The 109,373-nt window shown below is 70.9% G+C and carries 114 protein-coding genes, 2 pseudogenes and 2 riboswitches (2 of these 118 running past the window's edge); of the genes and pseudogenes, 64 read left to right on the forward strand and 52 right to left on the reverse strand.

Going from position 1 to position 109,373, the window contains the following annotated elements:
- From ACTWPT_RS25670 to ACTWPT_RS25700, 7 genes are all read left to right on the forward strand, one after another.
- Window positions 1-612: the 3' end of a sugar phosphate nucleotidyltransferase gene (locus ACTWPT_RS25670; RefSeq protein ID WP_443180000.1), read on the forward strand. It extends 1,893 nt beyond the left edge of the window; only the last 612 of its 2,505 coding nucleotides appear in the window; its start codon lies off the left edge, out of view; it ends in the stop codon at window positions 610-612.
- 286 nt (window positions 613-898) lie between these two features.
- Window positions 899-1,411, forward strand: coding sequence for an FHA domain-containing protein (locus tag ACTWPT_RS25675; protein WP_443180001.1), 513 nt, complete (start codon window positions 899-901; stop codon window positions 1,409-1,411).
- A gap of 191 nt (window positions 1,412-1,602) precedes the next feature.
- Window positions 1,603-2,256: a transcriptional regulator FtsR gene (gene ftsR, locus ACTWPT_RS25680; protein WP_443180002.1), complete on the forward strand. Its 654-nt coding sequence runs from the start codon at window positions 1,603-1,605 to the stop codon at window positions 2,254-2,256.
- A 120-nt stretch (window positions 2,257-2,376) separates the two neighbouring features.
- On the forward strand, window positions 2,377-2,847 hold the full coding sequence (locus ACTWPT_RS25685) for a bifunctional nuclease family protein (RefSeq protein ID WP_020539830.1): 471 nt from the start codon (window positions 2,377-2,379) through the stop codon (window positions 2,845-2,847).
- 147 nt (window positions 2,848-2,994) lie between these two features.
- A complete protein-coding gene (locus ACTWPT_RS25690) occupies window positions 2,995-3,615 on the forward strand; it encodes a MerR family transcriptional regulator (RefSeq protein ID WP_443180003.1) in 621 nt (206 codons plus the stop codon).
- Window positions 3,616-3,663: 48 nt separating this feature from the next.
- Window positions 3,664-3,762: riboswitch (glycine riboswitch) on the forward strand.
- Window positions 3,763-3,876: riboswitch (glycine riboswitch) on the forward strand.
- A gap of 56 nt (window positions 3,877-3,932) precedes the next feature.
- Window positions 3,933-6,758, forward strand: a complete 2,826-nt coding sequence (gene gcvP, locus ACTWPT_RS25695; RefSeq protein WP_443180004.1) for an aminomethyl-transferring glycine dehydrogenase — start codon at window positions 3,933-3,935, stop codon at window positions 6,756-6,758.
- A gap of 116 nt (window positions 6,759-6,874) precedes the next feature.
- A complete protein-coding gene (locus ACTWPT_RS25700) occupies window positions 6,875-7,663 on the forward strand; it encodes a hypothetical protein (RefSeq protein WP_443180005.1) in 789 nt (262 codons plus the stop codon).
- On the opposite strand, the pseudogene ACTWPT_RS25705 reads toward ACTWPT_RS25700, so the two are convergent.
- Window positions 7,645-7,860: pseudogene (locus ACTWPT_RS25705) on the reverse strand (TetR/AcrR family transcriptional regulator); the annotation flags it as partial. The gene ACTWPT_RS25700 and the pseudogene ACTWPT_RS25705 sit on opposite strands and share 19 nt — an antisense overlap.
- 59 nt (window positions 7,861-7,919) lie before the next feature.
- Here ACTWPT_RS25705 and ACTWPT_RS25710 point away from each other — a divergent pair.
- Window positions 7,920-8,123, forward strand: a complete 204-nt coding sequence (locus tag ACTWPT_RS25710) for a hypothetical protein (protein ID WP_443180006.1) — start codon at window positions 7,920-7,922, stop codon at window positions 8,121-8,123.
- A 15-nt stretch (window positions 8,124-8,138) separates the two neighbouring features.
- Here ACTWPT_RS25710 and ACTWPT_RS25715 read toward each other — a convergent pair whose 3' ends face one another.
- Window positions 8,139-8,492, reverse strand: coding sequence for a hypothetical protein (locus tag ACTWPT_RS25715; RefSeq protein ID WP_443164319.1), 354 nt, complete (start codon window positions 8,490-8,492; stop codon window positions 8,139-8,141).
- Between the two features lie 81 nt (window positions 8,493-8,573).
- On the opposite strand from ACTWPT_RS25715, the gene ACTWPT_RS25720 reads away from it, so the two are divergent.
- On the forward strand, window positions 8,574-9,164 hold the full coding sequence (locus ACTWPT_RS25720; RefSeq protein ID WP_443180007.1) for an alpha/beta hydrolase family protein: 591 nt from the start codon (window positions 8,574-8,576) through the stop codon (window positions 9,162-9,164).
- Between the two features lie 9 nt (window positions 9,165-9,173).
- Here ACTWPT_RS25720 and ACTWPT_RS25725 read toward each other — a convergent pair whose 3' ends face one another.
- Window positions 9,174-9,365: a DUF5999 family protein gene (locus ACTWPT_RS25725; RefSeq protein ID WP_443180008.1), complete on the reverse strand. Its 192-nt coding sequence runs from the start codon at window positions 9,363-9,365 to the stop codon at window positions 9,174-9,176.
- 197 nt (window positions 9,366-9,562) lie between these two features.
- Complete coding sequence (locus tag ACTWPT_RS25730) at window positions 9,563-10,123, reverse strand: TetR/AcrR family transcriptional regulator C-terminal domain-containing protein (protein WP_443180009.1); 561 nt, start codon at window positions 10,121-10,123, stop codon at window positions 9,563-9,565.
- 114 nt (window positions 10,124-10,237) lie between these two features.
- On the opposite strand from ACTWPT_RS25730, the gene ACTWPT_RS25735 reads away from it, so the two are divergent.
- Window positions 10,238-10,636, forward strand: coding sequence for a hypothetical protein (locus ACTWPT_RS25735; protein ID WP_443180010.1), 399 nt, complete (start codon window positions 10,238-10,240; stop codon window positions 10,634-10,636).
- 135 nt (window positions 10,637-10,771) lie between these two features.
- Here ACTWPT_RS25735 and ACTWPT_RS25740 read toward each other — a convergent pair whose 3' ends face one another.
- From ACTWPT_RS25740 to ACTWPT_RS25750, 3 genes are all read right to left on the reverse strand, one after another.
- Entirely contained in the window at window positions 10,772-12,157 is a 1,386-nt protein-coding gene (locus ACTWPT_RS25740; protein ID WP_443180011.1) for an RNA polymerase sigma factor, read from the reverse strand.
- A 176-nt stretch (window positions 12,158-12,333) separates the two neighbouring features.
- On the reverse strand, window positions 12,334-12,663 hold the full coding sequence (locus ACTWPT_RS25745) for a hypothetical protein (protein WP_443180012.1): 330 nt from the start codon (window positions 12,661-12,663) through the stop codon (window positions 12,334-12,336).
- Window positions 12,664-12,706: 43 nt separating this feature from the next.
- Complete coding sequence (locus ACTWPT_RS25750; protein ID WP_443180013.1) at window positions 12,707-13,852, reverse strand: AMP-binding protein; 1,146 nt, start codon at window positions 13,850-13,852, stop codon at window positions 12,707-12,709.
- A 99-nt stretch (window positions 13,853-13,951) separates the two neighbouring features.
- Between ACTWPT_RS25750 and ACTWPT_RS25755 the strand changes: the two genes are divergently transcribed.
- Both ACTWPT_RS25755 and menD read left to right on the forward strand, forming a co-directional pair.
- The gene (locus ACTWPT_RS25755) at window positions 13,952-14,845 is read left to right on the forward strand and encodes an o-succinylbenzoate synthase (RefSeq protein ID WP_443180171.1); all 894 of its coding nucleotides are present in this window, start codon (window positions 13,952-13,954) and stop codon (window positions 14,843-14,845) included.
- Window positions 14,842-16,521, forward strand: coding sequence for a 2-succinyl-5-enolpyruvyl-6-hydroxy-3-cyclohexene-1-carboxylic-acid synthase (gene menD / locus ACTWPT_RS25760; RefSeq protein WP_443180014.1), 1,680 nt, complete (start codon window positions 14,842-14,844; stop codon window positions 16,519-16,521). Before ACTWPT_RS25755 ends, menD begins: the two co-directional genes overlap by 4 nt.
- Here the strand turns inward: menD and ACTWPT_RS25765 are convergent.
- Both ACTWPT_RS25765 and ACTWPT_RS25770 read right to left on the reverse strand, forming a co-directional pair.
- Window positions 16,518-17,411 carry a 5'-3' exonuclease gene (locus tag ACTWPT_RS25765; RefSeq protein ID WP_443180172.1) on the reverse strand — a complete coding sequence of 298 codons (894 nt, stop codon included), beginning with the start codon at window positions 17,409-17,411 and terminating at the stop codon, window positions 16,518-16,520. The two genes, menD and ACTWPT_RS25765, sit on opposite strands and share 4 nt — an antisense overlap.
- Before the next feature lie 10 nt (window positions 17,412-17,421).
- The gene (locus tag ACTWPT_RS25770) at window positions 17,422-18,654 is read right to left on the reverse strand and encodes a PP2C family protein-serine/threonine phosphatase (RefSeq protein ID WP_443180015.1); all 1,233 of its coding nucleotides are present in this window, start codon (window positions 18,652-18,654) and stop codon (window positions 17,422-17,424) included.
- A 144-nt stretch (window positions 18,655-18,798) separates the two neighbouring features.
- Between ACTWPT_RS25770 and ACTWPT_RS25775 the strand changes: the two genes are divergently transcribed.
- Window positions 18,799-19,908 carry a M24 family metallopeptidase gene (locus ACTWPT_RS25775; protein ID WP_443180016.1) on the forward strand — a complete coding sequence of 370 codons (1,110 nt, stop codon included), beginning with the start codon at window positions 18,799-18,801 and terminating at the stop codon, window positions 19,906-19,908.
- Window positions 19,909-19,922: 14 nt separating this feature from the next.
- Here the strand turns inward: ACTWPT_RS25775 and ACTWPT_RS25780 are convergent, their stop codons facing one another.
- The gene (locus ACTWPT_RS25780; protein WP_443180017.1) at window positions 19,923-20,498 is read right to left on the reverse strand and encodes an HD domain-containing protein; all 576 of its coding nucleotides are present in this window, start codon (window positions 20,496-20,498) and stop codon (window positions 19,923-19,925) included.
- Between the two features lie 27 nt (window positions 20,499-20,525).
- Here ACTWPT_RS25780 and ACTWPT_RS25785 point away from each other — a divergent pair, with 27 nt between their 5' ends.
- The 8 genes from ACTWPT_RS25785 (at window position 20,526) to ACTWPT_RS25820 (ending at window position 30,344) form a co-directional block, all read left to right on the forward strand.
- Complete coding sequence (locus ACTWPT_RS25785; protein ID WP_443180018.1) at window positions 20,526-21,296, forward strand: protein phosphatase 2C domain-containing protein; 771 nt, start codon at window positions 20,526-20,528, stop codon at window positions 21,294-21,296.
- Window positions 21,297-21,377: 81 nt separating this feature from the next.
- Entirely contained in the window at window positions 21,378-24,380 is a 3,003-nt protein-coding gene (locus ACTWPT_RS25790) for an AAA family ATPase (RefSeq protein ID WP_443180019.1), read from the forward strand.
- A gap of 300 nt (window positions 24,381-24,680) precedes the next feature.
- Entirely contained in the window at window positions 24,681-25,547 is an 867-nt protein-coding gene (locus tag ACTWPT_RS25795; RefSeq protein ID WP_443180020.1) for a terpene synthase family protein, read from the forward strand.
- A 258-nt stretch (window positions 25,548-25,805) separates the two neighbouring features.
- Complete coding sequence (locus ACTWPT_RS25800) at window positions 25,806-26,399, forward strand: GTP-binding protein (RefSeq protein ID WP_443180021.1); 594 nt, start codon at window positions 25,806-25,808, stop codon at window positions 26,397-26,399.
- A gap of 23 nt (window positions 26,400-26,422) precedes the next feature.
- On the forward strand, window positions 26,423-26,899 hold the full coding sequence (locus ACTWPT_RS25805; RefSeq protein ID WP_443180022.1) for an Lrp/AsnC family transcriptional regulator: 477 nt from the start codon (window positions 26,423-26,425) through the stop codon (window positions 26,897-26,899).
- Between the two features lie 255 nt (window positions 26,900-27,154).
- Window positions 27,155-28,552: a glycosyltransferase 87 family protein gene (locus ACTWPT_RS25810; protein ID WP_443180023.1), complete on the forward strand. Its 1,398-nt coding sequence runs from the start codon at window positions 27,155-27,157 to the stop codon at window positions 28,550-28,552.
- On the forward strand, window positions 28,549-29,676 hold the full coding sequence (locus ACTWPT_RS25815) for an L-talarate/galactarate dehydratase (protein ID WP_443180024.1): 1,128 nt from the start codon (window positions 28,549-28,551) through the stop codon (window positions 29,674-29,676). The genes ACTWPT_RS25810 and ACTWPT_RS25815 overlap by 4 nt, the downstream gene beginning before the upstream one ends.
- Window positions 29,673-30,344, forward strand: coding sequence for a FadR/GntR family transcriptional regulator (locus ACTWPT_RS25820; protein WP_443180025.1), 672 nt, complete (start codon window positions 29,673-29,675; stop codon window positions 30,342-30,344). The genes ACTWPT_RS25815 and ACTWPT_RS25820 overlap by 4 nt, the downstream gene beginning before the upstream one ends.
- A gap of 66 nt (window positions 30,345-30,410) precedes the next feature.
- Here ACTWPT_RS25820 and ACTWPT_RS25825 read toward each other — a convergent pair whose 3' ends face one another.
- From ACTWPT_RS25825 to ACTWPT_RS25850, 6 genes are read right to left on the reverse strand one after another with little or no spacing between them, the layout of a single operon-like run.
- Window positions 30,411-31,385 (reverse strand): N-acetylglucosamine kinase, encoded by a 975-nt coding sequence (locus ACTWPT_RS25825; RefSeq protein WP_443180026.1) that lies wholly within the window; start codon window positions 31,383-31,385, stop codon window positions 30,411-30,413.
- A complete protein-coding gene (locus ACTWPT_RS25830; protein ID WP_443180027.1) occupies window positions 31,385-32,644 on the reverse strand; it encodes a 6-phospho-beta-glucosidase in 1,260 nt (419 codons plus the stop codon). Before ACTWPT_RS25830 ends, ACTWPT_RS25825 begins: the two co-directional genes overlap by 1 nt.
- Window positions 32,641-33,537, reverse strand: a complete 897-nt coding sequence (locus tag ACTWPT_RS25835; protein ID WP_443180028.1) for a carbohydrate ABC transporter permease — start codon at window positions 33,535-33,537, stop codon at window positions 32,641-32,643. The genes ACTWPT_RS25830 and ACTWPT_RS25835 overlap by 4 nt, the downstream gene beginning before the upstream one ends.
- Complete coding sequence (locus tag ACTWPT_RS25840) at window positions 33,534-34,472, reverse strand: carbohydrate ABC transporter permease (protein ID WP_443180029.1); 939 nt, start codon at window positions 34,470-34,472, stop codon at window positions 33,534-33,536. The genes ACTWPT_RS25835 and ACTWPT_RS25840 overlap by 4 nt, the downstream gene beginning before the upstream one ends.
- Window position 34,473: 1 nt before the next feature.
- Entirely contained in the window at window positions 34,474-35,805 is a 1,332-nt protein-coding gene (locus tag ACTWPT_RS25845; RefSeq protein WP_443180030.1) for an ABC transporter substrate-binding protein, read from the reverse strand.
- 51 nt (window positions 35,806-35,856) lie between these two features.
- Window positions 35,857-37,053: an ROK family transcriptional regulator gene (locus ACTWPT_RS25850; protein WP_443180031.1), complete on the reverse strand. Its 1,197-nt coding sequence runs from the start codon at window positions 37,051-37,053 to the stop codon at window positions 35,857-35,859.
- Window positions 37,054-37,377: 324 nt separating this feature from the next.
- Between ACTWPT_RS25850 and ACTWPT_RS25855 the strand changes: the two genes are divergently transcribed.
- The 4 genes from ACTWPT_RS25855 (at window position 37,378) to ACTWPT_RS25870 (ending at window position 43,732) form a co-directional block, all read left to right on the forward strand.
- A complete protein-coding gene (locus ACTWPT_RS25855) occupies window positions 37,378-39,570 on the forward strand; it encodes a HelD family protein (protein ID WP_443180032.1) in 2,193 nt (730 codons plus the stop codon).
- Window positions 39,571-40,086: 516 nt separating this feature from the next.
- Window positions 40,087-42,426, forward strand: coding sequence for an apolipoprotein N-acyltransferase (gene lnt / locus ACTWPT_RS25860; RefSeq protein ID WP_443180033.1), 2,340 nt, complete (start codon window positions 40,087-40,089; stop codon window positions 42,424-42,426).
- A 3-nt stretch (window positions 42,427-42,429) separates the two neighbouring features.
- Window positions 42,430-43,179, forward strand: a complete 750-nt coding sequence (locus ACTWPT_RS25865; RefSeq protein WP_443180034.1) for a polyprenol monophosphomannose synthase — start codon at window positions 42,430-42,432, stop codon at window positions 43,177-43,179.
- 61 nt (window positions 43,180-43,240) lie between these two features.
- Window positions 43,241-43,732 (forward strand): FxsA family protein, encoded by a 492-nt coding sequence (locus ACTWPT_RS25870; protein WP_443180035.1) that lies wholly within the window; start codon window positions 43,241-43,243, stop codon window positions 43,730-43,732.
- A gap of 292 nt (window positions 43,733-44,024) precedes the next feature.
- Here the strand turns inward: ACTWPT_RS25870 and ACTWPT_RS25875 are convergent, their stop codons facing one another.
- The 3 genes from ACTWPT_RS25875 to ACTWPT_RS25885 form a co-directional block, all read right to left on the reverse strand.
- Window positions 44,025-44,369 carry an RNA polymerase-binding protein RbpA gene (locus ACTWPT_RS25875; protein WP_443180036.1) on the reverse strand — a complete coding sequence of 115 codons (345 nt, stop codon included), beginning with the start codon at window positions 44,367-44,369 and terminating at the stop codon, window positions 44,025-44,027.
- 125 nt (window positions 44,370-44,494) lie between these two features.
- Window positions 44,495-45,112, reverse strand: a complete 618-nt coding sequence (locus ACTWPT_RS25880) for a hypothetical protein (protein ID WP_443180037.1) — start codon at window positions 45,110-45,112, stop codon at window positions 44,495-44,497.
- 156 nt (window positions 45,113-45,268) lie between these two features.
- Entirely contained in the window at window positions 45,269-47,365 is a 2,097-nt protein-coding gene (locus ACTWPT_RS25885; protein WP_443180038.1) for a DUF4132 domain-containing protein, read from the reverse strand.
- Window positions 47,366-47,472: 107 nt separating this feature from the next.
- On the opposite strand from ACTWPT_RS25885, the gene ACTWPT_RS25890 reads away from it, so the two are divergent.
- Entirely contained in the window at window positions 47,473-48,195 is a 723-nt protein-coding gene (locus ACTWPT_RS25890) for a nucleotidyltransferase domain-containing protein (RefSeq protein WP_443180039.1), read from the forward strand.
- Between the two features lie 6 nt (window positions 48,196-48,201).
- Here the strand turns inward: ACTWPT_RS25890 and ACTWPT_RS25895 are convergent, their stop codons facing one another.
- The 7 genes from ACTWPT_RS25895 to ACTWPT_RS25925 form a co-directional block, all read right to left on the reverse strand.
- Window positions 48,202-49,629 (reverse strand): MFS transporter, encoded by a 1,428-nt coding sequence (locus ACTWPT_RS25895; protein ID WP_443180040.1) that lies wholly within the window; start codon window positions 49,627-49,629, stop codon window positions 48,202-48,204.
- Window positions 49,630-50,048: 419 nt separating this feature from the next.
- Complete coding sequence (locus tag ACTWPT_RS25900; RefSeq protein ID WP_443180041.1) at window positions 50,049-50,846, reverse strand: glycerophosphodiester phosphodiesterase family protein; 798 nt, start codon at window positions 50,844-50,846, stop codon at window positions 50,049-50,051.
- A gap of 36 nt (window positions 50,847-50,882) precedes the next feature.
- Window positions 50,883-51,422 (reverse strand): TrmH family RNA methyltransferase, encoded by a 540-nt coding sequence (locus ACTWPT_RS25905; protein ID WP_443180042.1) that lies wholly within the window; start codon window positions 51,420-51,422, stop codon window positions 50,883-50,885.
- Entirely contained in the window at window positions 51,419-52,009 is a 591-nt protein-coding gene (locus tag ACTWPT_RS25910) for a class I SAM-dependent methyltransferase (protein WP_443180043.1), read from the reverse strand. Before ACTWPT_RS25910 ends, ACTWPT_RS25905 begins: the two co-directional genes overlap by 4 nt.
- A gap of 11 nt (window positions 52,010-52,020) precedes the next feature.
- Window positions 52,021-52,968 carry a VWA domain-containing protein gene (locus ACTWPT_RS25915; protein WP_443180044.1) on the reverse strand — a complete coding sequence of 316 codons (948 nt, stop codon included), beginning with the start codon at window positions 52,966-52,968 and terminating at the stop codon, window positions 52,021-52,023.
- Complete coding sequence (locus ACTWPT_RS25920) at window positions 52,965-53,897, reverse strand: DUF58 domain-containing protein (protein ID WP_443180045.1); 933 nt, start codon at window positions 53,895-53,897, stop codon at window positions 52,965-52,967. The genes ACTWPT_RS25915 and ACTWPT_RS25920 overlap by 4 nt, the downstream gene beginning before the upstream one ends.
- A 7-nt stretch (window positions 53,898-53,904) precedes the next feature.
- Window positions 53,905-54,906 (reverse strand): AAA family ATPase, encoded by a 1,002-nt coding sequence (locus ACTWPT_RS25925; RefSeq protein WP_443180046.1) that lies wholly within the window; start codon window positions 54,904-54,906, stop codon window positions 53,905-53,907.
- Window positions 54,907-54,962: 56 nt separating this feature from the next.
- Here ACTWPT_RS25925 and ACTWPT_RS25930 point away from each other — a divergent pair, with 56 nt between their 5' ends.
- Window positions 54,963-55,733, forward strand: a complete 771-nt coding sequence (locus ACTWPT_RS25930; RefSeq protein WP_443180047.1) for a hypothetical protein — start codon at window positions 54,963-54,965, stop codon at window positions 55,731-55,733.
- Between the two features lie 44 nt (window positions 55,734-55,777).
- Window positions 55,778-56,638 carry a DUF2268 domain-containing protein gene (locus tag ACTWPT_RS25935; RefSeq protein ID WP_443180048.1) on the forward strand — a complete coding sequence of 287 codons (861 nt, stop codon included), beginning with the start codon at window positions 55,778-55,780 and terminating at the stop codon, window positions 56,636-56,638.
- Window positions 56,639-56,790: 152 nt separating this feature from the next.
- Here the strand turns inward: ACTWPT_RS25935 and ACTWPT_RS25940 are convergent, their stop codons facing one another.
- Window positions 56,791-57,435 (reverse strand): response regulator, encoded by a 645-nt coding sequence (locus ACTWPT_RS25940; RefSeq protein WP_443180049.1) that lies wholly within the window; start codon window positions 57,433-57,435, stop codon window positions 56,791-56,793.
- The gene (locus ACTWPT_RS25945; RefSeq protein WP_443180050.1) at window positions 57,432-58,916 is read right to left on the reverse strand and encodes a histidine kinase; all 1,485 of its coding nucleotides are present in this window, start codon (window positions 58,914-58,916) and stop codon (window positions 57,432-57,434) included. Before ACTWPT_RS25945 ends, ACTWPT_RS25940 begins: the two co-directional genes overlap by 4 nt.
- Before the next feature lie 143 nt (window positions 58,917-59,059).
- On the opposite strand from ACTWPT_RS25945, the gene ACTWPT_RS25950 reads away from it, so the two are divergent.
- From ACTWPT_RS25950 to ACTWPT_RS25960, 3 genes are all read left to right on the forward strand, one after another.
- The gene (locus ACTWPT_RS25950; RefSeq protein WP_443180051.1) at window positions 59,060-59,623 is read left to right on the forward strand and encodes a ClpP family protease; all 564 of its coding nucleotides are present in this window, start codon (window positions 59,060-59,062) and stop codon (window positions 59,621-59,623) included.
- A 1-nt stretch (window position 59,624) separates the two neighbouring features.
- Entirely contained in the window at window positions 59,625-60,242 is a 618-nt protein-coding gene (locus ACTWPT_RS25955; protein ID WP_443180052.1) for an ATP-dependent Clp protease proteolytic subunit, read from the forward strand.
- Between the two features lie 239 nt (window positions 60,243-60,481).
- Entirely contained in the window at window positions 60,482-60,826 is a 345-nt protein-coding gene (locus ACTWPT_RS25960; protein ID WP_443180053.1) for a VOC family protein, read from the forward strand.
- Between the two features lie 119 nt (window positions 60,827-60,945).
- Here the strand turns inward: ACTWPT_RS25960 and ACTWPT_RS25965 are convergent, their stop codons facing one another.
- A complete protein-coding gene (locus ACTWPT_RS25965) occupies window positions 60,946-61,161 on the reverse strand; it encodes a hypothetical protein (RefSeq protein ID WP_443180054.1) in 216 nt (71 codons plus the stop codon).
- 109 nt (window positions 61,162-61,270) lie between these two features.
- Between ACTWPT_RS25965 and ACTWPT_RS25970 the strand changes: the two genes are divergently transcribed.
- The 4 genes from ACTWPT_RS25970 (at window position 61,271) to ACTWPT_RS25985 (ending at window position 63,073) form a co-directional block, all read left to right on the forward strand.
- Window positions 61,271-61,735 (forward strand): hypothetical protein, encoded by a 465-nt coding sequence (locus ACTWPT_RS25970; protein ID WP_443180055.1) that lies wholly within the window; start codon window positions 61,271-61,273, stop codon window positions 61,733-61,735.
- 487 nt (window positions 61,736-62,222) lie between these two features.
- A complete protein-coding gene (locus ACTWPT_RS25975) occupies window positions 62,223-62,444 on the forward strand; it encodes a hypothetical protein (RefSeq protein ID WP_443180056.1) in 222 nt (73 codons plus the stop codon).
- A gap of 78 nt (window positions 62,445-62,522) precedes the next feature.
- Window positions 62,523-62,762 (forward strand): hypothetical protein, encoded by a 240-nt coding sequence (locus ACTWPT_RS25980; RefSeq protein WP_443180057.1) that lies wholly within the window; start codon window positions 62,523-62,525, stop codon window positions 62,760-62,762.
- On the forward strand, window positions 62,759-63,073 hold the full coding sequence (locus ACTWPT_RS25985) for a hypothetical protein (protein WP_225302832.1): 315 nt from the start codon (window positions 62,759-62,761) through the stop codon (window positions 63,071-63,073). The genes ACTWPT_RS25980 and ACTWPT_RS25985 overlap by 4 nt, the downstream gene beginning before the upstream one ends.
- Window positions 63,074-63,308: 235 nt before the next feature.
- Here ACTWPT_RS25985 and ACTWPT_RS25990 read toward each other — a convergent pair whose 3' ends face one another.
- Window positions 63,309-63,476, reverse strand: a complete 168-nt coding sequence (locus tag ACTWPT_RS25990; RefSeq protein WP_443180058.1) for a hypothetical protein — start codon at window positions 63,474-63,476, stop codon at window positions 63,309-63,311.
- 34 nt (window positions 63,477-63,510) lie between these two features.
- Window positions 63,511-64,146, reverse strand: a complete 636-nt coding sequence (locus ACTWPT_RS25995; RefSeq protein WP_443180059.1) for a hypothetical protein — start codon at window positions 64,144-64,146, stop codon at window positions 63,511-63,513.
- Window positions 64,147-64,568: 422 nt separating this feature from the next.
- Between ACTWPT_RS25995 and ACTWPT_RS26000 the strand changes: the two genes are divergently transcribed.
- Complete coding sequence (locus tag ACTWPT_RS26000; RefSeq protein ID WP_443180173.1) at window positions 64,569-65,708, forward strand: M20 family metallopeptidase; 1,140 nt, start codon at window positions 64,569-64,571, stop codon at window positions 65,706-65,708.
- A 197-nt stretch (window positions 65,709-65,905) separates the two neighbouring features.
- On the forward strand, window positions 65,906-66,667 hold the full coding sequence (locus ACTWPT_RS26005) for a sulfite exporter TauE/SafE family protein (protein ID WP_443180060.1): 762 nt from the start codon (window positions 65,906-65,908) through the stop codon (window positions 66,665-66,667).
- Window positions 66,668-66,833: 166 nt separating this feature from the next.
- Here the strand turns inward: ACTWPT_RS26005 and ACTWPT_RS26010 are convergent, their stop codons facing one another.
- Window positions 66,834-69,593 carry a BTAD domain-containing putative transcriptional regulator gene (locus tag ACTWPT_RS26010; RefSeq protein WP_443180061.1) on the reverse strand — a complete coding sequence of 920 codons (2,760 nt, stop codon included), beginning with the start codon at window positions 69,591-69,593 and terminating at the stop codon, window positions 66,834-66,836.
- Window positions 69,594-69,700: 107 nt separating this feature from the next.
- Here ACTWPT_RS26010 and ACTWPT_RS26015 point away from each other — a divergent pair, with 107 nt between their 5' ends.
- The gene (locus ACTWPT_RS26015; RefSeq protein WP_443180062.1) at window positions 69,701-70,282 is read left to right on the forward strand and encodes a dihydrofolate reductase family protein; all 582 of its coding nucleotides are present in this window, start codon (window positions 69,701-69,703) and stop codon (window positions 70,280-70,282) included.
- A 5-nt stretch (window positions 70,283-70,287) separates the two neighbouring features.
- Here ACTWPT_RS26015 and ACTWPT_RS26020 read toward each other — a convergent pair whose 3' ends face one another.
- Both ACTWPT_RS26020 and ACTWPT_RS26025 read right to left on the reverse strand, forming a co-directional pair.
- Window positions 70,288-71,454: an MFS transporter gene (locus tag ACTWPT_RS26020; RefSeq protein ID WP_443180063.1), complete on the reverse strand. Its 1,167-nt coding sequence runs from the start codon at window positions 71,452-71,454 to the stop codon at window positions 70,288-70,290.
- Window positions 71,451-72,221 carry a DeoR/GlpR family DNA-binding transcription regulator gene (locus ACTWPT_RS26025; protein ID WP_443180064.1) on the reverse strand — a complete coding sequence of 257 codons (771 nt, stop codon included), beginning with the start codon at window positions 72,219-72,221 and terminating at the stop codon, window positions 71,451-71,453. Before ACTWPT_RS26025 ends, ACTWPT_RS26020 begins: the two co-directional genes overlap by 4 nt.
- A gap of 44 nt (window positions 72,222-72,265) precedes the next feature.
- Here ACTWPT_RS26025 and ACTWPT_RS26030 point away from each other — a divergent pair, with 44 nt between their 5' ends.
- Genes ACTWPT_RS26030 through ACTWPT_RS26040 form a run of 3 tightly spaced genes read left to right on the forward strand, consistent with a single transcriptional unit; the run spans window position 72,266 to window position 74,129 of the window.
- Window positions 72,266-73,237 (forward strand): helix-turn-helix transcriptional regulator, encoded by a 972-nt coding sequence (locus ACTWPT_RS26030; protein ID WP_443180065.1) that lies wholly within the window; start codon window positions 72,266-72,268, stop codon window positions 73,235-73,237.
- A 45-nt stretch (window positions 73,238-73,282) separates the two neighbouring features.
- Complete coding sequence (locus tag ACTWPT_RS26035) at window positions 73,283-73,894, forward strand: LysE family translocator (protein ID WP_443180066.1); 612 nt, start codon at window positions 73,283-73,285, stop codon at window positions 73,892-73,894.
- A 22-nt stretch (window positions 73,895-73,916) separates the two neighbouring features.
- Window positions 73,917-74,129: a hypothetical protein gene (locus ACTWPT_RS26040; protein ID WP_305918797.1), complete on the forward strand. Its 213-nt coding sequence runs from the start codon at window positions 73,917-73,919 to the stop codon at window positions 74,127-74,129.
- Here the strand turns inward: ACTWPT_RS26040 and ACTWPT_RS26045 are convergent.
- Together ACTWPT_RS26045 and ACTWPT_RS26050 are read right to left on the reverse strand one after the other, a co-directional pair.
- Window positions 74,126-74,560, reverse strand: a complete 435-nt coding sequence (locus ACTWPT_RS26045) for an SRPBCC domain-containing protein (RefSeq protein ID WP_443180067.1) — start codon at window positions 74,558-74,560, stop codon at window positions 74,126-74,128. The genes ACTWPT_RS26040 and ACTWPT_RS26045 overlap by 4 nt on opposite strands.
- Window positions 74,557-74,904: an ArsR/SmtB family transcription factor gene (locus ACTWPT_RS26050; RefSeq protein ID WP_443180174.1), complete on the reverse strand. Its 348-nt coding sequence runs from the start codon at window positions 74,902-74,904 to the stop codon at window positions 74,557-74,559. The genes ACTWPT_RS26045 and ACTWPT_RS26050 overlap by 4 nt, the downstream gene beginning before the upstream one ends.
- Window positions 74,905-74,969: 65 nt before the next feature.
- Between ACTWPT_RS26050 and ACTWPT_RS26055 the strand changes: the two genes are divergently transcribed.
- Window positions 74,970-75,311 (forward strand): VOC family protein, encoded by a 342-nt coding sequence (locus tag ACTWPT_RS26055; RefSeq protein ID WP_443180068.1) that lies wholly within the window; start codon window positions 74,970-74,972, stop codon window positions 75,309-75,311.
- A gap of 95 nt (window positions 75,312-75,406) precedes the next feature.
- Here ACTWPT_RS26055 and ACTWPT_RS26060 read toward each other — a convergent pair whose 3' ends face one another.
- Window positions 75,407-75,772 (reverse strand): cupin domain-containing protein, encoded by a 366-nt coding sequence (locus tag ACTWPT_RS26060; RefSeq protein ID WP_443180069.1) that lies wholly within the window; start codon window positions 75,770-75,772, stop codon window positions 75,407-75,409.
- 75 nt (window positions 75,773-75,847) lie between these two features.
- Window positions 75,848-76,396: a dihydrofolate reductase family protein gene (locus ACTWPT_RS26065; protein ID WP_443180070.1), complete on the reverse strand. Its 549-nt coding sequence runs from the start codon at window positions 76,394-76,396 to the stop codon at window positions 75,848-75,850.
- Between the two features lie 112 nt (window positions 76,397-76,508).
- Here ACTWPT_RS26065 and ACTWPT_RS26070 point away from each other — a divergent pair, with 112 nt between their 5' ends.
- Window positions 76,509-76,976 carry a pyridoxamine 5'-phosphate oxidase family protein gene (locus tag ACTWPT_RS26070; RefSeq protein ID WP_443180071.1) on the forward strand — a complete coding sequence of 156 codons (468 nt, stop codon included), beginning with the start codon at window positions 76,509-76,511 and terminating at the stop codon, window positions 76,974-76,976.
- 22 nt (window positions 76,977-76,998) lie between these two features.
- Here the strand turns inward: ACTWPT_RS26070 and ACTWPT_RS26075 are convergent, their stop codons facing one another.
- The gene (locus ACTWPT_RS26075; protein WP_443180072.1) at window positions 76,999-77,760 is read right to left on the reverse strand and encodes an SDR family NAD(P)-dependent oxidoreductase; all 762 of its coding nucleotides are present in this window, start codon (window positions 77,758-77,760) and stop codon (window positions 76,999-77,001) included.
- A 132-nt stretch (window positions 77,761-77,892) separates the two neighbouring features.
- Here ACTWPT_RS26075 and ACTWPT_RS26080 point away from each other — a divergent pair, with 132 nt between their 5' ends.
- The gene (locus ACTWPT_RS26080; protein WP_443180073.1) at window positions 77,893-78,933 is read left to right on the forward strand and encodes a LacI family DNA-binding transcriptional regulator; all 1,041 of its coding nucleotides are present in this window, start codon (window positions 77,893-77,895) and stop codon (window positions 78,931-78,933) included.
- 188 nt (window positions 78,934-79,121) lie between these two features.
- Here the strand turns inward: ACTWPT_RS26080 and ACTWPT_RS26085 are convergent, their stop codons facing one another.
- Window positions 79,122-80,081 (reverse strand): LysR family transcriptional regulator, encoded by a 960-nt coding sequence (locus ACTWPT_RS26085; protein WP_443180074.1) that lies wholly within the window; start codon window positions 80,079-80,081, stop codon window positions 79,122-79,124.
- A 44-nt stretch (window positions 80,082-80,125) separates the two neighbouring features.
- Between ACTWPT_RS26085 and ACTWPT_RS26090 the strand changes: the two genes are divergently transcribed.
- Entirely contained in the window at window positions 80,126-82,402 is a 2,277-nt protein-coding gene (locus tag ACTWPT_RS26090) for a HelD family protein (protein WP_443180075.1), read from the forward strand.
- A gap of 76 nt (window positions 82,403-82,478) precedes the next feature.
- Here ACTWPT_RS26090 and ACTWPT_RS26095 read toward each other — a convergent pair whose 3' ends face one another.
- The gene (locus tag ACTWPT_RS26095; protein WP_443180076.1) at window positions 82,479-82,934 is read right to left on the reverse strand and encodes a MarR family winged helix-turn-helix transcriptional regulator; all 456 of its coding nucleotides are present in this window, start codon (window positions 82,932-82,934) and stop codon (window positions 82,479-82,481) included.
- A gap of 108 nt (window positions 82,935-83,042) precedes the next feature.
- On the opposite strand from ACTWPT_RS26095, the gene ACTWPT_RS26100 reads away from it, so the two are divergent.
- The 6 genes from ACTWPT_RS26100 (at window position 83,043) to ACTWPT_RS26125 (ending at window position 91,979) form a co-directional block, all read left to right on the forward strand.
- The gene (locus ACTWPT_RS26100; RefSeq protein WP_443180077.1) at window positions 83,043-86,321 is read left to right on the forward strand and encodes an efflux RND transporter permease subunit; all 3,279 of its coding nucleotides are present in this window, start codon (window positions 83,043-83,045) and stop codon (window positions 86,319-86,321) included.
- A 302-nt stretch (window positions 86,322-86,623) separates the two neighbouring features.
- Window positions 86,624-87,088: a hypothetical protein gene (locus tag ACTWPT_RS26105; RefSeq protein WP_443180078.1), complete on the forward strand. Its 465-nt coding sequence runs from the start codon at window positions 86,624-86,626 to the stop codon at window positions 87,086-87,088.
- Between the two features lie 13 nt (window positions 87,089-87,101).
- A complete protein-coding gene (locus ACTWPT_RS26110) occupies window positions 87,102-87,683 on the forward strand; it encodes a hypothetical protein (protein WP_443180079.1) in 582 nt (193 codons plus the stop codon).
- An 88-nt stretch (window positions 87,684-87,771) separates the two neighbouring features.
- Window positions 87,772-89,235 (forward strand): hypothetical protein, encoded by a 1,464-nt coding sequence (locus ACTWPT_RS26115; RefSeq protein ID WP_443180080.1) that lies wholly within the window; start codon window positions 87,772-87,774, stop codon window positions 89,233-89,235.
- A gap of 45 nt (window positions 89,236-89,280) precedes the next feature.
- Window positions 89,281-90,711: an adenylosuccinate lyase gene (gene purB, locus ACTWPT_RS26120; protein WP_443180081.1), complete on the forward strand. Its 1,431-nt coding sequence runs from the start codon at window positions 89,281-89,283 to the stop codon at window positions 90,709-90,711.
- 233 nt (window positions 90,712-90,944) lie between these two features.
- A complete protein-coding gene (locus tag ACTWPT_RS26125) occupies window positions 90,945-91,979 on the forward strand; it encodes a DUF4037 domain-containing protein (RefSeq protein ID WP_443180082.1) in 1,035 nt (344 codons plus the stop codon).
- Between the two features lie 57 nt (window positions 91,980-92,036).
- Here the strand turns inward: ACTWPT_RS26125 and ACTWPT_RS26130 are convergent, their stop codons facing one another.
- From ACTWPT_RS26130 to ACTWPT_RS26150, 5 genes are all read right to left on the reverse strand, one after another.
- Window positions 92,037-92,819 (reverse strand): SRPBCC domain-containing protein, encoded by a 783-nt coding sequence (locus tag ACTWPT_RS26130; RefSeq protein WP_443180083.1) that lies wholly within the window; start codon window positions 92,817-92,819, stop codon window positions 92,037-92,039.
- A complete protein-coding gene (locus tag ACTWPT_RS26135; RefSeq protein ID WP_443180084.1) occupies window positions 92,816-93,124 on the reverse strand; it encodes an ArsR/SmtB family transcription factor in 309 nt (102 codons plus the stop codon). The genes ACTWPT_RS26130 and ACTWPT_RS26135 overlap by 4 nt, the downstream gene beginning before the upstream one ends.
- A gap of 141 nt (window positions 93,125-93,265) precedes the next feature.
- On the reverse strand, window positions 93,266-93,934 hold the full coding sequence (locus ACTWPT_RS26140; protein ID WP_443180085.1) for an NADPH-dependent F420 reductase: 669 nt from the start codon (window positions 93,932-93,934) through the stop codon (window positions 93,266-93,268).
- Window positions 93,935-93,991: 57 nt separating this feature from the next.
- Window positions 93,992-94,933 (reverse strand): SDR family oxidoreductase, encoded by a 942-nt coding sequence (locus ACTWPT_RS26145; protein WP_443180086.1) that lies wholly within the window; start codon window positions 94,931-94,933, stop codon window positions 93,992-93,994.
- Window positions 94,934-94,985: 52 nt separating this feature from the next.
- Entirely contained in the window at window positions 94,986-95,609 is a 624-nt protein-coding gene (locus tag ACTWPT_RS26150; protein WP_132618468.1) for an NADPH-dependent F420 reductase, read from the reverse strand.
- Between the two features lie 291 nt (window positions 95,610-95,900).
- Between ACTWPT_RS26150 and ACTWPT_RS26155 the strand changes: the two genes are divergently transcribed.
- Window positions 95,901-96,812 (forward strand): LysR family transcriptional regulator, encoded by a 912-nt coding sequence (locus tag ACTWPT_RS26155; protein ID WP_443180087.1) that lies wholly within the window; start codon window positions 95,901-95,903, stop codon window positions 96,810-96,812.
- A gap of 154 nt (window positions 96,813-96,966) precedes the next feature.
- On the opposite strand, the pseudogene ACTWPT_RS26160 reads toward ACTWPT_RS26155, so the two are convergent.
- Window positions 96,967-97,173, reverse strand: a pseudogene (locus tag ACTWPT_RS26160) (IS5/IS1182 family transposase); the annotation flags it as partial.
- 62 nt (window positions 97,174-97,235) lie between these two features.
- Entirely contained in the window at window positions 97,236-97,877 is a 642-nt protein-coding gene (locus ACTWPT_RS26165) for a TetR/AcrR family transcriptional regulator (RefSeq protein ID WP_443180088.1), read from the reverse strand.
- Between the two features lie 143 nt (window positions 97,878-98,020).
- Here ACTWPT_RS26165 and ACTWPT_RS26170 point away from each other — a divergent pair, with 143 nt between their 5' ends.
- The 4 genes from ACTWPT_RS26170 to ACTWPT_RS26185 all read left to right on the forward strand — a co-directional run bounded on the left by ACTWPT_RS26170 (window position 98,021) and on the right by ACTWPT_RS26185 (window position 100,532).
- Window positions 98,021-98,755, forward strand: a complete 735-nt coding sequence (locus ACTWPT_RS26170) for an SDR family NAD(P)-dependent oxidoreductase (RefSeq protein WP_387865164.1) — start codon at window positions 98,021-98,023, stop codon at window positions 98,753-98,755.
- 33 nt (window positions 98,756-98,788) lie between these two features.
- A complete protein-coding gene (locus ACTWPT_RS26175) occupies window positions 98,789-99,412 on the forward strand; it encodes an NADPH-dependent F420 reductase (protein ID WP_443180089.1) in 624 nt (207 codons plus the stop codon).
- 35 nt (window positions 99,413-99,447) lie between these two features.
- Complete coding sequence (locus ACTWPT_RS26180) at window positions 99,448-99,723, forward strand: hypothetical protein (protein WP_443180090.1); 276 nt, start codon at window positions 99,448-99,450, stop codon at window positions 99,721-99,723.
- A 107-nt stretch (window positions 99,724-99,830) separates the two neighbouring features.
- Complete coding sequence (locus ACTWPT_RS26185) at window positions 99,831-100,532, forward strand: hypothetical protein (RefSeq protein WP_443180091.1); 702 nt, start codon at window positions 99,831-99,833, stop codon at window positions 100,530-100,532.
- An 88-nt stretch (window positions 100,533-100,620) separates the two neighbouring features.
- Here ACTWPT_RS26185 and ACTWPT_RS26190 read toward each other — a convergent pair whose 3' ends face one another.
- A complete protein-coding gene (locus ACTWPT_RS26190; RefSeq protein WP_443180092.1) occupies window positions 100,621-101,379 on the reverse strand; it encodes a MerR family transcriptional regulator in 759 nt (252 codons plus the stop codon).
- A gap of 87 nt (window positions 101,380-101,466) precedes the next feature.
- On the opposite strand from ACTWPT_RS26190, the gene ACTWPT_RS26195 reads away from it, so the two are divergent.
- From ACTWPT_RS26195 to ACTWPT_RS26215, 5 genes are all read left to right on the forward strand, one after another.
- The gene (locus tag ACTWPT_RS26195; RefSeq protein ID WP_443180093.1) at window positions 101,467-102,264 is read left to right on the forward strand and encodes a MerR family transcriptional regulator; all 798 of its coding nucleotides are present in this window, start codon (window positions 101,467-101,469) and stop codon (window positions 102,262-102,264) included.
- Window positions 102,264-102,779: a hypothetical protein gene (locus ACTWPT_RS26200; protein WP_443180094.1), complete on the forward strand. Its 516-nt coding sequence runs from the start codon at window positions 102,264-102,266 to the stop codon at window positions 102,777-102,779. The genes ACTWPT_RS26195 and ACTWPT_RS26200 overlap by 1 nt, the downstream gene beginning before the upstream one ends.
- Before the next feature lie 174 nt (window positions 102,780-102,953).
- Window positions 102,954-103,142 carry a DUF5999 family protein gene (locus tag ACTWPT_RS26205; RefSeq protein WP_443180095.1) on the forward strand — a complete coding sequence of 63 codons (189 nt, stop codon included), beginning with the start codon at window positions 102,954-102,956 and terminating at the stop codon, window positions 103,140-103,142.
- Window positions 103,139-103,549, forward strand: coding sequence for an ATP-binding protein (locus ACTWPT_RS26210; protein WP_443180096.1), 411 nt, complete (start codon window positions 103,139-103,141; stop codon window positions 103,547-103,549). Before ACTWPT_RS26205 ends, ACTWPT_RS26210 begins: the two co-directional genes overlap by 4 nt.
- Window positions 103,550-103,758: 209 nt before the next feature.
- Window positions 103,759-106,188: an ATP-binding protein gene (locus ACTWPT_RS26215; RefSeq protein WP_443180097.1), complete on the forward strand. Its 2,430-nt coding sequence runs from the start codon at window positions 103,759-103,761 to the stop codon at window positions 106,186-106,188.
- A gap of 195 nt (window positions 106,189-106,383) precedes the next feature.
- Here ACTWPT_RS26215 and ACTWPT_RS26220 read toward each other — a convergent pair whose 3' ends face one another.
- Window positions 106,384-106,914 (reverse strand): hypothetical protein, encoded by a 531-nt coding sequence (locus tag ACTWPT_RS26220; RefSeq protein ID WP_443180098.1) that lies wholly within the window; start codon window positions 106,912-106,914, stop codon window positions 106,384-106,386.
- 174 nt (window positions 106,915-107,088) lie between these two features.
- On the opposite strand from ACTWPT_RS26220, the gene ACTWPT_RS26225 reads away from it, so the two are divergent.
- Entirely contained in the window at window positions 107,089-107,682 is a 594-nt protein-coding gene (locus ACTWPT_RS26225; protein ID WP_443180099.1) for a dihydrofolate reductase family protein, read from the forward strand.
- Window positions 107,683-107,761: 79 nt separating this feature from the next.
- The gene (locus tag ACTWPT_RS26230; RefSeq protein WP_443180100.1) at window positions 107,762-108,013 is read left to right on the forward strand and encodes a helix-turn-helix domain-containing protein; all 252 of its coding nucleotides are present in this window, start codon (window positions 107,762-107,764) and stop codon (window positions 108,011-108,013) included.
- 114 nt (window positions 108,014-108,127) lie between these two features.
- Here the strand turns inward: ACTWPT_RS26230 and ACTWPT_RS26235 are convergent, their stop codons facing one another.
- Window positions 108,128-108,499, reverse strand: a complete 372-nt coding sequence (locus tag ACTWPT_RS26235; protein ID WP_443180101.1) for a TetR-like C-terminal domain-containing protein — start codon at window positions 108,497-108,499, stop codon at window positions 108,128-108,130.
- A gap of 6 nt (window positions 108,500-108,505) precedes the next feature.
- Between ACTWPT_RS26235 and ACTWPT_RS26240 the strand changes: the two genes are divergently transcribed.
- Entirely contained in the window at window positions 108,506-108,760 is a 255-nt protein-coding gene (locus ACTWPT_RS26240) for an FBP domain-containing protein (protein WP_443180102.1), read from the forward strand.
- A 36-nt stretch (window positions 108,761-108,796) separates the two neighbouring features.
- Here the strand turns inward: ACTWPT_RS26240 and ACTWPT_RS26245 are convergent, their stop codons facing one another.
- Window positions 108,797-109,373: the 3' portion of a radical SAM protein gene (locus ACTWPT_RS26245; RefSeq protein ID WP_443180103.1), read on the reverse strand. It continues 377 nt past the right edge of the window; 577 of the gene's 954 nt are visible here — the last part of the coding sequence; the start codon falls outside the window, past its right edge; the stop codon is at window positions 108,797-108,799.

Genomic DNA, 109,373 nt, shown 5'->3' on the forward strand with positions numbered 1-109,373 from the left:
CAGCTCATCAACGACGAACGCGCGCTGCTCGTCGTGCTCGACCTCGTCGCCGCCGAGCGCCGGGGCGGCCAGGTGGCGCTGCCGGTCACCACGACCAGGGTCGCCGAGCAGGTCTGCCGCTTCCACGGCGTGGAGGTGCAGTGGACCTCCACCGCGCTGGACGCCCTCACCTCGGCCGCCGCAGGACCCGACATGATCTTCGCGGCGGACGGGCGTGGCGGGTTCGTCGTGCCCGAGTTCAGCCCGGCCATCGACGGGCTGGCCGCGTTCATGCGCCTGCTGGGGCTGGTGGCCCGCACCCGCCTGTCGCTCAGCCAGATCGACGCCAGGATCCCCGAGATCAAGCTGCTCAAGCGGGCCGTGCCGACGCCCTGGGCGGCCAAGGGCGCCGTCATGCGCTCGGTGATCGAGGCGGCCGAGGCCGAGGCCGAAGGCCACGTCATCGACACCACCGACGGGGTGCGCGTGACCCACGACGACGGGAGGTGGGTGCTGATCCTGCCCGCCGCCACCGAGCCCCTCACCGACCTGTGGGCCGAGGCCTCCGACATGGACGGCGCCCAGACCCTGCTCGAACGCTGGGCGCGCATCGTGGAGCAGGCCTCCACCTGAGCGCCGCCCGTCATCTAGGGCCGGTCACCGAGCGTGATGTGAAAGAGTTCACCGCCGATGCGCGCGGACGGCGCCGCAAGATCGTAATGTTGAAACGCGCGGCGGCATGGACCACGGGGCGGAAGCGGCGGTAACTTTGTCTGCGTCCAAACCACCGTCCAGCGCCCCGAGTTGACCTTTGCCGCTGATCAGCGTATGTTGCGGCATTCGCAAACTTGAAAAAGCGAAGCGAGGCGCGCCCCGAGCACCGTCGCCGCGTCTTCGCGGTAGGAGGCCGAGCCGATCGATGCCGAGCGTCTACTGCACGCAGTGCGGGCACGCCAACCCCGAGGATGCCCGTTTCTGTTCCCGTTGTGGGTCACCGCTGACCAGACCCGAGGTCTCCGGGGACACCACGTCGACGATCTCTGTCGCGGGAATCGAGGCATACGAGGCTGAGACAGGCGACATGCTCCTGGCCGAGAGGGCGCTCGTCGAGCAGCTGCCACCAGGCGCGGCGTTGCTCACGGTGACCAGGGGCCCCAACCAGGGCAGTCGTTTCCGGCTCGACAAGGACCTCACCACGACCGGGCGCCATCCGGAGAGCGACATCTTCCTCGACGACATCACGGTCTCCCGCCGCCACGTCGAGTTCTACCGGCATCGCGGCGGCCAGTTCTCCGTCCGCGACGTCGGCAGCCTCAACGGCACCTACGTCAACAGGGAGCGGATCGAGGAGGTGCCGCTGCATTCCGGCGACGAGGTGCAGATCGGCAAGTTCCGCCTGGTCTTCCTCATGCGGGGCAACGCGGGGGCATGAGCGAGCGTAGCGAGCGACCAATGGACACAGCTCCCTGCGGACTCATGAGGCCGGAGGACTCATGAGCGAGCGTAGCGAGCGACCAATGGACACAGCTCCGTCCGGACTCATGAGGCCGGAGGACTCATGAGCGAGCGTAGCGAGCGACCAATGGACACAGCTCCGTCCGGACTCATGAGGCCGGAGGCCTCATGAGTCCGCAGGCGGCACGCTCGCATATGAGCATCGGGGAGGTGCTCGCGCTCCTGCAGGGCGAGTTCCCCGATGTCACGATCTCCAAGATCAGGTTCTTGGAGGGCGAAGGGCTGATCGAGCCCGAGCGCAGCCCCTCCGGCTACCGCAAGTTCACGCACCTGCACGTCGAGCAGCTGCGTTTCATCCTCACCGAGCAGCGCGACCACTACCTGCCGCTGCGGGTGATCAAGGACAGGATGGCCGAGAGCTTCGGCCGTCCCCGCGCGGTGCAGCAGACGCAGGAGATCAAGCTCAGCCGTGCCGAGCTGCTCGAGTCCGCGGGGATCGACGAGGAGACGCTCACCGAGCTGGAGGACTACGGCCTGCTCGCCCCCGTGGCCAGGCGCTACGACGAGGAGGCGCTGAAGGTGGCGCGCACCGTCGGCGCCCTGGCCCGCTTCGGCCTGCACGCCCGGCACCTGCGCGCGGTCAAGGCGGCGGCCGAGCGCGAGTGCGGCCTGGTCGAGCAGGCCGTGGCGCCGGTGCTGAAACGGCGCGCCCCCGGGGCCATCGGCGAGGCTGAGGAGACCGCCAGGGAGCTGTCGTCCCTCCTGCTCGATTTGCACGCATCACTGGTGCGCACGGGCGTACGGTCGGTCCTGGGGCGTTGAGAGCTAGGCGAGCAGGGAGCCGACGGCACATTCCAGGCTCGCCGGGTGTTACGTTGAATTGAAGTACCCAGTCGAGCGAAGAGCTGTGCCGGGTGACCGGTCAGGAATACGGAGCAGCCCGTGTTGCAGATGGAGGTCGTGGGCGTAAGAGTTGAAATGCCCACAAATCAGCCGATCGTCTTGCTCAAGGAGGCACACGGGGAGCGGTTCCTTCCTATATGGATTGGCATGACCGAGGCGACCGCCATCGCCCTGGCCCAGGCAGAGGAGCCCCCGCCGCGGCCGCTCACCCACGACCTCTTTCGCGATGTGCTGAGCGCCCTGGGCGTCGGCTTGCGGGCGGTCAACATCGTCGCCCTGCGTGACGGCATCTTCTTCGCCGACCTGGTGTTCTCCAATGGCGTGGAGGTGAGCGCGCGGCCGTCGGACTCGATCGCGCTCGCGTTGCGCACCGGAGCACGCATCTTCGCCAGCGAGGAGGTGGTCCAGGAGGCCGGCGTGGTCATCCCTGACGACCAAGAGGACGAGGTGGAGAAGTTCAGGGAGTTCCTTGACACGATCACTCCCGAAGACTTCGGCAGAGCGGGGTAGGTATTTCGGTGCATTTACGCTTCACGACGCGCCGAGCCGGATCGTTGACTGAGCATGGTCACGGTCCTACGGTGCAAGTGAAACCCGTGGCCGCCCTTCATGAACCCCCAGATCAGGCCACGGGATGAGAGAAAGCCGGAGGTCCGCGTGGCGGTCAGCAGCGGCGAGGGAAAGACGGCCGGCCAGGAAGATCCGGTGCGGCGTGAGAACGCGCGGCAGCGTGCCGGGGAGCAGGGTCTGCTCTTCGACGAGCAGCCGTCGGCGTTGCCGGGCGACATCGGATACCGCGGGCCCACGGCCTGCGCGGCGGCCGGCATCACCTACAGGCAGCTCGACTACTGGGCGCGCACGGGCCTGGTAGAGCCCACGATCAGGGCCGCGCAAGGCTCGGGCTCCCAGCGCCTCTATAGCTTCCGCGACATCCTGGTGCTCAAAGTCGTCAAGCGGCTCCTCGACACCGGGGTGTCGCTGCAGCAGATCCGTACGGCGGTGCAGCATCTGCGCGATCGCGGGGTCGCCGACCTCGCCCAGATCACGCTCATGAGCGACGGCGTCAGCGTCTACGAGTGCACCTCGGCCGATGAGGTGATCGATCTGCTCCAGGGCGGCCAGGGCGTGTTCGGCATCGCTCTCGGCCGGGTGTGGCGCGAGGTCGAGGGATCCCTCGCGGAGCTGCCGGGGGAAAGAGCGGCGGTCGAGGACACCGTCCCGGCCGACCACCCCGCTGACGAGCTCGCCCGGCGCCGCCGCGCCCGACGGATAGGGTGAAATGCCCTTGTAACACACAGGGGTTGTAATCTAGGACAGCAAGGCTGACGACCCCGTGCGGGAGAGTCCCTGGGACCCTGGGTCCCTGGGCGCCGAAGGAGCAACCCTCCCCGGAATCTCTCAGGCACCCCGTACCGCTCGGGCGAGGCAACTCTGGAAAGCAGGCGCGCCCGCCAGGCGTGCCTCACCGACGGTGCAAGCCCCTTTCGCGGGGGTGAAGCTCTCAGGTCGCGGCGACGTCGCGCTGACAGAGTGGGGAGATCCGGCACTCGCCCGCGCCCTGGCGCCGGTCTCCATAGCCTCAGGAGGCACTGTCCATGACCGACCTGTCAGCTCCGCCGTTCTCGTCCAGGCACATCGGCCCGTCGGAGGCCGAGCAGCAGCGGATGCTCGAGGCCGTCGGCTTCGAGTCCGTGTCCGACCTGGTGGCCGTGGCCGTCCCCGAGGCCATCAGGGCCAAGGACCGGCTCAAGCTGCCCGCCGCCGCGAGCGAGACCGAGGCGATCGCCGAGCTGCGTGTCCTCGCCGGCCGCAACCGGGTGCTGACCTCGATGATCGGCCTGGGCTACCACGACACGATCACGCCCGCCGTCATCCGCCGCAACCTGCTGGAGAACCCGGGCTGGTACACCGCGTACACGCCGTACCAGCCGGAGATCTCGCAGGGCCGCCTCGAGGCGCTGCTGAACTTCCAGACGGTCGTCTCCGACCTCACCGGCCTGCCGGTGGCCGGCGCCTCCCTCCTCGACGAGGCCACGGCCGCGGCCGAGGCCATGACGCTGGCCCGGCGTGCCGGCAAGTCCAAGAGCAGCGTGTTCTTGGTCGACGCCGACGCGCTGCCGCAGACCAAGCGGGTGCTGGCCACTCGCGCCGAGCCGCTCGGCATCACGCTCGTGGAGCACGCGCTCGACGGCGAGCTGCCCGAGTGCTTCGGCGTGCTCGTCCAGTACCCCGGGGCCTCTGGACGGCTGCGTGACTTCCGCGCCGTGGCCGCGGGCGCGCACGAGGCGGGCGCGCTCGTCGTGGCCGCCGCCGACCTGCTGGCCCTCACGCTCGTGGCCGCGCCGGGCGAGCTGGGCGCGGACATCGCGGTCGGCTCCTCGCAGCGCTTCGGGGTGCCGTTCGGGTTCGGCGGGCCGCACGCCGCCTACATGTCGGTACGCGAGGGGCTGCAGCGGCAGATGCCCGGCCGCCTGGTCGGCGTGTCCGTGGACGCCGACGGCGACCCCGCCTACCGGCTGGCCTTGCAGACCCGTGAGCAGCACATCCGCCGCGAGAAGGCCACCAGCAACATCTGCACCGCGCAGGTGCTGCTCGCCGTCATCGCCGGCATGTACGCCGTCTACCACGGCCCCGACGGCCTGCGCCGCATCGCGCACCGGGTGCACCGGCACGCCGTCGCCCTCGCCGACGGGCTGCGGGGGGCGGGCCTGGAGGTCGTGCACCGCGAGTTCTTCGACACCGTCCTGGTCCGCGTGCCCGGCCGGGCCGCCGAGGTCGTCGCCGCGGCCGCCGAGCGGGGCGTCAACCTCTGGCAGGCCGACGCCGACCACGTCTCGGTCGCCTGCGACGAGAAGACCGGCGCCGCCGAGGTGGCCACGGTGTGGGCGGCGTTCGGCGTGGACGGCTCCGACGTGGCGCTGGACGGCGACGCGCTGCCCGCCGCACTGCTGCGCGAGTCGGCGTACCTGACCCACCCGGTCTTCCACAGTCACCACTCCGAGACGGCGATGCTGCGTTACCTGCGCAAGCTGCAGGACAAGGACATCGCGCTGGACCGCTCGATGATCCCGCTCGGCTCCTGCACGATGAAGCTGAACGCCAGCACCGAGATGGAGCCGATCACCTGGCCCGAGTTCGCCGCGATGCACCCGTACGCGCCGCCGGCCCAGGCCGAGGGTTACGTGGAGCTGATCGGCACGCTGGAGCGCTGGCTGGCCGAGATCACCGGCTACGACGCGGTGTCGATCCAGCCGAACGCCGGCTCGCAGGGCGAGTTCGCCGGGCTGCTGGCCATCCGCGCCTATCACCACGCGAACGGCGAGACCGGGCGCGACGTGTGCCTCATCCCGTCCTCCGCGCACGGCACCAACGCGGCCAGCGCCGTCATGGCCGGCATGCGGGTGGTGGTGGTGGCCTGCGACACCGACGGCAACGTGGACCTGGCCGACCTCGACACCAAGATCGCCAAGCATCGTGACACGCTGGCCGCGATCATGGTGACGTACCCGTCGACGCACGGCGTGTACGAGGAGAGCATCACCGAGGTGTGCGCCAAGATGCACGAGGCCGGCGGGCAGGTCTACGTCGACGGCGCCAACCTCAACGCGCTGGTCGGGCTGGCCAAGCCGGGCGAGTTCGGGGCCGACGTGTCCCATCTCAACCTGCACAAGACGTTCTGCATCCCGCACGGCGGCGGCGGCCCCGGCGTCGGCCCGGTGGCGGTGCGCGGCCACCTGGCGTCCTACCTGCCCGGCCACCCGCTGCACAACGACACGCCCGTCGGGCCCGTCTCTGCGGCCCCGTACGGGTCGGCGGGGATCCTGCCGATCTCGTGGGCGTACATCAGGATGATGGGCTCGGACGGCCTCACCGCTGCGACCGAGCAGGCCATCCTGTCGGCGAACTACCTCGCCCGGCGCCTGGCCCCCCACTACCCGGTGCTGTACACCGGGCGGGGCGGGCTGGTGGCCCACGAGTGCATCGTCGACCTGCGGCAGATCACCAAGGAGACCGGCGTCACCGTGGACGACGTGGCCAAGAGGCTCATCGACTACGGCTTCCACGCGCCCACCATGTCGTTCCCGGTGGCCGGGACGCTGATGATCGAGCCGACCGAGAGCGAGGACCTCGGCGAGCTCGACCGGTTCGCGGACGCGATGATCGCCATCCGGGGGGAGATCTCCAAGGTGGCGTCCGGAGACTACGACAAGACCGACAACCCGCTGCGCAACGCGCCGCACACGGCCGAGTCCGTCGTCGCCGACGAGTGGGCGCACCCTTACTCGCGGTCCGAGGCCGCCTACCCGGTGCCGTCGCTGCGGGACGGCAAGTACTGGGTGCCGGTGCGGCGCATCGACCAGGCGTACGGTGACCGCAACCTGGTGTGCTCGTGCCCGCCGCTGGAGGCCTACGAGGACTGAGCCGTACGGCCGGCCGGCCCTGAATCGAGGGCCGGCCAATCCTTCGCCGTCAACTGAGCAGACATGATCGCCAGAAGTCGTTAGGCTCGGTGCGACCGTCGCCAGAAGGAGCTCTCTTGACGTCCTCAGAGCTGGAGACACCGCCTCTCGACACCGCCCGCCGCCTTGCCGAGGACGGCGATCTCGACGGCGCCGCCGCCATCCTGAGCCGGCTGGCCGCCGACCCCGAGGGGCCCGATCGGGCCCAGGCCGCCGTGGGGCTGGCCGTGGTGCTGGAGGAGCGCGGCGACGTCGAGGCCGCCCGGGCCGCGGCCAGGACCGCGCTGGCCACCGGCCATCCCGAATACGCCGCACAGGCCGCCTGCCATCTCGCGCAGGGCTTCGAGCGGGAGGGCAGGGCCGAGCAGGCCAGGGCCGCCTGGCAGGCCGTGCTGGGCGTCGGCACCGCCGCGTACGTGCCGCTGGCCCATCTCGCGCTGGCCCGGCTGGCCGCCGACCTCGACGAGGCGGAGAGTGAGCTGCGGGCCGCCATGGCGGCAGGCGACGGCCAGATCGGGGCGCACGCGGCGCGGCAGCTGGCCGATCTGCTGATGGAGCACGGTGAGCCGGGAATGGCGGCCGACGTGCTCATGGAGGCGCTGGAGTCGGCTCTCGAAGAGGACGTGCCGGGGCTGCGGGTGCAGCTCGGGATCGCGCATCTGGAGCTGGCCTGCGCCGAGTTCGCCGAGACCGTGGAGGGCGGCGCCGACCCCCAGACCAGCGCGCTGGCCATCGAGCTGCTGGCCCGTACCCTGCCGCTGCGCGGGCGGGAGGAGGACGCCGAGCGGGTGTGGTCGTACGGGCTGGAGCACGAGGACGAGACCTTGGCAGCCGAGGTCCGCCTCCGCTACGACCGCGACGCCTGAGATCCCACGGCCGTCTCCGCTTGTTTCACGGTCCAGGTCGGCCGGCGGCTTCGTGCCCAGCACATAACGGGCCGTGGCGACCCCAGCAACTGCGCGCCCGCCAGATTCGCCCGGATCTCCGCCCCTTCCGTGCCGACGCGCTCGGCCAGCGGCAGCATGACCGCCTCCGTGATGAACGCCGCCAGCATCGCCGAGGTGCGCGGGGTCGCAGGTCCTGGATGGCTACCGGACGCGGCGGGCCGCCGCGGCGCGCGAGGTGCTGCGCTTCACCGACCGGCTGTTGCGGGTCGAGGCGATGGAGGGGTTCAGGACCGGCCCGGCCGCCCTGGCGCTCGGCTTGGCCACCCGCCTGCCGGGGCTGCCGCGGGAGCTGGCGCGGAGGATGTCCTGCCTGACACGCGTCCCCTGGCGCACCGGAGCCCCGCCCCTGCCCGTGGCGTCCGACCGGGCGGCCGCCTGAATCGCCTGGCCCGGCTCAGCCGCGGCGCATGATGGCCGCGGCGGCGGCCACGTTGATGATGACGATCGCCAGCCAGGTGATCGTCAGCCCCACCAGGCCGGCGTTGCCCGCCGCGATCGCCGTCAGCGGGATGCCGATGCCCATCGAGCCCAGCGCGATCGGGATCATCGCAGCGCCGGGGTTCTTGCCCTGGTGCCGGTGTGGGGCGGCGCCGCGTACGGCCAGCTCGGCCTGCACGCGGGCGGCGATCGTCTCGTCGAGACGTTCCACGAACGACTCGACCAACGCGGCTTCGTAGTCCGGGCCGAGATCGCGGCGCGCGTCGAGCGTGGCCTGCAGATCATCCCGGAGGGGACGCTTGTCTGGCATAGGAAAATCATGCCCGGTACGCGGCACGCCGTCATCAGCCCTGAGGGGTAGGCCGGAATCGTCCGAAGGTACGGTTCTCCCATGGAGGTCATGACCCCGCGAGGACCCGCGATGGTCGAGGTCGACGAGGCGGCCGAGCCGCGGCTGCTGCTGGTGCTGACCCACGGGTCCGCCGGGGGAGTGGACGCCCCCGACCTGATGGCCGTGCGCGACGCCGCGCTCGGCGCCGGGGTCAGCGTGGCGAGGGTGACCCAGGCGTTCAGAGCGGCGGGGGCGCGGGCGCCCGGCTCGCCGGCCAGGCAGGACGAGGCGTGGGAGGTCGTCCTGAATGAGCTGCGTGCGCGGTGGCCGGGGCTGCCGCTGGTGCAGGGCGGGCGGAGCAACGGGGCTCGGGTCGCCTGCCGTACGGCCAAGGCGGTCGGCGCGGCGGCGGTCGTGGCGCTGGCCTTCCCGCTGCATCCGCCCGGCAGGCCAGAGCGTTCCAGAGCCGAGGAGCTACGCGGCGCTGGGGTGGATGTCCTGTGCGTGAGCGGAGATCGTGATCCGTTCGGCGTCCCCGACGCCGCGGACGCGGCGCGCCTGGTGGTGCTGCCCGGTGAGGGTCACGACCTGAAAAAGGAGCCCATCCGGGTGGGCGAGGTGGTGGCGGAGTGGATCATCCACTACGCGTAGGTCCATAGCTCAGGCCGCGCCGACCACGGGCCGGTGCGGTTCGATCGTGGCGCCGCTGGGCAGAAGCTCCCCGGTGTCCTCGAACAGGACGACGCCGTTGCAGAGCAGGCTCCATCCCTGCTCGGGATGGCAGGCGAGAGTGCGTGCCTTCTCTCGGTCTGGCGCCTGTGCATCCGGACAGGCCGGGTCGTGCGGGCACATCGGCGTGCCTCCGATATCTCGTGGGATGCCCCCGCTGAGGGACGGGAGCGGCTCGGGTTGTCGTTCTGGCAAGTGTGCGATGTCCGTCACACATTCCGACATAGTCCCTTCGGACTGTTACAGGGGGGTCCCCGGAACGTGTGACCTTCGACACAGCGTGCCTTATGCAGGATAACGGGCCAAGCGTGACACGCGCATCACGTTTGCAAACCCTTGAGGAGAGCGTCGAGTCCGCGCTCGAAGTCGATATCGGCTCTTTCATCGCGTCTTACCCACTCGTCGACTTCGGGATCGGCCCAGCCCGACTGCTGGACCTCGACGGCGACGCTGCCGAACACGAAGGCCCGCAGTGAGCGTACGGCCTCCGCCGCGTTGTCCAGGCCGCTGTCGGCGAGTTGTTCGACCTGCTCCCTGATGGCGAGGGCGGTGGCCCCTTTGGGGGGTTTCGTCAGGGCCAGGGCGAGGACGCCCGGGTGCTCGCGCAGCAGCTCGCGCTCGGCCCTGCACCAGGCCTTGGCCGTCTCCTGCCAGGTCGGGCCCTGCTCCACGCGTACGGTGGTGACGTGTTCGGCCAGGGCGTCCATCAGCGCCTCCTTGCCCCGGGGTAGGTGGTGGTAGATGGCCATGGCCTCCACCTGCAGCGCGTCGCCCAGTCGCCGCATGGTCAGGCGGCGCAGGCCCTGGCTGTCGGCGATGTGGAGTGCGGCCTCGAGGATGCGCTCGCGGGAGAGGGGAACGGGTGGTCGCTTGGCGGGCATGGTGATCATCTTACAATGTAAAGGGCGCCGCGCCGGGGTGATTTCAGTTCGTGTCGCGAGACGGCGTACTCTTGGCCGTTGTACGAGGTGCCGGCTGGTGAAAGGGCAGGGTCGATGGCGTTTTTCCGTCCGCGGGTGAGCCGGGAGGCCGAGGTTCGCTACCACGCGGACCAGGAGATCTCCAAGAGCTTCCCCGAGCTGCTCGAGAAGGCGCGGCAGGCCGAGCAGACGCTGCGGGAGCTGCGGGCCGCTGCGGCCGATGACATCGAGCTGCTGGCCGCGGGCCGGGCGTTCGACCGGGCGCTGACCGACGCGCTGCGGGCCGCCGAGGCGGGACAGCGGGCCACGTTCGGGGTGAAGGCCTACGACGATCGGATCGCGCGCCGCAAGGCCCGGGCCACGCCGAACGGCCGGATGTGGACGGACGAGGTCGAACGGCTGCGGACGCTGCGCGAGGAGAACCGGCTTTGGGGGATCCCGAGCGTGCCCCGTCCGGTGCCCGCCACGCTCTGACCAGATCGCCGCCGTCGCCGGGTGACAACCGGCCGGTGGTTGCGCTGATAGTGGGCGCCCGGGATGTCCGGTGCGTGCCGGGACATGCGAGAAGCCCCGGTCACGCCTCCCTCGTGTGGCCGGGGCTTCGGGCGATCAGCTGGCCCAGTCGAGCAGCGGGCGGGTGTTGCTCGGGTGGCGCAGCTTGGACAGCGACTCCTTCTCCAGCTGACGGATCCGCTCCCGGGTCAGCCCCAGGTGCTTGCCGATCTCGTCGAGCGTGTGCGGCTTGCCGTCCACCAGGCCGAACCGCAGAGCCATGATCTTCGACTCCCGGGGCGAGAGGTTGTCGAGCACGCCGCGCAGCTGGTCGCCCAGCAGCTGGCGGTCGACGATCTCCGACGCCTCCGGCGAGTCGACGTCCTCGATGAGGTCGCCGATCGTGGTCTCCCCGTCCTCACCGATCGTCGCGTTCAGCGAGATCGGCTGGCGGCTGGTGCGCAGCAGCTCCTCGATCTGGTCCGGCGTCTTGTCCAGCTCGACCGCCAGCTCCTCGGGCGTGGGCTCGCGTCCCAGGCGCTGGTGCATGTCACGTTCGATGCGCGACAGCTTGGAGAGCATCTCCAGCACGTGGACAGGCAGCCGGATGGTCCGCGCCGAGTCGGCGAAGCCGCGCTGGATGGCCTGCCTGATCCACCACATGGCGTATGTGGAGAACTTGAAGCCCTTGGTGTAGTCGAACTTCTCCACGGCCCGGATCAGCCCCAGGTTGCCCTCCTGGACCACGTCCAGCAGCGACATGCCGCGGTCGGTGTACTTCTTGGCCACCGAGACGACCAGCCGCAGGTTGGCCTCCAGCATGTGGTCCTTGGCCCGCCGGCCGTCCTGGACGACCATGCGCAGGTCCTCGCGGACGTCCAGCGGGAGCTCGGGGTGGCTCTCCAGCTTGTACTCGGCGTACAGTCCCGCCTCGATCCGCCGGGCCAGCTCGACCTCCTGCGCCGCGGTCAGCAGCGTGCGGCGGCCGATGGACTTGAGATAGGTGTGCACCGAGTCGCCCATGACCGACTGTGTGTCGTCCAGGTCGAACTGCTCGTTGTCGTCGTCCTCGGCGCTCATCACCAGGTCCTCGGGCACGTCCTCCTCGTGTTCCGGCTTGGGGTCGGGCGGAACGACGCCCTTCGCCGCGGCCGGTGTGTCGGTTTTTGCCTTGGCCGCCTTGCGGCCGGTAGCCTTTGCTCGCGAGGTCGAGGACTTCGTCGGAGCGGCTTCGTCCTGCTCCTCGGCGGCCTTCGACTGTGCGGGCTTCCTGGTGGTGGTCTTCTTGGGGGCGGTCTTGCTGAGAGACGGCTCGTTCTCGGCGGCCAGGCTCACGCCGGCCTCCGACAGCTCGCGCAGTATCGTACGGCCCTCAGAGGGGCTGATCCCGGCTTCGGCGAACGCGTCACGCAATTCCGCCAGAGAAAGGTGACCCCGGTTACGCCCTCGTTCAAGCAGCTGGTCGAGAGTCGCGGGTGGGGTCGCCACGGCGGTTGTGGGCATGAGGACACCTCCTCCGTACGGAGTTAGAAGCGATCAGGCAGATTGTGGCGGGCGGTTTCGCTGTCCGCACGGCGCACCAGTATCAATAACGCCATTCTCCGCCATTTGTTCCCGCGCGGACGAAATGCCAAAAAGGGACGGATCGCCCAGATGGCGAGCCGCCCCTCGTGCGGGTCTTACTCGGTCACGTCGGCCCCTCCGGTCGTGACCTCCGGCATGGGCATGGGCTCGGCGTCCTCCATGCGCTCGTCCGTCCAGTATTCGAGCACCTTGCTTGGGTCGGGGTTGACCTCCCGTGAGACCACGAGGTCGTCATCGGTGGGCTCGGGAGACGAGGCCGGCGGCGTCGGCCGGCCGGACGGTGACGCCTTCTCCACCACAGCTCTGGTCTCCTCGCCGACCTGGTCGAGCTTGCCCGCGGAGGCGGCGGCGGCGACCGAGATGCCGGCGACGACGATGACGCCGACGATGGCCGCGGATGCCCACATCTTGCGGGTCTGGTCCATGAAGGCTCCCTCCTTCTCCCCACTCTGACGCAGCGGCACCTCGTCAGGTTCCTGCTTTCAGCCGTACCAGATCGGTCTTGCCGTTCGGCAGCAGCGGCAGTCCGGAGACCAGGCGCAGCTCGCGCGGGGCGGCGTGAGGGGGAAGCCTATCGCGGCAGTATGCCCGCAATTGGGTAAGCGTAAGCGGCGTGTCGGGGTTAGCGGGGACCACGATCGCGGTGACGAGCTCTCCCCATTCGGGATCGGGCACGCCGATCACGGCCACGTCGGCGACCTCGGGGTGGGTGCCGAGCACGGCGGCCACGGCGGCGGCCATGACCTTCTCGCCGCCGGTGTTGATGACGTCGTCGGCCCGGCCCAGCACCCGCAGCCGCCCGCCGGCCAGTTCGCCGAGGTCGGAGGTGACGAACCAGCCGCCGTCCAACGGGGCGGGCTCGCCCGACCGGTAGCCGGAGAAGAGTACGGGGCCGGCGATCCTGATCAGGCCGTCCTCGCCAATCTTGAGATCTACATTGTAAAGGGGCTGGCCGTCGTACACGCAGCCGCCGCACGTCTCGCTCATCCCGTACGTCGTCACGATCCGGGCACCGAGGTCCCTGGCCCGCTCCAGCAGGCCGGGACGGGACGCGGCGCCGCCGAGCAGGATCGTGCGGAACCCGGACAGGTCGGCCCCCAGCTCCACGAGCCGGTGCAGCTGGGTCGGCACGAGCGAGACGTGGTCGGCGCCGGAGTCCAGGACGGCGCGCGGGTCGAAGCGCGGGTGGATGATCGGCTCGCTGTCCGACAGCAGGGCGCGGACCAGGACCTGCAGGCCGGAGACGTGGGAGACGGGCAGGCAGCACAGCCAGCGCTCGCCCTTGGAGGCCTCCACGCGCCGCAGGGAGGCCGCCGCGGAGGCCCGCAGCGCGGTGGCCGACAACATCACGCCCTTGGGCGCGCCGGTGCTGCCGCTGGTGGCGATCACGACCGCCACGTCGGCGGGCACGCCGGCGCCGTCGTCCTGGGGCGTTCCGTCGACGTGGGTGGGGCGCAGCCCGGCCAGGGCGGCGCCGGCCTGGCCGGGAGGAAGGGGCAGGACGGCGGCACCTTGGCCGCAGAGCGCGTCGCGTATGGCCGTGAACAGCGCGGGTCCCGGAGGCTGCACAATGGCATGCAGCGGACGGTCCGGATGCGACGGGTTCCTCCACATGCTCGTAAGGTTAATGGCGACACGTCGGACAGCGGCGCAGGGAAAGCGGGGAGGGTCGTGACAGGTTCTCCCGTGGCTCCCGTGGTCTTCAGAATCCCGATGCGCCTGCGGTTCCGGGGGCAGACCGTCAGGGAAGGGGTGCTGCTGCACGGCCCGGCGGGGTGGGGGGAGTTCTCGCCGTTTCCTGAGTACGGCCCGCGCGAGTGCGCGCGGTGGCTGGCGTGCGCCCGCGAGGCGGCCTTCGAGGGCTGGCCGGAGCCGGTGCGCGACAGCGTCCCCGTCAACGCGACGGTGCCCGCCGTGGACGCCGAGCAGGCACACGAGCTGGTGCGGCGCTCCGGCTGCGGCACGGCGAAGGTCAAAGTGGGCGAACGGGGGCAGACGTTCGACGACGACGTGGCCAGGGTGGAGGCCGTGCGCGACGCGCTCGGCCCCGCGGGCAGGCTCCGGGTCGACGTCAACGGCGCGTGGAGCGTCGATGAGGCCGTGCGGCGGCTGAAGCGCCTGGACAAGTACGACCTGGAGTACGCCGAGCAGCCGTGCGCCACGCTGGAGGAGCTGGCGGCGGTGCGGCGGGCCTGCGACGTGCCGATCGCCGCCGACGAGTCGATCCGGCGGGCCGAGGACCCCTTGCGCGTCAGGGCGGCCGAGGCGGCCGACGTCGCGGTGGTCAAGGTGCAGCCGCTGGGCGGGGTGCGCAACGCGTTGCGGGTGGTGGAGGCGTGCGGATTGCCTGCCGTGGTCTCCAGCGCTGTCGAGACTTCTGTGGGTCTTGCGGCGGGGCTGGCGCTGGCGGCGGCGTTGCCGTCGTTGCCGTACGCGTGCGGGCTCGGCACGCTGCCGCTGCTGGCGGGTGACGTCGTGGACGACCCGCTGACGCCCGTGGACGGCCGGCTGGCGGTACGCCGTCCGGCCGTGAATTATCAGCATTTGTCAGCTTTTGAGATTGAATCTCCCCAGTGGCTTCGCCGGATGCAGGAGGCGTCACGTTGAACCCCGCGACCGCGCTGGCCACCGTGCTGGTCGACGAGCTGGTGCGCTGCGGCCTGACCGACGTGGTGCTGGCGCCCGGCTCGCGCTCCGCCCCGCTGGCGCTGGCGCTGCACGCCGAGTCGCGGGTGCGCCTGCACGTGCGCATCGACGAGCGCTCGGCGTCGTACCTGGCGCTCGGGCTGGCCAAGCGGGCCGAGCGGCCGGTCGCGCTGATCTGCTCGTCCGGCACGGCCACGGCGAACTTCCACCCGGCCGTGATCGAGGCGAGCGAGTCGGGCGTGCCGCTGCTGGTGCTCACCGCCGACCGCCCGCCCGAGCTGCGCGGCACCGGCGCCAACCAGACCATCGACCAGATCAAGCTGTACGGGGCGGCCACGCGCTGGTTCGCCGAGGTCGGCGTGCCGGAGGACCGCCCCGGGCAGGTGGCGTACTGGAGGTCGCTGGCCTGTCGCGCCTACCAGCGGGCCGCAGGCCCGGCGACCCCCGGTCCGGTCCACCTCAACCTGGCCTTCAGGGAGCCGCTCATCCCCGACGGCGACACCACCTGGTGCGAGCCGCTCGACGGCGGCGCGAACGGCCCCTGGGTGCGGGCCAGGGTCGCGCCCCCGCCGATCGCCCTGCACATCCCGCCGACCCGGCGCGGCGTGCTCGTCGTGGGCGACGGCGCCGCGAACGTGCGCCGCTACGTGGCCGCCGCAGGCATGGCGGGCTGGCCGGTCCTGTCGGAGCCGAACGGCGGCGCCCGCTACGGTGACCATGCCATCTCGACCTATCACTACCTGCTGGGGACGCCCGAGTTCGCCGACGCGCACCGGCCTGACGTGGTGGTCACACTGGGGCGGCCAGGGCTGTCGCGGCCGCTGCTGTCGTGGCTGCGGCGGACCGCGGAGCACATCGTGGTGGCGCCCGATCTGGACCGATGGCCCGACCCGACCAGGTCGGCCACCCAGGTGGCGCAGGCGGTGGAGATTCCGGTGGCCGCGGGCGACGACAGCTGGCTGCACGCGTGGCGGCAGGCGGACCGCGCGGCCAGGTCGGCCGTGGACGAGCTGCTCGACGCCTCGGGCGTCAGCGAGCCGCGCCTGGCCAGGGACCTGGTGGACGCGCTGCCGAACGGGGCGTTGTTGTTCTCCGGGTCGTCGATGCCGATCAGGGACCTGGAGCAGGCGATGCGGCCGCGGCGCGGTATCAGGGTGATGGCCAACCGGGGCGCATCCGGGATCGACGGCCTGGTCTCGACCGCGATGGGGGCGGCGCTGGCGCACAACGGGCCCGCCTTCGCGCTGCTCGGCGACCTGTCGTTCCTGCACGACCAGAACGGGCTGATCCTCGGGCCCCGCGAGCCCCGGCCCGATCTGTGCTTCGTGGTGGTCAACAACGACGGGGGCGGGATCTTCTCACTGCTGCCGCAGGCGGCGGTGCGCGATCCGTTCGAGCGGGTCTTCGGAACGCCGCACGGTGTCGATCTCGGGTACGTGGCGGCCGCGACCGGGACACCGTACACGCTGGTATCGGAGATCACGGAGCTGCCGAAGGCGCTGCGCGGCGAGGGGCCGCGCGTGGTCGAGGTGCGTACCGACCGCGAGGAGAACGTGCTCGTGCACGGCCGCCTGCGCGAGGCCGCGCAGGCGGCCGTCCGCGCCCTCCTCGACGCGCCTAGCACGCCGCGCGGCTAGCCGCCCAGCACGTCGAGCAGGCGGTTGAGCGGGCCGTCCAGGCCGTAACGGTCGGCTAGGCGCACCAGCGCCTCGGGGTCGCGCGGCTTGGCCGGCAGCGTCAGGTCCGCGGCCGGGAGCGGGGCGTCGTGGGCCACCTTGACGACGGCGGGAGCGGCGCTCAGGTAGTCGCGGGCGGCGGCCAGCCTGGTGCGGCTGCCGGCGGGGAAGCCGTCGGTCACGCCCCCGTCCAGGGCCTCGAGCAGGGCCTCGAGGGAGCCGAAGCGGGTGATGAGCGCGGCCGCGGTCTTCTCGCCGACGCCGGCCACGCCGGGCAGGCCGTCGCTGGGGTCGCCGCGCAGGGTGGCGAAGTCGGCGTAGGCGCGGCCGGGGACGCCGTATTTGGCGGTGACGAACGCCTCGTCCACGATCTGCAGGTTGCGGATGCCGCGGGCGGTGTAGAGCACGCGCACCGGACGGGCGTCGTCGACCAGCTGGAACAGGTCGCGGTCGCCGGTGACGATGTCGACCGCGCCGCTCGCCTGGTGGGTGAGCGTGCCGATGACGTCGTCGGCCTCGTACCCGGGGGACTCCGGGCGGGCGATGCCGACGGCGTCGAGCACCTCCTCGATGACGGCGATCTGCGGCACGAGCGCGTCGGGCACCACCTCGGTGTTGCCGTGGGCGACGCGGTGCGCCTTGTACGTCGGGATCGCCGCCACGCGGAAGGCCGGGCGCCAGTCGGCGTCCATGGTGGCCGCGAGCTCCGCAGGGGAGTGCTGGCGCACGAGAGTGGCGATCATGTCGATGAGGCCGCGTACCGCGTTGACGGGCGAGCCGTCGGGGGCCGTGATCGACTCCGGGATGCCGTAGAAGGCGCGGAAGTAGAGGGACGGAGTGTCCAGAACCATCAGCACGCGTCTATGGTCGCACTCCCGCCGGGTCCTCGCTGGCCGCGCGAGGCTCCCCCAGTATGCCCACCCCGAGCAGACAGGCGTCGTCTTCCGGGTTGGGACCGCCGATGTCGGACAGCAGACGGTCGAGCCCGGCCTCCAGATCGCCCCCCTGCACGTCCGCGGCGGCGGCCAGAGCCAGGTCGAGGCCGACGTCGATGTCGCGGGTGCGCCGCTCGACCAGGCCGTCGGTGAACAGCAGCAGCACGTCGCCGGGCCGCAGCCGGGTCGTGGCCAGCTCGTACGGGCGCCCGCACGCGGCACCGAGCAGCACGCCCCTGGGCTGGCCGAGCCGGCTGGCCACCCCGTCGCGCACCAGGATGGGCGCCAGGTGGCCGGCCTGGCTCCAGGCGAACACCCGGGTCTGCGGGTCCAGGTGCCCGATGATCGCCGTGGCGGTGGTGTCGTTGAGCTGGTGCAGGACCAGCTCGTTCAGCCAGTCCAGCAGCCGGTTGGCGGGCCGCCCCGTCATGGCGAGGCCGACCAGGGCGTGGCGGAGCTGGGCCATGTGCGCGATCGCGGGCAGGCCGTGGCCGGAGACGTCGCCGATGGCCAGCAGCAGGCGGCCGTCGGGGGAGGGGGCCGCCTCGAACCAGTCGCCGCCCAGGTTCGCGGTCTTCTCCGCGGGCACGTACCGCACCGCGATGCTGGTGTCCGGCAGGCCGGGGTAGCAGGCGGGGTCGGGGAGGATCGCGTCGCGCAGGGCCAGCATCACGTGGCGCTCCTCGGCGGCCTGCTCTCGGGCCTCCAGGAGCTGGCGGCGCGACTCCGACATCAGGCGCTCGGCGCGACGGCGGCCGGTGATGTCCTGGATGACACCGTGCAGGCCGATGGGGCCGCCGGGGGCCATCAGCGGCTCGAGCACCACGCGCAGGTCACGCAGCTCCCCACTGCGGCGGATGCGGAACTCGGCCTGGACCGGCTCGACGCCCTGCACAGCGGACCACAGGAGCCGGTCGAGCGCGGCCACGTCGGCGGGCTCGACGTGCTTGGCGAGCTGAGGCAGGGCGATGGGGCCTTGGGCCGGGTCGCGGCCGAAGATCGTGTACACCTGGTCGGACCAGATCGTGTCGCCGGTGTGAAGGTGCCATTCCGCCCAGCCCATGTTGCCGAGCCGCTGCGCGTGCGCCAGCCGTGCGGCCAGCATCTCCGCGTCGGATTTGTGCCCGAGCAGCCCGGCCGCGCCTATGACGTCGACCATAGTCTCACTCTCAAAGTGCAGTGGATCTGAACAATTGTCCCCACACTACGTGATCGTTGTTGAACGGAGTGTAGCGAGTGCTTCCCGTGTTGTGAGAGCTTTTCGCGGATAGTGGGAGGCCGGGGGCGGAGTAGATTTGGGGCTGTGACGTCCTCAGACCTATATCCCGTGTCCCGTCTGGCCGCCGTGCAGGAGGCCACCGCCAAGAGCGGCCTCGACGCCCTGCTGCTCACGCCAGGGCCCGATCTGCGCTATGTGAGCGGCTATGACGCCAAGCCTCTGGAACGGCTGACGTGCCTGGTGGTGCCTGCGGCGGGGGAGCCGTTCATGATGGTGCCCCGCCTGGAGCTGCCTGCCGCCGAGGCCTCGCCGGCCTCGCGGCTCGGGCTGGAGTTCGTGGCCTGGGACGAGACCGACGACCCCTACGCGATCGCGGCGGCCCGGCTGGGGCAGGCCGCCAAGGTGGGACTGGCCGACCGGATGTGGGCCATGTCGTCGCTGCGCTTCCGCGACGCGCTGCCGGGCGCCGAGCAGGTGCTGGCCGGCAGCGTGCTGCGGGATCTACGGATGCGCAAGTCGCCGGCCGAGGTTGCGGCGCTGTGCGAGGCGGGGGAGGCGATCGACGCCGTCCACCGGCAGGTGCCCGAGTTCCTGCGCGCCGGGCGGAGCGAGCGCGACGTGGCCAGGGACATCACCGAGGCGATCCTGGCGTCCGGGCACGCGACGGTCGACTTCGTGATCGTTGCCTCCGGCCCCAATGGGGCCAGCCCGCACCACGACGTGTCCGACCGGGTGATCCAGGAGGGCGAGCCGGTGGTGGTCGACATCGGCGGCCAGTTGCACAGCGGCTACTGCTCCGACTCCACGCGCACCTATAGCGTGGGCGAGCCGCCCGCCGAGTTCAGCGCCTACTACGAGGTGCTGCGCCGCGCCCAGGAGGCGGCGTGCGCGGCGGTGCGGCCAGGCGTCTCCTGCGAGTCGGTCGACGCGGCCGCCCGCGAGGTGATCGCCGAGGCCGGCTACGGCGACTACTTCATCCACCGGACCGGGCACGGGATCGGGATCGAGACGCACGAGGAGCCGTACATCGTGGCCGGCAACGGGGAGCCGCTGGAGCCCGGCTTCGCCTTCTCCGTGGAGCCGGGCATCTACCTGCCGGGCCGGCACGGCGCCAGGATCGAGGACATCGTGGTGTGCACGGACAACGGCGGGGAGCGGCTCAACAACACGCCCCGGGACTTGGTGATCGTGTAGGCGGCCGTCGCCGGTCAGACGGTCGGATAGGCGTTCTGGAAGGCGAGTCGGGCGTCGGCGCCGTTCGCGATCGTGGTGAGCAGGTCGTCCAGGTCCATGAAGACCTGCCAGCCCGGCGCCTCACCCGCGAGCCGGTCCAGGACGAGTCGCTCCAGGTCCGGCTCCCGTTTGGCCTTCCAGATCTTGTCGGCCAGGCTGACCAGGTGGTCTTCCAGCGTGGTGACCTCGTTGGTCCATGCGGCATGGGTGCGGGTGAAGCGGGCCAGCCGTTCCGGCACCCCGCGCTCGCGCAGGAGGCGGTGGCCGGCGGGCTCGTGAGCCGAGCCCGGGCCTGACAGCTCGGCCGGGTGGAGGCACTTGCCGATGTCGTGGGTGGCGGCGCCGTACAGCACCGCCTCCCGGTCGACCGGCGTGCCCGGATGGTGGCCGGCCAGCCAGTCCAGGAGCTCGGCCGCCACGTCGTGCACGGCTCTGAGGTGAGCGGCCAGGCGGGGCGGGGCGTCCAGGTCGCGTAACAGGGCTTCCGCCTCGGGGGGTAGCGGGCGGGGTGGTGGGTCGGTGAGCGCGCGGTGGAGGGCGTTCGAGGTCACGGGGGCCACTGTGGCACAGTCGCTGTCATGTTCGCGGAGGTCACGTACGCCACCAGTCCCGGCTCCAGGCGGCCCAACGAGGACCTGGTGATCGCCGGGCCGTCCTGGATCATCGTCCTCGACGGGGCCACGGCGGCGGCCGGGGTGGACAGCGGCTGCGTGCACGACGTGCCGTGGCTGGTGGCGCGGCTCGGCGGGGCGCTGGCGGCGCGGCTGGCCGTGGACGGCGACACGCCGCTGGCCGGGGTGCTGGAGGATGCCATCGAGGAAACGGCGGCGGCGCATGGGGGCGGGTGCGATCTGGGCAATCCGGATTCGCCGTCGGCGACGGTGGCCGTGGTGCGGATCGCGGGCGGACGGGTGGAATATCTCGTGCTGGGGGATTCACCGGTCGTGCTCGCGCCGGCGGGCGGCGGGACCGAGGTGGTGGCCGATGATCGGCTGGAACGGTTGCCGGGCGGGCGGCCGTACTCGGTGGAGCTGGTACGGCGGATGCGGAACGTGCCGGGAGGGTTCTGGGTGGCCGCGGCCCGCCCCGAGGCGGCCGCCCAAGCGCTGGGCGGAGCGGTGGACGTGCGGAAGCTGCAGGGAGTCGGGGTGTGCACTGACGGGGTCGCGCGGCTCGTTGACTGGTACGGGTGGAGCTGGGACGACGTGGTGGCCGCGCTGGACGGGGAGGGGCCGGGTGCGGTGATCGGGGCCGTGCGCGGGCTGGAGGTCGCGCGTGGGCCGGTCCAGGGGAAACGGCACGACGACGCCTCCGCGGCCTGGGCGCGGCTGGGGGTCGCTCCGGGCTGACCGTATCGGGACAGACCGGCGCGTATCTGGTGTTGCCCGTGTCGCTCTGCCATGGGGGGAGGCGGCGGAGGGGAGTGCGGCATGTTCGTCGGCAGGACGGCGGAGCTCGCCCTGCTGCGCGCCGAGCTGCGCGCGGCGGGCGGGGGCCGGGCCAGGAGGGTGCTGATCGAGGGTGCGGAGGGGATCGGCAAGTCCGCCCTCGTCCACCACACGCTCGGCGGGGAGGCGGGCGTGCGGGTGCTGGCCGCCAGCGGGGAGGAGGGCGAGCGGCGGCTCGCCCTCGGCGTGATCCGGCAGCTCGCGGACGAGCTCGTGCGGGGGGATGCCGGCCTCGGTCCTGGGCGGCTCGAAGGGCTGGGGGCGGCCGGTCTGGACGGTATTGCCGCAGATCTGGAGGGCTTCGCGGGGGCGGGGCTCAAGGCGATGGGGTGGGATCCGTGGGCGGCGGGACAGGTGATCTGCGATGTCATCGGGGCGTTGCAGGCGCATGGGCCGGTGGTAGTGCTGATCGACGACGCCCAGTGGGCGGACCGGCCGTCGCTGCACGCCCTGGGGTATGTGCTGCGGCGCCTGCGGGCGGGGCGCGTGCTCGTGCTGGTCGTCGTCCGCGACCTCGCCGACCCGTGGCTGCCCGACGGGCTCCGGCGCCTCCTGAGCCGCGACGAGGCGCTTCACCTCACGCTCGACGGCCTGAGCGCCGCCGACCTGACCGAGCTGTCCACCGCCCTGCCGCCGCCATCGGGCCCGATTCCCGGTCTGGGCGGTACGGGACCGCTCGCGGGCCTCGGCACCGCGGGGCCGGTTCCAGGTCTCCGCCGCGTGCCGGGGAACGCCGCGTACCGGCCGCTGCCGGGGCTCAGCCTGGGGGCGGCCGAGCGGCTGCGCGTGCACGTACTCGGCAGCCCACTGCACGCCCGTGCGCTGCTGGCGACCGTGCCCCGCGCCGTTCTGGAGGACGCCTCCGCGCCGCTGCCGGTCCCCGGCACCTATTTGGGGCCCTTTACCCGCCGCTTGAAGGGCTGCACCCCGGCCGCCAGGCAGCTCGTCGCCGCCTGCGCCGTGCTCGGGGCGGGGTGCCCGCTGCACGTGGCCGCGGCCGTCGCCGGCGGGCTCGGCGACCCGCTGAACGCCGTGGAGGAGGCCGTCGCCGCCGGGCTGCTCCGGGAGCTGCCCGGCCGTCTGATCGGCTTTCCCGAACCACTCGCCCAGGCCGCCGCCTACGACGGGCTGGGCGCGGGCACCAGGGCTTGCGTGCATCTGGCGGCGGCCGCGCTCGCCGGCGACACCGGCACGGCGCTGCGGCACCGGGCCGCCGCGGCGAGCGGACCGGACGACGTGCTGGCCGAGGAACTGGCCGGGTACGCGGCCAAGGCCGCGCAACACGGGCAATGGCGGGAAGCCGCCGCCCATCTGGAGCTGGCCGCCGGGCTCTTCGACGCCGCGCACGCCCCGGCCCGCCGCGACGAACTGCGTACGGCCGCGCTGGAGCACGTCCTCATCGGGGGCGACGTGCTCCACGCGGCACGGCTCGCCAGCGCCTTGGGGATACGCGGCGCCACCGAATCGCACTCTTCGCACGACGCAGGCCAGCGTTCTTCGCACGACGCAGGCGCGTGTTCCTTGCGCGGTGCCGATCACGACGCCGGGGACGCCGCGCCGGTGCGCTGGTACGTGCTGGGCCGGCTCGCGCTCGTCTCCGGGCACTTCGACGAGGCGTCGGCGTTGCTGGCCGAGGCATGGCGGCAGCGGGAGCCCAGCCTGGCCGCCGACGTGGCGGAACAGCTGGCCTGGCTGCACCTGACCTTGGAGGATCGCGCGGGGGCTGTGCGCTGGGCCCGACTGGCGATCGAGCAGCCCATCCAGGGCACGATCGCGAGGCCGTACGACGTGCTGGCGCTGGCAGGGGCACCCAGCGCCGGCGCGCCGCCCGGCAGCCTCGCGGCGGCCGTCGACCACCTCGGGCGGGACGCGCCGGAGCAGGCGTGCGCCGTGCTCAAGCAGGTCGTGGCCGAGGCCGAGACGGCGCGGCTGCCCCACCACCGGCTGCCGGCGACCGCGCTGCTGGCCGCCGCCGAGCATGCGTGCGCCCGATGGGACGACGCCGCCGCCCGCGCCGAGCACGCGCTGGCCGAGGCGGCGGCGCTCGGCCAGCGATGGCTTCTGCCCTGCCTGGAGGCGGTGTGCGTAGCGCCGCTCGTGGCTCTGGGCGAGCACGAGCGGGCCCTCGCCCACGCCACCGCCGCCATGACCGCCGCCCGCCGCATGCGCCACGCCCAGGGGGAGACCCAGGCCGGCCTGGCGCTGGCGCTGCTCGGCATCGAGGACACGTCTCCGGCGGTGGGCACCGGGGCCGTGCCGCCGGGGGGCCCGTTCGTCCCCGACCCGTTCGTGCCCGACCCGCGGCCGCGCCGGATCGAGGCGCTGATCGCCGAGGGCCGGCTGACCGAGGCCGAGCGCGCGCTCGCCGCCTTCGGCAAGCTCGGCTCGGCGCGCAAGCCCGATGGGGCGCACGACCCCAGCCCGCGGCTAGAGGCGGGGTCGCGGGCGCACCGGTCAGGTAGGGCGGACGAGACCGGCGGGCCGCGCGGGCGGGTGGAACGGATCCGGCTTGGGGCGCTGCTGCTGGCCGCCAGGAACGTTCCAGCGCAGGCCGAGGAGAACTTCGCCCGTGCCCTGGCGCTCGTCGAGCGCGGGGTCTGGCCGCTTGAGGAGGCGCGGGTGCTGCTGGACCTCGGACGGCTGCTGCGCCGCACCGGCAGGCGCAGGGCGGCCGCGGAGCGGCTCGCCGCCGCCCGCAGGATCTTCGAACGCCTGGGCGCGTGCCCGCTCGTGGACCGCTGCGCGCAGGAGCTGGAGGCGTGCGGACTCGAACCGCAGGCCACGGTACGGCTCGGGCTGACGCCCCAGGAGCTCAGCACCGCCACGCTCGTGGCCCACGGCATGACCAACCGCCAGATCGCCACAGAGCTGCTGATCAGCGTCAAGACGGTCGAATACCACATCGGCAAGATCTACACCAAGCTCGGCATCAGCTCCCGCGTCGCGCTCGCCGCCAAGGTCGCGACCGACGCCCGATCGGCATGAAACCCGCCCATCCCGGATCCGTATCACTCCGCCGGGCCCAGGCCGACGCCCTCCCGGCAGCGGTGCCGCCGCGCCATCAGTGCGCACCGCCGGGCCGGGCGGACGGCCTGGCGGGACAGTGCGGGCAAGTCGCCGGCGTCGACCGGCGGCAGGTGACAGCCGGCGGAGCGAGCTGATCAGCCACGGTGTTGATACCTTGATCGATAGTGCGCGATCATGAAACTATTCTCCAATAGATGTATATATCCGGGTATTGGGGGTCGTCGCCCATGATCCGCGAGCCGATCGAGCGGCCCTAGGATGTCGGACGGCGAGCCGGGCGAGGCGTACGAGCTCGGCAGGACGTGCGCGCTGGCCGCCGAGTGCGGCCGGGACCTACGACGCTGCGCCCAGATGTACGGCGTGCTGTTCCCTCCTGCGGCCTTCGACGCCGAGCTGTACAACACCCTCACTCTCACCACCGCCTTCAGCGCCCCCTGGGCCGCCGCAGACCGTCTCAAGGGCGTCAATCGGGCCACCCTGTGGGTCCTGGCCGTCGACCGGCTCGTGGACCACACCGCGACCACCCGCGAGCAGGTGAACCGCCTGACCCGCGAATGCCTGTCCGTCGCCGACGGCGCCGTCCCCCGTTCGGCGGTCACCCGGTTCCTGGCCGATCTGCGCGACGAGCTGGGCACCGTCAAGGAGTTCGACGGCCTGCAGTGGCTCTGGCGCGACCAGCTCGCCAGGATGCTGGCGGGCATGGCCAGGGCGTGGGTGTGGCGCAACGCGCAGGCCGCGCCCACGCTGGCCGGATACCTCGACAACGCCGACAGTCGCGGCTCGTGCTTCGTGGACCTGTCCCACTGGATCTACACGGGCGACGACTGGGTGAAGGCCCACCTGGAGCAATTACGCGCCGTCAGCCGGCATGTGCAGCGTTACCTGCATCTGCTCGGCGACATGGCGTCGTACCGGAGAGACATGAGCTGGGGCGATCTGAACATTCTGGGACTCGGCGTCAGCCGCGCCGAAGTGAGCGACGCGATGGCCGGGCTCGCGCGCGAGGCGGCGCAGCTGATCGAGCCGGTTCGCGAGCGCAGCCCTCGCGCTGCCGCCTACCTGCGCAGACAGCTCGGCTTCCACGCCGGGTTCAACGGGATTCCCGATCCAGGTCACACAGCGTAAAGGTCGTGTCCGAGGGACATGACATCGGGCTTGACTCTGGGGGAGGGAGACCGGCGAATAACAGGGCTCTGTGCGGCAAACCGTGACATTTTGATTCTTGCAACAAATTGCGGCTTGAGTGGAAAATGTGGCGTTGCTAGGGTGTCTCGATGCCAGGCATGTGGATCGGCCTTCTCAACACACCTTGACAGGTACCACTGACCACGGCACCTCAGGGGAGGGGCCACGCATGCGCGGGAGATGTACGGGCGGTGCTGGATGGAATTCGGTCGCTCTGACCATTGGCGACTACCGACGGCGATCAAAATCTTGATCGCCGGGGGATTCGGCGCGGGCAAGACCACCATGGTGGGCGCCGTCTCCGAGACCCGGCCCCTGCGCACGGAGGAGGCGCTCACCCAGGTCGGCACGCACATCGACGACCTGTCCGGCGTCGAGCGGAAGCTCACCACCACCGTGGCCATGGACTTCGGCCGCATCACGATCCGCAACGACTACATGCTCTACTTATTCGGCACCCCGGGCCAGGAGCGGTTCTGGTTCGTGTGGGACGAACTCGCCATGGGCGCGCTGGGCGCCGTGGTGCTGGCCGACACCCGCCGCCTGGACGACTGCTTCCCGTCCGTCGACTACTTCGAAAAGCGCGAGCAGCCGTTCATCGTGGCGCTCAACTGTTTCGAGGGCACGCAGCCCTTCACCGTCGGCGAGGTACGTGACGCGCTCGGCCTGGAGCCGGACATCCCCATCGTGCGCTGCGACGCCCGCAGGCGCGACTCAGGCAGGGAGGTCCTCGTCACGCTCGTGGAGCACGCGATGCGCCGGGGCGTCACTCCGGTCGGGACCATGTCGTGACCACGACCGGCTACCTTTGACCGATGGAGGAGATCGACCGCCGGATCGTCGCGCTGCTGGCCCGCGACGGCCGCATGAGCTTCACCGACCTGGCCAGGGAGACCGGGCTGTCGGTCTCAGCGGTGCACCAGCGCGTACGCCGTCTGGAGAAGCGCGGCGTCCTGCGCGGATACGCCGCGATCGTCGACCACGACGCGATCGGGCTGCCGCTGACCGCCTTCGTGTCGATCAAGCCGATCGATCCCGCCGCGCCCGACGACGCCCCTGAGCGACTGGCCCACCTGGCGGCCATCGAGGCATGCCACAGCGTGGCGGGCGACGAGAGCTACATCCTCAAGGTGCGCGTCGCCTCGCCGGTGGCGCTGGAGGACCTCCTGCAGCAGATCCGCGCCGCCGCGAACGTCTCCACTCGCACCACGGTGGTGCTGAGCACCCCGTACGAGCACCGGGCCCCGGACATGACCGCCGAACCTGCCCCCGCCCAGAACAACTCCGCCTGACCGCCCAGCGCACGTCTGCCGTCCCCCCAAGGAACCCCGTCCGAGGCGCGCCTGCGGGCTCGTAGCGTGCGGCGGCCTGCGGCACATCTCTTACGAAGTGCGGACGGATCGCGCCGCCACCTCCTCACGGGCAGGAGGTGGTGCCAGGTTATGAGCTGTTGCCGGCTCGCTTCCCGGCCTAGGCCGGCATGCGACGAGGCCACGCTGATGTCCGTTTTACTCATGTAACACAGAGAGCCGAAGACGCTGCGCACCATGAGGGCACGACAGCCGCACCTGACGGCCGCTTCGCGGGACGGCGCGACAGCGCAGGCACCGGCCCAGAGCGCACCCCGCCCTGCGGCCCGTCGTGGGCGGCGGTGGGCGGGTGTGGCGGCGGCGCTGGTCGCCGCGCAGGTGACCGTCCTCGCCGTCCTCTTCCACACCGCCCCTGACGGGATCTTCTGGTGGTACGCCGCCGCCTGGGCGCTGTTCGGCGCGGCGGTGTGGGCGCTGCGTGGCGTGCCGGACCGCCCGGCGGGGCGGCTGGTGCTGGCCGGGGGACTGGCGATGATCGCCACGGGCCTGCTGGGTCCGCCGGCCACCAGCACGGACTCCTTCCGTTACGCCTGGGACGGCCGCGTCCAGTCGGCCGGCCTGTCCCCGTACGACCGCACACCGGCCGACCCCGCCCTCGCCCACCTCCGCGACCCCTGGCTGTTCCCCGATTGCGCGCTGGGGCGCTTCTACCCGATCGACGGAGCCTGCACGAGGATCAACCGGCCCACCGTGCACACGATCTACCCGCCGCTGGCGGAGGCGTACTTCCTGCTGGTGGACCGCCTGAGCCCGGAGGGCGCCCGGCACAAGCCGCTGCAGGTCTCCGGCGGGCTGCTGGCGGCGGGCACCCTGGCCGCCCTGCTGATCCTGCTGCGCAGGCGGAACGTGCGGCAGACCGCGTACTGGGCATGGTGCCCCGCCGTGCCCATGGAGGCGGTGAACAACGCCCACGTCGACATGCTCGCCGTGGCCGCCGTCGTGCTCGCCCTCGGTGCCGCCCGCGCCGGGCCGCTCGGGCGCGGCGCGCTGCTCGGCGCGGCGGTCGCGGTGAAGCTGGTGCCGGCCGTGGTGGTTCCGGGCGCGCTCTCTGGGGCGCTGTCGAGCCCGCGGGCGGCCCGGTGCGCGCTCCGGACCCTCATCCCTGCCGTGCTGGTCGTGGTCCTCGCCTACGTGCCGTACGTGCTCGCCTCGCAGGCGTCGGTGCTCGGCTATCTGTCGGGCTACCTGGCCGAGGAAGGCTACGACGAGGCCGGTGCCCGCGACAGGTACGCGCTCCTGCGCTGGGCGCTGCCGGACTCCTGGGCGTTGCCCGCCGCCCTGGCGATCCTCGCCGCCGTCCTGCTCCACGTCCTCAGGCGCGGCGACCCCGACCGCCCATGGCGCGGCGCGCTCGTGCTGACCGGCACGGCCCTCCTCGTCCTCACCCCCGGCTATCCCTGGTACGCCCTGCTGATCGTCGGCCTGGTGGCTCTCGACGGCCGCTGGGAATGGCTCGGCGTGCCCGTGGCGGGCGCGGTCGCGTACCTGACCTCCGCCGGTACCCCGGCCTATGCCGCGGCCGCCGCCCTCGCGGCTGGCGTCTGGGTTGTACGACGACATAGGATGTTGTCATGATGACTTCTGCGGATCGTATTGCCTGGGTGCGCCTTTCCTCCGTTTACCTCCCCCTCGACACACCGGTCAGCGACGCCAAGGTGCTGACCGGCAGGCAGCGACCGATGACCGAGATCGCGTTCCTGTTCGCCGAGATCGGCACCGAGCAGGGGCACGAGGGCATCGGGTTCGGCTACTCCAAGCGCGCCGGCGGCCCCGGCCAGTACGCGCACGCCAAGGAGATCGCCAACGACCTGGTCGGAGAGGACCCCAACGACATCGCCCGGCTGTGGGACAAGCTGTGCTGGGCGGGCGCGTCGGTGGGCCGCAGCGGGTTGGCGGTTCAGGCCATCGCCGCACTCGACGTGGCGCTGTGGGACATGAAGGCCAAGCGCGCGGGCCTGCCGCTGGCCAAGCTGCTCGGCGCCCACCGCGACTCCGTACGCTGCTACAACACTTCGGGCGGGTTCCTGCACGCGCCGATCGAGCAGGTGCTGCACAACGCCACGGCGGCGCTGGAGCGCGGCATCGGCGGCATCAAGATCAAGGTTGGCCAGCCGGACACCCGGACGGACCTGGCCAGGCTCAAAGCCGTGCGCGAGCACCTCGGCGACCAGGTGCCGCTGATGGTGGACGCCAACCAGCAGTGGGACCGGCCGACGGCCGCGCGGATGGGCCGGGCGATGGAGGAGTACGGCCTGGTCTGGATCGAGGAGCCGCTGGACGCCTACGACCACGCCGGGCACGCGGCCCTGGCCGCCGCGCTGGACACCCCGATCGCCACCGGCGAGATGCTGACCAGTGTGGGCGAGCACGCCGAGCTGATCAGGGCCCGCAGTGCGGACGTCATCCAGCCGGACGCGCCGCGTATCGGCGGCGTCACCCCGTTCCTGCGGCTGGCGGCGCTGGCCGAGCACGAGCGGCTCCAACTCGCTCCGCACTTCGCCATGGAGATCCACCTCCACCTGGCCGCCGCGTACGCGATGGAGCCGTGGGTGGAGCACTTCGAGTGGCTGGAGCCGCTGTTCAACGAGCGCCTGGAGATCCGCGACGGCCGCATGCTGGTGCCGGACCGGCCGGGCATCGGCGTCACGCTGAGCGAGCAGGCGGCCAAGTGGACCGCCGAGCGGTACGAGACGACGTGACCAGCCGCACGCAGCAGCTCGTCGACACCCTGACCGCGCGCATCCAGGAAGGCGTGATCAGGCCCGGCGAGCGGCTGCCGACCGAGAGCGACCTGGTGGAGACGTACGGCGTGAGCAGGACCGTCGTGCGCGAGGCCATCGCGCGGCTGAAGGCGGCAGGGCTGATCGAGACGCAGCACGGGCGGGGCAGCTTCGTGCTGGCCCGGCCCAGCACGACCGGCTTCGACCCGGCGCCCGCCAAGACCCGCCAGGAGGTGGTCGACCTGCTCGACTTCCGCATGGGGGTCGAGGTCGAGGCGGCCGGGCTGGCCGCGGCCCGCCGCACTGAGGCCGGGCTGGCGGGGCTGCGGGAGGCGCTGGAGAGCTTCGAGTCGGCGGCCGGCCACCCGAGCGCGGCGGTCAACGCCGACTACCTGTTTCACCTGCGGGTCGCGCTGGTCACCGGCAACCGGTATTTCGCCGACCTGCTCGCCTCGCTGGGCCCGTCGATGATCATCATGCCGCGCGAACGTCTGCGTCCCGATCGGCCGGACTTCGCCAGGATCGTCGCCGAGCACGACCACATCTACGCCGCGATCCGGCGGCAGGACGCCGAGGCCGCCCGCGCCGCCGTCCGCGTGCATCTGGCCAACAGCCGCGCCCGCCTCCTGCAGGACGAGGACCCCTGAGCCTGACGGTCTTGCCCCGGGCATCCCGACGGTACCAAGCGCCCGCGCAGACCGCCCTGCGCGGCCTCAGGGCGTGCGGGACGGCTCGAAGTGGGCGCGCAGGCGGGTCCTGGCCGCATCGGAGGCGCCGAGGTGGTCCAGGCCGAGCAGGGCCGCGCCCATGACCGGCGCGACGTCGGCCACCACCAGCTCGGCCCGCGGCGCCCGCACCGCGAACTCGGTGTCCAGCAGCGACGTCATCAGCGGGTCCCTGGCGGTCAGCAGGCCGCCGCCCAGCACCACCTCCGCCGGCGTCCCCAGCAGGCCGAGCCGGCGCAGGCAGACCTCGGCCATGACCGCCACCTCCTCGGCCTGCCGCTCCACCAGCGACCTGGCCACCGCGTCCCCGGCCGCCGCCACCGCGAACACGCCGGGCGCCAGCTCGTGCAGCCGGGCCCCGTCCACGCGGCCGAAGTGGATCTCCAGCACCAGCTCCTCGACGGTCCGCGTCCCGAAGTGGGACGTGATCAGCCCGGCCAGAGCGCTCGGCACACCTCGGCCGTCCTCGGCCCTGGCGGCATGCCACAGGGCCTGCTCGCCCAGGCCATGGCCGCCGCCCCAGTCCCCGCTGATCGGCCCGAGCGCGGGGAAGCGGGTGACCGCGCCGTCAGGCGCGACGCCGACCGCGTTGATGCCCGCCCCGCACACGACCGCCACCCCCCACGAGTCCGACGCGCCGGCCCGAAGCAGCGCGAACGTGTCGTTACGCACCACCACGTCCGTCCCGAACCCCCGGGCGGTGAACTCCCGGGCGAGCGCCTCCTCTTCCACCGGTAGGTCCGCCCCGGCCAGGCAGGCCGACACGTGGTCGAAACCGTACGCGGGCGCCAGCGCCGCGACCGCCTCCTCGACGACGCTCACGGCCGCGGCGACGCCGTCCTGCTGCGGCACGAAAGGTCCCGAGCGGCCCCTCCCGAGCACCTCGCCGTCCTCCGACAGCAACGCCACGTCCGTCTTGCTGTTGCCGCCGTCCACGGCCAGAACGAGCCTGTGAGGCGCCACTAGCCCACCGTCCAGGGCAGGTGCTCGCGCCCCGCCCGGAGCAGCAGGCCGGTCAGCTCCTCGGCGAGCTCGTCCTGCCCGATCAGCGGATGGGCGAGCAGCGCGTCACGCACCCGGTCCGCGCCGCCGTGCCGGGCCGCGTCCAGGGCGAGCGTCTCGTACGCGGACACGTTCGCGATCAACCCGGCGAACAGCGGCTCGACGGGCACGACCGGCAACGGTACGGCCCCGCCTGCGCCGACGGTCGCCGGCACCTCGATCACCGCCTCGTCGCCGAGGAACGGCAGCATGCCCGCGTTGCGCACGTTCACCACCTGCGTGTCGCCCCGATCGCCGAGCAACGACGCGATCAGCGCCACCGCCGCCTCCGAATAGAACGCCCCGCCCCGCTGGGACAGCAGCTCCGGTTTCTCCACCACGGACGGGTCGGCGTACAGCTCCAGCAGCCGTGTCTCCATCTGCGCCACCTCCGCGGCCCGCGTCGGCTTCGAGCGCTGCTCGCGCACGACCGCGTCATGAGCATAGAAATACCGCAAATAGTAGGACGGAACGACGCCGAGCCGGCGCAGCAGGCCCGGCCGCAGTCCGAGGCTGTCGGCGATCTCCTGGCCGTGCTCGGCCAGCAGCGCGGGCAGCACGTCCCGGCCGTCGAGGTAGACGGCCCGCTCCCAGCTCAGATGGTTGAGCCCGACATGGCCGAGCGAGACCCGGGCCGGGTCGGCGCCGAGCCAGCCGGCGAACCGCCGCTGGAACCCGATCGCCACGTTGCACAGCCCGATCGCCCGGTGCCCGGCGTCCAGCAGCGCCCGGGTGACGATCCCGACCGGGTTGGTGAAGTCCACGATCCAGGCGTCCGGGGCGTGCTCGCGTACCGTCTCGGCGATGCCCAGCACGACCGGGACCGTGCGCAGCGCCTTGGCCAGGCCGCCCGCGCCCGTCGTCTCCTGCCCCACGCAGCCGCAGCGCAGCGGCACAGTCTCGTCCAGGTCGCGGGCGGCCTGCCCGCCCACCCTCAGCTGGAACAGCACCACCTGCGCCCCCGCCACGCCCTCCGCGACCGAGGAGGTCGCCAGCACCCGCGCCGGGTGCCCGGCGTGCGCCAGCATCCGCCGCGACACCCCAGCGACCAGGTCCAGCCGCGCGGGGTCAGGGTCGATGAGGGCGATCTCCGACACCGGCAGCTCGTCGCGCAGCCGCGCGAACCCGTCGACCAGCTCCGGCGTGTACGTCGACCCGCCCCCGACCACGGCCAGTTTCAACCCTTCACTCCCGTCAAGGTGACGCCCTCGATGAACACTCTCTGGGCGAGGAAGAACACGATGATCACCGGCGCCGTCACCAGCAACGTGGCGGCCATGGTGAGATTCCACTGCACGCTGTGGAACGCCTTGAACGTCGCCAGACCCAGCGACAACGTCAGCTTCTCCTGCTCGACGCCGGCGTACAGCAGCGGCCCGTAATAGTCGTTCCAGCAGTAGAAGAACTGGAACAGGGCCACCGCCGCGATCGCCGGACGCGCCATCGGGAGAATCACCCGCAGCAGGGTCTTGATGTCCGAGCAGCCGTCCACCTTGGCCGCGTCGGTGTAGTCGCGCGGGATCGTGACCAGGAACTGGCGCAGCAGGAAGATGGAGAACGCGTCGCCGAGCAGCATGGGCAGGATCAGCGGCCACAGGCTGTCGGTCAGCCCCAGCCGCGCCCACACCAGATAGATCGGCACCGCCACGACCTGCGGCGGCAACATCATCGTGGTGATGACCACGAGGAACGCCAGCCGCCGCCCCCGGAAGCGGAACCTGGCCAGCGCGTACGCCACCGGCAGCGACGACACCACGGTGAAGACCGTGCCGAGCGCCGCGTACATCAGCGTGTTGCCCGCCCACCGCAACAGCAGCGACTTCTCGAACACCACCGCGAAGTTGTCCCAGTTCCAGCTCTGCGGCCACAACTCGCTGGTCAGCGCCTGCTCGTCGGTCATCAGCGCGGTCAGCCCGATGAACACCACGGGCGCCAGGAACATCAGCGCCAACGCGATGGCCAGGGAGTGGGTGGCGATCCAGACCAGCATGCGACGCCGGCGCGCCCTGGCCCCGTCGTGCCGCGCGCCCCGGGCGAGCGCCGTGCGGGGCGGCGAGGTGATGGTGGCGCTCATGAGACCTCCTCGGCCCGGCGGAACTGCCGCAGCAGGATCAACGTGAAGATCATGGAGGTGCCGAACAGCAGCAGCGCCAGCACGCACGCGTACCCCATGGTGTAGTCGCGGAAGCCGACGTGGAACAGCCACTGCGGCAGCGTGAGCAGCGACTCTTCCGGGTAGCCCGGAGAGAACGAGCTGCCGGCCGAGTCGGTCACGCCCGAGGCCACCCGGGAGGCGATCATCGCCTGCGAGAAGTACTGCAGGGCGTAGATGACGTTCGTGACCAGGGCGAACATCAGCACCGGCGCGATCATCGGCAGGGTCACACTGCGGAACTGCCGCCACGGGCCCGCGCCGTCGATCGCGGCGGCCTCGTACAGATGCCTGGGCACGTCCAGCAGGGCCGCCATGAAGATCACCGTGAGCTGGCCGCAGCCCCACAGCGACAACATCGTCAGGCTGGGCTTGGACCAGGCCGGGTCGCCGAACCAGTCGGGCCCCTCGACGCCGAACCAGGAGAGAACCTGGTTGACCGGGCCGGTGCCCGGGTTCAGCAGGAACACGAACGTGATCGTGCCCGCCGTCATCGGCACCAGCGACGGCAAGTAGAAGATCGTCCGCAGCAGGCCGACGCCCGCCTTGAGCCTGATCACCAGCTGGGCGAGCGCCAGCGAGAACAGCACGGTCGCCGGGACCATGATGATCACCAGCCAGAGCGTGTTGCGCGCCGAGGTCGCCACCCGGGCGTCCTGCAGCAGGTAGCGGTAGTTGTCCAGGCCGATGAACTCGAGGGTGTACATGTCGTAGCGGTGGAAGGAGAAGTACACCGTGGACAGCAGCGGGTAGACGAAGAAGATCGACACTCCGGCGATCCACGGCGACAGCCAGGCGAGGGCACGCAGGCCCTCGCCGCGCCGCCATCGCGGCGGCGCGGCGTGGACGGCGCTCACATCAGCCTCCGGACAGCTTCAGCTTGTCGTTGATCTGCTTGTCCACGTCCTTCAGACCGGCGTCCAGATCCGGTACGGAGCCCTTCTCCCACTTGGCGACGAACGAGGCGAAGACCTCCTGGTTGAAGACGCTGTTCACGGTGGCGGGCAGCGTCGAGGTCTTCGGGTGGGCGAAGACGTCGAGGAACGTCTTGAAATTGGCGTCCTTGGCCAGGTCGGGAGACTCCATCGACGCCTTCGTCGTGGGAACGTTGCGCAGCGCGTTCGACAGCGTCACCAGCGAGCTCGTGTCGGTCGTCAGGTACTTGATCAGCTCCCAGGCGTGCTGCGGGTTCTTGGCGCCCTTCGGCACCCCGATGACGGTGCCGGCGGTGAACCCACTGCCGTACAGGTCGGGCTTGTCGTCGGCGACGGGCAGGGGAGCGGTGCCGTAGTCCAGGTCCTTGGCGTCATTGGCGAGCATGGCGTTGCGCCACTCGCCGTCCAGGATCATGGCGACCTTGCCCTTGTAGAAGGGGTGCTCGGCGCTCCACTCGTCGCCCAGGCTCTTGCGGAACTTCTCCAGCTTGTCGTGGCCGTACCAGTCGACCAGCTCCTTCTGCCAGGTCAGGAGCTGCTTCCAGGCCGGGTCGGAGCCGATGGCCGAGGTGCCGTCGTCGTTGTACCACTTCGCGCCGACCATGGGGCCGATGTGGCTGGGGCTGTTCTCGTAGTACTGGACGCTCGGGATGAAACCGGCCACCTTGATGTTGCCGTTCGCGTCGCGGACGGTGAGCTTCTTGGTCAGCTCGGTCAGCTCGCTCAGCGTCTTGGGCGGCTCGCTGCCCTTCATCAGGGCCTTGTTGTAGTAGAGGCCGTAGGCGTCGGCCAGCAGCGGCAGCGTGCACTGCTTGCCGTCGAAGGCCGTATAGGAACGTGCCACCGCCGGCAGCACGGTCAGATCGATGCCGTCCTGCTGGATCACCGGAGTCAGATCTTGGAACGCTCCCGACTTGCACCATTGGGCGACGTTGTCGGTGGTGAACGAGGCCGCCACGTCGGGCGCCTGGCCACCGCGGATGGCCTGGGTGATCTGGTCGTCCTGGACACCCTTGGTGGCCTTGACGGTGATCTGCGGGAACTTCTTGTTGAACCCGGCTATGGCGTCCTCGAACGCCTTGACCTCGGCGTCGGTGGAGAAGCCGTGCCACAACTCGATCGTGGCGGCGGGAAGGGCCTGCGAAGCGGATCCTGAGGGTTTGGGCTGGGCGCCGAGCGAGGGCCCGGCCTCCTTGCCGGCGGTGCAGGCGGTCAGCGCGAGGGCTGCGACGACCGCGAGGGGGACGAAGCGCACGGGGGGTGCCTCCTGCCAGGTTTGCGAGGGACCGGTTTACGAGGGACAGGTTTACGAGGGAACAGTGGAGCTGAAGACCTCCTCGCGCACGGTGTCGAGGGCCAGGTCGAGGGCGCCGGCCAGGACCGGGTTGCCCTCCACGCTCGACAACCGCACACGAGGCTGGGGGATGGTGAGCGCGTGCAGCTCATGCTCGACGAGCTCACGCAGGGTTTCGCCGCCGGACAGCACCACGCCGCCGGTCAGCACGATCAGGCCGGGGTCGACGACGGAGGTGATCGCGGCCAGGCCCACGGCCAGACGGGCGGCGATGTCACGCAGCCCGGCCCTGGCGTCGTCGGCTTTCTGCCCGGTGCCTTCGGCCGCGCGCACGGCGTTCGCGACGGCCTGGCGGAAGTCGGCGCCGCGCACGCCGTACGAGCGCAGCAGCTTCAGCACGGCCGGGCCACCGGTGAGCGCCTGGTAGCCGTGGTCGGCGAGGCGGCCGGCCTCGCGGGCCGTCGGCGCGCCCGGGGTCGGCATGTAGCCCACCTCGCCCGCGCCGCCGGTCGCGCCCCTGTGCATGCGCCCGCCCATGACGATGGCCGAGCCGATGCCCGAGTCCGCCCACAGCAGCACGAAGTTCTGGCTGTCCTGGGCGGCGCCGTGCGCCTGTTCGGCGAGCGCGACGAGGTTGACGTTGTTCTCGACGTTCACCGGCACGCCCAGCCCGGCACTGAGCGTAGGCACCAGGTCCGGGATCTGCCAGCCGGGCACGTCCTTGGTGGCGGCGTACCCGAGTCTGCCGGTGGTCGGGTCGATCGCCGCCTGTACGCCGATGACGACCCGGCGCAGTTTGTCCGGCGGGTCCGCGCCGAGCAGCGCCGCGTTGAGCCGGTCGACCAGCTCGCCGTGGGGCCGGCGCGGCGTCGGCAGCGTGTGCTCGCCCACGATCGCGCCGGTGATGTCGGCCACCTTGACCTCGATCCGGTCCGGGGTGACATCGAGCGCGCCCACGTACGCCGCGGCCGGGTTGATCCGGTAGACCTCCGCCGTACGGCCCGGCAGGCCCTCCCTGATGCCGTCCAGCACCACCAGCCCCGCCTCCTGCAGGCGGGAGAGAAGCTGGGATGCCGTGGGCTTGGACAGCCCGGTGAGCGCGCCGATCTCGGGGCGGGTCAGCGGGCCGCGTTCGAGGAGCGCCAGCAGAGCCGCGCGATCGTTGATGGCGCGTAGCAGACTGGGTGTCCCCGGCACGGGACCGCTCACGGCGACTCCTTCGCTCGCAAGTTAGGAAACTTTCCTAACTTGCGAAGAACGTAAGGCGGACCTGCCAGAATGGTCAAGAGCCGAAACGAAGACGTAACCGAACGTCTGGGAAGGAAGAAAAGGAGGGCGGAGTACCTCGACAGGCATGCTAATGTCGTCGTTTGTCGTAACAACAAGCAGAATGGCCCGGAGTGTCCCATTAACCACATTAATGGTCAGGCGGCAACTCGTCAAACGGAGCTCGCCAATGAGCAAGCATACGTCACGCGCCTCTACGGTCGGCTCGACACGCTGCGCGAGCGCACCCAGCACCAGCTGAAGGAGGTGCTGGCCGCGGGTGCCGTCGGCACGATGCAGAACCGGTCGGAGCGCGACTCGTTCGCCGACATGTACGCCTCCAGGCTCGCGCGGCTGTGGGCGGTCGAGCGCGGCCTGGTTTTCGGACGGCTGGATCACCTCGAGGAAGGCCGGCTCTACATCGGCAAGCTCGGCCTCACCGACGACGACCAGCGGAGGTTGCTCATCGACTGGCGGGCCCCGGTTGCGCAGCCGTTCTACCGCGCAACCCCGGCCGCCCCGATGGGCGTGACCAGGCGCCGCCACCTGCAGACCAAGGGCCGCACGGTCGTCGGCGTCGACGACGACCTGCTCGACCTCGACTCGCTCAGCGACGCCGACCGCGCGACGCTCAACGGCGAGGCCGCGCTGCTGGCCGCGCTCGACGAGCGGCGCACCGGCCGCATGCGCGACATCGTCGCCACCATCCAGGCCGAGCAGGACCGCGTCATCCGCAGCGACCTGGGCGGCGTGCTGGTCGTGCAGGGCGGCCCGGGCACCGGCAAGACCGTGGTGGCGCTGCACCGCGCCGCGTACCTCCTCTACACGCACAGGCAACGTCTGGAGCGCCGCGGCGTCCTCATCCTCGGCCCGAACCTCACGTTCCTGCGTTACATCGAGCAGGTGCTGCCCTCGCTCGGCGAGACCGACGTGCTGCTGTCGACGGTCGGCGAGCTGTACCCGGGGGTGACCGCCACCGCCAGGGAGCGCCCCGAGGTGGCCGCGCTCAAGGGCGACCTGCGCATGGCCGAGGTCATCGCCAAGGCGGTGCGGGACCGGCAGAAGGTGCCGCGCAAGCCCATCGAGCTCGCCGTCGGCCGGATCACGCTCAGCATCGACCGTTCCATGCTGGAGGCGGCGAAGAACAAGGCAACTCGTTCGCGCCGCCCGCACAACCAGGCCCGCTCCGTGTTCGTCAGGTCGCTGCTCAACGCGCTGGCCAGGCAGCAGGCCCGCAAGATCGGCAAGGGGCTGATCGACGAGGAGGAGCTGGCCGACCTGCGCGAGGAGCTGCGGACCGAGCCGGTGGTCAAGTCGGCGCTCAACCGGCTGTGGCCGTACCTGACGCCGCAGCGGCTGCTGCTCGGCCTGTACGGCTCGCCGGAGCGGCTCGGCTACGCGGCCTCGCAGCTGACGCCGGAGGAACAGGCGCTGCTGCGCCGTGACGGCGGGGAGTGGACCGAGTCGGACGTGCCGCTGCTGGACGAGGCCGCCGAGCTGCTCGGCGAGATCGACGAGCAGGTGCTGCGCGCCACCGCCCTGCAGGCGGAAGAGGAACTGGCCGCCGCCCGGCAGGCCGAGGAGCACCAGCGCGAGGCCGAGCTCGCCTACGCTCGCGAGGTCCTGGAGCTGACGGGCCTGTCCGACGTGATGGAGGCCGAGCGGCTGGCCGAACGCCAGCGCGGCGAGGGCCCCTACCTCACCACCGCCGAACGCGCCGCGGCCGACCGCACCTGGGCCTACGGGCACGTGATCGTGGACGAGGCGCAGGAGCTGTCGCCGATGGCCTGGCGGGCGGTCATGCGGCGCTGCCCGACACGGTCGATGACGATCGTGGGCGACATCGCCCAGACCGGCTCGGCCGCCGGGGCCCGGTCGTGGTCGTCGGCGCTGGACCCGTACGTGGCCGGGCGCTGGCGCCAGGAGCGGCTCACCGTCAACTACCGCACGCCGGTCGAGCTGATGGCCGTGGCCGCCCGTGTCCTGACCACCATCGACCCCGCTCTCGAGGCGCCCACCTCGGTACGCGAGCTTGGCGTCGAGCCCTGGTCGGCGCCGCTGTCGGCGCTGCCCGAGCTGGCCAAGGCCGAGGTTGGCGAGGGCGGGAAGGTCGCCGTGGTGGTGCCGGACGCGCTGCTCGAGTCGCTGGGCGCCGAGGTCACCGCGACCGTCGCGGGCACCGTGGTGATCACGCCCGGGGCCGGGCGGGCCAGGGGAGCCGAAGCCCTCGACGCGCCGGTGGCCGTCATGGGGGTGAGCGACGCCAAGGGGCTGGAGTTCGACTCGGTGATCGTGGCCGAACCCGACCTCATCGCCGCTCAGTCGCCACGGGGGCCCAGCGACCTGTATGTTGCTCTCACCCGTGCCACGCAGCGGCTCGGCGTCGTTCATGCGCGGCCGCTTTCGCCGGCCCTGCAGGGCTTGCCGAGCCGGTCGCCCGCACCGGGAAATGGGCTTTGATCTGCATTGCGGTGGCCAGGTCATACATGTCCTAGCTGCGGAAACTTGATGTTTCTGCTGATCGGGACACGGTTGACATCTGAGGTGGAGTCGGTAGTTTGCTGCGCAGTCCAGCACGGGACTTGGCCGGTTGGCCGTCTCTGACATCGCCGGATCCTGCGTCCGTGACGGAGCGTGGCTTCGTCCACACAGCCAGGTGCAGGGCCGTCGGTCCGTCGAGTCGGGGCACCCCAACCGGGCGGGGGGTTGGACCCGGGACGGGTCCGGGAGCCCAGTAGACAACGGAATTCCGAGCTCGCCGCCGACGAGACGGGTCCGGTCCGAAGGGTTTCCGGGCCCTCTTCCGCTCTCGTGCGCAGGACCGCCGAGTGCGCCGGGTGGTCCCGTGGGTCGCGGGATCACCCCGCCGCCACGTCGTTTCTTCGATCTTTCTTGTGCCTGCGCTGGCTCGAGCGCGGCCGTGGGGCGGTAGCGTTTTCGCAAGCAGGCGTTCGACGGTGGCGAGGAGATGCCGGAGTGGTTCAGGACAGAGCGAGCCTACCGCCCGCGACCGGGCACGGCTCAACTCCTGCCGTCGAGGCCGACCCGGGCTCCCTGGACGCGCTGGACTCCTCGGGCTCCGCGGACGCTCTTGGCTCCGCGGACGCTCTCGGCTCCGCGGACGTGCGGGACTCGCTGGACGCACCGCCGAGCCGGCCCACCGGGGACACCACTCCGGCAGCACCGCCGTCCGCCGCCGACGTGTCCGCCCCCGGCCTGTCCTCCCTCGACTTGATCAGCCCTCCCGAGACGAGCCGGGAGCGCGACCGCACGCTGGGTGCGACGGCGGCACCCCCCGCCGACGCCGCGCCGTCCGAGGCCGGTCGAACCGGCGAGACGTCGGACGACAGCGGAGCGGAGCGCGGCTCCCAGATGGCGCCGGCGGCCGAGCAGGCGGCCGGCGCTGAGCGCGCGGATGCGCCTGTGACCGCCCCGGCGCGTGAGACATCGGCAGACGGCGGAGCGATGAGCGACCCAGACACCGACACCGACACCGACACCGACACCGACACCGACACCGACACCGACACCGACACCGACACCGACACCGACACCGACACCGACACCGACACCTCAACGGTGGCCGATGGGCCGCGGGAGGCGGAGGGAGTCGGAGGTGAGGCCCCGGACGCGACGCCCGTAGTGCCGTCCGGCGGAGATGACGTGCCGCCCGACGGCGGCGGTGTGGCCCCTGCGACAAGGGACGTGGCCCCTGCGACAAGGCCGGACGCGGTGCCCGGGACACTGGCCGGCGGGGGAGAGGCCCCGCCTGCGGCGGCGACCGCGGCCGGGGAGGCCGGGCGCGAGTCGCGCAAAGTGCTGGCGGCCCGGGTCGTGGCGGCCGTGGTCGGTGGGATCACGCTGTTCGCCGCTTTCCCGCCGCTCGGCTGGTGGTGGTGCGCGCCCCTCGGCATCGCGCTGATCATCGGGTCGCTCTACGGCACCCGGCCCAGGCGGGCCGCCTGGCTGGGCTATCTGAGCGCGGCGGTGTTCCTGTTCCCCGCCCTCGCATGGGTGCGCACCATCGGCGACGATGTCTGGCTGATGCTGGTCGGCACCGAGAGCCTGTTCTACGCCGCCATGGCCGCTCTGGCCGCGCTGGTGTTCAGGCTGCCCGGGTGGCCGGTGTGGTTCGGCGGACTGTGGGTGGGCATGGAGTGGGCCCGCGGGCTGGTGCCCATCGGCGGGTTCCCCTGGGCGCGGGTGGCCTTCAGCCAGGGCGAGTCGTTGTTCACGCCCTACGCCGCGCTGGGTGGGGCGCCGCTGGTGTCGTTCGCCGCGACCCTGTGCGGCGCGCTCCTGGCCCACGCCGTCCTGGTACGAAGCCGGGCGTGGCGCAGGGCGATCCCGGTTGCGGTGGCACTGGCGGTGCCGGTGCTCACCCTGGCGATACCGCGGCCGGGCGACGAGGGCCGCAACATCAACGTCGGCATCGTGCAGGGCAATGTTCCGGGCCGCGGCATGTACGCCCTTGGCGACGAGCCCGCCGTTGTCCTGAAAAATCACGCCAACGAGACGAAACGCCTCGCCGAGGCCGTACGCGCCGGGAAACTCCCCAAGCCCGACATCGTCGTCCTGCCGGAGAACTCCACCGACATCGACCCCTACCAGGACGAGATCGCCCGCCAGATCATTCAGGACTCCGTACGTGACGTCGGCGTGCCGACGCTCGTCGGCGCTGTCGTCGCGATCGGCGACGAGCACCGTGCCACCCGCAGCCTGGTGTGGGACCCGGTGACCGGGGCCGGCGCCTACTATGACAAGCAGAACCTGGTGCCGTTCGGCGAGTACACGCCGTTCAAGGACATCGTGCTGGCGCTGTGGGAGCGGGCCGGCCTGGTCGGCAGGCAGTCCGTTCCTGGCGACAAACCGGGCGATCTGAAGATGGGCCCGGTCACGGTCGGCGCGGTCAACTGCTACGAGGTGGCCTACGACGGCACCGTGCGCGGCACCGTGCGTGCCGGCGGCACCCCGCTCGTGGTGCAGACCAACAACGCCTCCTACGCTTTGTCCAACCTGCCGCCGCAGCAGCTGGCGATGTCGCAGCTGCGCGCGGTCGAGCACAACAGGGCCGTGGTGACCGCTGCGACCACGGGAATCTCGGCTTTCGTCACGCCTGACGGTAAGGTCGCATGGCAGACCCGCGAGCTGGTCGCGGACATGAACGTGGTCAAGGTGCCCGTACGCACCCAGGAGACGCTCGCCACCAAGGTGGGTGCGTTTCCTGAGTGGGCATTGATGGTGATGGGAGCGGCGGCCGCCGCGGTCGCCGCGTGGCGTGGCAGGCGGCGAGGCGACCAGGTGAGGAACGACTGAACGATGGAGACTCTCGGCCGGGTGCTGGTCGTCGTGCCGACCTACAACGAGCGTGACAACCTGCCCATGATCGTCGGGCGGGTGCGCGCGGCCGTGCCGGAGGCCCACGTGCTCGTGGCCGACGACAACAGCCCCGACGGCACCGGCGAGGTCGCCGACGAGCTGGCCGCCGCCGACGAGCACGTGCACGTCCTGCACCGGCCGGGCAAGCAGGGCCTGGGCGCGGCCTACATCGCCGGCTTCCGCTGGGGGCTGGAGCAGGGCTACGACGTGCTGGTGGAGATGGACGCCGACGGCTCGCACCAGCCGGAGGAGCTGCCGAAGCTGCTCCATGCGCTGGCCGACGGCGCCGACCTGGCGATCGGGTCCCGCTACGTGCCCGGCGGCAAGGTGGTCAACTGGCCGCACCGGCGCGAGCTGCTGTCCAAGGGCGCCAACGTCTACACCCGCGTCATGCTGGGCCTGCCGGTGCGCGACGCGACCGCCGGCTTCCGCGCCTACCGCGCCGCCACCCTGGAGAAGGTGGGCCTGTCGGGCGTGGAGTCGCAGGGTTACTGCTTCCAGGTCGACCTGACGCTGCGCACGTCCCGGCACGGGCTGCGGGTGGTGGAGGTGCCCATCACGTTCGTGGAGCGTACGGTGGGCAAGAGCAAGATGAGCGGCAAGGTCATGTCTGAGGCGCTGTGGCGGATCGGCATGTGGGGCGTCACCGGCCTGCCCAGGCGGTTGCGCCGCAAAGGCGAGCCAGGTTAGGAACGCTTCCGGTGCGCCGGGCGTTGTTCCTGGCGTACGCGTATGCGGAATCGAGGAAACGATGCGGCTTCTGCTCTTCCTGGCCTTCCTGGTCGTCCCCGTCCTGGAGATCTGGCTGCTGATCCAGGTCGGATCCGTGATCGGCGGGCCCGCGACCGTGGCCCTGCTGATCGCCGACAGCCTGCTGGGCGCGTGGATCGTGCGCCGCGAGGGGCGCCGGGCCTGGCGGGCGCTGCAGGAGGCCTTGCAGTCAGGCCGGATGCCCAACCGCGAGCTGGCCGACGGCGGCCTGGTGCTGGTGGGCGGCGCGCTGCTGCTGACGCCGGGGTTCTTCACCGACGTGTTCGGGTTCTTGTGCGTGCTGCCGTTCACCCGACCGATGATGCGCCGCCTGGGGGCGTGGTTCTTCGAGCGCCGGGTCAAGAGGATGGCGGCCGCGTCGCCGTACGCGAATCTCTTCCCGCCGCGCCCCGACGCCGGCGCTCCGCACGGCGAGGCTCCGAACGGCGGCCGGGTGGTGCACGGCGAGGTCATCCGGGAGGAGCGCGACTAGCCTCCTGCCCGCGGGAAACCGTGGTCCCTCGTCGTTTCCGCACGTCACCACGACTGCCTGCGGCCCTCCGCCACCCGCGGCACTCCCGGTAGGCGGCTCCAGGCCGCGCAGGGCGCCAACGCGCGGACCTGCTCGCCTTGCGCTGTCACTCGCAGACGCTGCGCCAGGTGCGCTGGGCGAACACCCGACTGAAGGACTCGGCCACTCGGGCGCTGGTCAGCTGACGCTCGGCGAAGCTCGGGCATGAAGAACCCCCGGGCCGCCGGGCCCGGGGGTGTCACCGTGAGAAAGGTCAGGCGCTCTTACGACGCTGGGCCCGCAGAACCGCGAGCCGCTCGTTGAGCACCTCCTCAAGGTCTTCGATAGAGCGCCGCTCCAGGAGCATGTCCCAGTGCGTCCGTGGGGGCTTCGTCTTCTTGGATTCCGGCTGCTCGCCGTCCACGCGTACCGCGGTCACGCCGCACATGCGGCACTCCCAAGTCGCGGGGATTTCGGCCTCGGCGGCAAGCGGAACCTCGAAGCGATGGCCCTTAGGGCAGGTGTAGGACACGTCCTGGCGCGGAGCCAGATCCGTGTTACGGTCGTTCTCGTAGCTGGTTGCCCCGAGCCGGGTGCCACGAAGCGCGCGCTCGCCCATGTCTCAATGCCTCCTACAGGGCCCCCTTGAAGTGGGGGGTCTGTCTCCCACGGTGTCTAACGCTTGGTACCGTGATGGGATTCCCACCTGCGGGGTGATCCAATCGCGGATGGGGCTTCGGTTATTCAGACGATTGCCGATTTCACCCGTGGCCGCGCCGTCTGCAGGGCTGTGGCCAGCCAGAGGCCGCCGATCATGATGAGCGCGCCGTGCGCGATTCGCAGCGGGTACGGGCCGAAGAATTGTGGGATGAACAGCACGAATCCCAACGCCAGTGCCGTCCCGCTCCACCGGGGCAGCGTGCCCGAGCGCCACACCGAGATCGCCGCCATGACCACGCCGGCGCCCAGCAACAACAATCCGGCGGCGAACATGGTGAGCGCGACGGGCCCATGCCTGAACTCCTGCGCCAGCTCCATGAGCGCGGGCGCCTGGTCGCGCAGCGAGCGCCGGGCGATCACGTTCAGCCCGAAGTCCTCGGCACCGTAGTACGGCAGCGTCAGGCCGGCGCCGATCCACGTCACCACCGCCGCCCGCAGCGACAGACGGTCACCGAGCACCTGGTGCAGGCCGAGCACGGCCAGCCCGATGAGGATGAAGCCGAACATCGCGGCGGCGTGCCCGATGACCCATTCCGTGGAGGCCATCGCGGCCGCGTCGTCGCCGGAGGGGCGGATCGCCGGGTAGATGAGGAACTGGATGCCGCCGGTCGCGAAGGCGGCGGCGGTGAGCCGGGTCGACATGAGTGCTCCTTGAAGAGGGCATCGCTCTGTGGCGAGAGCAATGCTCTCTTGTGGGCGCGCCAAAGTCAAGAGCAGTGCTCTCGCTTTGGAGCGACGGCCGCGGATGTCGGGGCCGGAGTGGCAGCGCTCCCTGTGGAGGTTCCTTTCTCGCGTGGATCAGGCCCGGAGCTGGCGGGTGATGGAGGGGTCGGTGATGGCGGTGTCGTTCGCTAGTAGGAAAGCCTTGCTGAGGATGAGCGCCAACCGGCCGTCCTCCTCGAAGGGAAGGAACAGTCCGGCGTGCGGGTCGCCTGCGGAGACGATGCACAGGTAGGCGTCGTTGGGTTCCATCAGGATGTTCGCCGACCCTAAGTGGATCTTGTAGGTGCGCAGGTCGCCCCGGACCACCAGGAAGCGGTCGGTCAGGGTGCACCGGTCGGCGATGGCGGTGCGCCCGATCAATCGAGACAGCGCGTCGCGGCGCACCTCGGCGGAGGGCGGCAGCGCTGCGAACGAGCCGGTCCGCCAGTAGTCCTGCAGCCGGTCCGGCCCCTGGCCGGCCCACTGGGGATCGGCCGTGATCGAGGCGACGGCCACGAACAGGTCGACGTCCCGCATGGCCTCGCTGAACACCAGCGCCGGGACCTCCGCCAACGGCGCCTCGTGCCACCTGCCCCCGGTCAGCAGGTGGAAGCGGACCTGGCCGGTGCCCGCGTAGCCCTCGTCGTAAAGACCGTGGTCCAGGGTCACCCGCCACCGTCCGCCCGCCAGCGTCCGGTGGGCGTCACCGTCGCCGCCGCCGTCCCATGCCCCCAGGAAATGGGATTGCCAGCCTCGCTGTTTGAACAGCGCACGGAGCCTGCGGTAGTCCACCACGTGCCCGGCGAAGCGGTTGGAGTAGGTCCGGGTCGCCTCCTCGGCGGGGGTGAGCAGGTAGACCTCGCGGAAGGCCTGCTTGTACGGCTGGCGCAGCTCCTTGCCCTGCACCACCTCCCGCCAGGTGCGCACCTCCTCCGCCGACGCGCGGGCCGGATGCCACAGCCGCACCGGCACGTCGGGCACGGTCAACCCCAGCTCGCTGCGCCAGACGCCGGGCGCGACCTCGAACTCCCAGATCAGCCGATCGGTGACCGCATGGCCCTCTAGCTGCCGGTACGGCGGAGCCGTCTCGCTGGTGTATCCGGCTTCCAATGCCCTGATCAGCGTGGCCTGCTGCTGCTGGGTCCGCTTGACCAGCTCGCGCAGCCGCTTGACCTCGTCGGGGTGCTCCCTCTTGACCGCCGCCGGGACGCCCTTCAGCTTCTTGTCCCCGTGCCACCACGACAGCTCGACCGCGCCGTCGGTCGAGATCATCGCCGTGTGCTCGCCGACGGCCTGACGCACCCGCCCGTCGGGCAGCCGGAACGCCACCTCCAGCCGGTCGGCCAGGGCGGGCTCGATGCGTTTGAACATCCGGTCCAGTTGCTTGGGCACCCCGGCGTGCCGGGTGGCCTGGCGGGCGGTGCGCAGCGCGGAGACCGCCTCGGGAGTCGGGTGCTCCTCCACCGCGCGGGCGATCTCGAACAGCAGTCCTTGGGAGGGCAGGGTCTTGGCCTGGGTGGGTGCCACCGCGACCCCGCGCAGCAGCCTGTGCAGCAGCTCGGGCAGCCAGGGCTCGTCGCGGAAGAGCGCCAGCCGTGCGGCCCGGCCGATGGTCGCCGTCTCCGCGCGCTCGAACGCCTTGTCCGCCTGGTAGGGGATCTCGCCGGCGTGGATCGCCGCGACGCGGACCTCGGCCGCCTCCAGAGCCGTCCGGGCGAAGTCCAGATAGCCGGGCTCGCCGCCGAGCCATTCGACCGCGCCGGGCAGCGGCGGGGAGTCAAAGTGCGGCCGCGCCCGCTCCGCCTCGGCGAACAGCGCCCGCCGCTCGACGTCCCACCCGAGCAGCAGCTCCATCTCGGCGACCGCGATCGGCCCCCAGTCCTCGGCGAGCCGGGCGCTCACGTCGGCGTCCATGCCCGCCAGGCCTGCCGCCACCAGCGCGCAGAAGGGTTCGTACGGTCGTCTCTCGTCCCGCAGCAGGAAGCCGACCAGTTCGCGGGCCGGCGCGGCCAGCCGCTGCCTGGTCTGCTCGTCGATCGCGTACCGCCGCGCCGATGTCCGGCTGCCGTCGCCGTCCCGTGCCGGAGTGCCCAGCCCGACGCTCAGCTGGGCGGCGTCGGGCCAGTACGTGGGATCCTTCGCGGTCCCGGTGAGCAGATGGAACAGGCGCTGTGCGAGGGGGGAGAGGTCCATGCCGATGGTTTAGCAGCCGCGAATGACAAAACGTCGGCGGCCGGCCGCCTGCCAGGCATGATCTACAAGGGGCTGCTTCAGCATCCGCCCGGCTATGATCCGTTCCGATGAGCGCCGACAACCATGGGCCGCCGGCTCCCCGTCTCGCCGGCATCCGGTCCCGCTGGCTCAGCGCCACGACCGCCGCCCTCCACGGCGACCCGGTCGTCGCCGGCGCTGCCCTGGTCGGCTCGCTCGGAGCCGGGCAGGCCGACGACTGGAGCGACATCGACCTGCTCATCGTGGTCGACGACGTATCCATCGACGACTACGCGGCACCCGGCCGTCTTCCCTGCGGCACCGGGAAGCCGGCGGTGGCCTTCGACGCCCGCCACAACGGCCCTCGCGGCACCAGGGCGGTCAGCGGGCAATACCTCGTTGACGGGCTTCCGCTCTGGGTCGACTGGCACATCCACCGGCTCTCCCAGGCGAACTGGCCGGCCGACAGCACCGTCATCTTCGACCGGCGAGGTCTCGGCCGAGACTCGGCCACCTTCTCCGAGCTTCTCAACGCCGGCGAGCACGAACAGGCGACAGCCAAGGGCCCGGCCGATCATCGAGCATTGCAGCTCGCCCTCGTCCCGATCGCGGGCAAGCGGATCGCCCGCCGATCACCGGAAACGGCTCCGATGATCGCGTTCATCGGCGGCCCTTACGTGCCCGGCGCACCCTGGAAGGACCACCTCGCCACTCTGCGGCAGCTGCTCGGCGGATTCGCGGCGCTCCGGCTGCCCGGGAGCGTCGCCGCCGGGCACGCGTACCTCGACCTCGTGGAGGAGACTCTCGGCTGACCTACGTCAGATGCGCTCGGGCACCTCGTTGCCGGCCGCGCGGATGGCCTTGGGCAGGTTCGTCAGCGCCAGCAGGACGAACCCGATGACGAAGAAGACGACCAGGGACACGATGGCGATGCGGTAGCTGTTGGTGAGCGTCAGGGCCAGGGTGATCGTCAGGTTGCCGATGAACGCCGAGCCCTTGTCGCTGATCTGCAGCAGGCTGAAGTATTCTGCCTCCCTGCCCTTCGGGATCACCTGGGAGAACAGGGAGCGCGACAGCGCCTGCGTGCCGCCCAGGACGATGGCGATGACCAGGGCCATGAGCATGAACTGCAGCACCTGCTGCTCCTGTACGAACAGGGCCACGATGACGATCGCCGTCCACACCACCAGGCTGCCCAGCACGGTGCGTTTGGTGCCGAACACCCGGGCCAGCCGGCCCAGCAGCAGCGCGCCGAAGAACGCCACGAACTGCACCATCAAGATGGTGACGATCTGGATGGTTGTGTCGAGCTTCAGCGCCTGGGAGGCGAAGGCCGCGCTGTGCCCGATGACGGTCTGGACGCCGTCGTTGTAGATCAGGTAGGCGACCAGGAACAGCAACGTCAGAGGGTATCTACGCAGCTCGGACAGGGTGCGGCCGAGCTGGCGGAAGCTGCCGCCCACCGAGCCGAGCGCGGTGGTCTCGTGCGCGGGCACGGGCCGGTTGCGCAGCCGCAGCAGCGGGATGACGGTGAAGGCGGCCCACCACAGCCCGGACGACATCAGGCTGATGCGCACCGACTCGCCGGTGCTCAGGCCGAGGGCCTCGTGGTTGAGGTAGAGGGCCAGGTTGAGCGCGAGCAGCACGCCGCCGCCGATGTAGCCGATGGCCCAGCCCTGGGCGGAGACGCGGTCGCGTTCCTGCGCGGTGGAAATCTGCGGCAGGAACGAGTCGTAGACGACCACTGAGCAGCCGTAGGCCAGGTTGGCCAGGACGAACAGCACCAGGCCCAGCATGTAGCGGTCGCCGTCGAGGAAGTACAGGCCCATGACGGCCAGGGAGCCGGCGAAGGCGAAGCCGCCCAGCAGCTCGCGCTTGCGGCCGGTGTGGTCGGCCAGCGCGCCCGCGATGGGCAGGAACACGATCTGCAGGAGCACCGCGACCGTCGTCGCGAGCCCCCAGATGGCCGCCGGGCGGATGTCGGCGCCGAGCACGCTGACGAAGCCCAGGTCGGCAGTGACCAGCTTGTCGAAGTCGCGGGCGCAGACGTCGGCCGGCGTGGTGGGGAAGTCCTTGGCGCAGGCCGCGGTCGTGGCCACCGAGATCAGGTACGGGCCCAGGAAGACCGTGATGACGGTGGTGTAGAAGGCGGAGTTGGCCCAGTCGTAGACGTACCAGCCGCGCTGCTCGCGCCGGCGTGCGGCGGGTGAGTCGTCGAGGGCCGCGGGGGGGTGGGAACTGTTCATTGAGGAAGGCATTCCTATGTAGAAGCTCGCTTGAGTAAATATTTACGTCGGCAATCTGATACCAGGCCTACACGCTCCGTATGCGATCTGGGATCTGCTGGCGCGCTGCCGGCTTTCGGGGCCCTCGTTCCACCGGAGCGATGGTCCGGGGCCTGCCTGGTTGCCTCTGGATGCACTGGCATGGCCACGTCGTGACGGAACTCGCCGCCCTGGATCGGACCGCACGCCGGACGTGCGTCGCCGCCCAGGGGTGTACGCGGGGGACCAGCGCGCCCAAGACCGTTCGGGGCGTGCCACTGTGCGGGACTCACTCTTGCTCAGTGTCCAGGGACGGTGCGGGTACGGGCATGGTTCGCTCGCTCCTAGGTGGCCATTCGGCTGGCCGGTCGCGTCGACGCGGATGCGGCCGGCCCGGGCTGTCAGGCGGCCAGGCTGCCGGGGTGCCACTGGCCGCGGCGTTCGAGCACTTCGCGTAGGCCGGTGACGTTGTCGGTCATGATGCCGTCCACGCCCAGGTCGAGCAGGCGCTCCATGCGGGCGGGGTCGTTGATGGTCCACACGTGCACCTGCATGCCGATGGCGTGTGCGGTGCGGACCAGGCGTCGCGTGGTGACGCGCAGGCCGCGGAAGCCCACCGGCACTTGGGCGCAGGGGATGCCGGCGAGGGACAGGCGGGCGAGCAGCCGGCCGTAGCCGGAGGTGGTGGCGGCGGCGCGCAGCGCGGCGACGCCGCGCGGCCCGAGCGCCGAGCACACCTCCCTGCCGATCGCGGCCCTGGCCAGCGCCAGGCGCTCGTCGGAGAAGGAGGTCAGGCAGATGCGATCGTAGGCGTTGGTGCGCCTGATCGCCTCGGCCAGCGGGGCGATGGCCGCCGCCTCCTTGACGTCGAGGTTGAAGCGGACCTCCGGCCAGGTGCCCAGGAGGTCCTCCAGCAGCGGGATCTCGTGGACGCCGCCGATGCGGGCCTGCCTGACCGCCCGGTAGGGCAGCTCGGAGATGCGGCCGCGCTGGTCGGTCACGCGGTCGAGCGTGTGGTCGTGGAAGGCGACCAGCACGCCGTCGGCGGTGGCGTGCGCGTCGGTCTCCAGATAGGTGTAGCCGAGTGCGACCGCCCGCTCGAAGGCGGCGGCGGAGTTTTCCGCGCCTTCCGCGGCGCCTCCGCGGTGGGCGAAGGCCAGCGGGCCCGGGTGGTCGAGAAAGGCGAAGCGGCTGAGCACGTCCTGAAGTATGCCCTTCCGGGATGAACGCTGCAGTTACGAATCAGCAAGATTCTCCCACTCCTGGCGGCGGGCCTCCGCCAGCGCGATGGCGGCGGCCACCGCGACGTTGAACGAGCCGACCCGGCCCACCTGCGGGATGTAGCAGACGCCGTCCACGGCGTCGAGGAGGGCGGGGGAGCAGCCGTGGTCCTCGCTGCCGACCACCAGGCACACATCGCGGCCGAGATCGGCTTTGTGCAGCGGGACGGCCTCGGCGGTCAGCTCGATGGCCAGCACCGCGTAGCCGCTCTCCCTGGCGGCCTTGACCGCCTCGGTGGCCGGGACGGGCTCGTGCCAGGTGACCAGCCGTTCGGTGCCGAGCGCGGTCTTGCCGGCCTTGGGGTTGGTGGGCGGGGTGGCGTTGCCGGCGAGCCAGATCTCGTCCACGCCGAACGCGGCGGCGCTGCGGAAGATCGAGCCGATGTTGAACGGGCCGGTGACCGACTCGATGATCAGGCCGAGACGGTTTTCGGTGTTCCTGCGCCAGGTGCGGTTGAGTCGTTTGACGTCGGTGGGGCGCAGTTGCCTTCTCATCGGGTCACCTTCAATATGCGGTAGGCGGCCCGGCTGGCCTCGCGGGAGGCCTGCCAGCCCTGCTCGCCGAGCCAGCGCTGCAGGGAGTCCGAGCCGAGGTGTTTCTGGACGACCAGGTAGGCGACACCGTCGGGGGTCAGCCGGGTGAGCCACCTGGTGAGCATGTCGTGGAGGGCCTGCTTCCCAATGCGGATCGCAGGATTGGACCAGATTGCCCGAAATTTCACATCTTCTGGCATTTCATCGACATGCACTGACCTTACTTTGTAAAGGCCGGCGGCTCGGGCGTTCCGCTCGGTGAGCTCCAGGCTGCGCCGGTTCACATCGACGGCCCACACGGTGGCCTCGGGCGCGCGGGAGGCCATGGTCAGCGCGATCGGCCCGTAGCCGCAGCCCAGGTCGAGCAGGTGGCCCTCCTGCGGCGGCGCCGGGACGGTCTCCAACAGCACGCGGGTGCCGACGTCGACCCGCTCCGGCGAGAACACGCCGCTGTCGGTCTCCAGCCGCAGGTGCAGGTCGGGGAGGACCAGGTCGACCGAGCCCGGCCTGGAGCGGGTGTCCGGCCGCTCGGAGAAGTAGTGGGCCACGTGGCAAAACGTTACGGGATGCGGGAACCGAACATGACCGCCGCACCGGACACCAGCAGCCCGGCCAGGATCGCGGCCACGATGAACCACTGGGTGATCTCCTGGTTGACGAGCTTGTAGCCGAGCGAGGTGCCGATCTGCTCGTAGACCTCGCGCAGCTCGTTGCCGGACTCGGCGGCGTAGGCGCGGCCGCTGGTGCCGTCGGACAACGATTGCAGGGTCTGCTTGTTGACCGGCACGTTCACCGGGCGGCCGTCGATGCTGACGGTGCCCTCCTGGGTGCCGTACGCGATCGTGGAGACCGGGACGCGAGCCTGCTGGGCCGCGTCGACGGCCTCGTTGACGGACCTGCCGGAGGTGTTGTCGCCGTCGGACAGCAGCACGATCGCGGCGGGCGGCGGGTCGGTGGCGGCCTGCTGGTCGAACGAGCGCAGCGCGTCGAGCGAGCTGAAGACGGCCTCGCCGATCGCGGTGCCCGGGCGGGTGGTGAGGTTGCCGATCGCGGCGACCACGGCCTGGTGGTCGGTGGTGGGGGAGATGACGACGTTGGCCGAGCGGGCGAAGGACACCAGGCCGACGTTGAAGCGGTCGGGCAGCTCGCGGGCGAAGGCCTGGGCGGCGGCTTTGGCGGCGGTGATCCTGTTGGGCTGGACGTCGTCGGCGTCCATGGACAGCGACACGTCCAGGGCGATCATGATGGTGGCGCGGTCGCGCGGCACACGTACCTGGTCGGCGGGTTTGGCCGCGCCGATCACCAGGAACGACATCATGACGAGGAACAACGCGGGGGCGACGTGGCGGCGCCAGCCCGGCCCGGCGGGGGCGACGAGGTTGAGCAGGGCCAGGTTGGTGAAGCGCACGGTGTAGCGGCGGCGGGCGAACATCGCGGCGACGTATCCGGCTACGAGCAGCGCGACCAGGAGGAACAGCCACAGCCATGAGGGGGCGAGGAACGTCATGTCACCTTCCTGTGGGCAAGGTGGCTCGTGCGGCGCTGCCGCAGCACGAACTGCGCCACATCGAACACCCAGTCCCGGTCGGTACGCAGCACCAGGTGGGCGATTCCGGCGCGGCGCAGCGCCAGGCGGGTGCCCTCGCGCTGCAGGGCGGCCGCTTCGGCATACGCCTGCCGGACTTTGGGCGAAAGGTGCACTTCGCGTACCTTCCCGGTCTCGGGGTCGGTGAACGCGACCCGGCCCACGTCGGGCAGTTCGAGCTCGCGCGGGTCGATCACCTCGACGGCCAGGACCTGATGGCGGGCGGCCAGGCGGCGGATGGGGCGTTCCCAGGGGCGCTCGGCGTCGGGGTCGAGATCGGGGTGGGCGTCGAGGAAGTCGGACACGATCAGGCGCATGCCGCGGCGCCGGCGGCTGGCCGACAGCACCTCGATGCCCTCGGCCAGGTCGGGCGCGTCCTCCACGATGCGGCCGCGGGGGGCGTCCATGAGGGAGTGGAGCAGCCCGTACAGGGCGGGACGGCCGGTGCGGGCGGGCATACGGTGAACGTACTCGTCGTGCAGGACGAATGCGCCGAACCGGTCGCCCATCCGGCTGGACAGGAAGCCGATGGCGCCGACGGCGGCGATCACCAGGTCGCGCTTGTCGGTGTCGGCGGTGCCGAAGTCCATGCTGGGCGACAGGTCGGCCAGCGCCCAGGTCTCCAGCTCGCGGTCGGCGATGAGGTCGCGGACGTGGGGGACGCTGGTGCGGGCGGTGACGTTCCAGTCCATGCGGCGCACGTCGTCCTCGCCGGGCACGTACACGCGGCTGTCGCCGGCCTCGCTGCCGGTGCCGGGCAGCAGCCCCTGGTGCGCGCCGTGCAACAGCCCGTCCAGCCGCCGGGTGACGGTCAGCTCCAGCCGCCGGAGTGCCTGCTCTGCTGTGCTCATCGGCAGCTCAACGGTTCTGGTTCCAGACGACGAGGGGTGGGGGTACTGCGTGCAGGATCTGCTTGACCACCTGCTCCGGGTCGACGCCGTCGGCCAGGGCGTCGAAGGTGAGCATGAGCCGGTGGCCCATGACGTCCACGGCCACGTCGCGCACGTCGTCGGGCAGCAGGTAGTCGCGGCCGCGCAGCAGCGCCAGCGCCCGCCCGGCGGCTACTAGGCCCAGTGTGGCGCGCGGGCTGACGCCGATCTCGATGGTCTCCGCCAGATCGGCCAGGCCGTACTCGGCGGGTGCGCGGGTGGACATCACCAGCCGGACGACGTAGTCGGCGACGAGCTGGTGGACCGAGATCTGCTCGGCCGCCTCCTGCAGGGCCAGCAGCTTGTCGGGGTCCAGGACCCGCTCGGGCATGGGCGGGGTGACGCTCATGCGGTGCAGGATCTCCAGCTCCTCGTGGGCGCTGGGGTGCGGGACGCGGACGCGGAACAGGAACCGGTCGCGCTGCACCTCCGGCAGCGGGTAGACGCCTTCGGACTCGATGGGGTTCTGGGTGGCCAGCACGATGAACGGCTTGGGCAACGGGTGGGTGACGCCCGCCAAGGTGACCTGGCGCTCGGCCATGACCTCCAGCAGCGCGGACTGGACCTTGGCGGGGGCGCGGTTGATCTCGTCGGCCAGCAGGAAGTTGACGAACACGGGGCCGAGCTCGACGTCGAACTTCTCGTTGGAGGGGTGGTAGACGCGGGTGCCGATGATGTCGCTCGGCACGAGGTCGGGGGTGAACTGGATGCGGGCGAACGTGCCGCCCACGACGGTGGCCAGGGTGGAGGCGGCGAGGGTCTTGGCGACGCCGGGGACTCCTTCGAGCAGGCAGTGCCCGCGCGCCAGCAGGGCCACGATCAGCCTTTCGACCATGTGGTCCTGGCCGACGATGACTCGCCGGACCTCGTCGAGACTTTGACGCAGCAGTGCCGCGTCGTTTCCGCCTGGCAACTCTTCGGCGACGCTCATGACGCCATTCCACCAAACAATGCCGGAAACGTGCACGACGCCACGTCTGTGCTTTCATGGCAAACGTGGCTAGTCCGCTCCAGTACGGCGATCCGCCCCGGTTGGGGCGGTATGTGGTCCAGGCGCGCCTGCATCAGGCGCCCGCCGGTTTCGTGTACCTGGGCCAGGGGCCCGACGGCCGCGCGGTGTCGCTGGCCGTGCTGACCCGGGGGGCCGCGTTCGACGCCGCGGCGCGTGAGCGGTTCGTGACCGCGATCAGGGAGTCGGCCGGCGGGCGGTCCGGGATGCGCAGCTGGCTGGGCCGCAACTCCAGGCAGCGGGCCGCGGTGCTGGACGGCATGCCCCAGGTGCTGGACAGCGATCTTGGGCACGCGCCGTGGGTGGCGGTGCCGTACACGCCCGGCCAGCCGGGGGCCGAGCGGTTCCTGGAGCCGGTCATGGTGGGCGGCACGCTGATCGGGCAGGCGCACGGGCCGGACTTCGTCCCGTACTGGCTGACCGACCGCGCGCCGGCGCTGCCGGGGCCGACCAGACAGCGCCGGCCGCTGACCGAGACGCGCCGGCGCGTGCTGATGGCCGCGCTGGCGCTGGCGCTGCTGTTGCTGCTGGTCACGGCCATCTTGTTGCTGCTGCTGTTCGGCAGGCGCGACAGCGAGCCGCAGCCTAGGCAGCTGCCGCCGACGGTGTTCGTGCCAACGCCACCGCCGACGCCCGAGACGCCGGAGCCGCGGCCCTCGCCGTCGCCGTCGCCCTCGCCGACCGAGAGCGGGCAGGCCACCCCGGGCCGCACGCCCGGGGACGAGCCCGGCGAGGAGTCGCCGTTGTAAATGCCGTTGAGCCTCACGTGACGTGAGGCTTTAGCGTTCGCGGCATGGAATTTACCGTTCACGACACGCTCACGGCGATGGTCGGCCTGCTCGAGAAGCCGCTCGAGGACCGGCCCGGCGCGCTACGGGAGATGCTGGCGCCCATGCGCGCGGCGATCCCCTTGCCCGGCGACATCGTCGACATCCACCACCAAGGCGGCGGCTTCCGCGTCGACGCCGACGACCCGCACTACCTTGCCGCCGTCCGGCGCATGATCGAGGCCGACGTGCTCGGGCAGGTGCGGCGCGAGCTGGAACGCGCCTCCGAGGCGCTGCGCGAGGCCAAGCAGGCCGACTCGCTGCAGGTCATGTTCGTGCTGGGCAATCCCGACGACGAGCACCTGATGAACATCACCGGCGGCTACTACGGCATGGGCGGCTCGCCCGGCTGGCTGTATCTGCTGGCCTGGCCGTCGGAGGAAGTGATCGGCAGGATCGCGCACTGCGCCGTGCACGAGTTCCACCACAACGTGCGCTTCACCAACGTGGAGTGGAACCCGGTCACGGTGACCGTGGGCGAGCACGTGGTGGCCGAGGGGCTGGCCGAGGCGTTCGTCCGGGAGCTGTCGGGGGCTCAGGCGATGGGGCCGTGGTCGTGGATGGTGACGGGGGAGGAGTTCGACCGCGCGTACGAGCTGATCATGGCGGACTTCGACCTGGAGGGGATGCGGCACACACCGGCGTACGTGCTGGGGGACAGCACCGTGCGCCGCTTCGGGCAGGAACCGCGCGGCATCCCCGACATGGCGGGGTACGCGGTGGGGTTGCGGCTCGTCGACCGTGCGCTGGCCGCCACGGGCCTGACCGCCGCCGAGGCCACCCTGCTGCCCGCGGCGGAGCTCATGCGCCGCGGCGGCATCCGCTGACCGCGGCCGCACCCTTCGTCGCTGCGCCGCCCCTCCGCGCTTCCCCTTCTCCCAAGGAACCTGCAGCACTTCCCCTTCTCCCCAAAGGACCTGCAGCGAAGTGTGGCGCGGCGGCCGGCCGAAGGCGGTGGTGGTGACGGGCGCAGGCGCGGCTAGCGGGGGGAGACGAAGCCGGACTCGTAGGCCGCGATCACGGCCTGGGTGCGGTCGCGCGCACCCAGCTTGGCCAGCACGTTGCCGACGTGCGTCTTGACGGTCTCGGCGCCGACGACGAGCTCGGCGGCGATCTCGGTGTTGGACAGGCCCCTGGCCATCAGCCGCAGCACGTCCCCCTCGCGGGCGGTGAGCCGGCCGATCCCGGGCACGGCGGGGCGGCCTGCCGAACGGCCGCCGGCCAGCGCCCGGATCGCGGCCGGGAACAGCAGCGACTCGCCCGCCGCCACCACCTTGATCGCCTTGACCAGATCATCGGGCCTGGCGCGCTTGAGCAGGAACCCGCTGGCTCCGGCCCGCAGCGCGTCGTAGACGTGGTCGTCGTTCTCGAACGTGGTCACCACGAGGACCTTGGGCGGGTCGTCCAGGGCCATGAGCCGGGCCGTGGCCTGGATGCCGTCGAGCGCGGGCATGCGCACGTCCATGAGCACGACGTCGGGCTGCTCGCGGCGTACCACGGGCAGCACCGCCGCGCCGTCGGCCGCCTCGCCGACCACGGCGAGATCGGGCTCGGCGTCGATGATGATCCGCAATCCGGCCCGGACGAGGTCCTCGTCATCGGCGATCACGACAGTGAGCGTCATGGGCTCGACCGTAGCGGCAGGCGTACCGTCACCTTCCACTCGGCTTCGGCGGGCCCGGCCTCCAGGTCACCGCGCAGCAGCCGGACGCGCTCGCGCATGCCCGCCACGCCTCTGCCGCCCGAGCGGGCGCCGTTCCCGCCGCCCGGGTTGGCGACCTCGAGGCACAGGTCGTCGCCGTGGACGGCGGCGGACAGGCGTACGGGGCCGCGGCCATGCTTGATGGCGTTGGTGAGGGCCTCCTGCAGGATGCGGTAGGCCTCGCGGGAGACGACGGCGGGCACGCCGGACAGATCGCCCACCTCCTGCCGCACCTGCACGCCGGAGGCGGCGACGAGCTCGCCGAGATCGGCCAGCGTGCCCTGCGGCCTTCTCCGCGAACGCCCATCGACCCCATCCCCGCTCGCCGGACCAGAGAACCGCCACCCGCCGCTCGCTGGATCATCGAGCCCCTGCCCGCCGCTCGCCGGGTCATCGAGCCCCTGCCCGCCACCCGTCCGATCAGCCGGCCTGGACCCGCCGTCCGCTCGATCGCCTGCCCGCGATGCGCCGGCCAGGGCCCGATCATCCGCCGATGCCACGCGGGCCGTCTGCCGCTCGTCCTCGGCGTGATTCCTGGGCGTCCGATCGGGCAGGTGCCGGGCCTCCTCGGTCGTGCGTTGGCCGGTCGTGCCTTCCTCGGCGTCGTGGCGCAGGAGGCCGAGGACATGGTCGAGGTCGTCGAGGGCGGCGCGGGCAGACTGTTCGATGGCGGCCAGGGCGGTCCTGGCCGTGGCGGGGTCGCGGTCCAGCACCCGGCCGGCGGCCGCGGCCTGCAGCGTGACGACGCTGAGCGCGTGGCCGACCGAGTCGTGCAGCTCGCGGGCCAGCCGATTGCGTTCGGCGAGCGTACGGGCGTGTTCCTCGGCGGCGGCCAGCCGCTCGGACGGGGTCGGCCCGAGTAGGACGGGCGCCAGCCGCGCCAGGAGCGCGCCCGCCCCCGCCGCCATCGCGACCAGCGCCGCCAGCAGCACCAGCCCGCCCAGCGCCCACAGCGCCGCCGCCCACCCCGGCGCGATCGTGAACCCGAGCACCACCGCCGGCCGCCCCGTGAACGGCAGCACCAGCGTGTAGAGCGTGAACGGCACGATCGCCAGCGTGAAACCGCTGACCACGCCGCCGACCGCCAGGTGCGAGGTGAACCAGGCGGACGTGCGCCGCCGCTCCTGCCAGGAGCGCCGCTGCTGCCGCGGCGGCGTCTCCACATGCGCCCCCAGCAGCCCCTGCGCCGCGTTCACCTCCAGTCCCCGCACCGGCAGGAACAACCCGGTCACGGCCACGACGGGCAGCACCGCCGCGAACACGCCGACCTGGGCGGGCAGCAACAGGTTCGCCTGCTCACCCTGCCAGGCGGCCGCGACGAGGACGCCGGCCATCATGTACGGCATCAGCAGCGCGCCGCCCAGAATGAGGCACGCCCATCGCAGGAACAGAGTCTTTCTCACATCGGCGATTCTATGTCGAGAGAAATTCGCTCTGGGTGGAATGCGCCCTTAGAGAAATGCGCCACCAGCGAAAAGATTCCATAATTCCCGGCGGCACGGTCTAGCGTTTTTCGCAGAAATACCCGCACAGAAAGGCGACCGTCATGACGGAGACCCAGCGCGCGGCCTGGCCTGACCAGCTGAGCCAGCGCCTGTTGAAGGAGCGCGTCGTCGTACTCGGCCAGGAAGTCGACGACGAGATTTGCAACCGGCTCTGCGGGGAGCTCCTATTGCTGGCGGCCGAGGACCCCAAACGCGACATAACCCTTTACATCAATTCTCCAGGCGGGTCGGTGACCGCCGGGATGGCGCTCTACGACATGATGCAGTTCATTCCGTGTGACGTGGCGACGGTGGCAATGGGGTTCGCCGCGTCCATGGGGCAGCTGCTGCTGACGGCCGGCGCAAAGGGCAAACGCTACGCCCTGCCCAACTCCCGCGTCGTCATGCACCAGCCGCTGGGCGGCATCGGCGGCTCGGCCAGCGAGATCCAGATCCAGGCCGACAACATGATCTACACCAAGCGCCGGATGGCCGAGATCATCGCTCACCACACGGGCCAGCCGCTGGAGCGCATCCAGGCCGACTCCGACCGCGACCGCTGGTTCACCGCCCAGGAGGCCAAGGAATACGGAATCGTCGACCACGTAGCCGAAGGGATGAACTGATATGAGCGGGCGTTACGTGCTGCCCTCGTTCACCGAGCGCACGTCGTACGGCATCAAGGAGATGAACCCGTACAACAAGCTGTTCGAGGACCGGGTGATCTTCCTGGGTGCGCCGATCGACGACACCGTGGCCAACGACGTGATGGCGCAGCTGCTGACGCTGGAGTCGCTGGATCCCGACCAGGACATCAACCTCTACATCAACTCGCCGGGCGGCTCGTTCACCGCGATGACCGCCGTTTACGACACGATGCAGTACATCCGGCCGGAGATCCACACCGTCTGCATCGGCGAGGCGGCCTCGGCGGCGGCCGTGCTGCTGGCGGCCGGCACGCCGGGCAAGCGGGCCGCGCTCCCGCACGCCCGCGTGCTGCTGCACGAGCCGGCCACCGAGGGCGGGCGCGGGCAGGGCAGCGACCTGGAGATCCACGCCAGGGAGATCCTGCGGATGCGTGATCAGCAGGAGGAGATCCTGTCGCGGCACACGGGGCGCTCGCCGTTGGAGATCAGGAAGGACATCGAGCGGGATCGCATCTTCACGGCCGAGCAGGCGCGGTCGTACCGGCTGGTGGATGACATCTACGCCTCGAGAAAGCGCACGCTCGCCCCGGCCCGCTGACCCCCTTGCCCGGCGAAGGGGGCGCGCCCTCACTTCAGGGCACGCCTCCTTCGCCGTGGTGGCGACGCTCCGGTAGCCGCTATGAGCCCCAAACTGGAGCGTTGGCGCAGGTCCCAGGTATCGCAATTGTGGCTTTCGGTCCCTGCCAGTAGCCATCCCGGGATGGCCGAGCCGGTCGCCGATGATTTCCGGCCGCGGGAGTGGTCTCACTCTCGAAACGACATGATGGAGCGGCTCCAGTGGACTTGTACAGCGTCGTGTGCGTACGTGACCGGGCGACATCGCAGAAGTGGTTCGAGGTGTTCTTCGGGCGGCCGGCGGACGAGATCATCGGCGAGGAGTACCTGTGGCAGGTCGGCGAGAACGCGTGGGTCGTCATCGACGACCGGCACGTGCGGGCCGCACGAGTGGGCGGCACCATGATCACGCTCGGCGTGACCGACCTCGACGACATCTTGGTCCGGCTGGCCGCGCACGGCATCGAGCACGAGCCTGTGGAGACCTACGGCAACGGCGTGCGCCACGTGGAAGTCCTCGACCCGGACGGTAACAGTCTGTCGCTCGCGGAGGCACCCGCCCAATAGCTGGTCGGGCTGTGCTGCGTCCGTCCCTCGAGGGCTTGTCGCTCGAAGGCGAGTGAGAGCGGTGCAGGAACGCGTCTCCGCCGGCGCCGCTGGGGCCAGGGCGTCCCTCGGGAATCTGGTCAGTAGCGGGGGCCGTGGCGGATGACGGCGGCCAGTAGCTGGCCGTACAGCATCAGCACGCGCTGCCGCTCCCGCGCCAGGTCGGGCTCGGGCGCCGGCCAGGCCGCCGCGTAGGCAGCCACCGCCTGCGTCACCTCCGCCAGCGGGCCCGTCGCGCCGTCGACCAGGGCGCGCAGCTGCTCGGCGAGCGGGTACGGCACAGCCGCCGGATCCATCGTTATCTGAGGTTGTCAAGCGAACCTGCTGGTCAGCCGGTTGAAGGTCGTTAAGCCACGTAAGGCAAGTAGGCTGACCGCGATCGCCTGCGACGGTGAAGGAGCGCTAATGACCGCGGACCCAACGATGGCCCGGATCGGCCAGGGGGTGGAGTTGCATCACCACCAAGGTCAGCGTGAAGCCGCTCGCGAGTTGTTCGCACAGATCTGGGACGACATCGGCGGCGAGCAAGGCGACCCGCTGCATGTTTGTGTCCTTGCCCACTCGATGGCCGATGTGCAAGACGACGTGCACCAGGAGCTGATGTGGGATCTGCGAGCGCTTGCCGCCGTCGGCCTGATCACCGATGAGCGGGTGGCCCAAGCCGGGGTGCCGCTTTCGGTGGCCGGCTTGTATCCGTCGTTGCATCTGAACTTGAGTGAGTGCTATCGCAAGCTGGGCGATCTCGGCCGCGCCCGTGAGCACCTCCAGCAGGCGCGGGCCGGGATCGGCGCACTTGGCGACGACGAGTATGGGCAGCTCATCAAGGGTGGACTGGAGCGGCTGGCCGAACAGTTGGGTGAGACCGTCTGACTGCGAGCCCAGGCAAGTAGGCTGCCCGCGACCGTCGCGTCAGTGGGCCGTCGAAAGGTCCATGAGCCGCGTGAAAAGACCCCGCTGGACCGTGGTTGAGAAACCTGCGGGCAGCCGTTGGCGCGAGAATGATCATGGCCCGTTGTGGAGCGTGGGGACGTCTCTCGTTAGGTGTTGATCACTTCGCGGCTGGTGTGTGATGGCTGGTCGTAGCTTACGGTGTTATGCGTGCGGAGTTTCTGTCTGATGAGCAGAGGGCCGCGGATCGGCCGAGCGGGCCGCCGAGGTCCGCGCCCCAAACCCACGACGAGCGAACCGGCTAACGTCTCATGCTCATGGGAGCAGCTACCCCTGCCGCTCCAGACCCGTCGTGATTATGCGCACTTCGACAAGGGCAAGACGTAGCGGCGCTGCTCATCGGTGACGTCGACGATGAACTTGTCGAGAGCGTCAAAGGTTCCGTCGATCGGGAAGGTCGGCAGGCCCGGTGCCCTTTACCTCAGCCCAGAAAGCCTTGCGCCGCGGGCTACGTGCGACCTACCTTCTCGTCGCCGCTTTCCTCGCCGGCGAGGTATCCGCCCTTCTGGCGATCGCCTTCGAGTGGTTCAACGCCTGGACTCTCTCCATCACCGGCGCATGCCTGCTGATGACGACCATTGCCGCCGCCGTCATCCCCTTAACCCGCCTACTGTCCTGGACGAAGCTGTAGCCCTCAAGCGGCGAGATTCCCAGCGCCACTAATAGCAGCACTAGTAGTGTGACCACCATGCCGACTACCATTGCGAGTATGGGTACGACAAGGAACGGTTCCTACAGCCTGAGCGAGATCGCGCACGGCTTCATCGAGGCCGGCGCCGAACGCGACCGGCTCAGCAAGTCGGCCTACGTCGAGCAGGCCGTCATCTACTACGCCATCGCCACCGGAGCGCCAACCGCCGACGCCGACGAGGCGTTCGCCGAAGCGCTCGTCGACGAGCAGGAAGCCGCCGCGGCTGACGATGAGTTCCGGGAGCGGGGCGCCGCGTGATCCCACTCACCTCGGGCGGGGTCTACCTCTACAGCCCGAAGGGCATCGACCGCGAGCGCTTGATGCTCGTCACCTCTGCGGCCGCCGTACTCGAGTCCCGCCGCCGGTTCATCATCGGCCTGACGGTCATGTCCTCCCATGACGGCGATACGCTGACGGTGCCGATCACCGTGAACGGCGCCCGTCGCTACGTCAACTGCACCCAGCCGATGCGGCTGATCCGCGACTGGTTCTTGGAGCACCACGACACCATCTCCCCTCAGGAGTTGGAGGCCGTACGGGCGTACCGCCGATTGTCGGAAGACCTGTGAAGCGCTGAGAGGCTCCAGGAGCCCCCGCACCGCTCCTGGATCTCTTGACGGAGCCTACGGCCGCCGCATGCTGCCTCGCCGTGTGGGTTCGTTGAAGGATCGCCGGGCGACCCGCCACAACCGAACTTCCCTCCGGCTTCCGGTCCGACCACCTCAGAGCAGGACTCTGCGTCACCCAAATAGCGCCTCGCGATTCTCATAAATGATCAGTTCTGCGAGACCGAAGCCAGTCTGCTCAGCGGCCGCGTTCGCGCAGGTCATACACGTCGGAGACGGAGCCTTGGGGGCTCAAGATAACGAAGCCTGGCCGCGTCGCCCCGGACTTGTTCGCCAGCAGGGCGAACTCCTCCTGATCGAGGGTCCAGCACTCGATCAGGTCCTCTAACTCCCACTCGCGGCGCATGCCGACACCCTTTTCCCACGACTTCCAACGAAGGTCAGGAGAAACATGGTGTAACCATTCGGCTACCGATCGGTATGTCAGAGCCGCTATCGCGACGTGGCGGACTTGAGACGCAACATTCCGTTACATTTCCCCCATATCGGAGCTGGCTCAACTCGACAGGCAAGTCGTTCTGGTAGAGCAGCAGCCAGACGAAGGCGTCGGGCGACGCGGGCAGCCACTGCAACGCCCGCGTTCCCTTCCGGATAACGCCGACGAGGTGCTCGCCGTAGTTGAGATGAGCGCCGGTGATGCCGAGCAGCTCGCTCGGACGCGCGCCGCAGGAAACGTAGAGCGCCAGCAGGGCGCGATCTCGGCTGGAGGCCATCGCCTCGAACAGCTCATCGAACATACCGTCCGAGATCGCCCGCGGGTCGGTCTGCGGAACGCGCTGGCGGTAGACGCCGCGGCCGCCCGGCCGAAACGGCTCGAGTGGGTTGTGATGGGCGTTCGCCCGATCACCACGGGCACTGGTTCGGGGAGGGACCGGGTTGACCACCGGCCCCGTGCCCTGGCCGATGTGATCGTCGTAGAACGTACTGACACGGCGAGGTTGAGGTTGATCGTCGCCGGGGGCGAAGGTGCGGCCGAGGTGCCGCTTTCCCGTCCGCCGGTTGACGCTGCCCGGCACCCGCGTGCCCGCTGGGCGGGCCGGCGCGGCTGGAGTCGTGGGACATGTCCGATTCCACCGCCGATCTACTCTCGTCTGCGCGGGTCTTCTTGGGGGCCGGGAGCGGGTATGACAGGGGGCGACGGATCGTTCGGCGGCGTGGCTGCGTACCCTGCCGGAGGATCCCGGCGGCATCTGGCGCGACATCGTCGTCCGCCGCCGCGTCCCGTCCGAGTCCACCCCCACCGCGACCGTCTTCACCGAGGCCGAGACCGCCGGGGCCGGCATGCTGTCGTCGTGCCGCCCGGCCGGGCCGGCGTCCAGGCTGGGCGCGGGGCGATGAGCGAGGGCCACCTCGCCGACCAGGAGGTCGCCTGATGACCGTGGAGAACGAGGTAGAGGCCGGGGAACTGCGCGCCTGGATCGGCGGGCACCGCGCCGACATGCTCGCCGATCTGGCCGCGTACGTCTCGCTCGAAACACCCAGCCACGACAAAGCCCTGCTCGATGCCGGCCTGGACTGGCTCGACGGCTACCTGGAGGCCCGGCTCGGCCCGCCCGCGGCCACGCGGCGGATCGACGGCGGCGCGCGCGGCGACATCGGCGGTCGCGGCGACGGCGGCGTGTACGGCGATGTCCGCATCAATGATTACCCGGGCCACGGCGGCGCCCCGATCCTGCTCCTGGCCCACTACGACACGGTCTGGCCGGCCGGGACGCTGCGCTCCTGGCCGTTCACCCTGGACGGAGACCGGGCCACCGGACCCGGCGTCTTCGACATGAAGGCGGGCCTGGTCCAGCTCGTGTGGGCGCTGCGGGCACTGGAGGCCGCCGGGTTGCCGCGCCCGCCGCTGCGGCTGCTGCTCAACGGCGACGAGGAGATCGGCAGCCCCGCCTCGCGGCCGCTGATCGAGGAGGCAGCGCGCGATGCCGCCGCCGTGCTGGTGTTCGAGGCCAGCGCGGACGGGGCGTTGAAGACCGCGCGCAAGGGGGTGGGCATCTTTCACCTGGCCTTCACCGGTGTGGAGGCGCATGCCGGACTCGAGCCCGCCAAAGGTGCCAGTGCGATCGACGAGCTGGCCAGGGCCGTGCGCTGGCTGCACGACCTCGCCGACCCCGGCGCGGGCACGACCGTCAACGTGGGCGTCGTCTCGGGCGGCACCGGCTCCAACGTGGTCGCCGGCGCGGCGCGGGCCGAGGTCGATGTGCGCGTCGCCAGCCGGGCCGAAGCCGAGCGGGTCGACGCCGCACTGGCGGCCCTGCCGCCCCATGATCCCCGGGCGTCCATCGAGGTGCGTGGCGGATGGAACCGTCCTGTCATGGAACGCGGGGCGGGTACGGCACGCCTGTTCGCCCTGGCTCGTACGGTTGCCCTCGACATGGGCCTGGACCTGCGGGAATGCTCGGTCGGCGGGGCCAGCGACGGCAACTTCACCGCCGCCCTGGGATTGCCCGTCCTCGACGGCCTGGGCGCCGTCGGGGCCGGGGCGCATGCGCGGCACGAGCACATCAGCGTGGAGGGCATGATCGAACGTGCCGCCTTGACGGCTGGCATCCTCCGGGCCCTGGCCCTCGTGGGCTGATCGGCCCATCGCCACCGCCTGCTCTACCGTCGTATGCGGCGTGGTGGGACGTGCCTGCCGATGGGCGCGGGCGCGGGCCGGTCGACGTGCGGCCAGGCCTCGGCGCGATGCGACATCTCGTGCCGGGGCGGCGAATCGCGGCGTATGTGGCACTTGTACACTCTTGGGGTTTCTTGGGGGGAAATCGGGGGAGTGGCGTGCCGCTGGAGCAGGTCCTGGTGTTGCTGGTCGCAGCGGCAGGCGCCGGGTGGGTCGATGCCGTCGTGGGCGGCGGCGGGCTGTTGCAGCTGCCCGCCATCCTGATCACGGGGATGCCCACCGTCGAGGCGATGGCCACCAACAAGCTGTCGTCCGTCTTCGGCACCACGTCGGCCGCCGTCGCCTACGCCCGCTCCACCAAGGTCGATCGCCAAGTGGCGATCCCCGGCGCGGGAATAGCCGTGCTGAGCGCGGGCCTGGGGGCGTGGGCCGCGGCGGCGATCTCGGCCGAGGTGCTGCGGCCTGCCGTCATGGTGGTGCTGCTGGCGGTGGCGGCGTTCGTGACGTTGCGCCCGTCCTTCGGTTCGGTGCCGCAGCCGCACCTGCGCACCAACACCAGGGTGGTGGCCGCGGTGGGGGTGGCCGGGGTGGGGATCGCCTTCTATGACGGCATCATGGGGCCGGGCACGGGAACGTTCCTGATCATCGCCTTCACCACCATCCTCGGGGTGGACTTCGTCTCGGCGTCGGCCTCTGCGAAGATCATCAATATTGGGACGAACGTCGGCGCGCTCGTGGTGTTCGGGCTCCAGGGGCACGTGCAGTGGGCGCTGGGCCTCGGGATGGCGGTGTGCAACGTGGCCGGCGCCCAGGTCGGCGCACGCATGGCGCTCAAGCGGGGTGGGGGCTTCGTACGGATCGTGCTGCTGTGCGTCGTGGCGGCGCTGGTTGTCAGGCTGGGTTGGCAGCAATTCGCCTGAGCAGCAATTCGACTGCGGGCAATTTGCCCGAGGCCCACGAGCGGGCGGCCGGCGAGTTCGCCAGATAGGACACGGGGGCGGATCCGGTGGCCGGGGATTCCCGACTGGAGAGGCGTGTCCTGCGCCCCCGACGATGCCGTGCTCGAAGGCGCAGGCGACGGCCTGGTCAGCGGTGCCGGCGGAAGGCTTCGGCGGCGGACGTGTCGATGGTGGTCAGCTGGGTGTGGATCTGGTCGATGGTGGAAGGGTCCAGGTCGCCGAGGAGGTCGTGAGCGTGGCGCCAGTGCTCGTGGGCAGCCGCGTGGTCGCCGGCGAGGTGGCGGCAGGCGCCGAGGTGGGCGAGGGTGCTGGCCTCGGCATAAGGGTCGCCGAGCTCCCGGAACGCGTCGAGAGCCTGGCGGTAGCAGGAGACGGCCCCGGCAGGGTCGCCCAGCTGGAGATGAGTGTCGGCCAGGCATGACCACGTGTGGGCCTCGTGGGGGCGGTTGCCGAGCTTCTGGTGCAGGACCAGGGCCTGCTCGCACAGGTCGAGGGCATGGCCGTGGTCTCCCAGCCGGCCGTGGTGAAACCCGAGGTCGGTGAGCGCGATGGCCTGGCCGATCTGGTCGCCCAGCTTCTCGAAGAGGTCATGGGCGCGGCGGGCGGCGTCGAGCGCGTCGGCCTCCCGGCCCTGGATGCCGTGGACGAGGTTCCGGAAGTGGTGCGTCCATGCCTGACCGGCGGGGTCGTCCTGTGAGCGTTCCAGGGCGGCGTCGAGGTTGCGGTGGGCCTCGTCGAAGCGGCCCAGATCGGCCAGCGCGGCGGCCAGGTTGCGGTGCGCGCGGGTCTCCTCCATAGGGTCGCCTAGCCGCCGGGCGGCGGCCACGGCGGCCCGCTGGGTCTCGGCGCGGTCGTGCCAGCGGCCCCGCCGGTGCAGGAAGACGAACAACGCCCGCGCCAGATGGCAGACATGCCGGTTGAGGCTCAGGTCGGCGGCAAGCTTCAGGGTGGCGAGCAGGGCGGGACGCTCGGCCGTGAACCAGTCCATCGCAGCGTCGGCGCCGTCGAAGCCGGTGACGGAGACGCCCGGGCCCGGCGCGGCTGGGGCGATGGTCTCGAGGTGTCCGTGGAGGCACTGCGCCGCGGCGTGCGCGGTGTGGACGTAGTGGTCCACGATGCGGTGCCGCGCGGCGTCCCGGTCGGCGTCGCCGGCCTGGCAGAGTTCGGAGGCGTAGGCGCGCAGCAGGTCGTGGCACGAGTAGCGGCCCGGGGCGTGCTCGGTGAGCAGGTTGGCGCGGGTCAGCTCGGCCAGCGGCGCCCGGACCCACGAGACCGGGACGCCCGCCAGGCTCGCGGCGGCGTCGATCGTGCTGCCGGGACCGGGATGCAGCCCGGCGACCAGCCGGAACAACCGCGCCGCCGCGTCGCCGAGCGTCTGGTACGACCACGAGAAGATCGCCCGTACGTCGACGGCACGGTCCAGCGCGCCGAGCGTGTCGGCGAGCTCGCGGGCGAGCGCGCCGAGCGGATGGGCGGGATGGATCGCGGCGCGGGCGGCGACGATCGCCAGCGCCAGCGGCAGCCCGGCGCAGCGGCGGACGATCTCTTCGGCGGCGGCGGGCTCGGCGGCGATCCGCTCCTGGCCGACTCGGCGGGCCAGCAACCGCTTGGCCTGGTCCGGCGGCAGCAGGTCGAGGGTGAGGGGATGCGCGCCGTACGTCATGACCAGCCCGGCGAGGTGATTCCGGCTGGTGACCACGATCAGGCACCCGGGCGTCCCGGGCAGTAGCGGGGCGACCTGCTCGGCGTCGCGGGCGTTGTCCAGCAGCACCAGCATGCGCCGCCCGGCCAGCAAGCTGCGGAACAGCCCGACCTGCGCGGACGGTCCGTCCGGGATGCGCTGCGGCGGCACCCGCAGCGCGTCGAGGAACTCGCGGATGGCCGCCGCCGGTCGTACGGGCTCCCGTGACGGGTCGTATCCGCGCAGATCGATGAAAAGCTGGCCATCCGGGAAGCACCCGGCGACCCGGTGCGCCCAGTGCACGGCCAGCGTGGTCTTCCCGACGCCCGCCGTGCCGGCGAGCACCGCGATCAGCGCCGACCGGGGCCTCGTCCCGCCCGTCGGGCCGAACAGCGCGTCCAGCGCGGCCAGCTCGGCCTCTCGCCCGGTGAATCCGTCGACGGCGGCGGGCAACTGCCTGGGCATCGTGCGCTCGCCGGGCGGAGCGCCGCCGGCAAGCAGGTCGGCGTGGACCTGCCGCAGTTCAGGGCTGGGATCGGCGCCAAGCTCCGCCGCGAGCCGGCGCCGGATCGTCTCGTACCGCTCCAGCGCCTCGGCTGGCCGGCCGGCCGCCTCCAGGACCCGCAGCAGCCGCGCCCAGAGCGATTCCCGCAGCGGATGCCGCTCGGCCGGCCCGGCCAGCTCAGCGGGGTCGGGTTGCTCTCCTCTGGCGAGGTCCAGGTCGGCCCGCCGCTCGAGCGCGGTCAGGTACCGCTCCTGCAGCGCCGCGGCCACGGACTGCTCCAGCCAGTCCGACCGGATCCCGTCGAAGGGCGTGCCGCGCCACAGCCCCAGCGCGGCGGTCAGCCGGGACCGCGCGGCCACCAGGTCCTGGGCCGCCGCGGCCTCGTCGAGTAGGCGGCCGAATAGGAGCGCGTCCACGTGACCCGGCTCGGCCGCCAGCAGGTAGCCGCCCGGCCGGGCCACGATCAGCTCGGCGACGCCGAGGGCGCGGCGCAGGCGCTTGACGTTCGTGCGGACGTTGGCCCGCGGGTCGCCGCGCGGATCCGTACCCCACACGGCGGTCGCCAGCCTGTCCGTCGGGACGGTACGGCCCGCCGACATCGCCAGCACGGCCAGTACCACGCGCAGCCGCCCGCCGGGCAGCTCCACCGGCTGCCCGGCCACCGACACGCGCAGTGGCCCGAGCAGCTCGACCGTCAGCACGCGGATCGCACCTCTTCCCTGGGCCCGTGGCGGGTTTCACCGGACTGTCACAACTCTGCCACCGCCATCGGCCAGGCTGGCGATCATCCACCAACGAAGGAGCTGTCATGAGCAAGGTCATTACGGGAATCTCGATGTCACTGGACGGGTTCGTCACCGGGCCGAACGTCACCCGCGAGCGACAACTGGGCGACGGTGGCGAGGTCCTGCACCGGTGGCTGCACGAACCGGACCCGCGTGACACCGAGCTGCTGACTGGGATGCGCGGGGGTGCGGGCTCGATCGTGATGGGCCGGCGGTCCTACGACCTGGCCGAGGGGGACGGAGGGTGGGGTGACGGCGGCCCGGCCGGTCCGGCGCCGTGCTTCGTGCTCACCCACAACCCGCCGGCCCCGGAGACGGTCCGGGCGCCGTCGGTCTTCACCTTCGTCACCGACGGCATCCACAGCGCGGTGGAGCGGGCGAAGGCGGTGGCGGGGGGCAAGGCGGTCGCCGTGCACGGCGCCAGCGCCGCTCAGCAGTGCCTTGCCGCGGGTCTGCTGGACGAGATCCAGATCCATCTGGCCCCGGTCCTGCTCGGCGGCGGCACCCGGCTGTTCGAGCATCTGGGCGGCCGATTCCTGCTCGAGCGCGCCGAGGTGGTCGACAGCCCGAACGCCACCCACCTGCGATTCAGGGTGATCCGTTGACGAGGTCAGCCCACGGGCTCGGCCGCCCGTGCCCGCAGAGCAGTGGCGGTCAAGGCCACGAAGGCGGCCAGCAGCGCCGGGATGGCCAGCGCTCGCGGCAGCCCCGCCACCTCGCCGGCCGCCCCGATGAGCACGGGCCCCGACAGGAACCCGAGATACCCGATGGACGCCACCCGCGCCAGCGCCCGCCCGGCGAAGGCCGGATCACGGTGCCCCGCGGCCGAGAACACCTGCGGCACGATGCACGACAATCCCGCACCGAAGCAGCCGAACCCGGCCACGCCTGCCACCGGATGCCCGCCGAGCAGCGCCAGCCCCAGCCCGGCGGCGGCCAGCAGCCCGCAGCAGCGCACCAGCGGCACCTGCCCGAACCTGGCCGCCAGCCGGTCTCCCGCCAGCCGGCCCGCGGTCATCATGAGGGAGAACACGGCGTACCCGGCCGCGGCGAACCCCGGTGCGGCGCCCAGGTCCTCACGTAGGTAGACGGAGCTCCAGTCGGCCGCCGCCCCCTCGCCCACCAGGCAGCAGAACGCCAGCACGCCCAGGAACAGGGTCCCCTTGGGTAGCCCGCTGCCGCCCGCCGAGGCCGAAGCACCGGAGGGGACCGGCCGCAGCGCCCACCGCGCGGCCCACCACGCGAGCGCCGCGATGACCAGCCCCATTGTCCAGAACGTGGCCGCGGGCGTCAGCGCCAGGTGCGCGAACAGGCCGCCGGTGGTGGCGCCGGCGAACCCGCCGATGCTGAAGACGGCGTGGAACGAGGACATGACCGGCCGCCCGCAGGCCCGCTCGACCTCGACGGCGTTGGCGTTCATGGCCACGTCCAGGACCCCGTGCGCGACCCCGAACAGCAGCAGCGTCCCGGCCAGCACGCCGAGGTTGGGCGCGTACGCGGCCGGGACCAGCGCCAGGCCCTGCACCAGGGCCGCCGGGATCATGACGCGGTGGCTGCCGTGCCGGTCCACCAGCCGGCCCACCGCCGTCATGCCGATCATCGCGCCGGCGGCGATGGCCAGCAGGGCGAGGCTGAACTGCCCGTCGCCGAGGCCGAGGCGTTCCTTGATGGCGGGGATGCGTGCGGTCCACGTGCCGATCGCCGCGCCCGCCAGGAAGAACAGCAGGTAGGCCGCGGTGCGCTCGCGCCCCATCGGGCCTTGCCCGAGGCGTTTCACCCGGCCTCCCCGTCGACGGCCACTTCCCTGACGGTCACGCCCGCCGCCACCAGCGCGTCCCTTTGCTCGCGCGGGATGCCGGAGTCGGTCACCACCACGTCCAGCCGCGAGATCGGGCAGACCGCGCCGAACGCCGTACGCGAGAACTTGCCGGAGTCGCACACCACGATCACCCGTCTGGCCGCGGCGATGGCCGCCTGCTTGACCGCGACCTCGGGCAGGTCGTGCGCCGTCAGGCCGTGCTCGGCCGACAGCCCGCAGCAGCCGATCACTGCCGTGTCGAACCGCAGCGCCTTGATGGAGCTCTCGGTCAGCGGCCCCATGACGTTCAGTTCGCCCTTGCGTACCTCGCCGCCGGGCAGCACCAGCCGCACCCGCGGCGCGGCGGCCAGCAGCGACACCGCCTGCAGGGCCAGCGGCAGCACCGTCAGCCGGCGATCGGCCAGCGCGCGGGCCACTTCCAGCGCTGTCGTGCCGCCGTCCAGCACCACCGCCTCGCCGTCGGCGAGCAAGGCGGCCACCTCGGCGCCGATGCGGCTCTTGGCCTCCACCGCCTCGCGCTCGCGCACGCCGAACGGCGGCTCCTCACCGCGCAGCAGCAGCGACAGCGCGCCGCCCCTGACCCGCCGTACCACCCCCTGCTGGGCGAGCTCGTCCAGGTCACGCCTGATGGTCATCTCCGACACGCCGTGTTCGATGGCCAACTCGGCGACCGAGACGCTGTCCTGCACACGCAACGCGTTCATGATGGATTGCAAACGCTCCATGTGTTCATACAAACAGGACTTATGTGCGCAATACAATGGCGGGTATGCGCGCCAGCCGCCTGCTCTCCCTCCTTCTGCTGCTCCAGACGCGCGGCCGGATGACCGCGCCCGAGCTGGCCGCCGAGCTGGAGGTGTCGGTCCGTACCGTGTACCGCGACGTGGAGGCGCTGTCGGCGGCCGGCGTGCCCGTTTACGCCGATCGCGGGCCCGCGGGCGGATACCAGCTGCTGGACGGCTACCGCACCAGGCTCACCGGGCTGACCGCCGAAGAGGCGTCGTCGTTGTTCCTGGCGGGGCTGCCGGGGCCGGCGGCCGAGCTGGGGCTGGCGGAGGTGGCGGCGACCGCGGAGCTGAAGCTGCTGGCCGCGCTGCCGCCCGAGCCGCGCTCCCACGCCTCCCGCATCCGGGAGCGTTTCCTACTGGACGTGCCGAGCTGGTACCGCTCGGGCGACGACGTGCCGCATCTGAGCGAGGTGGCCGAGGCGGTGTGGGAGCAGCGGCCGCTGCACATGACCTACCGGCGCTGGGGGCAGCAGGAGGTCGACCGGGTGATCCACCCGTACGGGCTGGTGCTCAAGGGCGGCTCCTGGTATCTGGTGGCCACTCCGCCGGGGAGCTCCCCGCGCACGTACCGGGTGGCGCGCATCCTGACGCTGGAGACGCTGCCGGGGCACTTCCCGCGGCCTGAGGGGTTCGAGCTGTCGGCGTTCTGGAACGCGTACGCCAAGGAGTTCCGCGAGCGGATGTACACCGCCGAGGCCGTCGTCAAGCTCGCCCCGGGAAGGGGGGAGCTGCTGGCGTACACGATGGGCCGCGACGTCGTGGACGCCGCGCTGGCCGCCGCCGGGGAGCCGGACCCGGAGGGCTGGGTCACGCTCACCCTGCCGGTCGAGTCGATCACCCACGCGCGCTGGCTGCTGCTGCGCATGGGGGCCGACGTCGAGGTGCTGGAGCCGGCCGGGCTGCGGGCGATGATGCGCGAGGCGGTCGCCGAGCTCAGCAAGCTCTACGGCTGAGAAATCCGGGCGAGATTCCAGGGGCGTTCTGCCACGATCGTCAGCATGTATCTTCTCGCTTTCGCGGGCGCGTGCGTCCTGGTGGCCATGGTGCCCGGGGTCAGCACCGCCATCATCCTGCGCCAGACCCTGCGGGCCGGCCGCGGCAGCGGCATGGCGGCCACGCTGGGCAACGAGACCGGCATCCTGCTGTGGGGCCTGGCCGCCGCGTTCGGGTTGTCGGCGTTGCTGGTGGCCTCCCAGCTGGCCTACGACGTGATGCGGATTGTCGGCGCCGTGGTGCTGGTCGTGATGGGTGCGCAGGCGTTGTGGCAGGCCCGCAAGGGCGCTCCGGCTCCCGAGGTGGCGACGGCGCCGGGCTGGCGCGGGGCGTACCTGGCGGGGATCGGGACGTGTCTGGCCAACCCGAAGGCGGCGGTGTTCGCGATGTCGTTCCTGCCGCAGTTCGTCCCGCCTGGTCAGAACGTGCCGGTCACGCTGGTGACGCTCGCCGTCGTGTGGGTGCTGATCGACCTGCTGTGGTATGGGCTGCTCATCTGGGCGGTCGCCAAGGCCAAGGACTGGCTGGGCCGCCCGGCGGTGCGGCGCCGGCTGGAGCAGATCTCCGGCGTGGTGCTGATCGGGCTGGGCGTACGGCTGGTGGTCGAATCCAAGTGACGATCCGGTCTACCGTGGGGGCATGACGAACGACCTGGCGACCCTGATGCGGCAGGCGCAGGACGACGATCCGCTGCTGGCGCTGCAGGCCACGACCGCGCTGCGCCGCGAGATCGAGCGTCTGGAGGCCGTCCAGGTGCGGCGGGCCCGCGTGGCGGGGCTGGCCTGGGCGCAGATCGCCGACGCGGTCGGCGTGAGCAAACAGGCCGTGCACAAGAAGTACGGCCGCCGCTAATCCTTCCATTGGCCGGCGTACCAGCGCAGGACGATGTTCCAGGACAGGCCGCGCCGGATCCGGTCGGCCACGTCCTGAGGCAGCGTGTCCAGGCCGCGGTGCTCCAGCATGACCTCGGTGCCGCCGTCGACCGGGCTGAAGGCCACCTCGATCTCCATCCGGCCGGTCTTGCTGATGAGGTCGGCCCAGACGAGGCGGTGCGGCGGCTCCCAGGCGAGGATCTTGCCGGTGTCGACGTGGCCGCCGTCGGACCACAGCTCACGCAGGTAGCCGTCCTCGAACCGGATGCCGACGGCGCGGGCGGGGTCGACCCAGCTGTGGCGGCCGCGGACGTACCAGCGGTCGATCTCGTCGGTGAAGATCCGGAACGCGGTCGCCGGGTCGACGGGGACGGTGACGCCGGCAGTGACGCTGGCGGGGACGGCGTTCACGTGGCGTCCCGCTGGCTGCGCTCGACGTGCTCCTTGAACGAGCCCAGCTGCTCGGCCCAGAACGCCTGAACCTGGTCCAGCCATGCCTGCAGCGCCGCGAACGGCTCCGGGCGCAGCGTGTAGAGGCGCAGCCTGGCGTCCGCCCCGCCGGTCTCGGCGCGTACGAGCCCGCCGGCCCGCAGCACGCGCAGGTGGCGGCTGAGGGCGGGCGCGCTCATCTGCACGGCCTGGGCCAGCTCGCCGGCCGGGCGCGGGCCTTCGCGCAGCAGATCGATCACCTTGCGCCGGGTCGGGTCGGCGAGCGCCGCCAGCGTGGCGTCCAGATCGTTAACGTTGCTGTTAATATTTGCCCGCTTCCGTTATGCTGTCGATGCTTAACGATAGCGGCAATTATTGCGGAGGTTCGTACATGAGTGTCGAGCTCGGCTACTACACCCTGTCCGTGGCGGACCTGGACCGGGCGGCCGCCTTCTACGGGGCCCTGTTCGGCTGGGAGTTCACCCGCGAGCACCAGAGGTATCTGCACGTCTCCAACACGGCCGTGCCGATGGGCTTCGTCTGCGACGGCCCGTCCGCGCAGCCGAATCTCTACTACCACGTGAGCGACCTCGACGCGGTCGTCGAGCACCTGCACAAGCTGGGCGGCAGCGCCGGCGAGGTGATCGAGAGCAAGTCGGGCCGGGGTTGCGCCTGTACCGACGACCAGGGGACGCAGATCAGCCTCTGGGAGCCCGCCCCCGGCTTCTCCTAGCGATTGCCGGACCGTCCGTCACGGGCGTGGCGTGACCGGAGTGCCGGCCACGCCAGGCTGAGAAGACCAGTTCCGGTTGACCGGGAACGGGTGGGCTAGCCGGTCGTCGGCGTCTTCGCGTACTCGGCGGCGCCGCCCGCGAAGTCGTAGACGACGCACTGCTCGTCGCCCACCACCCAGGCGTCGTGCCCCGGCTGGCAGACGAACACCTCACCCGAGCCAACCTCGGCTTCGCCGCCGTCGTCCATCCGGAGGCGCAGCCGTCCCTGGACCACGAACCCGTTGTGGTGGACCTGGCAGGAGTCCGTGCCCACGATGGGTTTGACCGATTCCGACCAGCGCCAGCCGGGGTCGAACGTGGCTACCCCGAAGGTGAGCCCGCTGAGGTTGCACACTTCCAGGTGGCCCTTCGGGAAGTCGCGGCGTTCGTCCGGCTTGTCGATGCTCTTGACCTCGATCATGACGTCCCCCCTTCCATCAGATCCAGTCTTCCACCGTGAATATGCCGCTACAAGGAGCTGACCTGGGCAAACCCCTTACGTGGAAGGGTGTTCGACCCGGTAGACAGACTGGACGACCCCCGCGCCGAACACCTTTGTCGACACGTGCGCGAGCGGCACGTCGCGGCCGAGCTCGCCGAACAGCGGCACCCCGGTCCCGATCAGCACGGGCACCGTGGTGATGGTGATCTGGTCGATCATCCCGGCGCGCAGGAAGGCGCGAATGACCTGGCCGCCGTCGACGTACACGCTCTTGACACCGCGCTCGGCCAGGCCACGGACGAGCCGGCCGAGGTCGCGGTAGACGGTCACGCGCGGGTCGGCGCCGGCTTCCAGCGTGGTGCTGAGCACGGCGACGTACCTGCCCTCGTGCGGCCAGGGGTCGAACGTGAGCCCGGCCTCGTAGGTGCCGCGGCCGGTGACGACGGCATCGATGCCGTCGATGAACTCCTGATATCCCAGGTCGCCGCCGGCGGCTTCGCCCCGGCTGGTGAGCCACTCGAGGTCGCCGTCCTCGCGGGCGATGAACCCGTCGAGGCTCGTGCCGATGAACACCGAGGACGTGAACGGGTGAACGGAAGCCATGCGTGATCTCTCTACGTTTATAAACGATGATTCGTTTATAAACGTAGCGAGACTCTGCGGGGTTTGTAAACCGGGATTCACAAATGTCGGTGACGGCGGGCATGATGGGGCCATGGCTTCATGGCAGGAGTTCGAGCGGCAGGCGCCGGAGCTGGCGGCCGTGGCGCACAGGCTGATGGACGCCTACCGGCACAAGGTGCTGGCGACGCTGCGCAAGGACGGGGCGCCGCGAGTCAGCGGCATCGAGACGAGTTTCCGGGACGGCGAGCTGTGGACGGGATCGATGGCGGCCGCGGTCAAGGCGGCCGACCTGCGGCGGGATCCACGGATGGCGCTGCACGTCACCTCCCGCGACCCGGAGGGCCCCGATCCGTCGACGTGGGAGGGCGACGTGAAGCTGGCCGGGCGGGCGGTGGAGATCACCGACGCCGACGTGCTCGCGTCCTTCCAGCCGGAGCCGGATTCGCACCTGTTCAGGATCGAGCTGACGGAGGTGGTGTGGACCAGGGTCGAGAGCAACGAGCTCGTCATCGACGCCTGGCGCGAGGGAGTGGGGGTCCGTCAGACCCGGCGTGCGTGATCTACAACGTAAAGGCGGTCGGTCAGTGTACGGCGAAACCGCCGTCGACGAAGAGCATCTGGCCGGTGACGAACGCACAGGCGTCGCCGGCGAGGAACACCGCCGCTCCCGCGAAGTCCTGGGGCAGGCCGTTGCGGCCGACCATGTGGCGGGCGGCCAGCGCTTCGACGCGGCCCGGGATGGCTTGGGCGGGCTCGGTCAACGGCGTGAGCACGAACCCGGGGATGATCGTGTTGACGCACACGCCGCTCGCCGACCACGCCTCGGCCTGGGAGCGGGTCAGCCCGGCGATGGCGGCCTTGGCGGCGCCGTAGACGCCGCTGTGGCCGAAGGCGCTGATGGTCTGCTGGGAGCCGACGTTGATGATGCGGCCCCAGCCGCGTGCGGCCATTTTCGGCGCGAAGTGCTGGCCGAGGAGGTAGGGGGCGGTGAGGTTGACGGCGATGGTCTGCTCGTAGTCGTCGGGGGTGAGCTCTGCCATGGGCTTGCGGATGTTGTTGGCGGCGTCGTTGACGAGGATGTCGATGTCGCCGGCGGTGTCGCAGATCCGCTGGACGTCGTCGCGCTCGCCGAGGTCGGCGCTGATGCGGGTGGCGGTGACGCCGTGCTCGCGCAGGCGGGTGACGGCCTGGTCGAGTTCGTGCGGTCTGCGGGCGACCAGGACGACCTCGGCGCCGGCGCGGCCGATCGCCTCGGCCATGACGTACCCGATGCCGGAGCTGCCGCCGGTGACGAGGGCGCGGCGGCCGTGGAGGGAGAACAGTTCCCGCAGATAGTCAGACACGATCGGACAAGCTAGCACCCGGCCTCGTCGCGGGAGCGGTGGGGCGGGGCGGGGCGCCATGAGGTGGTGCGCTGTGCCGCGGGATGGGGCGGGCGCTCGTACAATCGGCACGTCCGAGTGAGAGGCGGGGGGATGGCCACGCGTGAGCGGCCGCGGCGGGTCACGATCGCCGATGTGGCGCGGCATGCCGGGGTGTCCACGACGGCGGTGTCGAAGGTGCTGCGCAGCGCCTATGGGGTCAGCCCTGCCATGCGCGACCGGGTCAAGGCCGCGATCGAGGAGCTCGGTTACCGGCCGCATGCGGCGGCGCGGGCGATGCGGGGGCGTACGTTCACGATCGGGGTGCTGCTTCCGGATCTGCGCAACCCGTTCTTTCCCGACATCCTTGACGGGCTGTCGGAGCAGCTCACCGGCACCGACTACCAGGTGATCATGGTGCAGGGCGGCCCGGACATCAAGGTGGAGACGCGAGCCATCGACGCGCTGGTGGACCGGCAGGTGGACGGCATCCTCATGATCGCGCCACGGGTGAGGCGGGCGCGGCTGGAGGAGGTGGCGGCGCAGATGCCGACGGTGGTGCTGGGCCTGCACGAGAAGTCGGCGTTGTACGACGTGGTGCACGACGACGACGAGCTCGGCGCGGAGCTGGTCGTGCGGCACCTGATCGGGCTGGGGCACCGCCGGATCGCGCACATCGGGCACACACCGGGCCGCCGGGACCGGACCGCGGGGACGCTGGACATGATCAGGGCGGAGACGTACGAGCGGGTGATGCGCGAGCACGGCCTGGAGAGCCAGATCGCGGTGGCGCAGGCCGCCTACACGGAGGAGGGCGGCTATGCGGGGGCGCGTGAGCTGCTCGGCCGCTCGCCGCGGCCGACGGCGATCTTCGCGGGGGCGGACCTGGCCGCGTTCGGGGCGTTGCGGGCGTTGCACGAGGCGGGGCTGTCGGTGCCGGCGGATGTGTCGCTGGCCGGGTACGACAACACGCGGCTAGCGGCCCTGTCGAACATCTCGCTGACGAGTGTGGATCAGGACGGGGCGATCATGGGGCGGACGGCGGGGCGGCTGCTGCTGGAACGCATCGAGGGGCGGACGTCGTCGGTGCGCTTCTCGGTCACGCCGACCCTGGTGCCCCGCCACTCCACGGGCCCGCCCACGCCGGAGGCGTGAGGCGGCCGCCTCACGCCTTGCGACGGTCGCGCTCGGTCTCGGTAGACGAGTTCCTGCTCGCTCGGGCGCTGGAGCACGACGACCACGTAGCGGACACTCACCCGGTTGCTGCTGCGATCGCTTAAGGGTTGCGAGACACCTCTGACCTCTAACCGCCTTGGCCGGACGGGCCCTGACCCGTAACCGCCTTAGCCGGGACGGCACCCGTCGAGGGTGGTGCGCAGGGCGGTGATGAAGGCGGTGGTGGCGGGCGGGTCGGGTGGCTCGCCGAACGCCGCCAGGTGAATCCGGCGCCGTACGGCGGTCAGTTCGGTGGCCTTGACCCCGTCCGCATGGTGGGTGCGCAGGGCCAGTCCCGGCATGGTGGTGACGCCCAGCCCGGCGGCGACGAATGCCTGCTCGACGAGGATGTCGTCGCTGCTGTACGCGATGCGCGGGGTGAACCCGGCGGCCTCGCAGATCCGGACGAGGTCGCCGCGGCAGTTCGGGCACCCGGCGATCCAAGCCGAGTCCCGGTGGTCGGTGAGGGTCTGCCCGGACTCGCGGCTGAGCAGGTACACCGGGTCGTCGAGCAGGTAGGAGTAGCGGATGCCGTCGTCCGGCATCGTGTCCTCGTACGAGAACACGATGGCCAGGTCTGCCGATCCCTCGCGCAGCATTCGGCGGGCGGCCGTGGGATGGGCGTCGCCGAGGTGCAGTTCGATGTTCGGGTACGACTCGCGCAGGGCCACGGCCGCCGGGGGGACCAGGACGCTCAGGGCGGAGCTGAAGGCGGCGAGCCGGACCCGGCCGGTCCGCAGCCCGAGCTGGGCGGCCAGTTCGGCGCCGGCGGCGTCGACCCGGCCGACGATCTCCGTGGCGCGGCGGGCGAGCAGTTCTCCTTCGGGGGTGAGCCGGATGCCGCGCCCCACGCGCTGGATGAGCCTGGCGCCGGTCGCCGCCTCCAGCCGGGCCAGGTGGTGGCTGATCGAGGGCTGCGAGTAGTGCAGGGCCTTGGCGGCTTCGGTGACCGAGCCGTGGGCGGCGACCGCGGCCGCCGGACAATCTGTTCCCGGAGATCCCGGTGCCGGCGGGGATGTTGCGCGCGTAGCGGCGCGGCGACGTTTGCGCGCGGACGCGGGCGGGGAGTAAGCTCCAATGCTCCACATAGAGCACGAACCCCACAATCCTCCTGTTAGGAGTATACCACCGAATGGCTAATCGTCAAGATGGTCGCACGGAAGCTCTTGACACCGAGCAGCGGCGTGTGTCGTGGCTGTACGGGCTGCTCGACCTCGCCAGGGAGCGGGCGCAGGCGGCGCTGCGCGAGGTGTACGGCAGGGGCGGCGGCACCCGGCAGGCGATGGTCGAGCGCGAGGCGCTGGCCTCGGAGCAGGCGCGCAGGCTGGCGCAGCTGAACGCGGTCGAGCGGGGCCTGTGTTTCGGCCGCATCGACGACGGTTCGGGCGGCAGTGTCTACATCGGCAGGATCGGGCTGCGGGACGAGCGGCACGAGTCGGTGCTGATCGACTGGCGGGCGCCGGCGGCGCGGCCGTTCTACGTGGCCACGGCCACCGATCCGCGAGGGCTGGTGCGGCGCAGGCACCTGCATCTGAAGGATCGTGTGGTGGTCGGCATCGACGACGAGGTGTTCGACCTGGAGGGGATGAGCGAGGGGGAGCGGCGCACGCTGGTGGGCGAGGCAGCGCTGCTGGCGGCACTGCGCCGGGGGCGGACGGGCCGGATGGGGGACGTGGTGGCCACCATCCAGACCGAGCAGGACCGGGTGATTCGCGCCTCGTGGCAGGGTGCACTGGTGGTGCAGGGCGGCCCGGGCACCGGCAAGACGGTGGCGGCGCTGCATCGGGCGGCGTTCCTGCTCTACACCCACCGCGCCACGCTGGAGCGGCGCGGCGTGCTGGTGGTGGGCCCCAACGCGATGTTCCTGCGCTACATCGGGCAGGTGCTGCCGGCGCTGGGAGAGACGCAGGTGGTCATGACGACGGTCGGGGAGATGTTCCCGGGGGTGCGGGCGCTGGCCGCCGACGGCCCGGCCACGGCGGTGGTCAAGGGCGACGTGCGGATGGCCGGGGTGGTGGCCCGGGCGCTGGAGCTGCGCCAGCGGGTGCCGGAGGGTGATCTCGTGGTGGAGCTGGACGGGCTGGCCCTGCGGGTGCCGCATGCGGTGTGCGCGCGGCTGCGGGATCGGGCGCGGGCGGTGCGGCTGCCGCACAATATGGCGCGCAAGCTGTACGTCACCGAGATGCTCAAGGAGCTGGCCAGGGCCGAGGCGCGGGCGTTGGAGGAGTCGCTGCACCTGGAGGAGCTGGCCAACGGCGATCCCGAGTTGGAGGAGCTGGCCCAGCCTCTCGACCTGGAAGGCGACCTGGACGAGGTGGACCTGGACCTGGCCGCGCGGCGGCTGTGGCAGGAGCCGCCGGTGCGGCGCGCGGTCGACGACCTGTGGCAGGAGCTGACGCCGCAGCGGCTGATCGGCGAGCTGCTGTGCTCGCCGGAGACGCTGTGGTCGGCGGCGCCGCCGGGACTGGACTGGCCGGAGCTGGTGCGGGCGGCCGGCGCGCCGTGGACGGCCGGGGACGTGCCGTTGCTGGACGAGGCCGCCGAGCTGCTGGGGGAGGACGACTCGGCGCGGCGGGTGGCGGCCAGGCGGGCCGAGGAGGACCAAGCCGAGCAGCTGTTGTACGCCGATGAGGTGCTGCGCAGTACGGGCGTGCTGGAGGAGGGCATCTTCGACCGGGCCGACGTGCTGGCCGAGCGGCACGCCGACGACGGCGCGGAGCTGACCACGGCGGATCGGGCGGCGGCCGACCGTACCTGGGCCTACGGGCACGTGATCGTGGACGAGGCGCAGGAGTTGTCGGCGATGGCCTGGCGGATGGTGATGCGGCGGGTGCCGGCCAAGTCGCTGACGGTGGTGGGCGACATCGCGCAGACGGGGTCGGCGGCGGGGGCGCGCTCGTGGGCGGAGGTGCTGGACCCGTACCTGGAGGGCCGGTGGCGGGTGGAGCACCTGAAGGTCAACTACCGCACGCCGGCGGAGATCATGGACGTGGCGGCAGAGGTGCTGCGGGCGTTCGATCCGGGACAGGAGCCGCCGGAGTCGGTGCGGTCGGGCGGCGCGCGGCCGCGGGCGGTGCGGGTGCCGGTCTCGGGCCTGCCGGTGCTGGTGGAGGGGGAGCTGGCAGCGATCGACGAGGGCCGGGTGGGCGTGGTGACCTCCGACGCGGTCCATGAGGAGGTGGCGCGGTTGTGGCCGGGCGGGGGCCTGGATGCGCTGGTGGCGGTGCTGACGGTGGGGCAGGCCAAGGGGCTGGAGTTCGACGCGGTCGTGGTGGTGGATCCGGCGGGGATCCTGGCGCAGTCGCCGATGGGCGGGCGGGACCTGTACGTGGCGGTGACGCGGGCGACGCGGCGGCTGACGGTGGCCTACGAGGGCGAGCTGCCGGAAGTCCTGTCCCGGCTGGCGTAAAAATCTACAATGTAAAGGCGGCGGGATCGGACCGTTGATCAGCCTCTTCGAACATAAGCTGCCGCGACGGAGGAGGTCACTGGTCCGGCTCGCTGTCGAGCTTGTCGGCGACGGCCCGGATGGCGCGGGTGGCCTGGTCGAGGTTGCGCAGGGTCTCGGTGTCGAGGTGCTCCATGATGCGGCGCAGCTGGCCGGCGCCGGTGTCGTTGATGTCGGCGACGAGGCTGGCGCCGGCGGTGGTGAGCTCGACGCGGCGGACGCGGCGGTCGTGGGGGTCTTCGCGGCGGCTGACGAGGCCTTGGGCGATGAGCCGGTCGACGATGCCGGTGACGGTGCCGAGGCCGACGCCGAGGCCGGCGGCGAGTTCCTGGCCGGAGGCGGAGCCTTCGGCGGACAGCAGCATGATGACCCTGAACTGGCGCATGGTGAGGTTGGAGTCGAAGAGGGACGATCGGTGCTGGGCGAACAGTCGTCCCAGGTCACGTTGTGTTTCGGTGATCCGTCGGATCAGGTCTTCGCGTTCGTCGTTCACTGCCGCCCTCTCGTTACCTGAGAAGGTTATCAGGAATGCTCGGTTGATCTAAATATTCGTACGAGGCGAAGTGTTAGTCTGGGGCGAAACTCTGGAGAGGGAGCCCCTATGACCGCTTTCGCCAGGTTGAGCCTGGTCAATCGCACTCTTGTCGTCTTGGTGGCGTTCGTGTTGACCGCGTTCGGCGTGTTCACGGTCCCGCAGTTGAAGCAGCAGTTGCTTCCGTCGTTGTCGTTCCCCGGCGCGTTCGTGGTCGCGCAGTATCCCGGCGCGTCGCCCGAGATCGTTGAGGAGCAGGTCACCAAGCCGATCGAGGACTCCTTCCAGGGATTGGCCGGGATGGAGCAGATGACCTCCACCTCGCGGGAGGGCATGGCGTCGATCCAGGTCGCCTTTGAGTACGGCACCGACATCGAGTCGTCGCTGAACAAGATGCAGCAGGCCGTCAGCAGGGTGACGCTGCCCGACGGGGTCGAGCCGCAGGTGACGGCGGGCAGCACCGACGACCTGCCGGTGCTGGTGCTGGCGGTGGGCGACGGCGGCGACCCGCGGGCGATGGCCGACAAGCTGCGCCGGATCATGGTGCCGGAGTTGCAGGGCGTGGAGGGGGTGCGGGAGGCGACGGTCACCGGCACCCGTGACGAGGTCGTGACGATCGAGCCGGACGCCGACAAGATGAAGGACAAGGGCGTGTCGGCGGCGCAGATCCCCGACGTGCTGAGGGCGAACGGCACCCCGATCCCGGCGGGCACGCTGACCGACGCGGACAAGACGCTGACGGTGCAGGTGGGCGCGCGGGTCGATTCGGTGGAGAAGCTGAAGGGCCTCTACCTGACGCCCGCCCAGCCCCAGCAGACCCCGGCGCAGGGTCAGCCTCAGCAGGGTCAGCCTCAGCAGGGTCAGGCGCAGGCCCGACCCCAGCAGGGTCAGGGCCAGGCGCAGGGGCAGGGCGGGTTGCCGCAGCAGGTGGCGCAGCCCAAGCCGCTCAAGCCGGTCAAGCTGGGTGACGTCGCCGAGATCAAGCGGGGGCTGGCCGACGCGACGACGATCACCCGTACGGACGGCACGTCGAGTCTGGGCGTGTCGGTGACGATGGTGCCGGACGGCAACGCGGTGACGATCTCGCACGAGATCCGGGAGAAGCTGCCGGAGCTGACCCGGGCGCTGGGTGACAGCTCCGACACTCAGGTGTCGGTGGTGTTCGACCAGGCGCCGTACGTGGAGCAGTCGATCGAGAGCCTGACCACCGAGGGTCTGCTGGGGCTGGCGTTCGCGGTGCTGGTCATCTTGGTGTTCCTGTTGTCGGTGCGGTCGACGCTGGTGACGGCGGTGTCGATTCCGCTGTCGGTGGTGATCGCGCTGATCGTGTTGTGGGCGGGCGACTACTCGCTGAACATGCTGACGCTGGGGGCGCTGACGATCGCGGTGGGCCGGGTCGTGGACGACTCGATCGTGGTGCTGGAGAACATCAAACGGCATCTGGGCTACGGCGAGGCCAGACTTCAGGCGATCTTGACGGCGGTGCGTGAGGTGTCGGGGGCGGTGACGGCCTCGACGCTGACGACGGTGGCGGTGTTCGCGCCGATCGCGATCGTGGGCGGCATGGTGGGCGAGCTGTTCGGCCCGTTCTCGATCACGGTGGCGGTGGCGTTGCTGGCGTCGCTGGTGGTGTCGCTGACGGTGGTGCCGGTGCTGGCGTACTGGTTCCTCAAGACGCCGGAGCTGACGCCGGAGCAGGCGCGCAAGGTGCGGGAGGAGGCCGAGGCCAAGGAGCTGCGCTCGCCGTTGCAGCGCGCCTATCTGCCGGTGCTGCGGTTCGCCACCCGGTTCAAGCTGGTGACGGTGCTCATCGGGGTGGCGGTGTTCGTCGGCACGATGGGGCTGGCCGGCGGCCTGCGGACGAACTTCCTGGACTCCTCGGGGCAGAACACGATCTCGCTGTCGCAGCGGATGCCGGTCGGCACGGACCTGGCGACCACCGACAAGGCCGCCAAGCAGGTCGAGGGCGTGCTGGCGGGTGTCGAGGCGGTGGAGACGTACCAGGTGAACGTCGGCGGGGGCGGCGGCGGCTTCGGTGGAGGCGGCGGCGGCGGCTTCGGCGGGGGCGGCAGCGCGGACGCGGCCTCGTACTCGGTCACGCTCAAGGACGGCGCCGACACCCCGAAGGTCGAGCAGGAGTTGCGCGACAAGATCGCGAGCCTGTCCGGCGTCGGTGAGGTGACCGTGGGCGGCGCCGGCGGTGGCGGGTTCAACTCCGACACGGTCAGCGTGGTCGTGCGCGCGCCGGATGTCGAGACGCTGCGCACGGCGAGCGCTGAGGTCACGCGCGCGATGGGCGAGGTGTCCGGGCTGCGGGACGTGGCGTCGAACCTGGAGGCGGGCGCGCCGCGGATCGAGGTCGTCGTCGATCGTGAGGAGGCCGCCGAGCTCGGTCTGTCGGAGGCGCAGATCGGGCAGGCGGTGGCGCAGGCGTTCCGCGGTGCGCCGCTGGGTCAGATCACGCTGGACGGCCGTACCAGCGACCTGGTGCTGCGGGGCGCGGACGCGCCGGAGGACGTGGAGGCGATCGAGGATCTGGAGCTGGCCACGGCGGCCGGGACGGTGAAGCTGTCGACGGTGGCCGACGTGGAGGAGGTGGCCGGTCCGACGCAGGTGACGAGGATCGACGGTGAGCGCTCGGCCACGGTCTCGGCCAAGGTCGCCGACGCCGGGAACCTGGGCGCGGTGACGCAGACGCTGACGACGAAGCTGGACGGGCTGCAGCTGAGCTCGGGTGCCTCCTATGAGATGGGTGGTGCGTCGGCCGATCAGGCGGAGGCGTTCTCCGACCTGGGGCTGGCGATGCTGGCGGCGATCGCGATCGTGTTCATGATCATGGTGGCGACGTTCCGCAGCTTCATCCAGCCGCTGATCCTGCTGGTGTCGATCCCGTTCGCGGCGACGGGCGCGGTCGGGCTGCTGGTGGTCACCGACACGGCGCTGGGCGTGCCGGCGCTGATCGGCATGCTGATGCTGATCGGGATCGTGGTGACGAACGCGATCGTGCTGATCGACCTCATCAACCAGTACCGCGACCAGGGCATGGGCGTGGTCGAGGCGGTGATCGAGGGCGGCCGGCGGCGGTTGCGGCCGATCCTGATGACGGCGGTGGCCACGATCTGCGCGCTGACGCCGATGGCGCTGGGCGTGACCGGGTCGGGCGGGTTCATCTCGCAGCCGCTGGCGATCGTGGTGATCGGCGGGTTGATCTCCTCGACGCTGCTCACGCTGGTCCTGGTGCCGACGCTGTACACGGTGGTGGAGCGGACGAAGGAGCGGATGCGGCGCAAGCCGGCCGCGCCCCGGTCGCAGGAGCCCGAGGAGAAGGTTCTCACTCCGGCCACGTGAGTCGTCTCGCGCGCGCCCGCACGGCCTTGGTGCCGTGCGGGCGCGCTTTTTTGTGGGGGTGTCCGCTCGGTCAGGTTCCTCTTGACAGGTTGATCATGTGCCGTTCATACTCCGTCGAAACGCTTCAAAAAGTTTTTCGGACCTCCCCTTCACGACCCGGGCCTTGAGCGTCATCTCGGTTGTCAGGCCCGTTTTGTTTTCATGCATGCCACCCCCCAGGACGCAAGGAGTGACGTCTCGACATGCATTCGGGAGCGTTAAAGCGAAACGCACGACGAGGGCTTTTCGCGGTCCTCGCCGTCATGCTGGTGGGGGTGACGGGCGCCAATCCGGCATTCGCCCACTGGAACGGCACCGGTCAGGACATCGCCAGCATCGCCATCTACCCCTACAGCTATAACAGCACCTGGCAGACGCCGATGAACGCGGCGCTGTCGAATTGGAACGCGACCGCCAGCCCGGCCAATTTCTACAAGAGCACGTTATCGGGTTCGACGATCACGGCGAGCTCGTACAGCGACACCTGGTATGGGTACTACCAGCGGTGCGGGGGCTCCTGTATGTACATCCGGCTGAACTCCCGGACGATCAACAGGGACGCGTCGAACTTCGCGAATTTCGTCACGAGCACGCTCGTTCACGAGTTCGGGCACGCGTTGAATCTCGCGCACAACTCGCTCACGTCGATCATGAACACGAGCCGGAACCGTAATACGATGACGAGACCCCAGTCGCATGATGTCGCCGACGTCAACTCCTACTACTAAAGGAGACCGTGCTGTGTTGAGACGTCTTGGCGCGCTCGTCTGCGCTGCGGTGTTCGTGACCGCGTGCTCGGCTCAAGCCGAGCCCGTTCTCTATCGCGCCGACTATCCCCACTACGAGAGCGCGGACGCGCTCTTCGACAAGGCGACCCTGGTCGTCGAGGCCCGCATCGTCGGGGCGCCGCGTTATCTCCGGCAAGTGGCGGCGCCTGATCCGGCCGTGACGGATCCGAAGCTGAATCCCCAGGCGGGTGCCCCGCCCGCGGCGGCGGCTCAGCCCGAGGGCCCGCCGACGATCATCACCGTCTCCACCGCCCAGGTGCTGAAGGTCTACAAAGGCCAGGCTCAGGTGGGGCAGTCCATCGAGGTCAAGGAGCTGGGGGGTGTCTTCGAGGGCGTGACCTACGCCGAGGAGCACACTACGCCGTTGAAGCAGGACAGCGGCTACATCCTGTTCCTGGAAACCTTCCCCGACTCGCCGGCCGCGCTGCTCAACCCCGTCCAGGCGAAGTATCCGCTGGATGCCGCCAGCAACCCCGCGCCGCTGCCGGAGAACACCATCAAGCTGACGCGCGCCGAACTGGAGACGATGTCCTGAGGAGCTGCCGCTCCCCATGGGGCAGGCGTGCGCGCCGCTGACCGTGCTCTGAACGGTCTCTTACCTGGCCGTTCGTAGCGTGGGGCGCATGGATGAGGCGCAGGATACGGCCGTGACGAGGCGGCGCGCGGTGGCCCGGCTGCGGGTGTGGGCCGCCGCGCGCCGCCCCTATGGGGCGCTGGCGCTGGTAGCCGTCTGCTCCACGGTGGTTCAGCTGCTGTTCACGGCGCGGATCGGGCTGGGCTGGGACGAGAGCGTTTACCTCAGCCAGGTGGCCCGCGGCGTGCCCGCCGCCGAGTTCACCGCGCCACGCGCCCGCGGGGTTCAGCTCCTGGCCGCGCCCGTCGCCCTTCTCACGCCGTCGGTGACGGCCATCCGCGGGTATCTGAGTGTGCTGTCCGGGATCGCGCTGTTCCTGGCCTACGCGCCGTGGGTCCGGTTGCGGTCGGGGCCGCTCGCGCCGCTGGCCGCCGCGCTGTTCGCCGGGCTGTGGCTGTCGGTGCTGTACGGCAACGAGGCCATGCCGAACATGTGGCTCGCCTACTGCGCTGTCGCCGGGGTGGGCCTGGCCTGCCTGGCCGGCAGGCGCCCCCGGTCCCGGCTGGTCGCGGCCGGGGTGGTGGTGGCGTTCGCCCTGGCGTCACTGCTGCGCCCTTCGGATGCGACCTGGCTGGCGGTGCCGCTGCTCGGGTACGGGATCGTGCGGCGGCGGGCGCGGCTGCTCGCGGCGGTGGCGGCGGGGCTGGCGATCGGCTGGGCGCAATGGATGGGCGAGGCGCTCGTGCGGTTCGGCGGGCCGATGGCGCGGCTGCGCGCGGCGGGGGCGGAGAACGCGACGGGGCTGCACTTCAGCCTGCCCGATCATCTGCGCGCGCTGAACGGGCCGCTGCTGTGCCGCTTCGGCGTCGAGTGCGGAGGTTACCCACCGGCGCAGGTCGCCTGGTTCGCGGCCGTGCCGGTCGTGGCGGGGCTGGGCGTGTGGGCGGAGCGGCGACGCTCACTCCTGGCGGCGGCGGCATGCGGTCTGTCGCTCGCTTTCGTCTACCTCTTCACCGTCGGCTATGCCGCTCCGCGTTTCCTGCTGCCCGTGTACGCCCTGCTGGCCCTCCCGGTCGCCGCGGGGGTCGTCTGGTTGTGCCGGCGGCGCGGTACTGCGGTGCTCGCCGTCGCCGCTGTGTTGTGCTACTTCGTCCTGCAGGCGAGGTCCGTCGTCGTCCACGGTGGGACCGTCCACGCCGCCCGTGCCCTGAATCCGGCGGTCGCCGCCCGGCTGCAGCAGCTGGGCATGCGCCCGCCGTGTTTCCTGTACGGTCACGACGCCGTGCAGATCGCCTTCCTGGCGCGGTGCGCCGCGCATGGGGTCTTCCGTCATTACGGCGGCCGGTCGTCGGTGCCGTCGTCCATCAGGGCCGCGCTGCGGCGGGGCGACTGGGTGGGTGTCATCACGACCTCCCGCCGGCCGCCGGCCCCGTTCCTGGCGTCTTGGACGGCGGTGGAGCTGCGGCTGGACGGCGGCAAGCGGCGGTACGTGTTCGTGCCGCCGGGACGCTGAGCCTGCGCGCGAGGCGTCGCGGGCGGGTGCATAGACTTGTGCGACGTGACGTCGAAGCCGCGTATCCCGAATGTCCTGGCCACCCGCTATGCCTCGCCGGAGCTGACCCGTCTGTGGTCGCCCGAATACAAGATCGTCGCGGAGCGGCGGCTGTGGCTGGCGGTGCTGCGGGCGCAGGCCGAGCTGGGGATCGCGGTCCCGGAGGGGGCGATCGCCGACTACGACAAGGTGGTCGAGCAGGTCGATCTGGACTCGATCGCGGCACGGGAGCGCGTCACCCGGCACGACGTCAAGGCCCGCATCGAGGAGTTCAACGCGCTGGCCGGGCACGAGCAGGTGCACAAGGGCATGACGTCGCGGGACTTGACCGAGAACGTCGAGCAGCTGCAGATCCGCGACAGCCTGCTGCTGGTGCGCGACCGGACGGTGGCGCTGCTGGCGCGGCTGGCGACGCTGGCCGAGGAGCACGAGGCGAGCGTGATGGCGGGCCGCTCGCACAACGTGGCGGCGCAGGCCACCACGCTGGGCAAGCGGTTCGCGACGGCCGCCGATGAGCTGCTGGTGGCCTACCGGCGGCTGGAGGAGCTGATCGGCCGCTACCCGCTGCGCGGCATCAAGGGCCCGGTCGGCACCGCCCAGGACATGCTGGACCTGCTGGGCGGCGACCGCGGCAAGCTGGCCGAGCTGGAGGGCCGGGTGGCCGCGCATCTGGGCTTCGCCTCCCGTTTCACCAGCGTCGGGCAGGTCTATCCGCGGTCGCTGGACTTCGAGGTGGTGACCGCGCTGGTGCAGCTGGCGGCGGCGCCGTCGTCGCTGGCCAAGACGATCCGGCTGATGGCCGGGCACGAGCTGGTCACCGAGGGGTTCGCCGAGGGGCAGGTCGGCTCGTCGGCGATGCCGCACAAGATGAACACGCGTTCCTGCGAGCGGGTCAACGGCCTGGCCGTGGTGCTGCGCGGCTACGCCTCCATGACGGGGGAGCTGGCGGGCGACCAGTGGAACGAGGGCGACGTGTCGTGCTCGGTGGTGCGGCGGGTGGCGCTGCCGGACGCGTTCTTCGCCTTCGACGGGCTGGTGGAGACGATGCTGACGGTGCTGGACGAGTTCGGCGCCTTCCCTGCGGTGATCGCCGCGGAGCTGGGCCGCTATCTGCCGTTCCTGGCCACGACGAAGATGCTGATGGCGGCGGTGCGGGCGGGGATGGGCCGCGAGCAGGCGCACGAGCTGATCAAGGAACACGCGGTGGCGGCGGCGCTGGCGATGCGCTCGCGCGGCGCCGGCAACGCGCTGCTGGACCTGCTGGCCGGCGATGAGCGCTTCCCGCTCGATCGTGAGCAGCTGGAGGCGTTGCTGGCCGACCGGGTGTCGTTCACCGGCGCGGCGGCCGATCAGGTGGAGGCGGTCTCGCAGCAGGTGGGCCAGGTCGTGGCGGCGCATCCTGAGGCGGCGGTGTACCGGCCGGGCGCGATCTTGTGACGGGCGGGCTCCGCACTGTGGAGGAAGTGCGGGCGGCGTGCGGGGACGACGGCCTGGTGATGTGGGTGGCCCGGGGCCTGCGCGGCGGCGCGCGCCTGGGCGCTGGGCGAGGCGGTGATGGCCTCGCACGTGACCGCCTGAACCGCCCTCCTGACCTGCGCGTCTGACCCGGCGGGCGCCGCGGGGAAAATCGGGTGTGGTTCGGGCGGCGCTCGTGCACAGTTGACGGAGTGATGTCCAACTTTGTGCCTGGTATTGAGTTGTCCCGGGACTTCTACCACGAGGTCGTGGCCCCGTTGGTGCCCCGGGTGCCGCACAGTGCGGCGTTGGTCGGTCCGGGGTCGGAGGTGCTGGCGTTCGACACCGCGCGCTCGGCCGATCACGACTGGGGCCCGCGGGTGCTGCTGTTCACGGCGGCGGCGGACGTGGCCGAGGTGGAGGCCAAGGTCGTGGCGGGGCTGCCGGAGCGCTTCGGCGGCTTTGCGACGGTGTTCGGCTACCACGGCGAGGTGCGGCCCGGCGTGACGGTGACCGAGCCGGGCGCGTGGCTGACGGACATGCTCGGGTTCGACCCGCGGGCCGGGGTGTCGCTGCTGGACTGGTTGTCGGTGCCGTGGCAGCGCCTGGCCGAGGTGACGTGCGGGGAGGTGTTCCACGACGGGCTGGGCGCGCTGGAGGCGGCCAGGGCGGCGTTGCGCTGGTATCCGCAGGACGTGTGGCGGTATGTCCTGGCTTGTCAGTGGCGGCGGATCGGGGAGGAGGAGCCGTTTCCCGGCCGGTGCGGCGAGGTGGGCGATGAGCTGGGCTCGGCCGTGGAGGGGGCACGTCTGGCGCGGGAGGTGATGCGGCTGGCGTTGCTGCTGCGCCGCCGTTACCCGCCGTACGCCAAATGGCTCGGCAGTGCGCTGGCGCGGCTGCCGGGCTCGGCGGAGCTGGGGGAGTGCCTGGAGTCGGCGGTGGCGGCGCGGTCGTGGCGCCAGCGCGAGGAGGGCCTGACGGGGGCGTACGAGCGGGTGGCGGCGTTGCAGAACCGGGTGGCGCTGGCCGGGCGGCTGGATGAGGGGGTGCGGGGGTTTTTCGACCGGCCGTTCCGGGTGATCGGCGGGGACCGGTTCGCCGAAGTGCTGATGGCGTCGGTGTCGGATCCGGTGATCAAGGGGTTGCCCATGGTGGGGTGCGTGGATCAGCTGTCGGATTCGACGGATCTGCTGATGGCCCCCGGGCGTGCCCGAGCGGCGACGGCGGCCGCGCTGGGTCTCACCGCTTAGTGATCTACATTGTAAAGGGTGCGGGTTTCGGGAAAACCGCTAGCCACCCACCGACAATCAACCTACGAGGGCAGCGGCCAGTTCCTCGACTCGGACGCGCCAGGCGGGCAGGGCGGCCGGGTCGCCGGTGCAGGTGAGGATCAGGCGCGCGCCTTGGCCGGTGCCCTGGGTCAGTTCCCAGCGGACGGTGCCGTCCGGGGTGTCGTATTCGAGGATCTTGCCGGTTTCGGTGCGGGTGACGGGGCCGGGCTGGACGCCGGTTGCGGTGAAGGGCGCGGGTGGCGGGTGGCCGATCGTGGCCTGGTCGCCGTTCAGGTGGTGCCAGACGTCGTCGGCGGGGCGGGTGAGCTGGCGTTCGAGGCGCAGGGTGTCGCCGTCGACGGTGGCGGGGTCGAGGCCGAGGATATGGATGTAGTCCTCGTGCAGGCGGGCCATGGCGGCGGGGTCGTGGTGGAAGGGGCGTCCGTCGAGGTGGGCGAGCATGGCGGCGATGCAGGTGTGCCAGCCGCTGGTGAAGCTGGCGGCGCCGTGGCGGTCGGTGAAGGTGTGGGTGAAGGTGAGCAGGGTGCCGTGGCCGTCGGGCTGGAGCTCCCAGCGGAGGTGGTCCTCGCCCCAAGTGTGGGCGAAGACGCGGGGTGGGTCGTGGTGGGTGATGCGGCCGTCGGGGCCGAAGCTGTAGGTGATGCGGTCGCCGTCGATGGTGACCTCGGCGGGGAACCAGGCGGCGAGGTGCTCGGGTTGGGTGATGGCGCGCCAGACCTTCTCCGGTGGGTGGGGGAGGCGGCGTTGCATGCGGACGGTGGTGCGGCCGTCGGGGTGGAGGGTGAGGGTTTCGTTCACTGGTCGTCCTCCATGGTGTCGAGGTGGGTTTCGAGGCGGTCGAGGGTGTGGGTCCAGAGCCGGCGGTAGGGGGTGAGCCAGGCGTCGATTTCGGCGAGGGGGGCGGGGCGGAGTTCGTACCAGCGGCGTTGGGCGTCTTTGCGGACGGTGACGAGTCCGGCGTCGCGTAGGGCGCGCAGGTGTTTGGAGGTGCCGGGTTGGGTGAGGCCGAGGTGGGCGGTGAGTTCGCCGACGAGGCGGGGGCGTTCGAGGAGCAGGTCGAGGATGTGGCGTCGGGCGGGTTCTGCGAGCACGTCGAAGCGCATACCGGTGAATATACCGGACGGGTTATATGCCTGCAAGGGCATGTATTAGGGGTGGCGGCGGGCGTTGGCGTGGATGGCCTGGCGTAGGTAGCCGGCCAGGCCGGGGGCGAGACCATACCGCGGCCCGCGCCCACTCGCGGTTTACCGCGTTGCGGCGGCCAGTGCCACGCGGATGGCGTCCTCGCCGACCGGCTGGCCCTTCTCGTTCGAGTACGGCCCGTACGGGGTCCCCCATACCGGCGTGCCCGTCGCTTGCCGCCAGCTGTCGGCCAGTGGTCCCGCGTCCAGCACGCTGTACCCGATGGATTCGATGAATTCGGTCACCGCCGCCTTCGCCGGCGCGGAGTCCCCGGCGATCGGCAGGTACGAGCGGTCGGCCGCCCCCACCGGGCGGGCGAGTGACAACAGGTGCTTGAAGAAGATGTTGTTGAACGCTTTCACAACCATGGCGTCCGGGAGATACTGCAGCAGCAGCTCGCTTGAGGTGAGCGACTTGCTGTCGAGCTCGGGGATGGGCCCGTCGCGCTCGGGGCCGTAGTTGCACGTGTCGATGACCGTCTTCCCGGCCAGTGGCGCGGCGGGCACGTGGGGGAAGGCCTTGACCGGCACCGTGATCACGACGATGTCACCGGCTGCCGCGGCTTCCCCGCTGGTCGCCGAGGACGCCCGCGGCCCCAGTTCCGCGGCCATGTCCGCGAGCGTTTCGGGACCGCGTGAGTTGCTGAGCACGACCTGATGCCCGGCCTCGACGGCGAGCCGCGCGATGGTGCTGCCGATGGCGCCGCTGCCGATGAATCCCACAGTCGTCATATTCTGAGCCGCCCTCCTTGTCATGTGCCGGACGCGTTGAGACTCGGGTCCTTGCCGTCAGCTGGCGGGGAAGTAGTGGCCGTTGTCCAGATCGGCGAGCAGGCGGGGCTGAGCGGGTTCCCAGCCGAGGGCCCGGCGGGTGACGAGGTTGGACGCCGGGTAGCTCTGCGTGACGATGTTCGCGAGGAACCCGAAGTATCCCGGCAGCACCAGTTCGTCCACGGGAACGCTCACGGCGGGCAGGCCCAGACGGCTGCCGATGGCCTCGGCGATCTCGCGGAACGGGATGCCCCCGTCGTCGACCGCGTGCCAGTATTTGCCGGCCGGGCCCTTCTCCAGCGCCAGGCGGAACAAGGAGGCAACATCGCGGATGTGCACGGCGTTCCACAGGTTCGCGCCGTCTCCGGGGTAGCCGATGAAGCCCTTCTCCTTCGCGAGCGCGATCAGCGTCGGGAGGAAGCCGGCACGATCGGTCGTGCTGTGCGCGATGTTGGCGATCCGCACGACCGAAGACCGCACGCCCTGCTCGGCGAGGCCGATTACGGTGGTTTCCACGACGTTACGAGCCCGCAGGGTGCCCTTGTGCTCATCGCCACTGGGAAGGGCCGGGTCCTCCTCGGTGGCCGTCCGGCCCAGGATTCCCTGCCCGGGCGAGCCGATGCTCCCCGCCGCGACCAGCGGCTTTCCGGTTCCCGCCAGTGCCTCGCCGTAGGCGAGCATGATCGGGAGCTCGGCGGCGGCCACGGCGTGGATCCCGCCGGAGAAAAGCAGGTCTTGCCGGTGCGCGACGTGGATGACGCCGTCGGAGTCCGCAGCCGCTTCCTTGAGCCCGTCGAGATCTCTGAGGTCGCCGTGACGCACCTTCGCGCCGAGCGCGGACAGCGCCGCCGCGGCGGTGTCCGACCGGACCAGGCCGGTGACCTCGTGCCCGGCGGCGATGAGCTCGGGGACGATGTACGAACCGGAATGGCCGGTCCCGCCAGTGACGAAAACGCGCATTCTGCTGTTCCTTATGAGTGAGATGGCGCGAGAATTGGTGGTGCGGGTGTGCTCAGCTGAGATTGCTGACGCCGAGGGCGAAGTTGAAGTCCCCCACGCCGTGGCGGGCCAGGTTGATCATCAGCAGGCCCGTCCCTTCCAGCCAGTGCGCCATCTCCAGGCCTCCGGCATCCAGGGGGCGCAACCCGAGGCTCTCGATGAACGCCGATACGCTTGCCTTGGCCCGCGCGTCGTCGCCGGCGAAGAGCACGTCCAATGGGCGCCCCGGGGCCAGGACGTGGCCGAAGACGGTGTTGAACGCCTTCACGACGTGCGCGCTCGCCGGGGCGGCCTTGGCGATCTCCTGCGCGGCGGAAGTGCCGTCAGGGGTGGTCAGCCCGGTGGCGTCGGCTTTCATGGGGTTGGTGATGTCGATGATGACCTTGCCGGCCAGCGCGTCCCCGTACTGGGCGACGACCGGCACGGCGCTGGCGTTCGGCACGGCGAGGATGACGATGTCGCCGGCTGGGGCGGTGCCGAATGTCCCGGCCGTGGCGCCGCCGCCGAGCGCGGCGGCCAGGTCCTTGGCCTTGGCCGCGTCGCGGCCGACGACCTCGACGGCGTGGCCGCCCTCGACCGCGCGGGCGCCAATGGCGCGGCCCATACCCCCCAGGCCGATAATGCTGATGCTGCTCATGGAGTGCCTGCTTTCTGGAGTGGAATATCTGGACAGAACGCCACGCCCACCCCGTTGTTGTTAACGGTTGTGTCGTCGATGCCATCGAATGACACGACGGGCCTGGACCAATTCAGGACGTGCTAATTCAAGTTCTGGGGACCTACTATCAAGTCCCGATGTCGAATTCTTGTCCCGGATTCGCTCCGGCCCGCCGGGTACCTATTGAGAATTTCATTAGTCTGAGCGGGTGTCCAAGACCTATTTCAGCGATTGCGATACCCTGGAGGCATCGCCGTACCGGGAGGCTCCATGGATCTGGACCTGCGCAAGTTGCGCTACTTCGTCGCCGTCGCCGACCGGCTGCACTTCGGCCGCGCCGCCGATGACCTGCACATCGCACAGCCGGTGCTCAGCCGGCAGATCCGCGCGCTGGAACAGGATCTTGGCACCCCGCTGCTGATCAGGGACAGCCACGGCGTGGCGCTGACCGACGCTGGCAGGCAGTTGCTGACCGACGCCGGCCCGCTGCTGGCCTCCGCAGACGCGGTCCGCCGCCGGGTGACCGTGGCCGCGCGCGGCAGCCAGCGGCTGATGGTCGGCTTCCGCGCGGGCATCACGGCCACCGCGGCGGTGCGGGAGTTCGCCATCCGGCACCCGGACGTGATCGTGGACGTGCAGCGGATCGAGTCCGACGACCAGGCCGCGATGCTGCTCGACGGCCGCATCGACGTCGGCTATGTGCGGCTGCCCATCGACGAGACCGGCCTGCGCGTCACCCCGCTGTACCCCGAGCCGCGGGTGGCGGTGCTGCCCGCCGGCCACCGATTCGCCGGCAAGGAACAGATCATCGAGGCCGACCTGGCCGGCGAGCCGCTGCTCTGGCATCCCGACACCAGCACACAGCCCACCAAGCGCCCGCACCCCAACGCCGGATATCTGGTGCGCGGGGTGGACGAGACGCTCGAACATGTCGCGGCCGGCCGGGGCATCTCGTTCCTGGCCCGTTCGACAGCCGTGTTCTACTCACACCCGCAAGTCAGCTATGTGCCCGTCACAGATCTGGCGCCCGACCAGGTGTGCCTCGCGGTGGCGGCATCGCGCACCTCACCGGTGGTCAACGACTTCCTCGCCGCAGCTCACGCGACGGCCGAGATCACCGCAGAATGCGGGAACGATGAAATGTGGCAGCTGGCAAGCGGTGCCGCTTCACAACACGGTTGATCAGTTCGACCGACAACATCAGAGCCAACAGAGGGCGCCCAGCAAAGGCGAAGGCATTAAAGTGCGACGGCGGAGGCTACGCCCTCGACCGTTCGCGTACAGCGAGAATCGACATCGCCGCGCGGCAGCCTCTAAAGCAATGAAAGAACCTTTTTCATCCTGCGGTTGCTTCGTAGTTCTGTAGCACGTGGATGGCTTTGGCGAGTCGACCGGCCCCGCGTGGGCTGACGCGGACTTTGTGCAGGATGCGCCGGTACTTGAGCTGGGCGTTGGCGCGTTCGCCGCGCCCGCGAAGCCGGGCATGAGCCCGGTTGGCGTCCTTCTGCGAGTCGGGTTTGTTCTTGCCCTTGTACGGCGTGATCTACCGCTCCGGCCGCGCCGAACTCGACGTCGTCTTCCGGCCGACGAGGCGTGATCGGGCCGTCATTGGCCTCCCACCGGAACGGGAGCAGCCCCGGTAGTTCCGCGGTCATCGCTGGGCTGCCGAGGAGATGACGCGGGGATGGCGTTGTCGATGAGGACGGCGGCGATGGCGGCGGCGGTGGGGAAGGCGTCGGCGTTGAGAACCCGGGTCCGGGCCGCGGCGCCGTCGATGAGCAGCGCGAGCTGCTCGCCGAGCTGTTCAGGCTCGGCGGCGCCGGCTTCGCGGGCGGTGTCGGCGAGCCGCGCGGCGACGGCTTTCTTGTAGTCGCGCGCGTACTGGGATGCGGGGTGCTGGGGGTCGTGGAGTTCGACGGCGGCGCCGATGTAGGGGCACAGGGGGGTGGTGGGGGGGATGTCGAAGGCGGCGAGGAGCCGTTCGCGGGGAGTGAGGTCGGTGCGGTCGAACACGCCGGACAGAACGGAGGGGTCGAACCGGCGCAGGTACTCGGCGACGAGTTCGTCCTTGCCGGTGAAGTGCTGGTAGGCCGTGCGCTTGGATACCTGGGCCGCCGCGCAAAGCTGGTCCATGCCGGTGCGGTTGATGCCCTGCTCGCGGAACAGTTGCTGGGACGCGCTGAGGATGCGCTCGCGGGCGCCCCGGCCGCGGCGGCGGCCCTGGGGGCCCTTCTCCAACTCCGTCACGGGTCCATGGTACCCGAGCTGGGTAACGATCGGTGTACATAGTTTGCGTCCCGGCCGCCCGCCCCGTACCGTAAGCACACAGGGCGGTGTACATAACGCCGTCATCCCAGGTGCGCCCGGCACCACCGACCTAAAGGAGCAACATGGGAAAGCTTGACGGCAAGGTAGCGGTCATCACCGGCGGCACCACCGGCATGGCGCTGGCCGGCGCGAAGCTGTTCGTCGACGAGGGAGCGCACGTCTTCATCACCGGCCGCCGCCAGGACGCCCTGGACGAGGCCGTGAAGCAGATCGGCCGCAACGTCACCGGCGTCCAGGGCGACGCCGCCGACCTGGACGACCTGGACCGCCTGTACGACACCGTCAAGCGGGAGAAGGGCAGCCTCGACGTGCTGTGGGCCAGCGCAGGCGGGGGCGAGCCCGCCCCGCTCGGCGAGATCACCGAGGCCCAGTTCGACACCTGGTTCGGGCTCAATGCCCGCGGCACCCTGTTCACCGTCCAGAAGGCCCTCCCGCTCTTCAACGACGGCGGCTCCATCCTCATGACCGGCTCCAACGCCTCCCTCGGCGCCTTCCCCGGCTGGAGCGTCTACGCCGGCAGCAAGGCCGTCCAGCAGGCCTGGGCCCGCGTCTGGCTCAACGAGCTCAAGGACCGCCGCATCCGCGTCAACGTCCTGACCCCCGGCCAGGTCGCCACGGCCAAGCAGGAAGAACTCTTCGACGAGGCCACCAAGCGCCAGTTCGAGTCCCTCATCCCCCGCGGCCAGATGGGCCGCCCCGACGAAATCGCCACCGCCGCCCTCTTCCTCGCCTCCGACGACTCCAGCTACGTCAACGGCATGGAACTCGTCGCCGACGGCGGCACCACCGCCCTCTAAACCGAACAACGCACAACCAGGGCAGGACATCTCATGAGCAACATCAGCATCATCGGCACCGGGAACATGGCCCGCACCATCGGCGCGCGGGCGGTAGCGGGCGGCAACACCGTCGAGGTCATGGGCCGCGATCAGTCCAAGGCCGCTGACCTGGCCAAGGCTCTCGGCGGCGGCGCCACGATGGGAGAATGGGGCACCGCCCCGGCCGGGGACATCGTCATCGTGGCCCTGTTGTACGACGGTGTCGTGCCGGTCGTCGCCCAGTACGGGGACGCTCTCGCGGGCAAGGTTATCGTCGACATCAGCAATCCCTTCAATTCCACGTTCGACGGGCTAGCACACCGCGAGGAGACCTCGATCGCGCAGGAAGTCGCCAAGGCGGCCCCGGCCAGCGCCAGCGTGGTGAAGGCGTTCAACACCATCTTCCGTCATGTCCTGGAGAAGGGTCGGCCCGACGTCTTCATCGCTGGCGATAATGCGCAGGCCAAGGCAAGTGTGGAGGCGTTCATCGAGAGCCTCGGGCTGCGCCCGCTGGACGTCGGCGGCCTGAAAATGGCGCACTGGCTGGAAGGAGCGGGCGTGGTCACGGTGGGCCTCGCCAACCACGGGGTGGGGAACTTGGACTTTGCCCTCAGCATCACCGGACTTCCCGTCTGAGCAAACGGTTGGCGGATCACCGAAAGGACTCGCCAATGAAGCTTGGTTTCACACTTCCCATAGTCGGGCCCGCTATCAGCAGTTCCGCTGGCCTGAGGGCGTTCTGCCGCGGGATCGAGGACCTTGGCAACGACACGTTGTGGGTCGGCGATCGCCTGGTCCAGCCGGTCGATATGCAGAGCATCTATCCGGGCAAAGAGCAGCCGTACCCGCCGCAGATGAAGCGTTACCTCGACCCGGTGCTGCTGTGGACCGTCGCCGCGACGGCGACCGGCCGGGTGCGGCTGAATGCCAGCACTGTCACTTTCTGAAGTCGCGTGCACGAACGTCCTGGGCATTCGCGGCTCCGTGCAGAGGACTGTGAAGCACCGGTTTGTCAGCAGTCCTCTGCGCTACGGTGCGTTTGTTCCGTACTCGCGTGCGCGACGGTGAGGTCCGGCATGGACGGCAGAAGCCGGACATCACCTGGGTCGAGCAGGTGGTCACCAATCAGGCGGACTTGGAGCTGGATCAGATGGTAATGGTCTCCTCCAGCGGTTTCACCGCGGGCGCGGTCGCCAAAGCCTGTTACTACGGCATTGAGCTGGTGACGCCGGAAAGGCCGATCCCTGCGGACGGGCCTCTCGGTCGGCTGGGGCAGCCGCACCTGGAATTTCGCGACCTGATTCGAGAACGTCTGATCTCCGTCTCCGGCCAGGTCAGCCGGAATGGGGACAGTCAGGTCATTCCCTTGCCTGCGGGCGCCGCGGTCTTCGACGCCGAGGGCATGGTGCTGTGCAGCGTCGCCGAGTTGGTGGGGATCTTTCTGGATGGCGCGGACCCGCGGGAGGTGGTGGCTCAGGCTCCCGGCCAGTCCGTGGAGTTGCGCGTACGGGTGTCCGATTTCGTGCTTCGCCGTGACGAGGGCGGCGATCCAATCGAGGTGTTCATCGGCAACCGGGACGGGCAACGACTGCGCTTGACCAACTTCGACGCCGTGCTCGGCGCACGGGTCGAGACGCGGCCGGTGCTGCTGGCGGCGGCGGAGCTCCAAGGGACGGCCTACGCCGTCGGCGCGGGACACGTCGGCGATAACCGCGCCTTGGTGATCTTCTCCGACGAAAGGACCTCATTCGCCTGACTAGCGGCCCCTCGCTCAGCCCGGGGCCGGCCAGGGCGCGCAGGTGTTTGGAGGTGCCGGGCTGGGTGGGGCCGTGCAAGGGCATGTATCAGGGGTGGCGGCGGGCGTTGGCGTGGATGGCCTGGCGTAGGTAGCCGGCCAGGCCGGGGGCGAGGGCGTCGTAGGTGGCGGTGAAGCGGGGGTCGTCGACGTACAGGTCGCCCAGGCAGCGGTGGATGTCGTAGGTGCAGTCGTAGAACCAGCGGGTGATGTGGCCGCGGTGGCGTTCGGCCAGGTCCATGGCGTGCTCGCCGTCGGCGGGCAGTCCGGCTTTGTACGCGGCGACGAGGTCGCCGCCGATGGCGGCCGCTTCTGCTTTGAGTTCGAGCCAGTCGGCCTTGGTGTAGCCGGCGACGCGGCGGCGGCTTTCGGCGTACTGGCGGGTGTCGCCCCAGCGGCGTTCGACTTCGGCGTCGTGGTCTTCGGGACGGAAGTCGCCGAAGATCTCGAAGCGTTCTTCGGGGGTGAGGGGGATGTCGAGGGTGCGGGCCTGCATGGCGCGTTCGACGGCGGCCATGACGTGCTGCAGGTGCTGGGCGCGGCGGGTGAGCAGCTCGTGCTGGCGGCGCAGGTGGGTGAGCTCGTCGGTGTGGGGTTCGTCGAGGATGACGGCGATCTCCTCGAGGGGGAAGCCGAGTTCGCGGTAGAGGAGGATGTGCTGCAGGCGGACGAGGTCGGCGTCGGTGTAGCGGCGGTAGCCGGCGCGGGTGCGCTCGCCGGGGGTGAGCAGGCCGATCTCGTCGTAGTGGTGCAGGGTGCGTACGGTGATGCCGGCCAGCCGGGCGACCTGCCCTACGGAAAAGCTCATGGATTCCACTGTGCAGGCTGCCGTGGCGTGAGGGTCAAGCGGGGGCTGACTGGACTCTCCCCTTGTGGGAGGCAGCATGCTGGGCGTGTGGAGGAAGATCTGCTGCCGATCGGGCAGTTCGCCCGGCTGGGCCGGTTGAGCGTCAAGCAGTTGCGGCACTACGACGAGCTGGGGTTGTTGCGGCCGGCGTATGTGGATGAGCAGACGGGTTACCGCTATTACCGGGCGGGGCAGGCGCGGGAGGCGTTGTCGATCGGGCTGTTGCGGTCGATGGACGTGCCGTTGCCGGTGGTGGCGCAGGTGCTGGCGGGCGGGCCGGCGGCGCTGGCGTCGGTGCGCGACGGTTTGGAGGCGGAGCTGGCGCGGCGGCGGCGGATGCTGGCGTCGCTGGAGCGGGTGATGGCCGAAGGGCTGCCGTCGGCGGCGGTGCGGGTGGTGGCGGAGCCGGCGCGCCGGGTGGCGATGGTGCGGGAGGTGGCCCGGGGGCTGGAGGACGTGGGGCGGGCGACGTCGGCGGCCGTGGCGCGGGTGCTGGGCTGCGTGCCGTCGGGCGGTCCGCCGGTGCGGCTGATCGGCTTGTTCCCGATGGATGTGGGCGAGGTGGTGGAGGTGTCGGTCGCGCTGGTGCTCGGCGATGACGTGGGTGGGGGAGAGGTGGGCGGGGGAGCGGAGGTGGTGGTTCTGCCTGGGGGTGTGTTCGCGTGTGCGACGCATGTCGGGCCTTATGAGCAGATCTCTTTGACCGCGCACGCCGTGTTGGCGTGGTGTGCCGAGCGGCGGCACACGGTGCGCGGTCCGATTCGGGAGGTGTACGTGTCGGATCCGGCCGTCACGGCGCCTGAGCGGCTGACGACCGACCTGATGGTCGGCGTGGAGGAGGAATGATGACCCCTGAACTGAACACCCACGGTCCTGTGACGTGCCTGAGCGTCTCGGGTGTGGGGGAGCCGGGTGGCGCGGAGCATGTGGCGGCGATCGGGGCCCTGTACGCGGTGGCCTCGCAGCTGGGCGGGCCGGGCGGGCCGCTGGAGGGGTTGTGGTGGGTGGAGGACGAGCGGCGGGGGCTGGAGGTTCCTCGGGAGTTGTGGCGCTGGCATGTGCTGTTGCCGCCGGCTCAGGCGCCGCAGGTGGGGGCGCTGGAGCGGGCGCGGGAGGCGGCGCGGGGGTCGGGGGCGGCGGTGGATCGGGTGCAGGTGGTGACGTTCACGGAGGGGTTGTGTGTGGAGGTGGTTCACGCGGGGCCGTTCAGTGAGGAGCATGTGTCGTTGAAGGTGATGGAGGAGTTCATGGCCGAGCGGGGGCTGGTGGTCAACGGGATGCATCACGAGGTGTATCTGACGGCGTTCGACGATCCGGATCCGCGGACGGTGCTGCGGCAGCCGGTGCGGGAGGGCGGCTGACGGTCCGGGCCGGGGGGCGGCCTCGCGGGCGGGGCGGCCCCCGGCCTACGTACGTGACATAGGTACCTATATGGGGATATTTCACCTGTTTCTTGGGGTGGTGCGGAGGCATGCTGAAGGTGTGACCCGCGAAAAGGCGGGAAGCGAGGGAATCGGAAAGTTCGAGGATCCGCCATGTGCCAGCATCTGCCTCCATGTCCGCCCGCCGACTCCGTCGGCCGCGAGGCCGCGCGTCTGGTCGCCTACCACCCCGAGCAGGGATGGGGGCTGCTGTGCAACGGCGTGGTGTTCTTCGACGACACCGGTGAGCTGCTGCCGGACGGGCGCAGCGTCGTGCCCGTGCCGGTGCTGAGCGCGGCATGAGCTCCACCGCCTGCCCGAGAGCGCTGATGGCGTCGTGGACGTTCTCCTCCACGGCGCGGTCGGTGCCGCAGGCGCGGCACGCCGTCCGGGCGCAGCTGGCCGACTGGGACCTGCGTCACGCCGGCGAGTTCGCCGAGCTGCTCGTCAGCGAGCTGGTCACCAACGCCGTGGAGCACGCGCGCGGGCTGGTGCGCCTGAGCGTGTCGGCCGCCTGCGGCCGGCTGCGGTGCGAGGTGGAGGACGACAGCCCGTGCCTGCCACGCCCGCGACGCGCCCGCGACGACGAGGAGAGCTCGCGCGGGCTGTGCCTGGTGCACGCGCTGTCGTCCGGCTGGGGCAGCGCCCCCACCGGGCACGGCAAGGTCGTGTGGTTCGAACTGCCGGTGCCTGCGGCCATGGATGCGTGAGGTCCCCCTGCGGACGCGTACGGTACGGCCTGGTGCGCCGCCGTCAGGTCGCACGCGCGCGGCACGGATTCTCCCTCGCGATCCGTGGCACGCGCCGTCGACCGGCCGGTCAAGGCGGGGTCGTTGCATGCCCATGGGGAGGAAAAACTTCCTGTGGGTTTTTGGCGTGAACTGCCCCGGAAAACGGCCGGGACATAACCTGGGGGTCGATGACGGGGGCACGGCCCGATGGTGACCCCGCCCGCCGCGTCGCGGAAGGCGCCATGACAACGGTGACGACCAGCTCCTCCCGGGGGCAGCACAGCGGCAGCCTCCCGGCCGAGGTGACGAGCTTCGTGGGACGTCGGCAGGAGGTGGCCGAGGTCCGGCATCTGCTGTCTGTCTCCCGGGCGGTCACGCTGACCGGCGTGGGCGGGGTCGGCAAGACCCGGCTGGCGCTGCGCGTGGCGCACGAGGTGCGGCGTGCCTTCCGCGACGGTGTGTGGCTGGTGGAGCTGGCCGCGCTGGAGAATCCCGGCATGCTGGCCGTGGCCGTGGCCGAGGCCTTGGAGATCCGCGACCACAGCAACGCGCCGCCTCTGCGGATCCTGGCCGACCACCTGCGCGACAAGCAGGCGCTGATCATCCTCGACAACTGCGAACACGTGGTGGGCGAGTGCGCCGTGCTGGCCGACACGCTGCTGCGCGCGGCGCCCGAACTGCGCATCCTGGCCACCAGCCGGCACGTGCTGGGCATCGCCAGCGAGCACGCCGTGCCGGTGGCGCCGCTGCCGCTGCCGCAGCTGAACGGGGATGCGGCGGCCCGGCCTTCGCTGGAATCGCTGATGCAGACGGACGCGGTGCAGTTGTTCACCGAGCGGGCCCGCGCCGTGGTGCCGTCGTTCGCCGTCACCGACGACAACCGCGACGTCGTCTCCGGCATCATCCGCCGCCTGGACGGTCTGCCCCTGGGGATCGAGCTGGCCACCGTGCGGCTGCGCGCCCTGTCGGCCGAGCAGCTTCTGGCGCGGCTGGACGACCGGTTCCGGCTGCTGACCGGAGGCTCGCGGGCGGTGCTGCCGCGCCACCAGACGTTGCGCGCCCTGATCGACTGGAGTCACGCCCTATGTTCGGAGGAGGAACGGCTGCTATGGCATCGCGCCTCGGTGTTCGCCGGGAGCCTGGACCTGGAGGGGGCCGAGATGGTCTGCTCCGGGACCGGTATCGAGGTCGAGGACGTCCTCGACCTGGTGATCGGCCTGGTGGACAAGTCCGTGCTGATTCGAGAAGACCATCCGGGCGGCGTCCGCTACCGGATGCTGGAGACATTGCGCCAGTACGGCCGCGAACGGTTGTGCGAGCGCGGCGAGGAGACGCGGCTGCGGCGGCGGCATCGCGCTTATTATCGCGACCTGGCGGGCCGCGCCCGTGCGGAGGTGTTCGGGCCGGGGCAGGTGACCTGGTTCACCCGGCTGCAGCTGGAGCACGCCAACCTGCGCAGCGCCCTGGACGGCTGGCTGGCGAAGCCGGCCGATGCCGCGACGGGGCTGAGCATGGCCGCCGATCTGCTGTATCACTGGATCACCAGTTATTACCTAGGTGAGGGGCGGGCCTGGCTGGAGCGGGGACTGGCCGCCGTTTCCTCACCTGACGACGTACGCGGCCGCGCGTTGTGGGCCGGCGGCTGGCTGGCCGTCATCCAGGCCGACCTGCCGGCCGCGACCTCCATGCTGGAGGAATGCCGGCGTATCGGCGAGCGCCTGGGCGATGAGGCGCTGCTGGGGTACGCCGAGCTGTTCTCCGGCATGGTCGCCATGTGCCAGGAGCGTCCCCGGGACGCGATCGGCTGCTACGAGCGGGCGCTGGAACACCATCGCGCCACCGGCGACCCGGTCGGGCTGGCCCTGTCGCTCATCCGGCTGTCGCTGGCCCGCTCGTTCCTGGGCGAGTCGGAGGCGGCCATCGCCACGGCCGAGCAGGCCCTGGCGGTGTGTGAGGCCCATGGGGAGGGCTGGCACAAGGCGTACACGATGATGGCGCTGGGGGTGGAGGTGTGGCGGCAGGGGGACCTGCCGCGCGCCACCGAGCTGGAGCACCAGAGCCTGGCGTTCAATCGGTCGCTCGGCGACCGGCTGGGCGTGGGGATCACGATCGAGGTGCTGGCCTGGATCGCCGCCACGCAGGGCCTGCACGAGCGGGCCGCGCGGCTGCTGGGCGTGCTGGAGACCGTGTGGAGCATGGTCGGGGCGCCACTGTCGGGGTACGGGCATCTGGCCGGCTATCACGACGCGTGCCAGGTGCGCACGCGTGAGGCGCTGGGGGAGGGGGCCTTCGCCGCGGCGGTGCGTCGGGGGGCCCGGCTGCCGTACGAGGAGGCGGTGGCGTACGCGCTGGCCGAGGACAAGCCCGGAGGCGCGGAGGCCGGGGAGGCGCCGGAGGCCAGGGAGCAGGCGCCGCTGACGCGCCGTGAGCGGGAGATCGCGCAGCTGGTGGCGCAGGGGATGACGAACAAGGAGATCGCGGCGTCGCTGGTGATCGCTCAGCGTACCGCGGAGGGCCACATCGAGCACATCCTGTCCAAGCTCGGGTTCAACTCTCGCGCGCAGATCGCGGTGTGGGTGGGCGAGCAGGCCCGGGCCGGCGGCGACGCGCCGTCGTGATCAGGCACCGGTTCCGGTCTCGTGGCAGCATAGGGGGCCGGAACCGGCCATCGGGGGTGAGCGTCGGCTCTGGCCGGGTCAGTACGGCAGCGTCCGCCCTGACGGGGTCCGCAGGTCCAGGCCTGGCCGGGTGCGGGGTTTCTTGGTGGTGCGGATCTGGATCCTGCGCACGGTGCGGGTGACTCCCTTCAACGGTCAGTCCTGCGCCGTGAGGCGCAGCTCGAACCAGACGACGGCGCCGGTGGCGCCCCAGCAGCAGGCCAGCCGGTCCAGCTGGGCGGCGGTGGCGCGGGAGGGGCGCTCGCCGGCGCGGGAGGCGCCCTGCTCGTCGACCTCGACGCGCAGCAGGCCGTCCTCGGCCGACAGCGTCAGTTTGATCTTCTCGGCGCCGCGGGCGACGGCGTCGGTGACGAGCCGCTCGGCCAGGTGCACGGCGGGCTCGATGGCGCCCTGGGTGGCGGGCTCGGCGAGGTGCCAGGCCGCCAGCCGGGCCGCGCTCAGGCGGCGCGCGGTGCGCACGGCCGAGGGCCGGGCCGACAGCGTCCAGGTGACGGTGCGCTCCTGTCCGGTCCATCCGGCGCGCAGCGCGAGGTCATGTCCTGCGGCCAGCAGGCCGTTCCATGAGGGCAGGCGCCAGGCGGGTTCTTCCCGCGACAGGTCGCCTTGTGTGAAGTGCGGCTGACACATGGCCTCCACGCTGATCCTTTCCCCCGGTTGCGTAAGCATGTGTCCAGCATGCACGCGGCCTCGAATCCGCCAATACGGGACAAATCCCCATATGGATACCTAGATGCGCTACGTACGTAGTCCGGCGCGAAAAAACCCCGGCGGGAGCGATGAATCCGCGACCGGCGCCGTCTCTCAACGGACGACACCCCACACCGAAGGGAAGACCCGGACATGCGCCAGCTCATCGTGTGCAACATCGTCTCGCTCGACGGCTACTTCGAAGGACCCGGCGGCGACGTCATGGCGTTGCCGTTCGAGGAGGCGTTCGACGACTACAACGCCGCGCGGCTGCGTGCCGCCGGAACTCTGCTGCTGGGCCGCAGGACGTACGAGGGGCTCAAGAGTTACTGGCCGCCCGTCGCCGGTGACGCGGGCGCGCGGCCGGTGCTGCGGGAGATCTCGCGGCTGAACGACGCGATCGGCAAGGTCGTCGTCTCTGACACCCTCACCCCCGAGCAGACCGCTCCGTGGCACAACACCCGCATCGTCACCCGCGCCGAGGCGCGCAAGAGCGTCGCCGAGCTCAAGAACGGCCCGCAGGAGGGCGACATCCTGATGTTCGGCAGCCACGTGCTCTGGAACGACCTGCTGGCCGGCGGCCTGGTCGACGAGCTGCACCTGATGATCGGCGCCGGCGTGCTGGGCGGCGGCACGCCGGCCTTCACCGGCCGCCCGCCGCACGGCCTGCGCCTGCTCGGCGCCGCCCCGCTGCCCGGCTCCAGCCTCATCCTGGCCCGCTACGCCCCCGCCTCAGCCCGCCCGTGACCGGCTGGATCCGGCGGCCCACCACCATCAGGCGATAACAATACCGGTATTTGTATCCCGGGGGTGTACAATGATGTCCATGGTGCGACCTCCTCTCACCCCCGAGGAACATCTGCGCGGCGAGCACCTCGGCAGGCTTCTGCGCCAAGCCCGAGGCGAGCGCAGCATCGTCGAGGTCGCCGCCGCGGCCGGCATGTCCGCCGAAACCCTCCGCAAGATCGAAACGGGCCGGATCGCCACTCCCGCGTTCTTCACCATCGCCGCGCTGGCCGACGTGCTCGGCATCTCCCTCGACCACCTCGCCGTCCGCTCCACCCCGGCCCCCACCTGACCGGCGCCGAAGAAGCGATCGCGGCCCGGACACACCGCCACACCTGCGCGTGGAACGGCATGGTCTCGTGGGACCGGCGTGCGCGCCACCGCGATCAGCGAGGCGCGCACCTCCTCATGTCCTTTCTTCCTCCACCGCCTCACGGGACGGATCCGCAGGCCAGTTCTCCAGCATGAGGTGGAGAACGTCGAGGGCCCGCTCCCAGGACTTCTGCACCTCGCGGGAATGACTGAACCCGCCGTTGGCCTCCAGGGTGATGTAGCCGTGGAAAGCGCTGCGCAGCAGGCGGCCCGCGTCGGTCAGGTCCGGCTCGACGAGCCTGTACGCGCGCAGCATCGCGTGGGTGAGTTCGATGGTGCGGAGGTAGGCGGTGCACTCGGCCAGGACGGCCGGGTCCAGGTGGACCGCCTGGGTTGCCGCGTACCGGCCGGGGTGGGCCAGCGCGTAATCACGGTAGGCGTTGGCGAACAGCGCGGGCACTTCCATCGCGGCATGTGCTCCCTGTGCCTGACCACGCACCCCGGCAGCGGCGTCTCGCTGATGACCGCCCGGCGAGCAGGTCAGGCCGGCCGGGACGGCAACTCCGTCGGCGTGTACGTGTGCACCGACCTTGCCTGCTCCCTGTACGTGCGCGGCAAGAAGATCCCGGACCTGGGAGGCAGACTCGAAGAATCCCTGACGGTGGAGGAACAGATCGATCGCACCAGGTCCAAACTGTCGGCATTCCTGGACAAGGTTCTGGCCTGACTCGGGCACGGCGCCTGGCAGGCGGCCGGCGCTGTTCTACACCAGCGCCAGCTGCGCCACCCGCGGCTCACCCCGCTGCGCCACCACCGGGCCGCACCCCATCCCATACACGCGGCACAACTGGGCGATCTGCCCCGTGATGCGCTGCTCGTAATCGGCCGACGGCAACCCCGCCCGGTCGTACAACTCCTCATAACGAGCCACCAGCTGCGGATGAGCCCGCTCCAGCCACTCCAGATACCACGCGCGCGTGCCCGGCGGCAGCCTGAGCACCACCGGTTCCACCGCCTGCGCCCCCGTCCCCGCGATCCGCCGCACCGTCGCCGACAGCTGATCGGCCGCGTCGCTCAGCAGCGGCAACACCGGCGCCATCAGCACCCGGCACGCCACCCCCGCCTCCACCAGCGCCGACACCAGCTCCAACCGGGCCTGCGCCGTCGGCGCACCCGGCTCCACCGCCCGCCGGATCCGCTCATCCACGAACGCGATCGACACCGCCACCTGCGCCCCCGCCTGCGCCAGCAGATCGGCGTCACGCAACACCAGGGGACCCTTGGTGTAGACGGTGAACGGCACCCCCGCCTCGGCCAGCGCCCCGATCACACCCGGCATC

Origin of the sequence: Nonomuraea sp. 3N208 (assembly GCF_052245935.1) — a bacterium.
In the GTDB taxonomy this organism is placed as follows: domain Bacteria; phylum Actinomycetota; class Actinomycetes; order Streptosporangiales; family Streptosporangiaceae; genus Nonomuraea.

Excerpts from the sequence above, each read along its gene's own strand:
- ACTWPT_RS25675 (WP_443180001.1), top strand. The coding sequence starts at position 899 with ATGCCGAGCGTCTACTGCACGCAGTGCGGGCACGCCAACCCCGAGGAT.
- ftsR (WP_443180002.1), top strand. The coding sequence starts at position 1,603 with ATGAGTCCGCAGGCGGCACGCTCGCATATGAGCATCGGGGAGGTGCTC.
- gcvP (WP_443180004.1), top strand. The coding sequence starts at position 3,933 with ATGACCGACCTGTCAGCTCCGCCGTTCTCGTCCAGGCACATCGGCCCG.
- ACTWPT_RS25715 (WP_443164319.1), bottom strand. The coding sequence starts at position 8,492 with ATGCCAGACAAGCGTCCCCTCCGGGATGATCTGCAGGCCACGCTCGAC.
- ACTWPT_RS25720 (WP_443180007.1), top strand. The coding sequence starts at position 8,574 with ATGGAGGTCATGACCCCGCGAGGACCCGCGATGGTCGAGGTCGACGAG.
- ACTWPT_RS25725 (WP_443180008.1), bottom strand. The coding sequence starts at position 9,365 with ATGTGCCCGCACGACCCGGCCTGTCCGGATGCACAGGCGCCAGACCGA.
- ACTWPT_RS25730 (WP_443180009.1), bottom strand. The coding sequence starts at position 10,123 with ATGCCCGCCAAGCGACCACCCGTTCCCCTCTCCCGCGAGCGCATCCTC.
- ACTWPT_RS25735 (WP_443180010.1), top strand. The coding sequence starts at position 10,238 with ATGGCGTTTTTCCGTCCGCGGGTGAGCCGGGAGGCCGAGGTTCGCTAC.
- ACTWPT_RS25740 (WP_443180011.1), bottom strand. The coding sequence starts at position 12,157 with ATGCCCACAACCGCCGTGGCGACCCCACCCGCGACTCTCGACCAGCTG.
- ACTWPT_RS25745 (WP_443180012.1), bottom strand. The coding sequence starts at position 12,663 with ATGGACCAGACCCGCAAGATGTGGGCATCCGCGGCCATCGTCGGCGTC.
- ACTWPT_RS25750 (WP_443180013.1), bottom strand. The coding sequence starts at position 13,852 with ATGTGGAGGAACCCGTCGCATCCGGACCGTCCGCTGCATGCCATTGTG.
- ACTWPT_RS25755 (WP_443180171.1), top strand. The coding sequence starts at position 13,952 with ATGCGCCTGCGGTTCCGGGGGCAGACCGTCAGGGAAGGGGTGCTGCTG.
- ACTWPT_RS25765 (WP_443180172.1), bottom strand. The coding sequence starts at position 17,411 with ATGGTTCTGGACACTCCGTCCCTCTACTTCCGCGCCTTCTACGGCATC.
- ACTWPT_RS25770 (WP_443180015.1), bottom strand. The coding sequence starts at position 18,654 with ATGGTCGACGTCATAGGCGCGGCCGGGCTGCTCGGGCACAAATCCGAC.
- ACTWPT_RS25785 (WP_443180018.1), top strand. The coding sequence starts at position 20,526 with ATGTTCGCGGAGGTCACGTACGCCACCAGTCCCGGCTCCAGGCGGCCC.
- ACTWPT_RS25790 (WP_443180019.1), top strand. The coding sequence starts at position 21,378 with ATGTTCGTCGGCAGGACGGCGGAGCTCGCCCTGCTGCGCGCCGAGCTG.
- ACTWPT_RS25795 (WP_443180020.1), top strand. The coding sequence starts at position 24,681 with ATGTCGGACGGCGAGCCGGGCGAGGCGTACGAGCTCGGCAGGACGTGC.
- ACTWPT_RS25800 (WP_443180021.1), top strand. The coding sequence starts at position 25,806 with ATGGAATTCGGTCGCTCTGACCATTGGCGACTACCGACGGCGATCAAA.
- ACTWPT_RS25805 (WP_443180022.1), top strand. The coding sequence starts at position 26,423 with ATGGAGGAGATCGACCGCCGGATCGTCGCGCTGCTGGCCCGCGACGGC.
- ACTWPT_RS25810 (WP_443180023.1), top strand. The coding sequence starts at position 27,155 with ATGAGGGCACGACAGCCGCACCTGACGGCCGCTTCGCGGGACGGCGCG.
- ACTWPT_RS25815 (WP_443180024.1), top strand. The coding sequence starts at position 28,549 with ATGATGACTTCTGCGGATCGTATTGCCTGGGTGCGCCTTTCCTCCGTT.
- ACTWPT_RS25835 (WP_443180028.1), bottom strand. The coding sequence starts at position 33,537 with ATGAGCGCCACCATCACCTCGCCGCCCCGCACGGCGCTCGCCCGGGGC.
- ACTWPT_RS25865 (WP_443180034.1), top strand. The coding sequence starts at position 42,430 with ATGGAGACTCTCGGCCGGGTGCTGGTCGTCGTGCCGACCTACAACGAG.
- ACTWPT_RS25870 (WP_443180035.1), top strand. The coding sequence starts at position 43,241 with ATGCGGCTTCTGCTCTTCCTGGCCTTCCTGGTCGTCCCCGTCCTGGAG.
- ACTWPT_RS25875 (WP_443180036.1), bottom strand. The coding sequence starts at position 44,369 with ATGGGCGAGCGCGCGCTTCGTGGCACCCGGCTCGGGGCAACCAGCTAC.
- ACTWPT_RS25880 (WP_443180037.1), bottom strand. The coding sequence starts at position 45,112 with ATGTCGACCCGGCTCACCGCCGCCGCCTTCGCGACCGGCGGCATCCAG.
- ACTWPT_RS25885 (WP_443180038.1), bottom strand. The coding sequence starts at position 47,365 with ATGGACCTCTCCCCCCTCGCACAGCGCCTGTTCCATCTGCTCACCGGG.
- ACTWPT_RS25890 (WP_443180039.1), top strand. The coding sequence starts at position 47,473 with ATGAGCGCCGACAACCATGGGCCGCCGGCTCCCCGTCTCGCCGGCATC.
- ACTWPT_RS25895 (WP_443180040.1), bottom strand. The coding sequence starts at position 49,629 with ATGAACAGTTCCCACCCCCCCGCGGCCCTCGACGACTCACCCGCCGCA.
- ACTWPT_RS25905 (WP_443180042.1), bottom strand. The coding sequence starts at position 51,422 with ATGAGAAGGCAACTGCGCCCCACCGACGTCAAACGACTCAACCGCACC.
- ACTWPT_RS25915 (WP_443180044.1), bottom strand. The coding sequence starts at position 52,968 with ATGACGTTCCTCGCCCCCTCATGGCTGTGGCTGTTCCTCCTGGTCGCG.
- ACTWPT_RS25920 (WP_443180045.1), bottom strand. The coding sequence starts at position 53,897 with ATGAGCACAGCAGAGCAGGCACTCCGGCGGCTGGAGCTGACCGTCACC.
- ACTWPT_RS25925 (WP_443180046.1), bottom strand. The coding sequence starts at position 54,906 with ATGAGCGTCGCCGAAGAGTTGCCAGGCGGAAACGACGCGGCACTGCTG.
- ACTWPT_RS25930 (WP_443180047.1), top strand. The coding sequence starts at position 54,963 with ATGGCAAACGTGGCTAGTCCGCTCCAGTACGGCGATCCGCCCCGGTTG.
- ACTWPT_RS25935 (WP_443180048.1), top strand. The coding sequence starts at position 55,778 with ATGGAATTTACCGTTCACGACACGCTCACGGCGATGGTCGGCCTGCTC.
- ACTWPT_RS25940 (WP_443180049.1), bottom strand. The coding sequence starts at position 57,435 with ATGACGCTCACTGTCGTGATCGCCGATGACGAGGACCTCGTCCGGGCC.
- ACTWPT_RS25950 (WP_443180051.1), top strand. The coding sequence starts at position 59,060 with ATGACGGAGACCCAGCGCGCGGCCTGGCCTGACCAGCTGAGCCAGCGC.
- ACTWPT_RS25955 (WP_443180052.1), top strand. The coding sequence starts at position 59,625 with ATGAGCGGGCGTTACGTGCTGCCCTCGTTCACCGAGCGCACGTCGTAC.
- ACTWPT_RS25965 (WP_443180054.1), bottom strand. The coding sequence starts at position 61,161 with ATGGATCCGGCGGCTGTGCCGTACCCGCTCGCCGAGCAGCTGCGCGCC.
- ACTWPT_RS25970 (WP_443180055.1), top strand. The coding sequence starts at position 61,271 with ATGACCGCGGACCCAACGATGGCCCGGATCGGCCAGGGGGTGGAGTTG.
- ACTWPT_RS25980 (WP_443180057.1), top strand. The coding sequence starts at position 62,523 with ATGGGTACGACAAGGAACGGTTCCTACAGCCTGAGCGAGATCGCGCAC.
- ACTWPT_RS25990 (WP_443180058.1), bottom strand. The coding sequence starts at position 63,476 with ATGCGCCGCGAGTGGGAGTTAGAGGACCTGATCGAGTGCTGGACCCTC.
- ACTWPT_RS26000 (WP_443180173.1), top strand. The coding sequence starts at position 64,569 with ATGCTCGCCGATCTGGCCGCGTACGTCTCGCTCGAAACACCCAGCCAC.
- ACTWPT_RS26015 (WP_443180062.1), top strand. The coding sequence starts at position 69,701 with ATGAGCAAGGTCATTACGGGAATCTCGATGTCACTGGACGGGTTCGTC.
- ACTWPT_RS26025 (WP_443180064.1), bottom strand. The coding sequence starts at position 72,221 with ATGGAGCGTTTGCAATCCATCATGAACGCGTTGCGTGTGCAGGACAGC.
- ACTWPT_RS26030 (WP_443180065.1), top strand. The coding sequence starts at position 72,266 with ATGCGCGCCAGCCGCCTGCTCTCCCTCCTTCTGCTGCTCCAGACGCGC.
- ACTWPT_RS26035 (WP_443180066.1), top strand. The coding sequence starts at position 73,283 with ATGTATCTTCTCGCTTTCGCGGGCGCGTGCGTCCTGGTGGCCATGGTG.
- ACTWPT_RS26040 (WP_305918797.1), top strand. The coding sequence starts at position 73,917 with ATGACGAACGACCTGGCGACCCTGATGCGGCAGGCGCAGGACGACGAT.
- ACTWPT_RS26055 (WP_443180068.1), top strand. The coding sequence starts at position 74,970 with ATGAGTGTCGAGCTCGGCTACTACACCCTGTCCGTGGCGGACCTGGAC.
- ACTWPT_RS26060 (WP_443180069.1), bottom strand. The coding sequence starts at position 75,772 with ATGATCGAGGTCAAGAGCATCGACAAGCCGGACGAACGCCGCGACTTC.
- ACTWPT_RS26065 (WP_443180070.1), bottom strand. The coding sequence starts at position 76,396 with ATGGCTTCCGTTCACCCGTTCACGTCCTCGGTGTTCATCGGCACGAGC.
- ACTWPT_RS26070 (WP_443180071.1), top strand. The coding sequence starts at position 76,509 with ATGGCTTCATGGCAGGAGTTCGAGCGGCAGGCGCCGGAGCTGGCGGCC.
- ACTWPT_RS26080 (WP_443180073.1), top strand. The coding sequence starts at position 77,893 with ATGGCCACGCGTGAGCGGCCGCGGCGGGTCACGATCGCCGATGTGGCG.
- ACTWPT_RS26085 (WP_443180074.1), bottom strand. The coding sequence starts at position 80,081 with ATGTGGAGCATTGGAGCTTACTCCCCGCCCGCGTCCGCGCGCAAACGT.
- ACTWPT_RS26090 (WP_443180075.1), top strand. The coding sequence starts at position 80,126 with ATGGCTAATCGTCAAGATGGTCGCACGGAAGCTCTTGACACCGAGCAG.
- ACTWPT_RS26100 (WP_443180077.1), top strand. The coding sequence starts at position 83,043 with ATGACCGCTTTCGCCAGGTTGAGCCTGGTCAATCGCACTCTTGTCGTC.
- ACTWPT_RS26105 (WP_443180078.1), top strand. The coding sequence starts at position 86,624 with ATGCTGGTGGGGGTGACGGGCGCCAATCCGGCATTCGCCCACTGGAAC.
- ACTWPT_RS26115 (WP_443180080.1), top strand. The coding sequence starts at position 87,772 with ATGGATGAGGCGCAGGATACGGCCGTGACGAGGCGGCGCGCGGTGGCC.
- ACTWPT_RS26125 (WP_443180082.1), top strand. The coding sequence starts at position 90,945 with ATGTCCAACTTTGTGCCTGGTATTGAGTTGTCCCGGGACTTCTACCAC.
- ACTWPT_RS26135 (WP_443180084.1), bottom strand. The coding sequence starts at position 93,124 with ATGCGCTTCGACGTGCTCGCAGAACCCGCCCGACGCCACATCCTCGAC.
- ACTWPT_RS26140 (WP_443180085.1), bottom strand. The coding sequence starts at position 93,934 with ATGACGACTGTGGGATTCATCGGCAGCGGCGCCATCGGCAGCACCATC.
- ACTWPT_RS26145 (WP_443180086.1), bottom strand. The coding sequence starts at position 94,933 with ATGCGCGTTTTCGTCACTGGCGGGACCGGCCATTCCGGTTCGTACATC.
- ACTWPT_RS26150 (WP_132618468.1), bottom strand. The coding sequence starts at position 95,609 with ATGAGCAGCATCAGCATTATCGGCCTGGGGGGTATGGGCCGCGCCATT.
- ACTWPT_RS26155 (WP_443180087.1), top strand. The coding sequence starts at position 95,901 with ATGGATCTGGACCTGCGCAAGTTGCGCTACTTCGTCGCCGTCGCCGAC.
- ACTWPT_RS26170 (WP_387865164.1), top strand. The coding sequence starts at position 98,021 with ATGGGAAAGCTTGACGGCAAGGTAGCGGTCATCACCGGCGGCACCACC.
- ACTWPT_RS26175 (WP_443180089.1), top strand. The coding sequence starts at position 98,789 with ATGAGCAACATCAGCATCATCGGCACCGGGAACATGGCCCGCACCATC.
- ACTWPT_RS26180 (WP_443180090.1), top strand. The coding sequence starts at position 99,448 with ATGAAGCTTGGTTTCACACTTCCCATAGTCGGGCCCGCTATCAGCAGT.
- ACTWPT_RS26190 (WP_443180092.1), bottom strand. The coding sequence starts at position 101,379 with ATGAGCTTTTCCGTAGGGCAGGTCGCCCGGCTGGCCGGCATCACCGTA.
- ACTWPT_RS26200 (WP_443180094.1), top strand. The coding sequence starts at position 102,264 with ATGACCCCTGAACTGAACACCCACGGTCCTGTGACGTGCCTGAGCGTC.
- ACTWPT_RS26205 (WP_443180095.1), top strand. The coding sequence starts at position 102,954 with ATGTGCCAGCATCTGCCTCCATGTCCGCCCGCCGACTCCGTCGGCCGC.
- ACTWPT_RS26210 (WP_443180096.1), top strand. The coding sequence starts at position 103,139 with ATGAGCTCCACCGCCTGCCCGAGAGCGCTGATGGCGTCGTGGACGTTC.
- ACTWPT_RS26215 (WP_443180097.1), top strand. The coding sequence starts at position 103,759 with ATGACGGGGGCACGGCCCGATGGTGACCCCGCCCGCCGCGTCGCGGAA.
- ACTWPT_RS26220 (WP_443180098.1), bottom strand. The coding sequence starts at position 106,914 with ATGCTTACGCAACCGGGGGAAAGGATCAGCGTGGAGGCCATGTGTCAG.
- ACTWPT_RS26225 (WP_443180099.1), top strand. The coding sequence starts at position 107,089 with ATGCGCCAGCTCATCGTGTGCAACATCGTCTCGCTCGACGGCTACTTC.
- ACTWPT_RS26230 (WP_443180100.1), top strand. The coding sequence starts at position 107,762 with ATGGTGCGACCTCCTCTCACCCCCGAGGAACATCTGCGCGGCGAGCAC.
- ACTWPT_RS26235 (WP_443180101.1), bottom strand. The coding sequence starts at position 108,499 with ATGGAAGTGCCCGCGCTGTTCGCCAACGCCTACCGTGATTACGCGCTG.
- ACTWPT_RS26240 (WP_443180102.1), top strand. The coding sequence starts at position 108,506 with ATGTGCTCCCTGTGCCTGACCACGCACCCCGGCAGCGGCGTCTCGCTG.